Source organism: Clostridium sp. 1001271B_151109_B4 (genome assembly GCF_015670405.1).
Taxonomy (GTDB): Bacteria; Bacillota; Clostridia; order Clostridiales; family Clostridiaceae; genus Clostridium.
The window spans coordinates 1-89,935 of record NZ_JADPBQ010000014.1 but is presented as its reverse complement, the minus strand read 5'-3'; the positions used below and the strand labels follow the sequence as shown (position 1 = coordinate 89,935).

Sequence of the window (89,935 nt, the reverse complement as noted above, 5' to 3'; positions counted from 1 at the left end):
AAAAAGGAGTTGTATTCAGATTGAATTTATTAATTCAATCTGATACAGCCCCTTTTTTATTATTATCCCCTAAATTTTGCTAATTGTGTTTTCTTATTGTTTAAAATTTGTTAAAATTTTCTTAATAACCATTGTAATTATATATTTTGTACATTATAATAAGTTATAAATTACCGTTTTATATTTTAAAATAAATCTTTTATTACGGTAATAAATTCTATTTAAATATTTTGGGGGGATTTTATGAAATTAGAAGTGAAAAATATACGAAAAAGTTTTTCCGGCAATGAAGTGCTTCACGGAATTTCTTTTTCTGTAGAAAGTGGTAAGGCATTAGGTCTATTAGGTAGGAATGGTGCTGGTAAAACAACAACTATTAGAATATTGATGGATGTTTTTAAATGCGATTCCGGTGAAATATTAATTGATGGTAAACCTTTTATACCTAAAAATCATCAAATCGGATATTTACCTGAGGAAAGAGGATTATATCCAAAAAAGAAAGTTACTGAACAAATTGTATACCTTGCTTCATTAAGAGGTATAAGTAAAAAAGAAGCCAAAGAAAACACTTTAAAATGGCTTAAACAACTAGGTATTGAAGACTATGCAAATAGGAAACTAGATACTTTATCGAAAGGTAATCAACAAAAAGTTCAATTAGCTCAAACCTTAGTATGTAATCCTGAAATTATAGTTTTAGACGAACCTTTTAGTGGTCTTGATCCTGTTAATGCTCAAATTCTTAAGGATGTAGTTACTGAATTAATTCAAAACAATAAAATTGTTATTTTCTCTAGCCATCAAATGAGTTATGTAGAAGAATTTTGTGAAGATATTGCTATAATTAATAAAGGTAATGTTGCATTAAGTGGTAACTTAAAAGAAATAAAAAAGGACTTTGGTAAAAATAGACTTATATTAAGTGCAAGTAACTATTCTCTAGAAGAACTAAAAAAAATATGTGAAGAACAACTTGCTAATTTAGTTAGTATTTACGAAGTAAAAAAAGATTTTTTAGTATTAGAACTTTGTGAAAATACTACTAAGAATAACTTATTAAAACATATTTTAACTACTAATATTGATATTGAAAAATTTGCAATATATGAACCTACATTAACTGATATTTTTGTATTAAAGGCTGGTGATGAATAATGAAACAATTTTTTAATGTATTAAGCTTTGAATTAAGTAACTATTTTAAAAACAAGGGATATATGATTACTACAATTCTTTTTTCTATATTATTGATAATAGGATTATCTTTACCTTCATTTTTTAATATGTCTAAACTTATTCCTCAATTAGACCAAAGCTCTACAGAAAGTATTGAGTCTGTAGAAGAAATCTCTGAAGAAAATAAAAAAAACTTTGTAATAATAGATAATAATAATATTTTTGAAAATTTAGATATTTTAGAATCTGCTTTCTTAAATTCTAAATGGACTAAGGTTAACAGTTTAGATGAAGCTGAAAAATTAATTAAATCAGACAATGTAGAAGCCGGTTTTTCAGTTGATAGCTTAACTAAATATTCATATTTAGTTAATAATTCAGGATTTACAGATACAAACCAAATGATTTTTGAAAATCTATTATCAAACTTAAGCCAACAAGCTTATGCAAATGAACATAACTTAAATATAAATGATTTACAATCTGTTATACATCCCTCATTTGATTCTGATGTTACTATCCTTGGAAAAGACAGTGCTAATAACTTCTTTTATGTGTACATCTTTATTTTTGCAATGTATATGATGATTTTATTATATGGACAACTTATTGCAGTTGCTGTAACATCTGAAAAAAGTAATAGAGCCATTGAAGTCTTAGTTACAAGTGCAAATAGTAATAGCCTTATTTTCGGTAAAGTAATAGCTGCAGCTTTAGCTAGTTTTATTCAAGTTGGAGTAATTCTTGCTTCTGGAATGATAACTTATTCTCTAAATAGCAAAGCATGGAATGGCCTTTTAGATGGCATATTTAAAATTCCATCAAATATATTATTAACTTTTATTTTATTTGGTGGTTTAGGATACTTCTTCTATTCATTTATATTTGGAGCTTTAGGAGCATTAGTTTCTAAAACAGAAGATATAAGTTCTAGTATTGGACCTATAACAATGATTTTTGTTATTGTATTCTTTATAAGTATATTTGGATTATCAAATAGTGATAGCTTACTTATCAAAATTGCATCATTTATCCCTTTTAGTTCTTCAATGACTATGCTAATAAGAGTTGCGATGGGAACTGTATCTAATTTTGAAATTGTAATTTCATTTATTATTTTACTTGCTTCAACTATTTTAACAGCTCTTGCATCTGCTAAGATTTATAGATTAGGTACTTTAATGTATGGTAATCCAATTAAGCTTAGAAATGCTTTAAAATGGTTTAAAAAAGAAAAAACTTCTTAAAATATAAGGAGCATGATTAATTTACATGCTCCTTAATAATAAAATTTACTAATTAAATAGACCCTTTATTTTATCAATTAGTGACTTATCACTTTTATCTGATTTATTCTCTGTATTCTTAGTGCTTGAATCATCTGTTGTCTTATCAATATCTGAACTTTCAATAGCATCACTTCTCATTATAAATTTAACAGATCCTTTCATATCACTTGATAATCCTGAATAAACACCATAATCCTTTGCCATTTGCACTAATTCATCCTTTGCTTGACTAAATCCATCGATACTATCTAAAGCTTCACTTCCTAAATCATTAATTTTGTCTAATCCCTCATTCTTTAGCTTATCAACACCTTCATATAATGATTGTGTTCCACTTTTTAATTGTTCTGTTCCATTTAAAATCTTTTCTGAATTACTTTTCAATGTTCCTGTACCTTCTGCTAATGTCTTACCACCAGTTACTAAAGCACTTACCCCTTCATTTAATGTCTTTCCTCCATTAGCTAACTCCTTTGTTCCATCATACAATGTACCTAATGCTGAATCTATCTTCTTTGAATTTGTATTTAATTCATTAGCTCCACTTGATAATTGATTACTTCCTGTTGCTAAAGCACTTACTCCATCAGCTAATGTCTTACCTCCACTTGATAATTGATTTGTTCCATCATATATTGATCCTATTCCAGAATTTATCAACTTTGAATTGGTGCTTAATTCATTAGCTCCATCTAACAATGTATTACTTCCTTCACTTAAAGTTGTTGTACCCTCTAATAAAACTCCTGTACCTTCAGCTAATTTTTGGCTCCCATTAGATAAGTCTCCCATAGCAGAATTTATAAGTTTAGAATTATCATTTAATGAATTAGCCCCATTTAACAATGTATTGCTTCCACTCTTTAAATTACCTACACCACTTTGCAAGCTTGATGTTCCTACTAATAAAGAATTACTACCATCATATGCTGAGCTTATTCCATTACTTATAGCTTGTGCTGCTGCATTTAAAGAATCCCCCTTTGATGATAATTGTGATAATCCAACTTTAACTTCTGCAGATCCACTAGCTAAATTTCTTAAACCATTTTCTAGTTCATTTGCTCCACTTGCTCCTGATTGAAGTGCAGAAGATAAATTTGTTAATCCTTCGCTTTGACCATCTGCAATTGCTTTAATTTTAGCGCTATATTCTCTCAGCATTTCTGCTTGAGTAGGATCTATGTCTTGAATTGATGTAACCATTGTATCAATCGACTCTGCAACTTGCTTTAAGCTACTTGTAATATCTTGAAGCTTTCCAATTCCATCTCCAGCTCCTTGCAATCCATTATTTAATTCTGTCATACCACTTAATGCAGATGATATACCACTATCTATTGAATCATAATTTTCATTTAAACTACTTACGCCTCCTACATACTCATTAACTTTAGAAGTAAATTCTTCTTGTGAAGATTTTAAAGTTCCAAGTCCACTACTCAATTCTGTAGCACCTGCATTTAAACTTTTTGATCCCTCTTCTAAATTAGACACTCCTTCATCTAAATTTTTAGCTCCATCAGCTAAACTTGCTACTCCCGAATCAAATTCTGTGTATTTTCCTTGTAATTCACTTACCCCTGAATTCAATGCAACTGCTCCATTATTCAATGTTGGTACACTATCATTTAATGTATTAACGCCCTCATTTAAAGCACTTGCACCTGTTGCTAATGATGATATCCCAGCATCAAATTCTGTATATTTATCCTTTAGTTCACCTGACCCACTCTTTAATGTATTAACTCCACTTAATAATGTTGGTACACTACCACTTAAAGTATTAACTCCACTATTTAAAGTACTTGCACCTGTTGCTAATGATGATACTCCTTCATCAAATTTATCATAATTCTCTTTAATTTGACCTGCTCCACTATTTAATGAATTTACTCCACTTAGTAATGTTGGAACACTTCCATTTAAAGTATTTAATCCATTTCTAAGTTCAATAGCTCCACTATTTAATGTTCCTACTCCTGCATTAAATATAGAATAATTACTTGCTAATTCTGTTTGTCCATCTAATAATTCCTTAGATCCACTTAATAAATCTTCCCCACCTTTTTGTAAATCATTTAATGATGTCCTTAAATCATCCAAACTATCAATACCTTCAATTTCATCTATATTTTCACTTGATGTAGTAGCTAAAACTATTATTGCTGGTATCTCAAAATTATTAGTTTCACCTGTAATTTCAAATGAATCAGATAAATCAATACTACTGCTACCTAATAAGTCATCTAATACATCTCCCAAATCTAAAGATTCTTTTAATCCTGGTATTGTTACAAATGTTACTAAGGAATTATTCCCATCATTAATAACCTTACCAGAACTAACTTCCACATTACTAAAGTTACTATTAGATAAAGTAAGTTCTGCTGCAGTTAACAATGGTAAATAAATATTTCTCTTTTCATTATTTATAAATACTGTCTTACTTTCATTATTAGTTATATTAACAGAAATCTTAAACTTACCACTTTCCCCCAAAACCTCACTTGGCTCAACCTTTTTACCATTAAACTCATAATTAACTGATATTGTTACTGGTAATTGATTATTACTTTTACCCTGATAATAAAGTTCATTAGAATCAATATTCCAACTTAATTCATCTCCATTTTTAGTTGGTTCTTCATCACCTTTTACATTCTTAACGTCACTTAATGTAGACTTATCTGTAAATTGCCCTAAATTTTCACTTCCTTTAATCCAATCACTAACAATTTGCTCTGTTGGATTTCCATTTTCATCTAATATAACATAAACAGTTTCATCCTTTTTTATATCTTGAGCGAAAACTACTGAATTTGATGTAACTGTTATTAACGCAACTAAACACGCTAATTTTTTTGATAACCCTTTTTTCATATTTCTTTTCCCCCTTCAACACACTCAACAAAAGACTTACTTGTCTTAACTATTAATTTTTCACAAAGCAATAATATTCCTGGCAATATAAATAGAATTACAAACATACTTATAATTGCCCCCCTAGCCATTAATGTACATAATGAACTTATCATTTCCATATCTGATATAATTCCAACCCCTGCTGTTGCCCCAAAGAAAGTTAAAGCACTAGTTAAAATTGATCTTGATGAACTTTGAAGTGCTATTGTCATTGCTTTTTTCTTATCTGAATTTATTGCTAACTCTTCTTTAAATCTAGAAGTTAATAATATTGCATAATCTACAGTTGCTCCTAATTGAATAGTTCCTATAACTATTGATGATATAAATGGAATGCTTGTTCCCATATAGAACGGAATACCCAAATTTATAAAAATAGCTAATTCAATTACTAAAACTAATAATATAGGTATTATTGCTGATTTAAATACAAATAGTATTATTACAAATATAGCTAAAATTGATGCTACACTAACCCTATTAAAATCGCTATCTGCTATTGTAATCAAATCTTCTGTTAATGGCGCCTCTCCACCAACTAATCCACCTTTATCATATTTTTTAACAACATTGTTTATTTTCTTTAATTGAACCCCTACCTCATCAGATGCTGCCTTATACTCAGAATTAAGCATTATTTCTTCATATCCACCATCTTTTATTTTCTCTAATAAATCACTTGGTATGAAACTTTGAGGAATTCTAGGTCCTAGTAAATCTTCTAAACCTACTACTGAAGTAACCCCATCAATAGCTTTTAATTCATCAATCATTGCATCAACCTTATATGCTTCTAAATCATCTCTTACTAAAATTATGTTAGTAGACATCATGTTATATTCTGACTTTAATTTATTATTAGCTACACTAGAAGGTAAATCCTTTGGAAGTGATTCATCTAAGTTATAATAAACCTCTGTATTGTTATTTCCTATAATGGCTGGTATTAAGCTAATTGCACCAATAATTACAATAATCTTGTAATGCTTTATCACAAAGGCTGAACTTTTTTCAAACTTAGGTAATAACGTCTTATGCTTATATTTGTGAATAAGCTTATCAAATGTTAATATCATTGCTGGCAATACTGTTATAGTACATATAACACCAAATACAACCCCTTTAGCCATTACAAATCCAATATCTTTTCCAAAACCTAATTCCATAATGCATAATGCTAAGAATCCGGCAACTGTTGTTAAAGAACTACCAGCAATAGATGATATAGTTTTTTCTATTGCTACTGCCATAGCTTCAGTCTTATCAGGCTGACTTTTACATTCTTCATCATATCTATTTAGTAAGAAAATTGAATAATCCATAGTTACAGCTAATTGTAATACTGCCGACAACGCCTTTGTTATATAAGAAATTTCACCAAATATAATATTTGATCCCATATTATAAACTACTGCAATTCCTATACTTAACATAAATATAATCGGAATAATAAAGGATTCCATAGTTAAACTTAAAATTATTATTGATAAAATTACTGCTATTAAAATATAAATTGGTGTTTCCTTATCAGCTAAATCTTTTGTATCTTTTATTACTCCCCCTATCCCACTTAAAAAAGCTTGTTTACCTGTTATATTTCTTATTTCCTCTATTGCTTTTTCAGTACTTTCACTAGCATCTGTATCTTTTAACTTAACAATCATTAATGTCGAGTCATCTGAAAAAAGCATATTCCTTATGGAATCTGGTAATATCTCCTTAGGAACAGAAATATCAAGTACATCATCAATCCAAATTACCTCTGATACTCCATCTACATTAGATACTTTTTCTTTAAGTTTAGCCACATCCTTATTTTCCATCCCTTCAACTATTAACATAGCTAAAGATCCACAATCAAATTCATCCTTCATAATTTTTTGAGCTTCTCTAGTTTCTAAATCATCAGGTAAATAGCTTAAAATATCATAATTAACTTTTGTATTAAAATAACCTATTGCAGAAGGAATTAATAGAAATATTGCAACTATTAAAATCAAAACTCTACTTTTGGCTATCACTCTTGAAATTTTTTCCACACTGTTCCCCCCTTATCGTTCTTTGCCTTAAACTTTATACCCTTTAAACTATTTTTTCAATTTCAGTTTCATTACTTTTTTATCCAATTTAAAATGTTTTATTGTGTTTACCATATATTGTCACTACTATTTCTTTAAATTCCTTTCTTTTACTGCAATTTTCATTTCCACTTTTTTCAAGCGTTTATTTGCCCCATTTCTTCTCTTTCTATAAAATTCTATTAATCAAAAGTTTACATCTTGTTAAAATTTAAGACAAAAAAAACTAATATTAATATTAGTAATTCATTTATGAACCATTAACATTAGTATTAGTTTTAATACATCTATATTCCTATATCTTTATTTTTTTCACTGCATCTCTTGTTACTAAAAGCTTTTCTTCCACATCTTTTATATTACTTCGTGCTATCCCTAAGAATAGCATATCTATAATAGCTAATTGTGAAATTCTTGAAGTCATAGCACCTTCTCTTAATGATTTTTCAACAAAAGGTACATGCAATGTTACATCAGAATATTCTTCTAAACTATTATTTATACTAGCTTTTGTAATTACAATTAAAGGTATATTATTTTTCTTTGCATTTTCAGCACATAATATTACCTCTTTTGTATCTCCGGAATATGAAATAGCAACTGCAACATCTCCTTCTTCCATCAAAGCTGAAGAAGTAATTTGAAGGTGTGTATCAGAATGAGCAATACATCTTTTATTTATTCTGCTCATCTTATAATATAAATCTAATCCAACCAAATTTGATACCCCTACACTAAAAACATAAATATTTTTAGCTTTACTTAATAAATCAATAGCCTTATCTAATTCACATTCATTTATTAAATTTACAGTTTCATCTATTATTGTATGAATTGATTGCTTAACTCCACTAATTATACTTTTAGTACTCAAATCCCTATCTAAATACTCAAATTCCTCTTTATTTTTATCATTAGTTAAACTAATAGATAGTTTTATCTTCATTTCATTTAAACTATTAAATCCTAATTTTTTAGAAAACCTTACTACTGTTGGTGCTGAAGTATTAGTTACATCTCCTATTTCCTTTGCAGACATCTCAATAATCTCATCATTTTTATTAAGAAGATAATCTGCTATACGTTTTTCTCTCTCTGTAAAACTTTCATAATTTTGTCTTATATACTGCAATAAATTCATATTCTCACGTCCTATTATTGTTAATAATATTAAAGTAAAATTTTTTACCTCCATTTATATATTTTAATAAATAAAAATTATTCTGTAAAACAGATGCTACAACATTGGTTCTGTAATCACTTACTTGATTTACCTTTAAAATTTGCAATTCACCCATATATCTTTTATATTCAACATTATCAATAGTAATATCCCCATATTTTTTATCAATAGTATTTATAGGATTTATAATATCATTATTCAATATTAATCTACTTTCAGCTGCTCTTATAGCATCTCTAGCTTCATCTGTTCTTGATGAAAATATTTCACCTAAAATTCTTTCTACAACCTTATCCCTTACCTTTAATTCAATATCTAGTTCTATGGCGTCTTGATTTAAATCAGCTAAATCCTTAAGCTCTCTTATACTTGGTAAAGAATCACCTATAAATACCGATTCATTATTTAAAGCAAATAAATGATTTGCAGCTTTCCTTACATCTAAACCTCTGTGATCTTCTAATGTTGGTAAGCCATCCATAAGAGGACTTCTTCTCCTGTTGTTTGATTGAACAAATGCGCAAGTTTTAATTCCCCTTTTGTTAAGAATTTTATTCTTTTCTATCATACATTCCTCTGATATACCAGTCCCCTTTCTCGGATAAAAATTATGAAGTGCATCTATATTTTTATAATCTGGATTATATTTATCTAATTCTAAAAGAAAATCTTCAGTTACAGTTGATGCATTAAGCTGTATTTTAATATTACAATTATTCTTACTCATTTTAGCTATCTCTTTTGGAGTATATCCAAAGTCTATTCTAATAGTTTTAACCCCATAATTCCTTAATCCCTCTAAATCCATATTCTCTAATTCTAAAAATTTAAATGTATTTGGAGAAATATCACTTATTATATCCATTTCATAACCTTTGGCTATACCAAAAAATTCATTAACTTCTTTTTTTAATATTTCATAATTTGCTTCTGGTATATGTAAAGATGTAAATATTCTTGTAAAACCTAATTTCTTCGCTTCATTTAACAACTTCACATTTTCTTCCATAGTGTTATCTAATCCAAAATAAACTGAAAAACCCAAACTCATAATAATTCCTCCTAATTTAACTAGATATAATTTAAGGGTGATATGTTTATTAATAGCATACCACCCTTTTAATATAATTCTATTCTACTGGATCTTCAAATCCTAATATACTAGTAAAGAAATATCCTGCTGCGTATGATGCTAAAACCCCTATTAAGAACACTAATATTTTTCCATCAGCAATTAATAAAGCTAATGGCAATCCTGAAACTCCTAATGCAACAGCACCAACTTTGAATAAAGCCATTACTGCTCCACCTACAGCTGCACCAAGACAAGCCCCTAAGAAAGGTTTACCTAAAGGTAATGTTACACCATAAATAAGTGGTTCTCCTATTCCTAAAAATCCTGGTATTAATCCATTTTTTGCAGTTTTCTTTAATCTTTCATTTTTAGTTTTTCTTACAACAGCTAAAGTAGCTCCAACTTGAGCCATACCAGCAGCTGCTAATGCAGGTAATAATACTGTATATCCAACATTTGCAATTAAATCAGCATGAATTGGTGTTAATGCTTGATGCATTCCAGTCATAACAAGAGGTAAGAATAATCCCCCTGATATAGCACCGGATAAAACTGAAACTATTGTATTATTAGAAGCTATTGTATTTGAGACTAATACTCCCATAGCATCTGAAATTGCTCCACCTACTGGTTGTAATATAAATAAAGCTGCTAAAACTGATATTGTTAACGTTACTAATGGAGTAACAAATAAATCTAAAACATCTGGTACAAATTTTCTACATTGCTTTTCTATAAACACAGCTAATGCTACAACAAGAATAACTGAAATAATTCCTCCACGTCCTGGTGTCAATGCTTTACCAAACACAGTTATATTAGCTAATGTTGCTGATGATATCACTCCCCCTAATGCCCCACCTATCATTGGCATTTGAGAACCAAATTCTTTAGCCGCATTTACCCCTACTAAAATTGGTAAAATTGCAAATACTGCATTACCTATTAATCCTATTATCTGAGCTGCATTAGTTGTCTTATATACATCTCCAAAATAAACTCCAGCTATATTATTTACAGCGAGCACTAGTCCACATGCTACAAATAATGGTATTAAAGGAATAAATATATTTCCTAACTTTTTAAGTATATTTTTAAATTTTGTATCATTTTTTTCTTTTAATTTTGCCTTTGTAGCTTTAACAGCTTCTTCTCCTATAGCTGTCTTTACCCCTACTATTTTTTTAACTTCCTCTGTTATCTTATTAACCTTACCTGGTCCATAAATAACTTGTAATTGACCTTTTGCTTCAACAATTCCTAAAGTTCCCTCTGCTTTCTTAATTTCTTCAATCTTAGCCTTCGATAAATCAACTAACTCTAGTCTACAACGAGTCATACAATTTTCAACTGCTTTGATATTTTCTTTTCCTCCAACAAGTTCAACCAACTTCTTAGCTATTTCTTGGTTTGTAATACTTCCTTGCTTTGTCATTTTCTCTCCCCCTATACACTTTAAATAGTTTCCATTGCCTTAGCAATATAGCCTTTATTTTGTGATAATTTTTCTTTTGCCTCATCTATGTCTAATCCTGTCAGTATCATTAATATTGACAGTTTAACATCATAATTTGTTTCTTTTAATACTTTTTCTGATACTTCTCTATCTACTCCTGTAGCTTCACAAACTATTTTTTTTGCCCTTTCAACTAGCTTTTTATTAGTAGCTCTAACATCTACCATTAAATTTCCATATACTTTTCCTAGCTTAATCATAGTTCCTGTTGATAGCATGTTTAATACTAACTTTTGTGCAGTTCCAGCTTTCATTCTCGTTGAACCAGTAACTACCTCTGCACCTACTACTGGAGCTATTGATACTTTTGAAACCTTCGCTACTTCTGAGTTTGCATTACACGTTATTGATACTGTTAATGCTCCTATTTTGTTTGCATATTCTAATCCACCAATAACATAAGGTGTTCTTCCTGATGCAGCTAGTCCAACTATTGTATCATTTTCAGTTATATTCTTTGATTTTAAATCTTCAATTGCTAATTCCTTAGAATCCTCTGCTCCCTCTTTTGCCCTAAATATTGCCTCAGTCCCTCCAGCTATAATTCCTTGAACTAATTCTTCAGATACACCATATGTAGGTGGACATTCTGAAGCATCTAATATACCAAGTCTTCCTGATGTTCCAGCTCCTATATAAATTAATCTTCCGCCTTTTTGCATTCCACTTACTATTCCATCAATAGCCTCTGCAATTTTCACTAATTCCTTCTCAACTGCTAAAGCAACCTTCTTATCTTCATTATTAATAATCTTTACCATATCTAATGTTGATACCTTATCGATATTTAAAGAACTACTATTTCTACTTTCTGTTGTTAAATTTTCTAATTTTATTGTATTCATATCTTAAATCCTCCCCATTAACTTTGTTTACGTTTACACTCTATGGTATTATATTAACACTAACGAAATATTATTTCAAGTATATTTTATTTTTTTATTTTTTTATTTCATAAACATTAAAATATTTTGCTTTCTATAAGAACAAAGTGGCTATCGCCACGCCCACTTCGTGGTATCAATTTTATAGTTTTAAATCTTGAAATACATTGGTATCACCACCTTTACGACTTTAAAAAATTTATACTTTCCTATACAAAAAAAACACCTTAAAAACTTTCAAAGTTTTAAGGTGTCTTTAGCTAGTAAAGATTATAACTTCAATCATATTACGTAATTATATCTAGTGTTAACTCAAAATTAATTTAGCTTATCAATGAATTTTCTTCTTTTATAAGTTAGTAAATAAGCTGAAATAATTGATACTAGTGGAACAAAGAATTATATATTAACTTTTTCATAAAATATTATTTTTTAACATTTATTAACTTTAAACATCTATTATTTACATATCTTAAAATTACTTAACTTTTATTTAACTTTAAAAAAGCAATTTTATTATGAATATACTCTTTTTTAAATTTTAAAAGTATATTCATAATAAAATTGCTTTTGGATTATTTACTTATTCACTTTTTATTCTTATATCCGCAATTAATGGATAATGATCTGATGGATAGTTTCCATTATTATTGTATTTTACTATATCTACATCCATAATTTCTAAATCTTCACTTACAAATATATAATCTATATGAAGTCCATTTTCTTTACCTTTAAATTTACTCATAGTAGACTTTTTATACAATTCTTGCTTTGCTTCTTGAACTGCTACAAATCTATCTGTATTATATTCACCAGCCGCAAACTTTTTAATAATTTTACTATTTGGAGTTGCATTAAAATCTCCCATAACTATTACAGGAAGCTTTTCCTCTTTACGATTTTTATCAATAAACTGAGCTAATTTTTTAAGCCCAAAATCCCTTGCTTGAGGTAAAAAACAATCTAAATGAGTATTATAAACTCTAACCTTATCTCCATTTTCAAGTTCTACTACCGCAGTAGTGCATATTCTAGGATATAATGAATACCAAAGTTGACTTCCTACCTTATCTGGACTTTTTGATAGCCAAAATGTATTATGCTTAATTATCTTATTTTTATTTTTTACAAATAAATTATTTCTTTCAGAAAAATACTTTTTACTTCTTGCACTTCCTACTATTGTATAGTTTTTAAAGTTATCTATTATATCATCAAACATTTTATTTGTTACTTCTTGTACACCTATAATATCACAATCATATTTATCAATAACTTCATATGCTATATGTTTTCTTTTATCCCATCTATTTTTAAAATCTAAAATAAAATCGCTTCTTAAATTAAAGGACATTACTTTCATATCTTAATTACCTTTCTATATTTTTAATAATAATATTATACTCCCTATAATATTTTCTTCAAGATATTAACTTTTTATTAATGCCTTGTGAAATTATTTACATAATGTATAATTATAATAGACTATTATATTAAATCTAACCTAAAATATTATAATATATCTTATTTATACAATGTAATGGAGGGGTTTATATGGGGAAGAATTTAAATAAAAAAGATTTTATATTAATTGCTATTATTGCTGTTTCTTTAATATCTTCAGCATTTTTAGGATTACAATTAGCAATTTTACTATGTTTATCATTATTATTAATTTACTTAATAATAACAAAAAGGTACTTTATTAAAGTTTATAAAGGTATGAAATCTTATAAATTAGAGGATTATGAAACAGCTTTAGAATACTATAGAGATGCTGCTATGTCAAAGTATTGTAATGGTCCTATAATTTCTAATTATTTAATTTGTGAATTAAAATATGGAAAACCTTCTTTAGCTAGAGAATATATTGATGAAAACTTAAATTCCAAAAATATAAAGCCACGTGAATCATTAAATATCGAAGTAACAAAGGCTATAGTTTTATGGAAAACAAATTCTCAAGAAGAAGGAATTACACTATTAAAAAACTTAATAAAAAATAATAAAAACACTTATATTTACGAAACTTTAACCTCACTGCTTCTATGTTCGGGTAGATTCACTGAAGCTGAAAAATATACTATAGAAGCAATGGATTTTAATTCTGACAATAATATTATTAAATCAAATTATGCAGAAATTTGCTTTAAACTTGATAAATTTGATGAAGCTAAAAAGGAATTTGATTATTTAATAGAAGAAAATGTTCACTTTATTGAGCCTTATTATTATTCTGCTTTAATTGAAAGAAAAAATGGCAATTGTGATAGAGCATTTGAGCTTCTAAGAACTGCAGAAGGATTAAATGAGTCTCTTGTTAGTTTAGTTAACCATAAAGATATTAATCAAGCTCTTAATTCAGTATTAATTAAATCATTTAATCAATAAAATAAACTAACTTTTCAAGATAGTTTATTTTAATATTAAAAGAGTCATAGATATAACTCTATGACTCTTAAGAAACAATACGATATAATTATCTTCTATTATTTTGTTGTTTCTTAGCTTTTCTACAAGCAGCACATCTTGTTGGTTCATTTTCGAACCCTTTCTCCTTATAGAATTCTTGTTCTCCTTCTGTGAAAACAAATTCATTTCCGCAATCTCTGCATGTTAAAGTTTTGTCTGACATATAAAATTCCTCCATATATGAAAGGTCTAAAACAAAGATAACAACAAAATAATAAAATTATTGGTTACTGTTTATATACCCTTCTTGTCTTTACATTATAATAGTATAAACATATTTCAAAATTCTATACATTTTTTATTTATATTTATCAGTTTCTACAGGTAACCCCTTTTTACTTAGCTTATCTTCTATTATTTCTTTTATTATGGAATAGAATATTGCAAATAATGGAACCCCTATTATCATTCCTACAAATCCCATGAATTTCGCAGCTACTAATAATGAGAATAATATCCAAAAGGCAGATATCCCAATAGAATCTCCAAGAATCTTAGGCCCTATTATATTACCATCAATTTGTTGAATCACAATGATTATTACAATAAACCATAGTGCTTGTATTGGTGAAACGAAAAGAATTATTATTGCTGCTGGAATCCCACCAATAAACGGACCAAAAAATGGTATTATATTAGTTACTCCAATTATAACTGAAATTAATAATACATATGGCATTTTAAAAATTGTTAATATAATAAATGTTAATACTCCTATAATTGCTGAATCTAAAATTTTACCTCCAATAAATCTACTAAAGGTCATATTACTTTTAGTTGCCAACTTCAAAACAAACTTTGCGCTTTCTTCTGAAAATAATGCATAAGTGATCTTTTTACCTAAAGCCATAAACTTTTCTTTATCTATTAAAATATAAATTGATACAATTATACCGATAATAATATTTAAAATACTTGATGTTGCTCCTACAATAAAGTTACCAACTACCGGAAGTAAATTACTCACTATACTTATAAAATAATTAATTGCTTCTCCTAACTTACTAGTAATTAACTCTACATACTCAGGTTGTAAATTAATATTTCCTACTACTTCATTAGTAAGTTTAGTCACATCATTTAAATACTGTGGTATATTATTTACAAGGCCCACTATACTATCAATTAATTGAGGAAGTACAAATTGAATAAATAAGTAACTTATTATAGTAGCTGTTATATACGTAAATAATATTCCTACTCCCCTTTTACCATTTTTCTTTAATTTTTGAAACCACTTATATGATAAAACATATTCTTCGTAAAACTTTAAAATAAAATTTAATATATAAGCTAATGCTCCTCCTATAATAAATGGTTGTAATGTTCCTATAAAATCACTTATTCCTGCCTTTATATCATTAATTTGCGATATTCCTACATATAGAAGAATACTTCCACAAATAACAAGAAAAGCATATATTGAAATAGTTGCATACTTATTATTCCAGTTAATTTTCATTTCTTATCCTCCCTACTAAATAGTAATATTATTTTACCATACTTTATCATCATTATTTATTAAGATTTTCTAAATATCTTCTAGTAATATAATAATTATATTACTGTAAGATATTTACTTTTAAAAAAATCAGTAACATAAACTGCTACTGATTTTTCTCTTATCTACTTACTTCATTCTTATGGTGATTATACACATATACTGGTATTCCTAAAAGCATAAGTATAAATCCCCACATTACTGTTTCTGCACCTGAACCATATATAGTCCATAGCACATATATAAATGCTAATAATGGTAATATAGATTTTTTAATAAATATTTTGAAACTAAACTCTTTATTTTCTTTAAATGTTAACATCATTTCTGCTGAAATACTTAATATGTATACAGGTAAATATGAAAGTGTTGCTAGTATTGTTATAAATGTAAATGCATCAACCATACCTTTTTGGAAATTCATTACCAATAATATATTAACTAAAACAGCTCCAAATATAAGTGAGTTTACAGGTGTTCCCGTTTTCTCATTTATCTTTCCAAAGAATTTAGGGAATACCCCATCAACCCCAGCAGCATAAGAAACTCTTGCAGTTGCTAATAACCATCCAATAACAGTCCCTAAAATACAAATAACAACCGCAATTGTAAGAATCTTCCCAAATCCATTTCCTAATGCATTAGTTAATATATCAGTAAGTGGTGCAGTACTGTTTGCTAAGGTTTGATTATCCATGGCTCCCATACTTGCTATACTTATTGCTAAATATATTATTGCCGCAATTATTAATCCATAAATAGTACTTTTTCTTATATTTTTTTCTGGATTTTTAATCTCTCCTGCTGCAACCGTAGCACTTTCTAATCCTATAAATGCCCATAATGTTGATGTTGCAGCTAATGGTACCGTACTTAATCCTTTGCCTTCTGAGAATAAAGGCATTATATTAGAATTATCAAAATTTAAAAATGCTACAATTATAAAAAGTGTAAAAAATCCTATTTTAAATACAGTTACAAATGATTGAAGTTTTCCTGCAACTTTTACACTTAAGATATTAACTATTGTAAATATCCACAATATAGCACTAGAAAATAATATTGAAATAATTGGATTATTTAAAGCAGGAATAACTGCTGATGCATAGCTAGTTATTGCCACAATAATAGCTGCATTTCCTATCCATGAACCATTCCAGTATAACCATGCACTTAAAAATCCTGCAAAGTCTCCAAAAGCTTCCTTAGTGTATTGATATGCTCCTCCAGTTGAAGGATACTTAGTTCCAAGATTAGCAAAGGATATTGCAATTAATATAGAACCAATAGTTGTCATTATCCATGCAATTATTGTTGCTCCTGGTCCTGATACTTGTGCTAATGTTGATGGCAACATAAATACTCCTGAACCTATCATATTACCACATACAAGCATTGTAGCCATAAAAAGACTAATCTCTTTTTTCAAATTTCTCTCTTCCATTTTTCCTCCTTAGTTATGGAATACAATTTTACTTATAATTCCATTTATCTATATCAAACTTATTAAATAAAAATTATTTTTTAAATCTCGTTGCATATCCACATCTCTTACACAAATCTTCCACTGCAACTCTTCTAGAAAATCCATTATATATATTAGATGCTCTTTCTCCTTCTAAAATGCTTATAAATGGTTCTTTAAAAACATTTCCCAATTTAATAGTTCCTTCACTATCTAAACAACAAGGAACAACTGTACCATCAACCAATATTCCTATTTGATTTCTAAGCCCATGACAAAATACTTCTTCACCAATAGAATTTATACTAATATCTGGCCAGTTAAATTTTTCAGCCATATTTAAATAAACTTTATCTTTTAGCTTAATCTTATGCGTTTCTTGTAATTTTTCTGCCAATGAAAAGTCCAAATTAAGATTTTTCTCTAATAAATTCAATATTTCTAAATTCAATTTATTAGCACCCTTTAACTCCTCATTATCCATATTCCAAAGTCTTATAGCACATATAATATCACTCTTTTTTCTAGCTTCATTAATAAAATCAGTAACTCTATTAATATATTCATATAGCTCTATATTACTTTCATTTGCTTCAAAACTATGTAGTGAAATATTTACTTGTCTCAATGCTTTTGCATTAATAAGCTTTTCTAAATTTTTATTTAGTAATGTTCCATTAGTTGTCAAATTAACCATTAATCCATTTTTATAGCATTCCTCAAAAAATCCATCTATATTTTCATTTAATAAAGGCTCACCCATTAAATGAAAGTATACGTGATCTGTATATGGCTTTATTTCATTAATTATATAGTTAAATTCTTCCCTATTCATAAATTTATATTTTCTACTTGTCTTTGGGCAAAAATCACAACTTAAATTACATACATTAGTAATTTCTATATATACTTTTTTAAATTTTCTCATTTACTAATCTCCTACTCATTAATAAGGTTATATCTTAATTCAAAACATACTACCTTTTTTTGCTTAACTAGCAATACTATAATAAACTTACTTACTTGTGCTGGTATAACTTTTTACATAAATATCACTATTATGAAGATCAATTATCTTCTTTGTAATAGTTAATCCTAACCCACCTTCCTTTTTAACTGCATATGATGGATCAATAACTTGATTAAATCTATTAAATATTAAATCATGATATTTTTTATTAATTCCAACTCCAGTGTTATATTATTCTTCTTTTATTTTACTTTGTGTAAACTCTAAAACTTAATACTTTTATTATTCTATAATTATAAATAAAACTTATATAATTATAAAGTCTTATTTATTTTTTATTTTTACTTTATTCTTATTTATAAATAAGCATTTTATACTTATTTGCAAAATTGCTACATTATTTGATAAAATAGGATTATAATTAGAGTAAATATACACATAGTTAAATAATCTTGGAGGATTAATGGAAAACTTTTTTAATATTTTAAATGAAAAAATTCTTATAATAGATCATACTGGTAAAATTCTATTTTCAAATAAAGCTCTTCTTATACAACTTGGTTACAAACTTAATGAGATAATTGATAAAAATATTTTATCTTTTATATTAAATAAAAATATTAATACTTTGTTTAATATTAAAGATAAATCATTAAAAAACTTAGATATTATTTCTAAAAATTCTTTACCAATTAAATTTAATACTAAAATTTCTAAAGGTTTGTATAAAAATACTAATAGTATATTTATTAAACTCGAATGTTATAATGAAGATAATATTACCGATGATGATTATAAAAAGAATAATATGAAAAACTTTAAAAGAATATATAACCCTTTAACTTTAACACCTGAAAATAATTATGAAATGGATATAGCTAAAAGTAATATACAATTAAATAGTATTAATAATTTATTAAAACAAAATATAGATTGCACTGATGAATTTGCATCTTTAAATAGACTTAGCAATACTATTTTAGAATCATTGAATTGTGATGAATTTCATGCTTGGATATATGTTAATGAATCTTTAATTCCTTATTGTAGTTCCTCTTACGATGAGCTTGTAAAGAATTTTCATTCAATTCAACTAACACACTACAAATACGAAACCCTTATTAAACCTTTTACAGACTGGGGATTGCACGATATAGATTTTTTATCTCCAAGTAAACTTCACAAATACTATAGAAAAACTATAAAACAAATATGTGTACAACCAATTTACTATAATAATAAATTTTTAGGATTAATTTATATAGGATATAAGGATAAGTTTACTCCTGTAGTTCATAATAATGAATTTATATCTACACTTTGTAATCGCTTTGGGTTGTCAATGCATAACTATCTTTTATCTAACAATCTAAAAATAGAATTACATAAACGTGTTAAAACTGAAATAGAACTTTCCTTTTTATTAAAAACTGCAACAGATTTAACTGCAACTATAGCCGCTAATGGAGATTTCTTAAAGATTAATGAAGGTTGGATCAAACTCTTAGGCTATACTAAAGAAGAACTTTTATCTATGAATTTGTTAAGTCTAACACATAGTGATGACAAATATAAACTTTATGATTTATTTAGTAGCAAATTACATTCTATAACAACTATTACTGATTTATGTATTAGATTAATTACTAAGAATGGTTGTGTAAAATGGCTTAATTGGAATTGTTCTTATATTGATTCTGATAATGTTATTATGGTTACAGGAAAAGATATTACTGATAAAAAAGAATTAGAAATCGAAAAAAAACTTATGGAAGAATCTTTGCATATAGAAAATATAAAAAATGAATTTTTTGCTAATATATCTCATGAATTTAAAACACCGCTAAATATAATTTTAGCAAGCTTACAAGTAATTAATCATAATACTTTTAATGAAAATATTAAATGCTCTAAGGATTTCAATTTAAAAAAATATACAAATTCAATTAAACAGAACTCCTATAGACTTCTACGACTTGCTAATAATTTAATTGATATTACTAAAATAGATAGTGGTTATTACGAAATACACCCGAAAAATTGTAACATAGTTTCTATAATTGAAGATATAACACTATCTGTAGCACAGTATCTAAAAGATAAGGGTATAGATTTAATTTTTGATACCTCTTTTGAAGAGATAATTATCTCATGTGACCCTGATAAAATTGAAAGAATTATGCTAAATCTTCTTTCTAATGCAGTTAAATATACTAAATCACCTGGTGTAATAAATGTCTTTATTGATAAAACTGAAGATAATGTTATTATTTCTGTTAAAGATACTGGTATTGGAATCCCCAAAGAAAATATATCTATTATTTTCGAAAGATTTATACAGGTTGATGATACTTTAACTAGAAAATGTGAAGGAAGTGGAATAGGATTATCACTTGTACAATCTCTTGTTCAAATGCATGGTGGTAAAATTGCCGTTTATAGCATAAAAAATATTGGGTCAGAATTCACTTTCACTTTACCAATTCAAACAATTAAGGACTCAGATATAATCTATAATATAAATGAAGATAGTCATAGTAGATTAGATAAATGCAGTATTGAATTTTCTGATATATATAGTCTTCAGTAAACTTTATAATAAGATGAACTTTAAATTAATATACTTTATCTAATAATAAATAAATGGATTATTGCAATAATAGTCCATTTATTTGTTTATTACTATAGTAAACAATAGCTTTCTTTTCTACTATATTATATATTATAAACAATAAATTTCATGGAGGTTAAAATGATCAAACCAATTATTGGTATTATAGGTTCTTTATATACAGAATCTAATCCTTCATTTGCTGGAAATTATTTCGATTATAATAATAATAACTACTCTAAATGCATCGCAAAGGCTAACGGAATCCCTATTTATCTTCCTATTATTGAAAACAAAGATGTCTTAGAGGAACAATTGTCACTTTGTAATGGAATATTATTACCTGGTGGTGCTGATATCAATCCACTCTTATATAATACTTCTCCACAACTTCACCTTGGAAAATGTAATGATCTTATAGATTGGTATCAAATTTCCATAACTCAAAAAGCTTTATCTCTAAACATGCCCATATTAGGAATATGCAGAGGTATACAAGTATTAAATGTTGCAGCAGGTGGTACTCTTTATCAAGATATATCTCATAATATTCCTAATGCAATACTTCATAATCAAAATAGTCATTTATCAAATATTTGTCATCCAATCTCTATTAAAAAGAATAGTTTAATTCGTAATATATTAGGAGAAGATAAATACATTGTTAATAGCGCTCACCATCAAGCTGTTAAAGAACTTGGTAATAACCTTATTGCTACCTCAACTTCCCCAGATGGAATTATTGAATCTATTGAAATGGAAGGTAAAAATTTTGTAGTAGGTGTCCAATGGCATCCCGAGATGCTTTCATTAAAAGATACTATCATGCTTAAATTATTTGAAAGTTTTATTTCTAGTTGTATATAATATTTTCTTATAAATAAAAATAACAGAGTACTAAATGTATTCTGTTATTTTTATCTATAATATTAATATCCCTGATAAATTGCTACAGCCCTAACTAAACTCGCCTCACTTTGAACCTTTAAAGGTTGGGCAAATAATTGAATATTCTCATTATATAAAAGTTTATTTAAATTAGTTAAGTTCTCCAAAAGAAATATATCATTTTCAAATAATATATTATGGATTTCATAATTATCCCTATCTGGTGAAGGCATATCCATTCCTAACATCTTAATTTTCTTTTTTATTAAAAGCTCTGCTAACTCCATACTTACAATTGGATGATCAGTATAATACTCTTCTTTTCCATAAAAGTTATCCCACCCAGTAAATAATAATACTATATCATTTTCTTTAATATTTATATAGTATTCCTCCTTAACCTCTATAAGCTTCTCCCCTCTAACATCCAATAATACTACATTACCTACAAACTTTTCAATTGGATAGTCAGCTATATAGTTTTTATTTTCTTTCATATGTAGCGGTGCATCTATATGTGTTCCTGCATGCATTTCTGTAACTATAGAAAAACTATTATATCCATTCTCTACATAATCTTTTTCTTTTATTAATTTAACACCTTTATCTCCTGGATAAACAGGCATTTCATTTTTTATTTCATGTGATAAATCAATGTACTTCATGTCTTCCCTACTTCTCCCTTTGATTGTAATAACCCCTCTTTTGTTTATATTAACATAATTTACATATAATTACAATAATTTTTTCATTGTTTCCTTATATTTATATTTTAAACAAAAAGTCAGTTTTTATACTGACTTTCAATAAATGCTTTAGTTTCTTCCTGTAGTTCCAAATCCTCCACGATCACAATTACCGAAAGCTTCAACCTCATCAAATTCAATTTCTGGCATTACTTCCATTATTCTAAACTGCCCTATTTTATCTCCAGTTCTTATCCATGTTCCACTATCATGTTTTGCTTGCAAGCAGTATACAGGCATGTGCCATTGATCATTATCTCCAATATATGTATCATCAACGACTCCAACAGAATTTGTTTGTATTATTCCCCAAGTTTTAAACGTTGAACTTCTTGGTGCTAAATGCCCTTCCCATCCTTGTGGTAATTCTAAAGCAAATCCTAGTGGTATCATCGCTCTTTCATTTAAAGGCACAAATATATCTTTACTAGCATAAACATCTATCCAATTTCCCTTACTAATCTTCTTTAACTTTGTTGCGCCTTCAAAATACTTTATCTTTATTTTCATTTCTCGTATCTTCCTTTCATTTATTATATGTAATTCTAACATAAAAAAGGATTGTAAGAAAAGTATAATATCTTTAAACTAATATTTCACTAATCCTCAATCCTTCTGTATTATCTTTAATGACGTTTTACTTTATTTATTACTATAATACTTTCTTCCCTTAATTCATCATCAATAGTTACTTCATTCCATTGAATATATGTTGGTTTTTCAAAATACTTCCTATTTACAATTTCAATTACTCTATAACTTCCTTCAGCTAAATTATCAAAGATAACAACTCCATTTTTATCCGTAAATTTTGAACTTATCAGCTTTGGAGATAATCCATTTAGAGCATATAAATTTATCTTAGCATCTGAAATACAACTTCCTTTTCTATCTCCTAACTTTGATATAACCGTAATCTTTCCAACTATTTTCCTTTCTTTCTTTTTTATTTTTTTATAATTACTATTATTTATATACTCTTGTTCAAATCCTTCATTTTCTACAAACTTTTCTTTTACATTATCATCTATTTTTATTTTTTTATTAATATAATCACTATTATAACCTGTTGCTATTGTTTCATTATCGTACTCATCTTTATCATCTGCTGTTATCTTTTCATTATTGTACTCACTTTCATTATTGTACTCACTTTCATTATTATATTCATTTTCATCATCCGTTACTACTTTTTGATTAATATAACCCCTATTATCATTTACTTCTTCATTATCATCTATAAAAGTTGCACCTTGAAGTTCTAAACTGAATCCATTATCAAGGTTATAAGTCTTTGCTTCCTTTTTATCCTTTTCTGAAGCTATTGGGCCATCTATATTTTCATTACAACTATCATCATTAGTAGCTTTATCTACTTCAACATCAGTTGCTTCGACATCTATTATTGTTTCACTAGAATTTGATAATTTACCATTTCCTACATTTGAGTCATTATCTATTGACTTATATTCATTTTCTAGTTCACCATCAAAATCATCCTCTATTCTTATACGCATAAAAACCTCCTAAAATCGTATATTTACATAATACGCATTAAGAGGTCATTTTGTGCTTAAAAATTAAAAATTTTATATCATTTCTTTTATAATTTCAAATTTTTCTGGTTTGCTAAAATAATATCCTTGTGCGATATCACACTTCATTTTATCTAAATATCCTAATTGCTCCTTAGTTTCTACTCCTTCAGCAACTACTTTTAAATCTAAACTATGTGAAAGCTTTATTATGCTTTCTGCTATATACTCACTTTTCTCGTCAACTCCAATACCATCTACAAAGCTTTTATCAATCTTTAATACATCTATTGGTAGTCTTTTTAAATAGCTTAATGATGAATACCCTGTTCCAAAATCGTCAAGCGCAATAGATACACCTAAATTTTTTAAATTCAATAAAATCTCTATATTTCTTGATACTGACTGCATAATAACTCCTTCAGTAATTTCAAACTCTATATATTCCGGTGGTACATTATATTTATTAAGTAAATCTGAAATAAATTCTATAAAGCCCTCTTCTCTCAATTGAATATCCGATATGTTAATAGCTATATGAAATTTATGATCACTTGTCTCATATAACTCTCTGCACTTTTTAAAACTTTCTTCAACAATATACTTCCCTAGTTCAACAATAAATCCTGTATTTTCAGCAATTGGAATAAATTCAGCTGGAGAAACAAATCCCAACTCTTGGCTTACCCATCTTACTAAAGCTTCAAATCCATTTACTTTTTCACCTTTTATCGATATTTTTGGTTGAAAAACCATAAATATTTCTTCCTTTTCAATAGCAGTTCTAAAGGCCTTTTCAATATCATATTGTCGCCTTAACAAAGTTAAAATATCAACATCAAAAAATCTAAATCTATTTTTCCCTTCTTCTTTAGCCTTATGCATTGCCATATCTGCTGTTTTCAATAGTATATCTAGATTTTTTGCATCTCTTGGATACATACTTACCCCTAAACTTATGGAACAATATATATTTTTATTATTAACTTCAATAGGTTTTCTCACGCTAACTAACAATCTATTTAATAATTCTCTTATTTCATTTTCATCATTTACTCTAGAAAAAGCAATTACAAATTCATCTCCACCAAATCTAGCAAATGTATGTCTTCCATCTAGTTCTTTATTCACTCTCTCAGAAAGCTTTAAAAGTATCTGATCTCCTACTTCATGACCATAAGTATCATTAATACTTTTAAAATTATCTATATCATAAAAAATTAATCCTAACTTTGTACCACAACTAAGATTATCGTTAATTAACTCTTTAAATTTTTCTGTAAACATTTTCCTGTTAGGGATACCTGTTATATCATCATAATAATTCATAAAATGAATCTTTTGTTCAGCTTTTTTTTCCTTACTAACATCGGTTATTACTCCAGATAAACTATAAATCTTATCTTTTATAGAACCCTTTCCTGTATAATCAACATGAATTAACTGTCCATCTTTTGCCTTTAGTCTATACTTAATATTTGATTCTATACACATTCTATTTAAGCATATATTATTAAAATAAGTCCTTACTTTATCATATTGGGAATCATCTACATATCCATACCAGTCTTCTAACGTAATATTCTCTTTCCTTATCCCAAGTTGATTCTTTATCTTTCCTGAAATAAACAAACTATTTGTATCATCATCCCATTTCCAAATTGCTCCATCCATTGCTTCAATAGATAAAGCATATCCTTCTTTACACTTAATACACTCGTTATTTTTCATTTTAATTCTTATGAAACACTCTTCAAGCATAAGCATTAAAATAGCTATTACTATTATCATTATAACTTGTGATAAATCTATTAATTTATATTGTACTAAAAGAAATATAATTATTCCTACAAATACTATAAAAAATTTATTATATTTATATAACTTTTTATTACTTTTAATATTTAGGTTCATCATAACCTCCAAAATATATATTCATAAACTAATTTTATCATATAGTTATAAAACTATATATATGTTTCTACTAAATTTATTAATACATTCTGTATTTTTTCATTAAAATAAATTAACACTAAATAATATTTCTATTATTTAGTGTTATATTAATTAATATTTTTAATTATTTTGCTTTTTTTAATTTTGTAAATTTTACATTAAGTAAAACCCCTATAATTGCAGCAAAACTTAATCCTGATATACTTACTGTTTCAGTTATTTGTATTCCTATTGCATTTTCTAAGAAGTTTCCTGAAAGCCCTATAATTAATATTGCTAGCATTACAACAATATTGCAAATATTGAATTCAACTTTTTCTCTTTTAATTGTCTTAACTCCAACAATCGCTATCATTGAAAATAACATTAAACTTATTCCACCCATTACCGGTTGTGGTATTGTTCTTATTGCAGCTCCAAACTTCGCAACAAAGCTTAATAATATTGCAAAAACAGCTGTTAATCTTAATATTGCTGGATTATAATTTTTTGTTATTGCTAGCACTCCTGTATTTTCACCATATGTTGTATTTGCTGGTCCACCTAAAAATCCAGCTGCTAACGTTGCAAGTCCATCTCCTAATAACGTTCTATTTAAACCTGGATCTTCTATAAAATTTTTACCTACAACTTCTCCATTTGTAGTAATATCACCTACATGTTCCATTACTACAGCTAATACCACTGGTGCTATTATTGCCATTGCAGCAATATCAAATTTAGGTAATGTAAAACTTGGTATAGCCACTAAACTTGCACTTTGAATTTCTGCTGTAGATACCAATCCAAACATTGAGCTAATTACATATCCTACTACTACAGCTATTAAAATAGATACTTGTGATAAGAATCCTTTACTAAACTTTTTAATTAACAATGCTATTCCTAATGTTATACAAGCTATTATTACACTTACTACAGCATCATTTCCTCCTGAAGCTATAGCTGTTATTCCTGTCATATCTAATGCTGTTGGAATTAAGTTTAAACCAATTACTATTATCATTGGCCCTACTACTTGAGCTGGTAATACTTTTTTAATATTCTTTAATCCTATCCTTTTTATTAAAAAGGATACTGCTACATAAATCAATCCAACTACAATAATACCACCTTGAGCATATCTTAAATCACCATTATATTTTTCTCCTACTGCTACTATTACTGGAATAAATGCAAATGATGATCCTAAAAATACTGGAACCTTCCCTTTTGTACATAAATGGAATATCAATGTTCCAACACCAGCTGAAAATAATGCTACCGATGGATCTAATCCAGTTAATATTGGTACTAGTACTGTTGCCCCAAACATTGCTATTAGATGCTGCATTGCAAGAATAACTTTCATTGCCCCATCTTTAACGCTTCTACTTTCTTTTAATAATTCACCTGTATATTGTGTCATAAAACACCCTCCCTATTTTCTTTTAAGGAGAATTTAAAATTCCCCCTTTTCAGCCTCACTGGACTGTTATTAAAGGTAAAAAAAAAGCTTCTTACATTCAGTAAGAAGCTATAGTAATTCTATTAAAATTATTAATACTACAAACTTTTGAAACTTACCGAACTCTCTGATTCGACTTAAAGCCTTTTTGTTATTATATACTCTTTTATATAAAATATCAAGAAATATATTTTTTCAAATTGTACATACTAAAAATGACTCTAATCTAGAGGAACTTATTAATTTTATAGCGAAAAGAGTGATTTTTATATGATGAAAAAACTATTTAATTTAACTTTATTTATTTTTGCCGTTTTTCTTCTCTTTCCTCAATCAATCACATATTGTGATGATGACAATAGAGAAAACACTAATAAAAAGGTTGTTTATTTAACCTTTGATGATTCTCCTGGTGGAGAGGTAACTACAAAAACCTTAGATGTATTGAAAGAAGAAAATGTTCCTGCTACCTTTTTTATAATAGGCAATCAGATAAAAGGACAGGAGGATATAATTCTTAGAATGAAAGAAGAAGGTCATAGTATCGGCCTACATAGCTTTACTCATGAAAGAAGTAAACTGTATAGTAGCTGTGATGGTTTCATTTCAGAAATGAAACAAGTTCAAAAGTCTCTTTATGATGTTACTGGTGAAAATTACTGTATTTTAAGATTCCCTTATGGAACAAATAATAGTACCTATAGACTATCCAACGAAATGGTAAATGCAGTTCATTCTAATGGATTTAAAATATATGATTGGACTCAAGATACTTTAGACGGAGCAAACCCAAATTCATCTCCGGATACTATTTTAAATAGGTCCATATCTACCAAAGACAATGTTGTAGTTTTAATGCATAATGCATATGCAAACAAAAATACTGCCATAGCAATAAAAAGTATAATTAAATATTATAAGAGTCAAGGATATACATTCGAAAAAATAACTATGGATACTCCTGAAATTTATCATGTACTAAAAAAATAATAAATAAAAAGCTCATGTTACTTCTAATATTTTAACATGAGCCTTTTTTTGATTATTTTAAACTTCTATGCTTATTTGTTTTTTTAGTGGTCTTATTACTATTAATGAAAACAGCACTACAAGTAATATTCCTTTTACTATGCTTGTTCCACTAATACTCCACCATACTCCATTTATCCCTAAAATCTCTGGTCTAAATAAAATTATAGCCAAAGGTACCCTTAAACCAGTAAAAATAATACTTATTATTGATGGAGTAACAGTTTTTCCAACTCCATAAAATGCTCCTGATGTTGTTATTTCCAAACACATAAACAATTGAGAATAGCCTAAAATTTTCAAATAATCAATTCCTTGAGCTATTGCTTCACCTTCATTTATAAATATTGAAAAAATACCCCCACCAAAGAACACTAATAATATTGTGGTAAATACTCCTAATAAACAAGAAATAAATAGTGTAACCTTATATCCATTTAATACCCTATCCCATTTCTTAGCTCCATAGTTTTGTCCAATAAATGCGGTTAATGCACTTGCAAATCCTCCAGCAGTCATCCACGAAATAGATTCTATTTGTGATCCAACTTTTTGAACTGCTATTGAAACTGGTCCTGCACTAGCTACAATTCTTCCAAGGAGCATTGAGAAAAATGTAAATAAACAATTTTGAATTGCTGTTGGCCCTCCAAATATACATATATTTTTTATATACTCTAAAGTAATAAATTTCTTATTACTAAAACTAAAGTTATATCCATTTTTAATAAATGTATATATAAATATAATAGTAACTAGAAGTTGTGATAATACTGTTGCCAAAGCTGCACCTACTACACCCAATGGCTTAATCCCAGCAAATCCAAATATTAAAATTGGATCTAAAACTATATTCATTACTAGTCCTATAGTATTTACTACAAATGGAGTTTTACTATTTCCTGAAGCAGTAAATATCCCTGTTAGCTGTGGATTTAAAAAAGCACATATCATTCCTAATGCAATAATAATTAAATATTCTAAAGACATCTTTATTATATTTGAATCGCCTAAATTAAAGAAACCTATAAGTTCATTCCTAAATAAAATTAAAATAATTCCATATATAATTGACATTACAACACATAATGCTATACTGCTATATACATATGAATTTCTCTCCTTTTCATCATTTTTACCTATAGCTTGTGACACTCCAACTTCGGCACCAGTCTTCGTTATTAAAACTAAGGAATTTCCAAACCATGCAAAAAAACCAGCTGTCCCAACAGCAGCAACAGCGGCACTTCCGGCTTTTCCAATCCATATCATATCTACTAAACTATATGCCATTTGAATAAACGATGTCCCCAATATTGGTAAAGATAACGCTATTAATGTTTTTATTATATTCCCTGAAACTAAATCAACTTTTCTCTTCATGTATCTTTCTCCTTCTATATTTTTTCACAATAAAATAGAAGTAATAAAAATTTTATCACTCCTATTTTATTTACCTAATAATTATCTAATTATTTTTCTAATAAATCTACCACTTTCTCAAATGTCTCAGGTTTGCTATAAAAATATCCTTGAACAATATCACATAAAATTGATTTTAAATAATCAACTTGCTCTTCAAGTTCTACTCCTTCAGCTACAACTTCTATACCTAATTTATGAGATAATTGGATTATATTTTCTACAATCCATCTACTTTTATGATTTTCTACCATATCAATAACAAAACTCCTATCAATCTTCAATGCATCAATTGGAAGCTTAGTTAAATAGTTTAATGATGAATATCCTGTACCAAAGTCATCTAATGCTATGGTTGCACCAAGTTTTTTTAAATCATATAAAGATCTTAATGTATCTTCATAGGATTTGATTAATATCCCTTCAGTTATTTCAAACTCAATATACCTACCATCAATCTTATAAATATCACATAAGTATTTAACATAATTTATTAACTCTCGGTCTCTCAGTTACATATCTGATAAGTTTACTGCAATTTTAAAATTTGAATACCCTGATTTTAATAGTAAATCAATTTTCTTAAAAACTTCCCATAAAACAAAATTTCCTAAAGGTACTATCATTCCATTATTTTCAACAACTGGAATTAACTCACTTGGAGGCACATTTCCAATCTCCTTATTATTCCATCTAATTAGTGCTTCAAATCCATTTACTTTCTCATGAGCTAAAATTACTTTTGGTTGAAATACAACATACATTTCTTCATTTTCAATTGCACTCATTAAATTATTTTGTATTTTATATGCCCTATCCATGGCTTGTGCAATACTATCATTAAAAAATTGATACTGATTGTTCCCCTTTGTTTTTGCTTCATACATTGCTGCATCTGCATTTTTTATTAACTCATCAAAATCATATCCATCATCTGGATAAATTGCTACTCCTATACTAGTTGTAACATGCACTTGCTTTCCTTCTATGTTATACGATTTATTAAAAACATCTATAATAAATTGTGCTTTAGTTTCAATCTCCCTTAACGTTGTAGCATTATGTAAAAATATTAAAAACTCATCACCTTCAAGTTTACAAATATAATCATCACTGATAAGCTTATTTTTAAGCTCTTTAGTAACTGATTTTAGGTATTTATCTCCATATGTAACTCCAAAAGTATCATTTATATATTTAAAATTATCTAATCCTAATATAATTAATGCACCTTTATTATCAGAGTTTTTATTTATTTCTAAATAAACATCTAATTTATCCTTTAAATAAATTCTTTTATGTAATCCTGTAACTTCATCCAAATATGGTATGTTTTCTAAAAATGCTACTTCACTTTCATCTCCATTTAAATCAACTATCTCACTAACGTATCCTTCATATCCTATAACTTCATTTTCAATTACTACTTTATTTAAATGAATTTTAATCCACTTAACTTTTTCAGGGCAATGATTTTTTATCTGTAACTTAAAATTATTTTTAGTTAAATTATCTTCGTTAAATAAACAAAGAAATTTTTCAACATGCTTTTCATGAATATAATCACAAAATTTATTTATTGAAATATCAAGATTATTACATTTCATCTGGAATATACTTTCTAAGTTGCCACATAAACTAACTTTTTCATTTTTTATATCAATAAAAATAATCGCTCCATATTATTTCTCTATAGTTGATGATATATTTCTTTTTGCAACCTCTTTCCCCTTGATTATATTCATATTATTACCCCTATTTTACATATCTTAGTAAATGTATTACTAGTCATTACTTGTACGTTCTTTATTTTTCCTGTCATTAATTAAAGTAGTAACCAATGCTGTTGACGCAGCAATAACCACCGCAATTTTTCCTATTTTTTTTAATTTCATATTCTTCACCTCTTTTTAAATTTTCTATCTACCCATTAATATTATTACTTAATAAATTATTTGAACTGATTAATATCTGAACAATATTTATATCCAATACTTCCAAGTCTCTTTTCAATATATTCTCTTTCAAGCCCAATATCGTCACAATACTGGTCTAAACTTGAATAATAATCTCTTAACTTCATATTAACCATACTTACTAGTATATTAGGATCCATTTTCATTAGTGTTTCTTTATCCATTTTTACCTCCATAATCTAAATATGTTATTTCAATTATACATTATCCAAATTTTCCCCACTCTTATATTTTATATGAAAATAAGCTAAAGTACATACCTTTTTAGTACTTTAGCTTATTTTTTTATTTATCTAATTGCTAACCGTCATAATACTTGTTCTTTTTAGGTGGTAATACTAATAGATACCACTAAACTAAGTGCACTTTTTGTATAACCAATTCTAACCTTAAAGTAGAGTTAAAACTTCACCTTAAGGTTAGAATTAAGTTTATATTTACTTTATATAAAAATTTATGCTATTTTCCATTTCCAACTGGATTTACTTCTGGTACTTTTGCTGCTCTTGGTTTCTTTGCCCCTTTAAAATGATCATTTTCCCAAGTGGCTTCTTGACCTTTCTTAGCCATAACAACACCTCCACTAAATATTATATATTTAGTATTAGCAACCTACCCTGTTTTATTCTGCTTTATTAATTTATTTCTTTGGGTTTTCTGGATCTAAAAATGAATATTTTTCTCCATCTTTTTCCCATCCTAAAATAGAATTCATATTAACATTTGCTGCAGCCTTAAATATAGATTTGTCAACATCATTAAAGTTTTTCTTTAATTCTGCTATCATATCTTTAATTTCGTGTCTCTTATTCCCAATTTTTTCTGCAGCAACCATACAAGCACAATTAAGTGGCCATAATCCTGTATACTTAATAAATCTTATAATTGCTTCCTCTTCTACATAATAAAGTGGTCTTATAAGTTCAATTCCTTCAAAGTTATCAGCCTTTAATTTAGGTAACATTGTTTTAAAGTTTCCTGCATAAAGAACATTTAGCATAGTTGTTTCAATTACATCATTATAGTGATGTCCTAATGCAAGCTTATTACATCCTAATTCTCTAGCCTTATTATATAATGATCCTCTTCTCATTCTTGCACAAAGGTAACATGGATAGTCTTTTGCTTTTTCATCAATTATTTCAAAAATTTTCGATTCATAAATATGTACTGGAATGTTTAAATGCTCACAGTTTTCTATTAGTAAATCTTTTATTTGTGGATGATATCCTGGATCCATTGCTATAAATTCTACATCAAAATTTACTTGACCATGTTTTTTTAATTCTTGAAATAACTTTGCCATTAGTAGTGAGTCTTTGCCACCGGAAATTGCAACCGCTATCTTATCGCCTTCTTCTATTAATTGATAATCCTTAACTGCTTTTATAAATTTCGACCATATTGGCTTTCTATATCTTTTAACAATACTTCTTTCTATTTCTTCAAGAGTCTTTTTAGCTTCTTCTGGTACTATTCTTGCGCACCCATTACCTGCTATACCACTCATATTTATCACCTCATATTTTTAATAACAAAACTTATTTTACTTAAATTATATAATAAAAGCAACTATTTAAAATAGTTTATATCATGTAAAATAAAGGTTGCATCAATTATGATACAACCTTTAAAATTTTAATTTAGAATATTATCTATCTGTAAGTAATTTCTCCTAAGTCTGGAACATGATCAAACTCAATTTTAGAACCTTTGTATGTAAACTCTACACCATCAATCCATTCACCTGTATAATCTCTTTGTAATAAGTTTCTTATTAAAGTATATTGAGTTATATCTCCACCTGTTGATCCTGCAAAGAAATTATTATACCAACTTATACCTTCATAATCTGAAAATTGAACATCACCTGCATTGTTACCTATTTCATCTAAATTAAATACCGCAATCTTCTTTCCATCTACGTCTTTGATTTCAGTAATTGATATTGGTAAGTTGTCAAAAGCTTCTTCACTTAATACAGTTGCAATTTGTGCTAATTTATTTTCTAATGATTCATTTTCATCAATCTCAACTTCACCTAAATAAATTTCTGCTCCCTGCTCTGCATCCTTAGAGTATAATTTAAACAACTCTATCTTAGATTCATCATCATAATTTTCTTCTGTATTGCTTATTTGTTGCTCATTTTCATCATCTTCAACCACAATATCATTATTACCACTATTGTTATTGTTTGAATCTTCAACTACAATATTATCATTTTGGCTACCAGAAGCATTTGTACTTGTACATCCATAAACTGATGACCCCATAACAAATATCATGGCAACTGCAATTATTTTTTTTAACCTTATGCTTCCCATATCTCTTCCTCCAATTATATTATTTGAAGTTAAATCCAACATCCTTAGCTTCATGAGAATCAGATCCATAAACCATTTGTATATTATTTTTTATCGCTAAATCATACAAATCACCACTTGGATATATTTCTCCACAATACTGTTTTCTTAATCCAGCTGTATTATAGTCCAATTCATAATTTCTTAATTTGACTTCCTTAATTATTTCTTCAAATAATTTATCATTTTTATAGTCAATAGGATATAACTTATTAAATATTCTAATTAATGTAGGATGTCCAATCCTTTTAGGCTTGTAATTTCCTAAATTACTTTTTATTCCCTTCAATAAGGTATTATAATATAAATTGTATATTTTTTCTACACCCCCGATTTTATTTAGTAATGCTTCAAATGACTCAATACAATCAAATGCATAATACTTCCCCTCATACATTCCTATATGAATAGATATAAGTGCATCGTCTAAATACCTTCCATATTCATTAAGCATAGCAGTTGTAAATTCTTCATATCCCTCTAAATAATCTACTTCTAACCCAATGTTTATTTTAATTTTATTTTTATATTCTTCTTTATAATTACTTACTTCTTTTAAGTACTTTTTCATCTCTTCTATATTTGGAGCAGAAGAATTTAAATATTCCCTATCTACTCCATCTAAAGTTAAATCCTCTGGCATAGTCATATGCTCTGTAAATGTAATTTCTTCTATTCCTAATTCTATTGCCTTCCTTAAATACGCTTCAAACCTATCATTACTTCCATGTGGACAATAATAACTGTGTACATGTCCATCCCTCTTATTATTCAACTTATTTTCCTCCCCAAATTATTTTATTAATCAACTCATAAGCATTTTATTAAAAACCCCTAAACTAATTGTATTTATATTATCCTTTTTAGCTTTATCTAAAATATTAGCAATTTTAGAGTTTGGCTGATAAACTATTAAATCAACCTTTTCTTTATCAAAATTATCTATAATATTTCCACCATTTAATTTTATATTTCTAATAGTTTTCATTTTAATAGCTTCATTATTTATAAGCAATAATATATTTTTTCTTAAAATATATATACCTTCATTAATATTATCATTACTATTTATATTTAATATATCTTCATCAATATCATTTTCTACTTTACTTATTTTGCCTTCTAAAATATCTTTGAAATCATTTGTAGTAATTATTTCACACCCTAAAATTTTTGCTTTTCTTAGCTTGCTACCTGGTTTTTCCCCAACAATTAAAATATCACACTTTTTTGTTACTATAGTATCTACATTTGCTCCAGCCTGCCTCGCAAGTCTCATAAGTTCTCCTCTTACTAAAAATCCTCTCCCTGTAAAAACAACATTCTTACCACCTAATACATCTCTTGCTGAATTAAAATCTATTTTTTTGTAGTCTATTCTCTCCTGCATGTTTTACCATTCCTTAATCTAAATCCTAACTTCTTTTTCTCTTTTGCACTAATTTCATTTAACTTATATTATATCATTTTATCAAAATAAAGAATACTAACATAATTTTTTTAAATCACTATATATATATTATGAAATTAAATTTTACGTTATTTATTACCAGCTTTTAAAGATATTATTTTTATTGATTGGAGGAAGTTTAATTGGATAAAAATTTAAAAAATGACCTTAACTCTTTAATTGCATTTCTAGAGCAACATAATAATATAAATATTAATGCATTAATGGGATTAGACGGATTTGTTGATCAAATTCTTCATGTAGTCAAAACAAGAACTGATGCAAATAACTATATTAGAATGGAAACATTAAGTGAATTCGGTGATTTTATCAGTAAAGCTGCCGGACTAAGCTCAAATGTTGAATTTATTCCTCTTCAAAGCAAACTTGGTGGTAATGGACCTATTATGAGCAATGCTTTGGCCACCTATGGCTTAAATATAAATTATATAGGTGCTCTTGGTGAAAATTCCATTAATCCAGTCTTCAGTGAAATGTCTAAAAAATGTAATATAATTTCTATTTCAAATCCTGGTCTTACAGATGCAGTTGAATTTTTAGACGGAAAACTTATGATTGGAAAACGTGAATGCTTAAAAGATGTAAATTGGAATAAGATCAAAGAAAAAGTCGGAGTTGAAAAGTTAACCTCTATTATTGATAGTTCAACTTTAGTTGGATTAGAGAACTGGACTATGCTTCCTTATATGACTCAAATATGGAAAGGTTTAATTAATGAAGTACTTCCTAATCTAAATAAAAAAGATAATAAGTATATTTTCTTCGATTTAGCTGATCCCGAAAACAGATTAAAATCTGATGTTTTAGAAGCTTTATCATTATTAAAAGAATTTTCATCTAAATTTAATGTTATTTTAGGATTGAATGAAAAAGAAGCCTATGAAATTGGAGAAATTTTCGGAATAACCTCATCAGAAAATAAAGTTCCTTTAAAAACTCTTACAATAGAACTTTCTAAAAGGTTAAGTATTCATACACTAGTAATTCATCCTGTAAAGGAAGCATGTGCAGTATGTAACGGAAAATACTATTATACTCCTGGGCCTTACGAACCAAATCCCAAATTAACTACAGGTGCTGGAGATAATTTTAATGCTGGCTTCTGCTTTGGACAAGTATTAGGACTTTCTACTCAACTGTCACTAGTTTTAGGAACTGCAACTTCTGGTTATTATGTAAGAAATGCTAAAAGTCCATCTTTAAAAGATATTATCATTTTTTTAAATTACTGGAGAAATTCAATAAATTAATATATTTTCAATAAAAATTTATGTCAACTTTTTTAGGATCGTCATATTATATATTATAACAACAAATGAGGAGGAATAATTTTTATGAGTACTAGATATAATAAATGTAGATATTCTAATTGTGAAAGTGATGATTATTCAGAAAATACTTTAGATGATCATGTTCATGAATTTGAAGGTTCAACAATGTTTGCTGAAGAATGCGATGATAGACACAACCATCGTTTTGCTGGAGTTACTGGTGAAGCTATAAAATATGGTAGATCACATGTTCATAAGCTAGCCACTAATACAGATTTTGTAGATCATCATCATAAAATCTGTAATACTACAGGCCCTGCAATATATGTAGGAAATGGAAAACATGTTCATCTAGTAAAAGGCTATACTACAACTGTAGATGGACATCGTCATGAATATATCTTTGCTACTTTAATAGAAGCACCTACTGTAGATGAAAGCAATTCCGATTGCTAAGTAGTATTTTTATATTAATAATCTAATCTTTATTCTTTTAAAGAAAATAACAAATAACAGTAGAGTAATATACTATCTCTACTGTTATTTTTATTATCTTAATAATAACCTTCTAAATATTATCTAACAAGGAAATCATAAAATAATTTTCTCTCTATTCTAATATCTTGTTCAAAATTAAAGAAATCATCTTTATCATATTTTTCTTTTATTAATTTTAACAACTCTGAATTTTCCCCATAATATTCCTCTTCATAACTTTTTGATTGACTATTTATCTCCTGACATGGGAAATTAACAAATCCACCATCTGTTATAAATTTTATGTACTCTAATTTTTCTACAAACCATTTTCTATTTACTGGTGCAAACCTAGGTTCTTCCCAAACTGATTGGAACCCTAAGATAAACTGTGCATCTCTATGATAGAAAGCTGTACTATCACTTTTAACTTCCTTTATTACTCCACCTAATCCATAAAAAGTTATTGCTGTATAAGTAGCCCCTTCCGCTCTTTCATCAATTAATTCTAAAAGTTTAGTAATTTCTTCCCTAGTATAATCCTTATAAACAAATCTACCTGCACTTTTATATCTTTCAAATTCTGGATGACTATCTTGAATTATTTTATTTGCTTCAAAAATATCTATATAATCAAGTTTATAACTCCCTTGAGATACAATATCTTTAATCGGCTTTAGTATTTCATTTGTCAGCTTTTTATCTCCATATACTAATCCAACTATCTTAACACCTTTACCTCTATCACTTGAATTATAACAAGCTAACTTAAAATTAGCTCTCTTATCCATAACCTTATAAATCTCTTGCCATTTTTCAATCAAATCAATATTTTCTTCAAAATCTATATGTGTAAAATCTATATTAACCAATGTAACCATATCAATTCTAGGTGGTAAATTATAAGTCATAGAAGTAACTACACCAAAATTACCTCCACCACAGCCCCTTAATGCCCAAAACAAATCTTCATTTATTTCCTTATTGCAAATTATAGTTTTCCCATTGCAATCTATTAATTCAACTTCAACTAATCTATCGCATCCAAGTCCTAAAAGCCTTGCAGAGTATCCCCAACCTCCACCTAAAGTGAATCCAACTGCACTTACTGTAGGGCATCCTCCACCAGGAAATGGATATCCTTTTTTCCCAGTAGCTTCATACAATTCCCTATTTCTTACTCCTGCTTGAATCTTTACTTTTTCATTTTCTTCATCTATGTATATTTTATTCATTTTACTTACATCAATAACTACTACATCATTTCCTGTAGAATATCCTTCATAATGATGACGCCCATTTCTTATTCTTATTGAAAGTGAGTTAGCCTTAGCAAATATAATTGCATTTCTGATATCCTCTTCTGTTTTACAATATACAATAATTAGTGGATACTTTTCTATAGCCCTATTCCAAGCTTTTCTTTCTTCTTCATATTCAAAATCTTCCCTAGTAATAACTTCACCAGTTAATCTTCCATAATCATAGTTAATCATTATTTCACCTCAATATTGTTTATTAAATAATGTTATTTTCATCTCTCTTTTTACTTATAATTGTATCAATAATTTTCTTATTATTAAATAGGCATATACATTGTTCTTGCTGAAACTTCATTTTTACCAAACAATTGTAGTTTTGTTTTTTGAATTTCTGCAGGGTAACTTAAACTCAAAAAATTTCAGGTTTTTCCCCCTAGGCGAAAATCTATCACAAACTATATGTAATATATATCCCATTGTAAAGCCTAATGTTAAATAAATATTTCCTATAAAGTAAACACAGCCACAAAATGATAATGTTCCTAACCATTTATGTGTGAACATTCTATGAGGCGATAACTTTCCTAGTATTGTTACTATACAAAACATAATAGCACCAAAATAATTATTAAAATTGCTTTGTAAAAATACAATAATATCATTTACATTTAACATAATCCCCAAAACATATCCAATAAAGATTGCTATTATTAAAAAAGTTAATATTTTATTAAACGCTTGTCTTACTTTTGAATTATGAGAATCTATATCTGGCATATACGATCCTATAAATCCCCCAATTATTAATGGTACTAAGTAAATTACACTATCAAATGTTTTTGTTACTAAGAAACCAATTCCCATTGTTGCTGTTGCAGTAGTCCCTACAATCATATGCTCTTTTCCGCTCATTAATTTTCCATCCTTTGTACAAAATATACTATCGTATCATTTAATTTTACTACAAATTTACCCAAAGTGAAAGTATGTTCTTTCCATTCCTTTTTTTACCAATCAAAAGGTTATATACATAAAAAAGCATCAAGTTAATGATGCTTTTTCGTTATATATATATATTTTTTTATTTATTACCATGATGAGAGCATCCATCATGATTACATGTATGATTACTATCAAATTCTTTTAATACACCATTCTTAAGTGAATTAATATTATCTGATATTGTTCCTTCAATAGCTTCATATACCTTTATTCCCATAGAGTTTAATTTAACAATGGCACCTTTACCTATTCCTCCTACAACTACAGCATCAACTACTTCTCCTGATAATGCTTTAATAGGATTACACTTTCCGTGCTCATGCCCTAAATCACCATTACTAATTGATTTAACTACATTACTTTCCCCATCCCATACAACAAATTCTGGAGCGCTTCCAAAGTGATTATATGGCATACTATTTAAACCTTCATTAGAGTTAACTGGAAAACATACTTTCATTTTTATTCCTCCTTAATTTTGTTTTTACAACAACCCTTCATGGATTTGCATCCATGCTTACACCTATCAGTATTTACCTCTTCAATATTAAAATTGTACTCATTTGAAATTAAATCAGTATTTTTATGAATAAGAAGATTTATGAAACCTATAGCTTCCGCTAATACTTTCTCATTTAATTCATACATAACATAATATCCTTGCTTATATGCAATTATTATATTAGCTTCTTTTAAAATCTTAATATGCTGAGATACTGCGGCTTCAGAAATCTCTAAATGCTTAGCAATTCCCTTTGCGCAAATATTTCTATTTGATAATAAAAGTAGAATTTTTACTCTTGTTTCATCACCTATAGCTTTAAATATCTTAATCTTCTCGTTCATAAGCACCTCTAATTTAATTAAGTAATTACTTAATTAAATATTAATACTCTTAATTAGTTTTCTCAAATATTGAATTTGCTTGTTTTTCCTTAAAACTCATTAAATTTTATTACTTAGTTAAGTTACCTTTTAAATTCTATCTTTTTCTTTTATTAACAGAAATATTTCTATATAATGAATTATTTAGTATTATTAAAACTATTTCTCCATTTTAAAGTTTAAAGAAACACATTCTAAGCAAAATATTTATCCCTCTAAAAACTTCCTTACTTCTTTCTTCCCATTTAAAATTATGATATCTTTTTCCTTATATAAACTTAGCTTTTTAAGTATTTCTGGTCTAATTTTTTTATTATAACTCAATACCCACTTAAAAAACTCTATGTCAATTCCTTCTGGACACCCTTCCGCCATATCTGGTCTGCTTTTTCCCCTATACATAAATCGTCTCTTAAAAATTCTATAAAGACAAATATATGTTGGCATATTAATAAAAATTATTGTATCTGCCTTCTTTGCTCTTATATCAATTGTTCTAATATAATTTCCATCTATTATCCATTTATCTTTGTTTATCACTTTTTCAATTTTTTTATTAAATTCTGCCTTCGGAGTTTCAATCCATCCTTCATTCCAAAATAATTTATCTAAATGATATACTGGTATATCTAATTTATTAGATAGTTCTCTAGAAAATGTTGATTTTCCTGCACCACCACATCCTACCACAATAATTTTCTCCATACTTCCTCACCTCTTCCCCCAAAATAAATACTTTTTTATATTTTAAAGTTTTCATCTTCATTTTTTAATATATATACATAATATTAAAAATAAGCAGAGTCATAATATTCACTCTGCTTATCTAATGTAAGTTTTATATAAAATTATTGTGCATACTTCTTTAATATTTCAATTATTATATTAGTTGCAATTTCCATACCTTCTACAGTAATATGCTCATATTCACCATGGAATGCATATCCACCAGTTCCTAAGTTAGGACAAGGTAATCCCATATAGCTAAGAGTTGCTCCATCTGTTCCACCTCTTATAGGTTCAATTACTGGAGTAACATTTAAACTCTTCATTGCAGCTATTGCATTATCAAGTAAATGCATGCATGGCTTAACATGTTCAGCCATATTCTTATATTGATCAGTAATTGTTAACTTAACAGTACCTTCTCCATATTTTTCGTTTAATAACTTTTCAATTAGCTGTAATGTAGATTTCTTAGATTCAAGTTTGCAAGCATCATGATCTCTTAATATATATCCTAATACAGCATGATCTGTATTTCCTCTAAAGCTTTCTAAATAATAGAATCCTTCATATCCTTCAGTATATTCTGGCTTTTCACCTTGAGGTAACATTCTATCAAACTCGATACCAACATTTGTTGCATTAATCATTGTATTCTTTGCTGATCCTGGATGAACTGAAACACCATGTATCTCAACTGTAGCTGCTGAAGCATTAAAGTTTTCATAAGAAATTTCACCTTCAACTCCACCGTCCATTGTATAAGCAAATTGTGCTCCAAAATTCTTTACATCAAATTTATTAGCTCCTCTTCCTATTTCTTCATCTGGTGTAAATCCAATACATATCTTACCATGAGGAATATTTTCTTTTATTATTCTTTCACAAGCTGTTAATATTTCAGCTATACCCGCTTTATCATCAGCTCCTAAAAGAGTATTACCATCTGTTGTAATTAAAGTTCTCCCTTTTAAGTTCTTCAAATGTGGAAATTTTTCTACTGATAAAACAGTTCCATTTAAAAGAGTTAAATCTTCTCCATTATAATTTTCAACTAATTGTGGATTTACATTTTCTCCTGGTGCTGCAGGTGCAGTATCCATATGAGCTATTAACCCTATACTATATTTATCTTCATAACCTTTGCTTGCAGGAATAACTCCATAAACATAGCAATTTTCATCTACTCTAACTTCTTGAATTCCTATTTCCTTCATTTCTTCAACTAAAATATTAGCTAAATCAAATTGTCTCTTAGTTGACGGTGTAGTTTCTGATTTAGGATCAGACGTTGTATAAATTTTTGCGTATTTTATTAATCTTTCATATGCTTGCATATTTTTATCTCCCTCTATATAAATTATTATATTATTTACATAATTCTATTATTGCTTGTGTAAATATTTTAGCGCTAAGTATAAGCTCATCTATAACTGCAAATTCATCATTTCCATGCATATTATTATCAGTTCCAGGCATTGTACATCCAAATGCAACACCATTTTTTATGTGATGGACATAAGTCCCTCCACCAATTGCTATACATTCACCTTTTTTCCCACTATACATTTCGTAACATCTTAATAATGTTTGAACAAAATCAGAATTTTCATCAACATAATGTCCTTCAAATACATTACATGGTTCCAAAATTACTCCAACATTCCTTAAATTTTCAGAAACTACATCTCTTAAATTTTCATCATTTGCACATAAAGGTGCTCTACAATCAAAAGTTCCTTTTAATTTTGTAGTAGTATACTCAAAAATAGTAAATGATAAAGTTAATTCTCCTGAAACTTCATCAGCCATCTTTACTCCAATAGCTTCACCTTTATAGTCACCATGTGGTAATAATTTATTAATTTCACATAATTTTTTAAATCCTTCACTATCAGCAAATGGCATTGAAGATAATAATGTTAAAATTCCAGTTAATGCATTGTTACCACCTTCTGGATAAGCTGCATGAGCACCTTTTCCTTTAGCTTCAATAATACATTTATTATTTTCTTCATTAACAGTAAATTTTACTCCAATTTTATTTGTTACTGTATCACAATATTTCTCAACTTCACTCTTATCTATTCCTTCAATTACTGCTGTTGCCTTATCTGGAATAACATTTACCTTAACTCCTGAATTTACTGATATAATTCTAGGCATTGTTGTATCTTCCTTGAAATCAGATATAAAGTTAGCCTTTAGTCCACCTTTTTCAACATTAATAACTGGAAAGTCAGCATCTGGTGAAAAAGTCATAGGTGCTTCTTTTTCTATTTTATAATAATACTCAATATCAGCACTTCCGCATTCTTCATCAGTTCCTAATATAAGTCTAACATTCTTATTTAATGGTATATTTAAATCTTTAACTGCCTTTAAAGCATATAATGCTACTATTGCTGGTCCCTTATCATCCGCAGAACCTCTTCCATACAATTTTCCATCCTTTATAATAGGCTCATAAGGCCCTGTAACTGTCCATTCATCTCCAGCTGGAACTACATCAAGATGTGCTAAAATATCTAATGCCTTTTCTTTATCATTAAAATCTACTGTTCCAACATAATTATCATAATTATTAGTTTCAAATCCCATATTGCTAGCAATATCTAATGCCTCATTTAAAACCTTTACTACACCTTCACCAAAAGGCATTCCTTCTTTCGGCTCTTGTCTATCACTTTTTATTCTTATTACCTTGCATATATCTTCTAGCATCTCATCTTTATGCAAGTTAAAATATTCTTCTATTTGTTTTTTATACATTATAGTCACCTACTTTTCAATTATATTATTACTATATTATAACAATACCTGCTACAACTGACAAAGGATAATTTACTGAGAAATTACTAAAAGTATTGCTAACGCTAAAAACACAGCAACCTTAATCCCCCACTTTTTAAAACCTTAAAACTTGCTGTAAAGTCAACACTAGCGAAAAAAGCTATCATAAATAAATTTTGTAATGTTGTGTCTAACATTATAGTTGCTATATTAGTTACTTTTAATATTAACATTACTATTGCAAAAATGAGCCCTCCAACAACAGGAGCTGTTATACAATACTTTGATAAAAACTTTATTTTAGCTCTTAAAAATTTTCCTAAATAATATACTGTTGTTACTAATGTCATAGTTTCAAAAATATTAAACTTACGCTCCATTTTATCTATCATTTCTTATTAAATTTTATCTTATGTTAATATTTATCTATTGCATTTTTATATTTTACTCCTTTTTTATTCTTTTGCAAATAAAGTAATGTTTTGTTGAGTTATATATCTTTCTGTCTACATTTTATTCTTTATTATTGAATATTATAAATAGTTATATAATAATTAAAGGAAACTCATCTTCATATAAAATCAGATGAGTACACTAAAGTGTACTTTCAGCTTAACCAAATTAAAATTTGGAGTTTCAAGCAAGTTCAATTAACAAAATCGAAGATTTTGAATTTCACTTAAAGGAGTAAAATTTATGAAAAAAAATATTTCAAATAAAAATTTAACACTTACTTGCCCTGTTTGTGGTGAATCAATGCATGAATATGAATATGCGTATGATAATAAGGTGCATGGAAAGATTTATTTTAAGTGTGATTATTGTGGTCATAAAGAAAGTAAAATAATTTAATTCGACAATATTTCCTCACATTTTTTTTGCTTATACATAAAGTGTATTGTAGATAATTTTTACGAAGGGATACACTATTATGTACTATCAAAGAATAGATAAATGTATAAACTGCGATGATTGTATTAAAAATACATCTGATGTTGGTTGTAATATTGCCTGTGCTGATACCAAAAAGAACTGTTATGAATCATTTAAAGTTTTTTCTCCTATGACTTATGCTAAAGCATGTATTGTTCTACAACCCTATCAAAACCTGTTTGATTTAAACTCAGCTTTTGATGCTGGAACAATATTTAAGGATCTTTATAGTCCTTATTGTGCAATTATGTATTCCAAGGAGGAGAAAATATGAATAAGCATGAATGTTTAAATGCAATTAGAAAACTTCAATTTTTTGCTTTAGATTTAAATCTATATTTAGATAATTTTCCTAATTGTAAAAATGCAACTGATGATTATAAAGTAATTTCCTCTAAGCTAAGAAAATTAATTTGGGATTATGAGCAAGATTATGGTCCTTTAACTAACTTTGGCTCTTCTTATATTCAAAATCCTGAAGTATGGATTGACAGTCCTTGGCCTTGGGAAAAAGAAAGTAATAAGGAGGAGTAAGTTTATGTGGTACTATGTAAAAACATTAGAATATCCTGTTAATTTGAAATGCTCTGATTTAAATATGGCAAAACTTTTAATAACTCAATATGGTGGTCCCGACGGGGAACTAGGGGCTGCACTTAGATATTTAAATCAAAGATATACAATGCCAACAAACAAATCAAAAGGTCTATTAACTGACATAGGAACAGAAGAAATGGCCCATGTAGAAATACTTGGAACCATGGTATATCAACTAATGAGCAATGCATCAATAGATGAAATTAAAGCTGCTGGTTTAGCTGGTCACTATGCAGACCACGGTAAGGCACTTTTTTATACTGATGCTACAGGTAACCCTTGGACTGCAACTTATATTCAAGCCAAAGGTGATGTAATTGCTGATTTACATGAAGATATGGCTGCTGAACAAAAAGCTAGAGCAACTTATGAATGGTTGCTAAACTTAACAGATGATGCTGAAATTAAAAAGATTTTAGGCTTCTTAAGGGAAAGAGAAGTAGTCCATTATCAAAGATTTGGTGAAGCATTAAGAAACGTACAAGATAACGTTAAACCTGGCAATTTAAATTGTAAATAATAAAATAAAGCAGAGTTATTTTGAATTATCATTAATCAAAATAACTCTGCTTTTACTATATATTAATTTAATATTTCTTTTATAGCATGTACAACTCCACTTTCATCATTACTTTTTGCTCTGAATCTTGCTACCTTTTTTAAATCATCATGAGCATTTTCCATTGCATAACTATGATAAGCACTACTCATCATTTCTAAATCATTTAAGTAGTCACCAAATACCATTGTTTCTTCATGCTTTATATTTAGCAACTCCTGAACTTCCGCTATTGCAACTCCCTTATTAATACCTTTTGCAGTTATATCAAGCCAAATTTCCCCTGATACTGCAATTTGAGCTTTATCTCTAAAATCATCATAATACTTATTACTATTATTTTCTGAACCTGCAAAATCACAAATTGTAACCTTTAATATATCATCTTCAATTTTAGTTAAATCTGATACTATTTCATATCTTTCATAATATTTTTCTGTTTGCTCAATTAATCTCTTATCATTACTTTCAATATAAGCTGATTTTTTACCACAAAGTATTACATATGAATCTTTTATATTTCTTCCTACTTTAATTAGTTCTCTTGCAAGATTTAAATCTAATGCATTAACTACAAGTTCTTTTCCTTTATAAACCACAAATGTACCATTTTCAGCTATAAACATCATTTTATCTTCAATACCCTCAAATCTTTTTAAAAGATTATAGTATTGTCTTCCACTTGCAGCTGCAAATATTATCCCTTTTCCTTCCAACTCGTTAAAAACTTCATAAAATCCATCTTGTATTTCATTTTTAGAATTTAATAATGTCCCATCCATATCTGTTGCTATTAATTTAATCATAACTACTCTCCCCGTATTGCTTATTTAATATATTACTTTTACATCATATTTATCTAATTCTACTTTTACTGCGTCATCTGGAGCTTTATCTGTAATTATAAAGTCTACCTCTTCTAATGTTCCAAATTTATGAGCTCCATCTTTATAAAATTTTTCATCATCCATGACAATATAATTTTTCTTACTATTTTTTAATATTTCCTTTTTAACAATTGATTCATCAAAATTAAAATTACTTAAAAAGTTATCTTCAATATTAACTCCACCAGCACCTACAAAAGCTTTATCTATATTAAAATTCTTTATTTGCTCTACAGTATAAGCCCCTACTGTTCCCCCTAATCTTTTATTAAATGTTCCTCCAACTAAAATAACTTCAATATTAGGTGAATGATCAAACTCCATTAAGATTCTATTCATATTTGTTATTACTGTTATATTTTTAGTTGTATTTCTTATCATTGATGCAATTGTTAAATTAGTACTTGATATATCTAAGAATATTACATCATCTTCTTCTAAAATATCACAAACCACTTTAGCTATATGTTCTTTCCCTTCAATGTTAACAAATACTCTTGATGTAGTATTTTCATTGTAAGCTCTGCCTCTTTCTAAAATTGCTCCACCATAAGTCCTCTTTATTTTACCTTCTTTTTCAAGCCTTTGTAAATCCTTACGAATCATACTTTCTGATACACTAAACTTTTCACTTAAATCTTTTACTAGCACCTTTTTTTTATCTTGAATTATTTCTAATATTTCATCTAACCTTTCTTCCATAAACATAAACAAATACCCCTTTTCCTATATATAACTTTTAATATCATTTATTTTTATTTACTTTTATTTATTATCATTTATTCTTACTTATATGATATATCTTTTAATTTAAAATTTCAATAATTTATTTTTTTCTTTGCTTTTCCTTAATATTCCAAAAAAAAATAATACATAGATATACGATGTATCGAATTACAATGTATGGTGATGAAATTATGAAAATTAACAAAGAACTATTGAAGGGAAGCACAACAGTATTGATCTTAAATAAAAAGGTAACAAAACGAGGAGATAATTTTATAATTGATATAAAAATTATCTCCTCCTTTTTTATGTTTAAGTATTAAGCTTCTTTAAGCTTATCTGTTTTTTCTTTAAGCTTATTTGCCTCTTTTTCATCAACTTTTGAATTATAAAATATACCTAAAACAACTATTATTGCTCCTAAAAGCTTTTGCCATGAAAAATCCCCCATTACAATTGCATCAATAACAATTGCACACAACATTTGTCCAGAAAACATCAATAATGTACTATATACAACAGGAATCTTTGGAATAACTATATTAGAAGTATACACAACCATTACCCCTATGATTCCTCCTAGGAAAATATATAATGGCATTCTGCTCATATCTATGATAGACGGTGCTGAAGCACTACCCATACCTATTAAAATAAAAATTCCTCCAATAAGTCCACCTATATAATGAATTATTGTACTTTGAATTAATCCAATTTTCTTTCCTAGTGTTGAACTTACTACCATTGATAAAGTAGTTAGTACACCACCAAATACAGCTAATAAAATCATTAACATATTATTTTATTCCTCCCCTATGCCATTGTCATAATAACTAATCCACATAAAACTATAAAAAACCCTACAAGTTTTTTAGGATTAAATTCATATTTAGTTAAACCAAATAATCCAAAATGGTCTACTAAGGATGAAAATACTAATTGTCCAAATACTGCAAGTGCTGTAGTTAAAGCAACACCTATACCTCCTATTGTAATTATGTTAACTAATGTAAGCATAACTCCAAAAATTCCACCTAAAAATAAATAAAATGGTATAGCCTCCTTTATTACTATTTTTTCTTTCTTTACAGCTGCAACTATAAGTATTGAAATAAGCCCTACAGCATGAATAATCACTACAGAATATGTACTTCCAACATAACCTTCTAATCCGCTGTTAAATGATATCATAATAGAAATAAGTGCTCCAATTACTAGTGCTAAAATATTATACATTTAAATTCCTCCAGTTAAATTTCTAGAAACATCTTATCAAATAGATATAAAAATAAAATAGGACATTTGTCCTATTTTATTTTTAATAGTATACTCTTTTTATATAAACTTAGTAAACAATATATATTATTTCATTTTATCTATATTTAAAGGAGAATCTATGAAAAAATTAAGCAACAAAGACCAGCTTATTTATTATGTTAATAAATACTCTTTACACTCATACTTAAATAAAAATTTATTAGACTCTTTAGAAATACATACATTTAATAAAAATGAATTTCTTTGTTCATTAAATGATAAATTATTTTATATGTATTTCTTAGTTAAGGGAAAGTATAAAGTAACCACTTTACTTTCAAGTGGTAAATCATTACTTTTATGTTTCAATACTCCTCTTTCTATTATGGGTGATATTGAACTTATTGAAAATCCTTATGCTGACTGTAATGTTCAAGCTTTAGAACCTTGTATTTGTTTAGCATTACCTTTAAATAGTATAAAAGAATACGGCTATACTGATCCAATATTTTTAAGATTTATAATTTCTTCTCTTCAAAAAAAGCTTAGACGAAATTCAAGTTATATGAGTATTAATATACTTTCCCCAATTGAAAGTCGCTTTGCAAGCTATTTAATTTCATCTTTACCATCGAATAATTCTAAAGAAATATTAGTTGATATAGATGGGATTAATAATTTAGCTGAACTTTTAGGATCTAGTTATCGTCATCTAAATAGAGTTATTAAAAATCTTTCTGAATTAAATATTATTGAAAAGAATAAAAATATAATTAAAATTTTAGATTTAGAAAAATTAACACTACTAGCTCAAGATATTTATAAGAATTAACTCAAATCCTAAATATTAACTTAGCAAGACTAACTTATTAAGTGCTTGAAAAAAAGTAAGTTTAGTTATCTTTTTTATTCTATTTGTCTAAAAACTAATGCTTTGTTAAAATATCTAAGTAATAAATTTCGGAGGCAAAAACATATGATGCAAAAATTATTGAGTAAAACTCGTCAAGCTATAAATGATTTTAATATGATAGAAGAAAATGATAAAATCGCAGTAGGGTTGTCTGGAGGAAAAGATAGTGTAACTCTTCTTCATATCTTAAAAAATTATCAAAAATTTTCTCCAGTAAAATTTGACCTTATTGCAATAACATTAAATCCTGGTGGAGTTGATAATAGCCCTCTTCATGAATTGTGTAAGAATTTAGAAGTTCCATTTTATGAAGTTCAAACAGATATTGCAAAAATAGTATTCGATATAAGAAATGAAAAGAACCCTTGCTCCTTATGTGCAAAATTAAGACGTGGTGCATTAAATGGTACTGCACAAGATCTTGGTTGTACTAAAGTTGCCTTAGGGCATCATAAAGATGATGCAGTTGAAACATTTGCAATGACAATGTTTTACGAAGGAAGAATTAATTGTTTCTCCCCAAAATCATATATGGAAAAGTTTGATATTACTATTATTAGACCAATGGTTTATATTGATGAATACATGATTAAAAAAGCTGTTAAAATATATGATTATCCTATTATTAAGAACCCGTGTCCTGCTGATGGTCATACTAAAAGACAGGATATGAAAGAATTAATTAGAGATTTAAATAGTACATTTCCTAATTTCAAAGAAAAGTTATTTTCTGCACTTAACAATTCAGAACAACTTTTCATATGGGATAAAGATAAAATAGCTAAAATTAACTCTAAAGAATAAACTTTTTACTTTTACATAAACTATTTTCGATTACTTATAGATTAAGGAGCGATTATATGTCAAGTTATACTGGTGTAGTAAAATGGTTTAATTCTGAAAAAGGTTATGGATTTATATCTGCTAATAATGGAAATGATATATTTGTTCATCATTCTCAATTAAAAGAAAATGGTCCTGATAGTGGATTACATGAAGGAGAAAACGTATCATTTTCAATTGCAGATGGTGAAAAAGGCCCTATGGCTATAAATGTTCATAAACTATAAAAAATGGTAGAGATTTTATAAAATCTCTACCATTTTTAATTATAACTATAAATAAACTTTTTCTTCTAATCCAGCTGATGTTAATGCAATTGTTAAATTTCCATTCTTACAACGCAATTCATCTATCAACTTCTTTTGGCTTACACCTTCTTTTAAATGAATTTTATAAGATATTTCAAATAATGCACCAAAATCCTTTGTTTTTACGCTTTCAGTAGCCCAATTAGTTGAATAACTATCTAAAATTTTATCAAAAACGCCTTCATAATTTAAATCTTCTGGCACCAATATTTTTAATCTCATATTCTTAGTCTTTGGAACTGCAAATTTTATTTTATCTAAAACAATCATGATGATGCATAAGATCACAGTTACTATAACACCATATCCTATATAACCCATACCACACGCAAGACCTACAGCTAAAGTAAAGAATATATAAGATATATCCTTAGGATCTCCAGGGGCACTTCTAAAACGAATTATTGAAAATGCACCTGCTAAACTAAATGCTCTTGCTACGTTATTACCTACTAAAAGAATTATTATTGCAATTATAACTGGTAACATTATTAATGTTATTGTAAATCCAGGGGCATACCCCTCTTTCTTATGAGTATACATATAAGCTAAACTTATTACTAACCCCAATACTATTGATGAACCTATAACTAATAATGCATTTGCTAATGTAAATGACTCTCCATTCGTCGATGATATTATCGTTTCTAACATATTTTTACTCTCCTCATTTCATTTTCTTTATTTTTATTTAAACAATACCTCATATACTCATTTCCATACTTTGAAAACTTTGTACTATATATAGATAAATCCGAAAAGATTTCTACTAACCATAAAGGAATTGCTCCTAATATTTTTACTTCCATTAAATATTGATTTGGTTCTAAAAGTTCATCACCAAAATTTCCAGCTTCTAATACCAAATTATCTCTTCTTGTAATTATTTTAGAATCAAATGTCAATCTAAAATCTTTATCTGCCTTACAAAAGAAAGCTTTTCTACTATAACTTATATAAACTTTAGGCTTAACATTATTATTTTCCAAATAATTTTCTATTTCATTTAATACTTGATTGCTCATATAATCATCTTTTTGAGGCCTAATTCCTTTATTTAAGAAATCCTGAACTTCACCTAGTGTTAAAACTACCCTTCTTTTATTTACCACACCATTTATTTTTTTCTTTATTTCTAAGAATACTTTATCCTCTTTACTAACTGGCGTTTTATAACTTCTTAATCTAAGCTTTTCTTTATAATAGGGTTTATTTATTGAATGTCTAATGACTTGATTATCAAAAGTATCATAATAAATATTATAAATACTATAGTTATTACCATTTTTACAATGCTCATCTGCATCCATATATTCACTTATTCTTTTTATAAGCTCATCATATTGACTTTGATTTAACAGATATTTTTTTTCGTATCTCTTAAATGATTTTATTGCCATAAAAATACCTCCCAAAACGTATTATTTAAAATCCTTAATGTCATTATAAAATCCTAACCTTAAAAAAATCTTAAAAGAATTTTATATTTAAACTATTTTTTACAATTATGCTCTTGAATTTTACATTTTCCTTTATGTTTATATAGTAAATAATTTTTTTAGTAAAAATAAATAATTTCTATAAACAAAAAATTTTCTATGAAAACTTAATAACAAAAAAGGAAACTCCTCCTCCCTTCACTCGGATGAGTAAGTTCGTCTGACCAAATTGAAAATTTGGAGTCTCACTTACGCCTGGGGTGTAAGTTCGTCTGACCAAATCGAAGATTTGGAGTCTCACTTAAGATTAATTTAAGGTTTTATTGTTAATATGATTTTATAAGTATGATATTAAATTAAAGCTTAAGTAATTTTCTTATGAATAGAAAATTATTACTTAAATGATTTTGGAGGAAATTATGAAGAGAAAGTTTATTATATTATTAACTGTTGTTACCTTATGTAGTAGTACAATAGCTTGCTCAAAGACAACAACTACAACTGATGCTAATAACGATACAAATACTACTGTTCAAGAAACTACAAATACAGTTGCAAATTCCGATTTAGAATTAGACGAGGATATTGGTGAAGTTACTTGTACTATTAATTTAGATAGTTCAATTGCTGTAAGCGGAAATGACGCTACAGTCTCTGATAATAAAGTAACTATTACATCTGGCGGAGTATATGAAATAACTGGTACTTCTTCTGATGCCCAAATAATTGTTAATAGTGTATCTGAAGAAAATGTATATTTAATACTTAACAATGTAAATATTACTTCTAATGACAGTGCACCTATATATGTTCAAGCTGCAAAAAATGCAATCTTAGTCTTACCAGATGATACAACTAACACTGTAACTGATAGTGATTCATATGTGTTTGAAGACTCTACTACAGATGAACCTAATGCTGCAATATTTAGTAAAGATGATTTAACTATTAGAGGAAATGGTACCCTAACAGTTAATGCTAATTATAATAACGGTATTACAAGTAAAGATGATTTAAAAATTACTGGTGGTAATATTACAGTTACTTCTGCTGATGATGGATTAATGGGTAAAGATTCTATTACTATAAAAGATGGAAATATCACTATTAATGCTTCTGGAGATGGATTAAAATCTACAAATGCTGAAGATACAGAAAAAGGATATATTGATATTCAAGGTGGTACTTTAAATATCACTTCAACTAATGATGGAATACAAGCTGAAAGCAACGTAAATATATCTGATGGAACTATAAACATTACTACTGGTGGTGGAAGTGCAAATAGTAGCTCTAAGAGTAGCAATGATCAAAGTGGATGGGGCCGATGGGGCACTGGCACTAGCTCTAGTAGCAGCTCAAGTTCTACTACTGATACTAGCAGTGCCAAAGCAATTAAAGCCGTTAATACAATAACTATAGATGGTGGTACTTTTACAATTGATTCTTCTGACGATTCAATTCATTCTAACAATAGTGTTGTAATTAATGGGGGTACTATTGATATTTCTTCTGGTGATGATGGTGTTCACTCTGATACAACCTTAGATATTAACGGTGGAGATATAAATATAAGTAAATCTTATGAAGGAATAGAAAGTACAACTATAAATATTAATGGAGGTACTATTCATTTAGTTGCTAGTGATGATGGAATAAACGCATCTGGTGGGAATGACTCTTCTTCAACAAGTGGAAGACCTGGTCAAAATAGCTTTTCTTCTGGAAATGGTCAAATAAACTTTAATGGTGGATATGTTTATGTTGATGCTGCTGGTGATGGTATTGATGCTAATGGTTCAATTGAACTAAATGATGGTACAGTCATAGTAAATGGACCACAAGATAATGGAAATGGTGCCTTAGACTATGATTCAACTTTTAATATTAACGGTGGTATTTTAATTGCAGCTGGAGGCTCTGGAATGGCACAAAATCCAAGTACTTCTTCAACACAAAATTCAATTAATGTATATGTTAATGGATCAGCAAATAGCTTATTAACTATTAAATCTGAATCTGGTGAAGACATAATTTCATTTGCACCATCAAAGTCATATCAATCTGTTATTATTTCATCTCCTGAATTAGAAACTGGTAAAACTTATAGTGCTTACTCTGGGGGTACATCTACTGGTACATCTACTGATGGATTATATACTGATGGTACTACTAGTGGCGGTACTGAAATTACTTCCTTTACTCTTTCTAGCACTATAAGTAATGTATCTCAAAGTGGTGTAACAACCGGTGGCAGTAATTCTGGTGTACCTGGTGGTGGTAATATGGGAACCCCTGGCCGTGGAAGACGTTAACCTATTTTTTTACTATATAAAATAAAAGGTGAAGCAAGTTTACCTGCTTCACCTTTTAAAATTTCTACCTTTTCAATATACATTCAGTATTTTTTCTTTTTCACTCTAAATCATTACCATTTGAGTCTTTAAGTTTATTAATATAAATTAAAATACATTCTACAAATCCCCATATTTCCGCAATAATCCAAGTTATTCCACCTGTAAAGTATCCTAAAATCCATAATGATAATTGTACTATTCCTATTTTAACATACCCTAAATAAAATCTATGAATCCCCATTCCTCCTAGAAATAGTGCTAAAAATACTGCTATTAATTTACTTTTTACATTTTCTCTTGCGGCATATCTATTATCATTTAAGTCAGCACCACAAAATTCACAACACTCCAAATCATGCTTCTTTATTATCGATCCGCACTTGTAACAATAATTATCTCCTAACCCTTTTTCAGTTCCACAATTTGTACACTTAGGACTTTCATTACTTATGAGTTGTCCACATTCTCTACAATACACAAGCTTCCTCCTATAAATTATTGTTATTAAAATATATAATAATTCATAGGACAAATATTCTTATTAAGCTACTAAAATTTTCATTTAAATCCCTTTCTAGATTTTATTCAATTCTATACCTATAATTTAGTTTTTTTACATATTTAATACTTTTATTAATAAAACTTATCTTAACTTTCATACTCTGTACTAACCTTTTTTCAAATATAATTAGTATACTTTTAAAGCCTTACCATATTTAATTATTCGTATAAAAAAACTTCTAATAATCACCATAATATTCTTCTAAAGTAATATTTTTTTCATATAACTCTGTAGCTAAATCAACGCCTAAATATCTAAGATGCCACGGTTCATACTTATATCCTGTAATATCTTCTTTACCTTCAAGGTATCTAATTATAAATCCATACTTATGAGCATTTTCTCTAAGCCACTTCCCTTCTTTTGTATCACCAAAATCAACTGACAACGTCCCATTATATTTAGCTAATGTTATGTCCATAGCTAACCCTAACTGATGCTCACTTGCCCCTGGAGGCGCTGAATATCCACTATACGGATTATATATACTTTTTTGATAACTATAAGATCTATATCCTGATACAGCATATAAATAATAATTATCATTTTCAGCAGCTTTGAATAATTCTTCTAATGCACTTGCTGCTTCTTTTCTCATATATATTCTATCACTGCTATTAACTGATCTTACATCTGGTAGCACTAGATCTGTAGGTTTATAATCGGATGATAGTGTACTTTTCCTATTTACACAAACAGTTAAACTACTTGGATCAAAAATTCCCTGTGCTACTACTTTATCTGTAGGCTCCAATATTATCTCCTCATCTGTAATCTGCCTATTAACTTCAGTACCATCTTCATATGTTACTGTATAAGTGATTTTTTTCTCACCTTCAGTCCCTTCTGAAATGATCCTACTTTCCCCAACTTTAGTTTTATAGTCATTAACAACTATTTCATTAAAAGCTATTTCCTCAATTATCTCATCTTGTTTTGTTTCAACCCTATTAATTACTATTACTTGATTGTTTTTAATCTTATCTCCAATATCATAATTTAATTTATCATTAACATTTAATTCAACATTAGCTTCTTCTATTGCTTGTCCAACATTAGCTTCCTTTGTTTTACTTTCAATAACTTTACCATCTACTTCTATTATTATATTCTTAGGTCTACTTGCTATTAATAAACTAGCTCCAGCACCTATCAAAATAACTATTATAATACTACTTATTATTTTTCTCTTCATTGCTATCTCCACTCAACAACGTATATTTTATTAACCTTATCTTTCATTATAATACATTTTTCGACTTTTTATAATATATTTCATAAAAATAGAACTATATTCTATATAATATAGCTCCATTTTACTAAATAATACTTTTTAACCCTCTTACTTATTGCCTTCTCTAAAACATCTCTTTTCATACTCTGCTTGTTCCATTGTCATAACTAATAAAATAATCTTTTCTTCACATATAGAAAAGATTATTTTATTTTTTCTCCACAATATGGGCAATAATCAAAATTCTTTTCTAATTCCCTATTACATTTTGGACATCGCTTTTTTAAATAATTATCATTTATATTATTATCTTTTAAATCCCAATATGAAATTTCTATATCTTCCCCTCTTTCAATAGCTTTCCCTTTTTCTTTAGGAATACTAAAAGAAGAGTTACAATCATTACAAATCACGTAATATTCTTCATTCCATTTAAATATTGGTATAAAGAAAAAATGAAAGAAAGTATAAGATTTTATTAACCTCGCTCCACTTAAAATGTTACAATTTTTACAGCAAAAATTATTTAATGCTTTAATATCCTTAAGCTTATTATCTATGCCAAATATGCCTATAAAAAACATGAAATACTCCTTCTTTAATTTTCTACTTCCAACAATTATTAATTGAAATTTATTATACTTTTCTTTATATTATAAACTATTCTTAACTTATATTAAATATAAATATTTATTATCATTATATAGCAAACTTTATCCCAATATTTGTATTACAGTTTATTTTGTTTTATAATTACTAAATAAGAACTTATTGAAAGGAGCTGCTTTATGCCTAGTTTAATTTTAGAAGGTGGAACTCTTAGACCCATTTTTAGCGCGGGAGTTATGGATGCATTACTTGACAATAATATTACTTTTCCTTATTGCATAGGTGTATCTGCCGGAATAACTAATGGAGTCTCTTATATCTCTCAACAAAAAGGACGTAACCTTGAAGTAGTTACCAAATACAGAAATGATAAACGTTATTTAGGATATAGGAATTTCTTGAAATGCAAAAGTTTATTTGGACTTGATTTTGTTTTTGATGAAATACCAAATAAATTAATTCCCTTTGATATGGATACATATAAGAAATATCCCGGTAAGGTTTTAGTGGGAGTTACTAATGCTAAAACAGGTAAAACAGAATATTTAGATGGTAAAAATTTAGATGATAAAGCCACTATGCTAAGAGCAACATGTGCTTTACCTATATTTTTTCCTGTAATTAAGATTGATGGAAATGAATATTATGATGGAGGGATTTGTGATCCAATTCCAATAAAAAAAGCAATTGAAGATGGTAATGATAAGCATTTAATAATTTTAACTCAACCAAAAGGATATAAAAAAGAATTAAGCAAAAAGAATATTATCGTAGCAAAATTACTTAATAGTAAATATCCTAAGTTAAAAGATGCTCTCTTAAATCGTCATGATAATTATAATGAAATAGTAAGATTTTGTGAAGAACTTGAAAGTCAAGGAAAGGCACTTATTTTAAGACCTGAATTTTCATTAGAAAGCTTTGAAAAAGATGTTAATAAGCTTAAAGCTAACTATAACCATGGTTATGATTTAGCTACTAAAAAAATTAATGATATAAAAAACTTATTTATTTAAAAACTAGGCTATGCTTTATAAAAAAATCAAAGCATAGCCTTTTATAATAAATAAAACTCCTTTATTAGCATAATTCTGTATCAATTTTATGACTTGGCTTTTCTTTTACAGTGGCAATATTATTAGCATGGTCACCTATTCTTTCTAGATTAGATAAAAGATCAAAAAACATTATTCCTGCATCTGCTAAGCATGTTTTCGCACTTAATCTATTTATATTATTTTCTCTAAATTGTTTTTCTAAACTATCTATTTCTTCTTCAATTTTTTCTACTTCATCCCCATTGTTTATTTCATTAGATTTAAAAGATTCAATTGCAATACTTATAGACTTTAAAGTAACTTCAAATAATTGTCGTACCTCTTTATCACCTTCATTAGACAAAGTAATATCTTTTTCATATTTTTGAATAGCAAGTTCAACTATATTTTCTGCATGATCTCCTATTCTCTCAATATCATTAATAGTATGATATGCTTTACTTACTAATTTAGCATTCTCCTCTGGCAAATTATGTTGTGATAATTCTATTAAATACTCAGTTATATCACGTTCTAATGTATTAATAATATTTTCATTATCATATACTCTTTTCATTTTTTCCTCATTCCAATTTAAAAATACCTCCATAGCTAATTCTAAATTATCTTTTGCCTTATTAGCCATTCTTATTATTTCCTTAATAGCTTGTCCGCTAGCTACTATTGGTGTTTCTAAAAGTTTTTTATCTAAATAAACTGCTCCATAACTTTCTTTACTTTCATAATCTGGCAATATACGATTAACTAATCTTACAAAATATTTTGATATTGGTAATATAAAAATTGTTATTACAATATTAAATATAGTATGTGCATTTGCAACTTGCCTTGCTACATTGTCTGGAGTTAAATAATTTACAACTGTAACTACCTTATCTGAAAATGGTAAGAATAAAATTGTCCCAAATATATTAAATGACAAATGCAATAACGCGGCTTTCTTTGCTGTCCTATTTGCTGTCAATCCTGCTAATATTGCAGTAATACAAGTTCCTATATTACACCCTAATATTATTGGAAATGCTACATTAATATCTATATTTCCTGTGTTTGCTAATGCTACTAAAATACCCGTAGTTGCAGATGAACTTTGTAATATTGCAGTCATAATTAATCCAACTAATACACCAAGAAAATGATTTTTTCCTATTACAGAAATAAACTCATTAAATATATGTAAATTTGATACTGGTTTAAGTGAAGAGGACATTAGTCCCATGCCCATAAATAATACTCCAAATCCTAAAGCAATATATGCTAAATCCTTTATTCTTTTCTTCTTTGCAGACATCATAACTATAGAACCTACGCCTATAAATATTGGTGCTATGATTTCTAACTTAAAACTAACCATTTGAGCAGTAATTGTTGTACCTATATTTGAACCTAATATAACTCCTGTAGCTTGAGTTAATGTCATTAATCCAACATTAACAAAACTAACTACCATTACTGTAGTAGCACTAGAACTCTGGATAATAGCTGTTACAATAGTTCCAACAAGTACTCCTATAACTTTACTGCTAGTTATTTTCTCCAATATACCTTTTAACTTTTCTCCAGCAACGTTTTCAAGTCCATCACTCATTAATTTCATACCATATAAAAATAAACCTAGTCCACCAAAAACTCCTGTAACAATCTCAAAGCCACTCATACACTTTATATCCCCTCATATATATATTTTTCTTTATAATTCCCCTTATAAACTATATTCTCTTCGTATTTAAATAAGTACTCTATGTTTTCAATATCATGTTTAAATAGAAAATATACTTTGTTATTAAAAATAAAAAAAAGTTGGAACTATCGGGTTTAGTTCCAACTTTAGAATATTATGGTTTTATTATAGTTTTTACTATTTCTTATTAATTAATTCTTAATTGAGTTTCAGCATCGAAGAAATGTAATGCACTTAGATCAAATCCAAACTTATGCTTTTCTCCAGCTTCATATTGATGATATCCAGGTACTGTTATTACAAGGTCCTTGCCACTCTTTAATTTAACATAAAGAGTTTGTTCTTTACCTAAAACTTCAATAACATCTACTGTACACTCAAATGTATCTTTATCAGAATCTCCAACAAATCTTTCAGAACGAATTCCTAAATATATATCCTTACCTTCATAATTTGATAAAGCTTTTAAATCAGCTTCTGAAGGATTGATAGATATTAATCCATCTTCAGAAATGAATTTCTTTCCTTCTATTTTACCTTTTATCATATTAATTGTAGGTGATCCAATAAATCTAGCAACAAACATATTTTGTGGTTTTTCATAGAATTCATATGGTTTACCAACTTGTTGAATCTTCCCATCATTCATAAGAACAATCTTTGTAGCCATAGTCATAGCTTCTACTTGGTCATGTGTTACATAAATAGATGTTGTTCCAAGAGCTTTGTGAATTCTGACTAATTCAACTCTCATATGCTCTCTTAATTTAGCATCTAAGTTAGAAAGAGGTTCATCCATCAAGAAAACACTTGGTTTTCTTACAATTGCTCTTCCTAATGCAACTCTTTGTCTTTGTCCTCCAGATATATCTGATGGCTTAGAATATAAATATTTTTCTATTTGAAGTAATTTTGCTGCTTCATTAACACGTTCATTAATAACGTTCTTTCTTTCTTTTCTCATTGATAATGAAAATGCCATATTATCATATACAGTCATATGTGGGTATAGAGCATAGCTTTGGAAAACCATCGCTATATCTCTATCCTTTGATGCAAGCTTGTTAACTCTCTTCTCACCAAATATTAAATCTCCTTCTGTTATAGAGTTAAGACCTGCAATCATACGTAATAATGTAGTTTTACCACATCCTGATGGTCCTAAGATTACACAGAAATCCTTATCTTCTATTTCTAAATTTATATGTCTTAAAGTAAAATCTTCTCTGCTTTCATATTTCTTTCCAATATTGTTTAATGTTACCTTCATATCTACTATCTCCTATCCTATCCTTTTGTAGCCCCATTTGAAAGACCTGATACTAATTGTTTTTGTAGTACAACGAATAATATTACTATCGGTATTGCAGTTAAAAGTGCTCCGGCTGTGAACGCTGGTTGATTTATAGTACGTTCATCTGTTATAAGTGTTTGTAACCCTGCTGCTAACGTATAATCAGACGATGAATTTAATAATACTTTTGGTAATAAGTAATCACCAAATGGTCCTATGAATGACCATAAACCTATTATTGCAAGCATTGGTCTTGCAATTGGCATTATAATAAGTCTGTATATTTTCATACTAGAACATCCATCTATCTTAGCTGCATCATCTAGTTCTGTAGATATTGAATCTAAATATCCCTTTAGAATTATCGTATTACCAGCTATACCTCCACCAGCATATATTAATATAAGCATCATTTGTCTTGTAAGACCTGGCATTATATCTGATGCAATAGAATACATTGTAAAGTAAGCTGTAATTCCTGCAAATGTTGGTATTGTTTGAATAAGCATAACTGTCATAAGAGATGCTTTTTTACCTTTAAATCTGTACCTTGAATAAGCATATCCAGTAAATGATACTATTAATATTACTAATATTGCTGTCGTAATACTTACAAATAAGGTATTAGCCATCCATTTTAAATAAAGCGTATCTTCAAATAATGTTTTAAAGTGTTTTAATGAGAAACTAAATTTTCCCCCAATTATTAGTCTATTTACTTGTTCTCCATTAAATGATGATATTATAATTTGTCCGATTGGTACTATTACCATTATTGACCATAATATTAAGAATGCATATGATATACCAAGTGCAATTTTCCCTCCAACAGTAAGAGGTTGTTTATCAGAAAGATATAAATCATTTTTTTTCTTTTTAAATATACTCATCATCACTACCCCCTCTTAAATGCATCTGTATTTTTATATCCTATATATGCAATTATTATTAGTGCTATTGAAATAATAACAGTAATTGTTGCTCCAATAGCTTGATATTGGCTATTCATTGTTAATTTATATATATAAGATATTAAAAGGTCTGATGAACCTGCTAAGTGTCCATATTTACTTGGATCAAATGGTCCTCCATTATTAAATAAAGCTATAATACTGAAGTTATTAAAGTTAAATGTATATTGTCCAACTAAAAGTGGTGCTGTTTGGAATAAAACTAGCGGTACAGTTATTTTAGTTAATTTTTTAAAGCTTGTTGCTCCATCAATATCAGCAGCTTCATACAACTCAGCATTTATAGATTGTAGAACTCCTGTAGATAGTAAGAAGATATATGCACTACCAAGCCAAGCCTGAATACAAATTAATGTAAGTCTTATAGTAAATGTATCATTCTTTATTGAGAAGTTTGGTCCAAAAACATTCCTCAATGAGTTAACTACAGTTCCACCATCAGCAAATAAAATACTAAAGAATAGTATAGAAATAAATGCAGGTACTGCCCATGGTAAAAGGTATATTGATCTAAATAATACTTTTCCTTTAATTCTGTCATTATTAAGAACTATTGCTAAAATAAATCCTAAAGCAATTGCTAAAGTTGTAGCTCCAATAGTCCAAATTATTGTCCATCCTAATATTCTCCAGAATATAGAACCAACCATACCTTGACCTAAGAAGATCATCTTATAGTTCTTTAATGCTTCCCACCCAAATTTAGCTTGAGTGTCTGGCCCCATACCTGTGAATGATAAAAGAATTGTCGTAACAACTGGAATACATACTATAAATATAGTAATTATAGCTGCCGGTGATAAAACTAAATAAGGGAATCCATCTTCAAATAAAGTTTGTTTAGTTTCAACCCAACTTCTAAATCTCGTTCCTTTAATTGTATCTTTTTCAACCTTATTGGCATCCTTAAAGCATACGTACATTAAGAAAATACCGATTAATACTAAGAATATTGCAAGTATACCTTCAATCATGAAAATAATCGATCTATCAAGTCTGCCTCCATCAGCAGCTAAAGTTATAAGGCCTGCAATCCCATCTCCTTTATAGTTTCCATATCCTAAAGCATATGGAATAGCTATAGCATATATATATATTGTTGCAAAGAACATTATAATCGCTTTTACATATTGTTTATTCACTACTTGAGCAAGTCCTGGTATTAAAAAAGTAACCCAAGATACCCAAGGTAATGTTTTTTCAGTTTCAACTGGATAAACTCTTCTTAAATCTGCAACATTAATGTTAACAGTATTTATTTTTTGTTTAATAGTCTTTGAAAGCTCATATTTTTTATTTTTTATAATTTCTTCATTGTATGTTTTTTCACATTCAAATGATTTAACTAATATGGCTTCTTTGTATCTTCTCTTTAATTCTTTTATTGTATTTTCTTTAGCCTGTCTAGAAATTAAACCTTCCTTACACTTAGATTTAATTTCACTAATTCTATCATGTAACTTCTTATTTTCATTATCTTTAAATTCTTTAAATTCAGAATTAAACTTTTCATTATCTATTGAACTTATTTTTGTTAATTTATTTTGAGCTTCTTTCAATTCTTTTGTTGCTTCTTTAGCAAATTCAATTACTGGTGGTATTTGAGCAATTTCTATTTTTGATTGCTCATATATTAATTCAGCATCATAAGTAAGTTTAGTATAATTCTTATAGAAATTAACTAACTCTTTAGCCTTAAATAACCTTAATTCTAACTTTTGTACTTTTGAAGGTAATTCTGTATCAACTTTTGGTTTATACTCCTCCACCTTTTTATTAACTTCTTTTAAAAAATCTTTTTCTTTTTTCTTATATTCATCCAATTGTTTATTATAAGGATGATCTTTCTTATTTTTTACTAACTCATTTAATTGCTTTTCTAAATCTTCTTTTTCTTTACCAGTTGCAGCCTCAATTTTTTCCTGTAAAACTGAAACTTCATATAGGTATAAATTTTTTCTATCATACTCTCGATTAATATTATCATATAAATGCTTATTGAATTTTTTCAACCTTTTTACCTCCTTTTATACCCTCTGAATAACTTCATAATTAAATACTTCTAACATTTCTAATACACTTCCCTAAGTAAATCATTGCAAAAATTAAAGCTAAATAACCAATTGCACTTCCGATAAAGAAAATTGAATAAAATTGTTCTCCTAAAAATGTTAATGCAAATGCACCTATTATAATTACAATCCATATTGCTACAAATAGCTTAGTGACTCTAAGTTTTGTAAAAGTAAAATAACAGTGAATAGCTATAGCCATTGGGGTTATTACTCTAATAAAGAATGTTGATATACATACATTTAAATATGTAGAAAATAATTCTTTTGTTGTTTGACTTAGCGCATCTTCTCCTAAATTACTAGTGGATAACCACATATTAAATAAATTTGTATCTTTAGCTTTAATTAACATCTCCATAGATGTCATCATTATAATTGCTGCACATATTGCTACAATTGTATAAAATGTACCTTTGGGCATTTCTATACTTTCTCTCATGTGGATCCTCCTACTAATATAATAAACAAATTTAAGCTAGTAGCATTTTTCTTTGGTCTTAAAGCTTTATTTACTCATTGATTGAAAGGGAAAATAAGTTATTTTTAATATTTAAGAAACTCCCGAAGGAGTTTCTATTTAAGCTTCAATTAACAACTACCGACTTAAATTAGTCATCTTAATATACTATTAAATTTATATTTAACTTTATTAATTAAAGTTAGACATCATACCATCAAATGAAGCTTTAACTTCTTTATATGCTTCTTCTGCATTTGCAGGATTCTTAGCTGACCATGATAATAAAGAGTTTTGCCATGTATCCCAAACTTGTCCATATTCACTGAATAGAGGTCTGTTTTCAGCTACTTCATAACTTTCGTAAGTTGCTTCTATAACTTTTAATTGTAATTCATCAATTCCTTCATAATCTGCAATTGTAGCATTTTCTAATACTTTACCAGTAGCATCGAATAATTCTTTAGCGTTATCTGGGTTAACTAATTCTTTTATAAATGCTTGTGCAACTTCCATTTTAGCTTCATCATCTTCACATCTTGCATTTATTCCAAGACCCCATCCACCTTTCCAGTGTTTTAATGGTTGTCCATTAAATGTGATTTTACTTAATGGAATGATTTCCATATTTTCAGCGCTTCCTACTAATTCACTAACTGAAGATGTTGCCCAAGGTCCATCGATCTTGATAACATCGCTTCCACCAGTTTTGAATTGTTCTTCTATATATCCACTAGCTGCATCTTTATCCCATAAAGATGTGTTATTTTCTTTGTGACCTTTCCAGTAGTTATATAATCCTTCAAATAATTTTTGTTGCTCTTCAGTTAAATCTGCCCATTCTTTAGTTCCATCACTTGTTAATTCTTTTGTTAATAATTCAAAATCAGCTGAATTTGTAAATGCAACTCCATACCAAGCATCGTGAACTGTAGTTAAAATTTGATTATATTCTAAATCTGTGAATTCTATATTTTGAGTTGTATCGATGTTTGCAGCTTTTGCATTTTCTAAATTAACATAACCAATTAATGTTTCTATGTTGTAAGGGAATGCTAAATATTCTCCATCAATATTAAAGTTTCCACCTAATCCTTCATCGAAATTAGTAAATCCTCCAACTTCCTCTGCCATTTCATCTGCAGGCATTGCAGCTAAAACTTGGTTTTTAGCTAAACCATATAATCTATCTGCAGGTAAAGCAAATACGTCTGCAACATCAGAGTTTGTTGCATCTGTTTGATCTAATACATCTAGGTGATCAAATGATCCTGTTTCAATTAATTCAATTGTTGCATTTGGATACTTTTCTACTATAGTATCTTTAACCTTTTCATAGTAAGACATCCAGTCTTTTTCAGCTTGCACCTTTAAAGTTACTTTTTCATTACTAGATGATGTAGCTGTATTATTTTCTTGTCCTTTTTTGCTATCCCCATTATCACTTGATCCACAAGCTACAAAGTTTAACGAAGTAGCTGCAACAAGTAATGTTACTAATAATTTTTTCATAATAATTCTCCTCCACTTTTACAAAAATCAATTTATTTAAAGTTAATATAACTTAAATACATATTTACAAATAAGTAATTTCAGAAACGATTTCAATTATTGAAAATGTTTTCATGAGTAATTCAAAGATAACTCTCTAGCTTGTTTACTATAAAAACTACTACAATACAAATATATTACAACATGAAACACTTTTAGGTATCGTTTCCAATAAAATTAAAAAATAAATTCCTAAAAAGGAATTGTTAATTTTTTTCATTTTTAAATATTATTTCTTTGTTTATGTTTACATTATATCTAATTCATAAATAATCGTCAATAATTAAAATAAAATATGTTATGTTAAATTTGGTATTATTTATATATATTTAAGCACCTTTTTTTTACAATGATTTCACACATTCCTCTCTTTTCACCTATTTAAGCCACTTCTAAGTCTAAAGCGTTAATCATAAAGTAGTAATTATTTCTTAATACCTTTGCAAGTGATACCCCAATTATAGTAAACTATAGTAAACCCAAATAAAAATACATTATATTATTAATTACTATAAATAAAAATTAATTTTAACTATGGTTGAGAGGATTAATAAATGATTGATAAATATGTAAATAGTAAAAAAATAATTGGATCTATAATTAAATTAAATCGAATCAATAAAAACATTAATCAAAAACAATTATCAAAGGGTATCTGTGTTCCTTCATATTTAAGCCGAATAGAAAATGGTGAATTATTACCAAGTGAAGATGTAATTTCAGTTATTTTTGATAGACTTGGTTTAAAATTTTATGATTCTGATGAATTTTTACAAAGAGGAAAAAAATACTTAAATGATTTTTTTACTAATTTGAATTATAATGAATTTGATTACACTAACAAATTATTCGATAATTTAGAAAAAGATGAAGATAAATATTTAGCCTCGCCTTTGATACTTGATTACTTCTTAGCAAAATTAGCGAGATATTCATCTACCCCAAACAGAGATAAGTTTGAGTATTCTCAAAATATGCTTTTATCATCCTTTGATTTGCTAACTTCTAAACAAAAACATATATATAATTTCTATGCAGGAATAGATATATTAATACTTTCTAATAATAAAATTCGTGGTAAAGAGCTCATTCAAGAAGCTTTATCACTTAAAGAAACTGGACATTGTTATTTTTGGCTATCATATGCATATAGAATTGAAAATAATCCGATTAAAGCTTACGATTCAATTAATAAAGCTTTAGACTTATATGTTGCTGAAGGTAATATTATAAGCATTATGTCTTCTTATGAAAAGATTGCAGAAGTTTATTTTATGTTGGATAATTATAGTGATGCTATTAATTATTTAGAAATTTCTTTGAATATGGCTAAAAAATTCAAAAACATTTATTTTATTGAACACCTTAACTCAATTATTGCTTGGGCTTATTATCGATTAAATGACTTCAATAAAGCACTTGAATATTTATCTTATAATAGCGGCATAATTGATCATAGATTAATAATTCCAGATAGCGTAATTGAATCTTTAATTTATTTTTCATTAGGCAATAAAGAATCTTTAAATAAAGCTATACTCAATTTAAATAATCCAAAAACTATTCAACACATTGGTGAATACAACTCTAAATTAATTTATGATTTATTTAAATTATTTATTGAAGATACTAATTATAATAAAAATCCATTGTGGGAGAATTTATTAAGCGAAATAAATACCAACATAATAAAACTAGTTGAATTGAAAAAAGTATTTACTGAACTATTAAAAAATTATTATATTATTAATAGACGTTATAAGGATGCATTATTTATATAGTTCTATTATTAAAGAAGGGACACCCCTTCTTTTTTTCTTTTTTTATAAATATGTTTTGTACAAAACCTATTTATAAATCATATATTTATATAATATGATATCTTCGTAAAAATCAATCTATGGGGGATATTAAGTTGCAAGATAAAAAAAAAGAAAATAGTTCTGAAGAATTAGATGAGTATTTTAAACAATTAGATATTAAATTTGCATCACTCGAAAAATTTGGTTCTTCTTTATTAGTAATTGGATATTTTTTATTCATTCATGGAGCTAACATAGATATTTTAGATAGTTTAGATATAAATAATACTGGAGAAACAGCTTCATCAGTCACTTTACTTGGAGCTGAGTTAATATTAGTTGGATATGCTATATTATTCATTGTTGCTTCTGACAGATTAGAAGAGAAGAAATTACAAAATGACTTATTATCACAAAATACTAATTTAACACCTTATGAAAACTTATATTATGCTTATTTTTTTTCAGTTATAATTAATATGCTTAGAGTACATGCCTTATCAGAAATTGATAAAGCTAATAAATCAAGTGAAACATTTGTATAAAATATTAAAAAGGATGTATAAATTTGCTTAGGTTAAATAGCAATTATTTATACATCCTTTTTTAAATAACTTTTTATTGTTTCTCCCAGAAATACGGTTCATATATCTTCTTTAAATTTTTAACCATCTCATTTGAATCATTTTTACCTATTATTACACCTGTTGATTCTTGAGTAGTTTCAAATCTAATTATTTTATCAACATCAACCATTTTTTTTATTTCATTTATCATATTTTCTTTATTAGCTTTTTTATTATATATTTTTATATATGAATACCCTTTAAAATCTTCCGATGGATACTTTAAAATCTTAAATCTATTTACATATCCTTTCAATTTTAATTCTTCATATATTTCATCTATTTTTTCACTTTTATCTATAGTCATTAAATAAGCTGCACCATACCTTTCTGGTAGTTCTTCTTTTATATAATTACGATATGGTGAATATCTCAATTCTTTATATATTGTCTCTTCAGCCTCATTTTTGAAATCTCCATAATATATTAATACTGAATCCTCAACCACTACATTAACAAAGCAATGTAAATCTCTATCATTAAATAAATTAATTAACTCTTTACTTTCTAAATAACTCATTTTATATAGTTTTAAACATCTATTGTTCTTTATATCAAATAGCATGGCTCCATCCATAGTTACAACTGGTAATTTTATTCTTATATCTTTTAACGCCTCTAATAAAGCTGCTGGTGTTCTCATTGTTTCTATTGTAAACTTTGCTCCATCATCTAGCATTTTATTTAATTCAATCTTACTATATGGTGTTAACGTTGATTGCATATTTAATAATACCTTGTCTAACTCAGATACAAATAAAACATTTTTATTTTTCTTTCGTGGAATTCTTGCTGTATTTATTATTAATGCTAAAATTATTCCAATCATTGTATCTAAAATTCTGTTTATAACAAATAAATATGGATTGGTATCAGTAAGATGATTTACTACTATACTCAAATATACAACACATGAAAAATATGAAGCATTTTTTTTATTAATTATAACCGTTGTATATATTACAGGTATTATTAGTATTGATATTAAAATATATCTTATTAATTCATTGTCTAATGGCAATAAATAAAACTCTATTAATATCACTATTAGTCCAAAAAACGCTCCTATAAATGTTCCTATTGTTCTTTGAATAGCATTAGCTTTTGCATTACTTGTATATGGCTGCATACACCATAATACCGATAATGCAGTGTAAAAAGGAGCCCCTTGTCTTCCTCTAATTAAATAAATAATAAATCCTAACAGTACTCCAATTGATGATTTAATAATACGCATTCCTATAGGTGGAAGTGCTGTTAACTTTTCCTTCATTATTTCCCTCCATCTTTTTTTATTTAAACTATAACATTTACTATTGCTTTAGACAATAAATAAGCAGATCTTTTAACTTCCATTTGCAATAATGAAAGCAAACTTAAAGAAGCTTGTACTGATATACAAAACTTTACCTCAAATAATTTTAATTGGATTAAACTTTGTGAAAAACTTGATATACTAATAAAATCAAAATATTATTTTAAATAATAAAAAAACCTATAGATTTAAAATTCAATATAAATCCATAGGTTTTTCATCTTTACCACTTATTTTTATTTAAATATTCTAAAAGCTTTTCTCTTAATTCTTCTCTTTTTAATGCAAATTCGATATTAGCTTGTAAAAAAGAAAATTTGTCACCTACATCATACCTTTTACCTTCAAATTCGTAGGCATACATTGCTTCTCTTGAAATTAAAGTTTGTAAAGCATCTGTTAATTGAATTTCATTTCCTTTTCCTGGTTTAGTATCTTCCAATATCTCAAATATTTGCGGAGTAATTATATACCTACCTAAAATTGCAATATTACTTGGCGCCTCTTCTAACGTAGGTTTTTCAATTACTCCCTTTACTTTATATACATTCCCTTCAATATATAATTCTTTTATTATTCCATATTTCATAACTTCATTTGCATCAACTCTTTGAACACCTAGTATTGATGTTTTATATTCATTAAAGCACGTCATCAATTGCTTTAAACATGGTACTTTACTATCTATAATATCATCACCTAACATTATAGCAAATGGTTCATCTCCTACAAAAGATTTAGCACAATGAATTGCATCCCCTAAACCTTTTGGTGCTTTTTGTCTTATATAATGAATATCCACCATATTAGATACATTTCTAACAATCTCTAATTCTTTTACTTTACCAGCCTTCTCTAATTCCATTTCTAATTCTATTGATTTATCAAATTGATCTTCTATTGATTTTTTATTTCTTCCTGTTATTATTAAAATTTCTTCAATTCCTGAATTCACAGCTTCTTCAACTATATATTGAATAGTTGGCTTATCAACTATTGGAAGCATTTCTTTCGGCTGTGCTTTTGTAGCAGGTAATAATCTAGTTCCTAATCCTGCCGCTGGTATTATAGCTTTCCTTACTTTCATCAATATCTCCTAATTTATTAATATTTTAATTATAAATTAATTCAATTTAGATATTTTTAGATAATACTTATCAGCTTTAAATTGATATTCCCTCTCTTTATTTATAAAGCATACTAAATCATTTTGTTTTTTCAACTATTCTACAGTCCCATCTATGGACCCATTGTCAACTACTATAATTTCAATAAAATTATTATCAGTAAATTTTCTAACACTCTCAATACATATTTTTGTACAAGCAATTTCGTTATAAGATAAAATAATTATACTTGTTTTTTCATATAATAATTATTAGGCTTATATTGATATTGTCTAATTTGATCTAAGATAGTACTATCAGCTACTATCATATATTTTACTCCAAAAAAATTAATCATTTATTTATATTATTTTTCATTTAAATATATTCCAAAAATTTATTTATTGATATATTTTTAAATACTTTTACATGTAAATAAAGTATTTGAAAGTTGCTTTAATATATAAAACAACGACTCGCGAAGGCTATAAATAATATAGATATTTTGAAGAAATATGTATGTATTGTCCTCATAAAGATAAGTGTCTTTGAGTTTTATTATTCCTTCTTGGATTAATAGTAGGAATCACTTAATTTATTACTTTCATACTATATACTATATATTTTTTTGGGAGGCATCGTATGGATAATAATTATATTATTAGTTTTATTTTTTGTGTTAATAATGATGTATTATTAGAAAATTCCTTACGTTTTATATCACAATTAACTATTCCTAAGGATTATAGTATTGAAATTATACAAATTAGAAACGCAAATTCTCTAGCAAGTGCATACAACGAAGGTATGAAAAAAGCAACTGGAAAATATAAAATATACCTACATCAAGATGTATATATAATTAATCCTAATTTTTTAAATAATATTATAGATATATTTACAGATAATCAAATAGGATTAATAGGTTTTGCTGGCTCTAAAGAAATTCCATCTTCACTAGTCTGGTGGGAAGCCTCAAACCTTTTTGGAGAATTATATGAAATAAGAAATTCTCATTTAACACTTCTCTCCTTCCAATCCCCTCAAAATAAATATGAAGAAGTTTCTCTATTAGATGGTTTTATTCTAATTACACAATTTGATATACCTTGGAGAGAAGATATTTTAGATGGTTGGCATTTCTATGACATTTCGCAATCACTTGAATTCTTAAAACAAAATAAAAAAATTGTAATACCTCAACAAAATACTCCTTGGATAATTCATGATTGTGGTGATGTTAGTACTGAAAACTATTATTTTTATAGAGACAAGGTCTTAGCTGAATACTTTACTCATTCATCATCAAATATTAATTCCTCTAATGATAACGATACAGGAACAAGTATAATAGTTTTAAGTTATAATAACTTAAATTACACTAAACAATGTATAGAAAGTATTAGAAAATATACCTCTAATGAAAACTATGAAATTATTGTTATAGATAATAATTCTAATGAAGAAACAAAAAATTGGTTAAAAAATCAATATGATATAAAACTTCAATTAAATACTTCTAATAGAGGCTTTCCCGGTGGCTGTAATGATGGTATAAAACTAGCTAATCCTAAAAATGATATTTTACTTTTAAATAATGACATTGTTGTTACTAGTAATTGGCTTACAAACTTAAGAACTGCCTTATATAGTAATGAAAATATAGGTGCTGTTAGTCCTATAACCAATTCCTCTTCATACTGGCAAAGTATACCTATTAATTATAAAACAATAGATGAAATGCAAGACTTTGCTTCTAAAATAAATATAAGTAATAAAGCTAATTGGGAAGAAAGGATTATGCTGGTTGGATATAGTATGCTTATTAAACGATCAGTTTTAAATAAAGTCGGATTACTTGATGAAATTTACTTCCCTGGAAATTTTGAGGATGATGACTATTGTTTAAGAATAATAACTGCAGGATATAAACTTCTCTTATGCAGAGATACATTTGTTCATCACTATGGTAGTGCTTCGTTTAGTGAAGATAGTTCCTATGGTAAAGTGCTAAAAGAAAATCAAGAAAAATTCGAAAAAAAATGGGGAATTGATATTAAAGAAGTTCATTTCAATTTAGCTTATTTAAACTTAGTTCCTGAAATAGAAAACTTAAAGATATTAGATGTATACGGAAATTGTGGTGTTAATGGTTTAATGCTTAAGTTTTATAGAAGAAATCTTGATTTTTATATTGGAGATAGCTCTAATGGTTCATATAAAATAGCCAATAAGCTATTTAAAACTTTTTCTATTGATAGCAATAATATTGATTTTGATTATATTTTAATAAATGATGGAGATAAATTTTTAACAGATGTTATGGCTAAAAACTTAGTTTTTAAAGCTTTAGAAACCGCTAAAAATATTGCTATATTTATTTCCTCAACCTTATATACTGATCCTAATGCAGAAAATGCAAATAATCTATCTTTATTCCATGACTACTTGATTAAATTTAACTTTATAATAAATAGCAAATTTTCTTATGGAGATAGTATAATTAATTTTTATATAAAAAAATAGGAATACAACAAATGTATTCCTATTTTAATATTATTTAGATACTTTAAATAAATTTTAATATACCTTTAAAAATTTTTTCCCTTATTGAGATACTGAATCCGAATAATTAATATAAGATAATAATCGTTGTTTTGCTAAAATATTAATAGAATAAATATAATCATATTTTTTTAAGATAAGAATAATATTTTACAATATACCTATGGTAATCAAATAATACTACAGTTTTTTTAAGTCAATAAATAAAAAATATTATAATATAAACTTTCTTAATCCAATATTATTAAAGAAAGGAGGAAATTAAAATACTTATATTGTATGTTAATTTCCTCCTTCAGCAATTAATTCACTCTTCAAAAAATTACTAGTGATTAAACAAAGCCCAATATAAATCATAATAATCAATTTTATCTTCTATATTAAGCTTATATATCAAATGCTCATCAACCGATTTATATATACCTTTTATATACTCACTAGTTCTTAAAACATTATTTTCTAATACAAATTCTTTCATTTGTTGTGCTTTAAGAACAATGCTATTTTCTTTATCATTTTCATATTCATTTATACAATCTATTATTTGCCCAATATTTTCAAAACTTAATAATTCTAATTCATCAAACATAGTATTTAATTTAGGATATATTTTGTTCTTAAACTTTATTACAGGCAACCCTCTTAACATAGCATCTAACTCTGAAGTAAAACTTCCCATACTAAAAACATCCAAATATAAATCAGACATTTGATAAAATTCTTCAATTTCATTTTGAACTCCTAAAACCAAAACTCGCTCTTCACTAATGTCTGAAAGCATTTTAAATTTCCCTTCATTTCTAGGTCCAATAATTATAAATACAGTATCTTTTGTATTTTTCAAAATACATTTTACAATTTCACAGTAATCTATATCATTTATACTATTAAATTTATGCTCAGTTGCTATTGTTAATATAACTTTCTTATTATCTCTAATATTATATCTTTTTCTTAATTCATATTTATTTAGTTCTCCAGGCTTTTTTAGTGGAATTGGTAAAATAGTACCTTCTCTTCTTCCTCTCCTATACTTAGTTATTTTACTTCCATACTCATTGCAATCAATTATTACATCTGCAATACTAGCTCCTATCCAAAAACAATGGTCAGCATGATTTAATAATAAAACAGGGGGACCTCCTTTAACTCCAAATGCAATTAATGCAATTGGATCATACATATGAATATGAAGTACTACTATATCAGCATTCTTGTATGCATATTCTCTTAGGATAGTAGCTCTCTCCATAAATTTATCATTATTATTTAAACTTTTAACGCTACCTCCACTGTTTAACACAGAGTTTACTAACCAAGCTGGTAATGTTATATCTTGCCACGTTGTTATTACACTATGAATAGAATCTGTATCACTTTCTATCCAATGCTTTACAAGTCTAGTATGTCCTCCAGTAGAATATCCCTCGCTCAATACATGTAGTACTCTTCTCTTGGCAAATTTATTCTCTATCCTATTTAGACTCTTACTATTTATACTATCTGCACATTTTTGTAGTGCTTCCTCAATCTTTTGACTTGCAAAAATACCAGCATGCTTCAAAAAAGTTTCTTTACTTACTTCATATATTAAATTTGCTACAATATCATATCTTTTTATATCTAAATTTTGATTTATCCATTCAATATATTCTTCATATCTATTTCTATTTTCATTTATAATATTCATAGCATTTTCAGTATTAAAATTAAATAAATTATCTTTATTAAGATCTATTAATTCATAACTTTTTAAAAATATCTTTTGATAATAATTAACTTTTTCTTCATCTATTTTTTCTATATCTTTTTTTAGACACCATTTATTTACTTGTTTAGGTATTACAATATCATATCCACCTTTAGCAATTTCTAAGCATTGAGATTCATAAAGAAAGTATTTATCATTAAATAAATCTTCTCTCCACTTAAAATCATATTGAGTTGCCATAATACTCCCGTCTATTACTTGAACATTCTCATATTCAGCTTTGGGTTTTATAAATGAATTTAGTTGTACATTTTCATTAAATACTTCATAAAACTCCCCATATTTAGACTTTGACTCCCACCACTTTCCACTAACAGGTAATTGCTTTGCTCCTGCGATACCTAAAACTCCTATACTTTTATTTAAAAATAAGCTTAACATATCTTCAATAAAGTGTGAATTTAATATTATTGTATTTCCATTTATATATACTTTATATTTTGAATCATTTTCACTAATAACTTGATTATAAAAATTTGCTCTATTTTTTATATTATACTTTTCTATAATTTCTATATCATATCCTATTGGAACATATAAATTTTTAATAAAAAATATACATTCCTTAGCCTTAATTTGATCCTCTCCTATAACTATAAAACATATACTTTTATTATTCATATACCATCCTTTCCTTAAGAATTAATGATGCTCATAATAACAACATCATAAAACTTTCCTTTTATAAATATATCATCTTTCAAGATACCTTCTTGCCTAAAACCAGCCTTATAATAGCTTTTTTTCGCTTGATCATTATGATCAAATACTCTTAAATATATTCTATGCAGCTTTAAGTTTTGAAAAGCATAATTACATATTAATACTGCTGCTTCAGTTCCAAACCCTTTTCCCCTTTCAGAGTCCGCCCCAATAAATATTCCGAATTCTGCTTTACTATTTTTTTTATCAATGTCTTTTAAAAATACTGTTCCAATATCCTTGTTCAGTTTATTACTTACAATAATGAACTGAATAACTTTACCTTTATTCACATTATTTTTTATCCATGAATAATGTGTCTTTTCATTCAAATCTTCTTGTATAAAAAAATTCTTTTTTACATTTAAATTATTTCTCCATTTTATTATATTTTTAGTATCACTAATTTCCATTTTTCTCAAGCTAATGTTATCTCCGATTATATCCATTGTATATTCTCCTAAAAAAAATTAATTTTTATTGATTATAAAACGCTTTTATCTTATCTACTATATATTCTAAAGATTCTTGCTTTAATCCATAATACATTGGTAATCTTAACAACCTTTCACTTTCTTTAGTAGTATAAATATCTTGCCCATTAAACCTTCCAAGCTTAACCCCAGCCTCAGATGAATGTAATGGTACATAATGAAATACAGCTAAAATACCATTTTCTTTTAAATACTTTATTAACCTAGTTCTTTCATCTAAATCCTTAGTTTTAATATAAAACATATGTCCATTATGCTCACATTCTTTAGGAATATAAGGAAGTTCTATATATTTATTTTCCTCTAGCTCTTTCATGCCATTGTAATAAATATTCCATGACTTTAATCTATCATCATTAATTTTCTTTGCTATTTCTAATTGTGCGTATAAATATGCTGCATTTAACTCACTTGGTAAATATGAAGAGCCTATATCTACCCAACTGTATTTAGCTATTTCACCTCTAAAAAATTTACTTCTATTAGTTCCTTTTTCTCTTATTATTTCTGCATTTTCTATATACTTATTATCTCTTATTACAATTGCACCTCCTTCTCCCATAACATAATTTTTAGTTTCATGAAAACTATAACATCCAAAATCACCTATACTTCCTAGCGCTTTTCCTTTATATTTTGCCATTACTCCCTGTGCTGCATCTTCAACAACATATAAATTATACTTTTTGCCAATACTCATTATCTTGTCCATTTCACAAGATACCCCTGCATAGTGAACAGCAATTATCGCCTTTGTCTTATTAGTAATAGCCTTTTCAATTAAATTTTCATCTATATTCATAGTGTCTGGCCTTATATCAACAAAAACTATCTTTGCACCTCTTAAAATAAATGCATTTACAGTTGATACAAATGTATATGATGGTGCAATAATCTCATCTCCATCTTTAATATCACATAATATTGCTGCCATTTCTAATGCATGGGTACATGATGTAGTTAATAGTACTTTATTCAACTTAAAATTATCTTCAAGCCACTTACTGCACCTTTTAGTAAATACCCCATCTCCACTGAGTTTTTTATAACTTTCAATGGATTCCTTTATATATTTCTCTCCTTCCTCGATAATAGGAATTTCATTAAAATTGATCATTTCTTTTCTCCTATACGATTCTTAAAATTCTTATAATAATATATTCAAATACTTATAAGATGTTATATAAACCTCCTAAAAGTTATTTTTATAAAACATTAAGAGAAAAAATATATTCATTTAAGAAATATCCATATATAACTTTTATTTAATTTATTCCTACTTGAATTACCTTAGCCATTGATTTTAAGCATTATTTCATAATTAATTATAAAAAAAATATCTACAGTATATTCAAAAATCAATTTTCAAATATACTATAGATACTTTTTTATTGTCTATTATAATAATTAATTCCTTCACTAGGTCTAAAATAAGTTCTTATATATCCATCAGATGATACAAAAACAATCTCATTCTTACTTTCATCATAATAAATTTCGTCATTATCTTCAGCTTCTAACTTATGTAAAGATGATGCAGAATTAATAACTTTATTTGCTCCGTTTAAGTACTCCTCCTTAGTAGAGTATCCAAACTCACTTCCATGCTTCAAGAAATGATCTTGCCATAGACTTTCATTTCTAAATTCAAGAGATACATTGCTAGTTTGCTCATTTTGAGTTGTATTAAATATTTCACCCCAATTAGGATTTATGTTAAATACCTTACCAACAAGTAAAAGTATAATAACTAATCCTGCGGCTATAACACTTCCAAATGTATATCTCTTTTTATTATTCTTCTTATTATCTCTTCCATTATTACTGTAACTATTAATTTCTTGCTTATTATTTATATTATCTTTATTTATATTATTGTTATTATTTTTATTTTTCTTTCTACACTCACTACATCTTTTGGGAATGTCTAAACCCTTACTCTTATAAAAATTAACTTCTGAATCAGTAAGAGTAAAATCTCTTCCACACTGTTTACATGTTTTCTTTATCACACCATACCTCCATTTAACATTTTACTTTCTTATTCCTACAATATAGACCTTATTATATTATAAGTGTGCTTTCTTAACATAATATATATTCTATTAAACTAATATTATCATAAAATAAAATAATTGCAAAAGAGGTTATTTTCCTTACTACTTTTATAATTATATTTAAATAGAAAATTTTATATATAATATTATAAATTTATCACAAACTAAAGATGTATTTCATAATCAAACATTTAAAGGAGTGATATTTTTGAAAAAATTCTTAGAATATCTATTTATTGTTGAAGGAATCCTATTTGGAATAATAGGTATTTTATTTTTCATTAATCCTTTTAGTACATTTTCAAGTTTCATTAATATTTGTGGAGTATTAATAATAGTAGCTGGGATATTTGCAATTATTAGATCATTTACCTCTCTAAATAATGTTTTTTTAATTGTAAATGGAATAATTTCAATCTTATTTGGATTACTTCTTTGTTTCTCACCTACAGAAACCCTTGATACAATTGCATTATTTTTTGGTTTATGGGCACTTATTAGAGGAATTTATTTATTCATTATGGCAATTAAATATAAAAATTTAGGATTTAACTTTCATACAATATACATAATCCTTTTATTTATTTTAGGATTACTAATATTATTTAATCCATTTATAGCAATATTAGCTACACCTTATATTATAGGGATTTTCTTTATAGTTACAGCTATTTGTGAAATTTATTTGGGATTTAAAATTTAATTATGTACTTTCACTAAAAATTTTTTAATAGTAAAAGAAGCTAGATATTATCTAACTTCTTTTACTATTTTTATTATTTAATTGAACCATTTATCTGGTGATTTATTAAAATGATGTGGTAAAAACTCTGTAACTTTATAATATTGTATCCCATGAATTTTAAATACTTCTTTAATTTTATTATTCACTATTAATTTGTTAATAAATCTAAATAGTCTTATACCATGATATTATGCCCATTACTTAGAACACTCTTTTAAATATATTTCCTCTATCTTACTCCAATCTATCACATTCCATATATTTTTTACGTATTGAGCTCTTAAGTTCTTATATTTTAAATAATATGCATGCTCCCAAACATCTATTGTTAATATAGGTCTCATTTTAAACATCAATGGTGAATCTTGGTTTGATGTTGATATCACATCAAGCTCTCCCTTTTTATCTATAACAAGCCATCCATAACCAGATCCAAATTGATTTATCGCCTTATTTGATACTTCCTCTTTCAATGTACTTAAATCTCCAAATCTTCTATTTATCTCATTTAATAATTCCCCAGTTGGATGTTTTTTAGGTTTATTACCTAAAATAGAAAAATAAAGATTGTGATTTGCTACTCCACCACCTTGTTTTATTACATCTTTTCTTATCTCTATAGGAGTTTCTTCAATATTAAAAAGTATCTCCTCTAATGTTTTTTCATCAGTAAATTTTTCATATCCTTCTAGTACCTTATTTAATTTATCAACATATCCCTGTAAATGCTTTGTATAATGTATACATACTGTTTCTGTATCAATATATGGTTCTAATTGGTCAAATTTATATTGTAATGGTAACTTGTCATATTTCATTCTATATATCCCCCTATTTAATAATCTATCTCACAATAAACTTAACTAATTCCTGATTAAATTTCTGTCTCTCATCATAAAATGTAGCATGTCCACTATTCATGAATTTCACTAATTTACTGTTCTTTATTAATTTTTTTTGCTCCAAAGCCAAAGGAAATAAACAAACTTTATCATGTATACCATGCAAAATTAATGTTTCAATATCTATCTTTTTCATATCATCAAATAATTCTTCTTCATCTAACCAAGTATTAGCAACCTTTGCTGTTGACCAACCAGCAGCTTGTAACCCTAATTGAAAGAACCATTCCATAAGGGGTTTGCTAACTTTTTTATAAAAAAATATCTCTCCAAACTTTTTTAACATCTTAGGCCTGTCACTATATGTTCCTTCTATTATTTCTTCAACAACTTCTCTACTTATTCCATATGGGAAATATGAACGTTTAATAAGGCTTGGAGCTGCTGCTCCACAAAGAATTAGTTTATCTACTCCTTTACCATTATTTCTTGCCATATACCTTATGGCTATAGCACCTCCTGTTGAATGACCTAGTAATATAAAATTATCTAAGCATAATACATCCACCACTGCCTTTACATCATCACTTAATGTATCATAATCATATCCACACACAGGCCTATCAGATTTTCCAAACCCTCTTTGATCTATTCCAATACATCTATAACCTTTCTCAACTAAATAATCATATTGATATTCAAACAATTCATGACTTCCTGGCCATCCATGTAAAAAAACAATAGCCTTATCAGCCTTTTCATTAAGATCTTCTACATATACTTTAACATTTGATTCAACCTTAACATAATAGCCCATTTTTATACTCCATTAAATTTAATACTTATTATAGGGTATTCTTAAAATATTTAATTGTTATTATAAATGTATTATATATTTATATAATCTGAATCAAAATATATGACACTTTCTTAGAAGTCCGAAAAAAATACTAGGTTTTAACCTAGTATTTTTTCTTTTTAGCTATTTTTAATATTTACATGTTTAAAAGCAAACTTTATTCTTAATATCATCTAGTTCTACACAATCTACTAATCTTTTAGCAACTGTACATATATTCTTTAGTGAATCGCTTAATCCACCCTGACCTTTTCTTGGTGTCTTAACAATTACAACTTTATCTTTGTACATTTCTATTATTTCAGCATTATCTATTGAAACTGCCGCTAAAGCTTTCGTATTAGTTGTTGTTATAATATCATAAGCTACCTTCGCGCACATAGAGGCAGATTCTGCATAACTTACTGATGGTCCACATATTACAAAGTCTGGCTTTAACTTATTAATCATAGCACAAAATTTACGACTAACCTCATTGGGATTTTCAAGATAAGTTCCAGCTCCGCAATAAAGTGTTGCAACTATATTAGCACCTATTTCACTTAAATAAGGTTTCATAATTACTGCCGGGCCTATTATTTCCTTAGTGCCTGTGAGTGGAACCATCTTATCATTTTTTGTTCCATACCCAGATTGTACTTGATCTAATATCATTATAACTTTCATAATTAATTTACACCTTTTATTTTTTTCTCAAGATTGTTAATTCTTTTATAACTTTCTATTAGTTCTTCAGCTATAATCTTAAATCCTTCTGCACTCATGAGCTGATCCTCTGCATGCATTAATAAAACTGATGTATTTATAGACATATTACTTCCTTCTTTCTTAAAGAGCTCTAAATGAAGTTCATGTCCTTTTAAAAATTGTTCCTTACCACTTATCATAGATTCTTCTGCCCCTTGAAAATCTTCTTCTCTTGCTTTACTAATTGCTTCAATATAACTTGATCTTGCTAATCCTACATTAGAAATAATCTGTAAACAAAGCATTTCTAAATTTTCCATACTATTCATTCCTCCTATAGATCATCAAATGATAAATCATCAAGTGAAATATCATCATCCGAATTATCATTTTCCTTTAGTTCGTCATTTTGATATTGCTTGTCCATCATTCTTACAAATGGCATATAGATAAATATACCTAATATTACAAGAATTAATTGAAGAACAGCTCCCCTCCAGCCAGTTGTTAAAAATCCTGATATAATAACTGGAGTTGTCCACGGCATACTTATTCCACTAGTAAATGGAACTAAACCACTAACCATTGAAAAATATGATATTAAAATATTTATAAGTGGTGTTAATAAAAACGGAATTAAAATTGTTGGATTTAATACTATAGGTAATCCAAATATAACAGGTTCATTTATTCCAAATAAAGCAGGTATAACTGAAATCTTACTTAAATTTTTAATACGTTTTGATTTACAAACAATAATCATTGCAATTAACATAGATAACGTTGATCCTGCTCCTCCGAATGTAGTAAATAAATCATAAAATTGTTGATTTATTACATTTGGCAGAGTAGCTCCCGCTTGAAAAGCTGCTAAATTTTCAATTGAAAGAGGAGTTAATATTGGCTGCATTATACTACCAACAATAGATCCTCCATTTATTCCAAAGAACCAGAAGAAATGTTGGAATCCCATTGCAACTAATACTGCACCTAATGTATTCCCTAACACTAAAAGTGGTTGTTGTAAAAATCTAAATATAAACTCAAAAGCATTGCCATATGGTGTAAGTGCTAATAAACTATTAATTAAAAAGAATACACCTAACACTACTGCTGAAGGAATTAAGGCTGCAAATGATTGAGTAACTGCTGGTGGAACCCCCTTAGGCATTTTAATTACCCACCCTTTTTTAATTACCCATGCATATATATGAACTGATACAAATGCAGTTATTATTCCTATAAATATTCCTTTAGATCCAATCCAATCTAATGGAATTCCTGATAAAGTTGTACTACCATCTGAAACTTTATATGGCATTAATATAAACCAAGATACTAATGCAACAGCAGCTCCTGATAATTTATCTACCTTTAATTCTCTTGAAAAAGAATATGCAATTCCTACTACTGCTAAAATAGCCATAATATCGAATGTTGCATTTGTTGGCTTTGCCATATAAGCTGTCCAGTTTTCCCCAAAAAATCTCGCCCAGAACTCTGTCCAATTTTTAATTGGAAAATTTGCAATAAGTAAGAAAAATGATCCTATAATTAATAATGGTGTTGTAAGTAAAAAACCATCCCTAATAGAAGTTAAATATTTATTTTTCCCTATTTTTTCGGCAAGAGGTATAAAAATTGCCTCCAGTTTATTCATCATTAATAACTTCCTCACCTTCTATTTATTGTTTTTTATAAGTTTTATCGCATGTTTCAGTATTTTTTCTCCATTCATCATTCCGTAATCATCTGAATTAATTACTTCAATTGGAATCCCCTTATTTTCATAACGACTTACAATTTCTTTGTATCTATATTTCACTTGAGGACCTAGTAAAATTACATCTGGATTTTTTTCTTCAACTATTTCATCTATTTTACTATCAGAAAAAGCCTTAACTTCTAATGGAAGCTTATGTGAATCAGCAACATTTTGCATAATATTAGCTAACATACTTGTTGACATTCCTGCACTACAAAATAAATATATTCTTTTCATATAATTCTCTCACTCTCTTTCATATATCTATTAATATTTATAAACTCTTCTTGAAAGTAAATATTTTTCTTGGTTCCATATAATCAAGTAAAAATAATTCTTCCTTAGGTATATGCCCAATTACATTTTTTCTCCCATCATTAGGCATATCTTTCAATACAATATGAAGCTCACCTTTATATCTTGAATATTCATCATTTAATATAACAACGTCTCCTCTTTTCATATCAACGGCATTTGCTTTTGGAATACTTTCACTAGCAAATGTTACTCTTGGAGCACTAGAACGAGCCATATATTCACTAACATATCCTCTATTAGCGTGATTTTGCTTATAATATAAAATTCCATACTCCACTGAAGTTAATTCTTTATCTAACTCAATTCCGAATGTTAAAATACCTGGATTAATATTTGCACATTCCTTTAATTCTTTTTCTGAAGCATAAGCATTTCCTATCATAACATCATCAATCATCCTAGTAGCAAATAGATGTCTTACTTGTAAATCTATAGGTAAATCACGATGCATTTCTAATGTACATAGACCTTCCTTTACTGGCCAAGGTCCAAAAGTATCAATGTTATTGCTTGATACAAAGGCTGCTGTATGAAGCCCATAATCTTTCATTGCTTTATTACAATTATTAAAGTGTTCTAAACTTAGCCCTGTATATCTTTGTGGGTAAAAATTATGACAAGTTATAATTTTATCCTTGTTTGGAAAATTGCTCATTACATTATCTAAGTAACCACTCCCTGAACTTGCATTTAACTCTATTTTTAATCCACCTTCGTTATATGTCATAAGACTTTCTTTTAACCCATCAAAGCCTTCATCTAAGCGTATTCCATCTGCATTGATCTCGCTAAATAAAGATAAATCATCATAAGATACATTTAAATCTTTAAATACCCTTGGATTAACATCAAGTATTACTTCCATTCCCTCTTCATGCGCAACATCAATTAGCTCCTTAAATTCTGCTATTAATTCTGATTTTGTTTTTTTACCTATACTTAATAAACATGTAAATACTCTCTTAAACCCATATTTACCAGCCAAACGAATGTATTCAATATCCTTTTCCTTTATTGAATGTTCTGGATATATAGAAATTCCAAGTCGTGTCATTTAAAATTCCTCCTTATTTCCATACTTCTTCTTTTTTAAAAAAACATTATTTTAACCTCTATATAACTTTTTTACCTTCATATCATTGTTTTTTAATTAAAATAAGTAATCATAAACATATTGTTGTTTTAAGAAAGCGCTTTCCTAAATACATATAAATTATAGTTTATAACTGTTTACGTTAACATAGAATTATAGCGCTGAAATATGTCATAATGTTTCCAAAAAAAAGAGATAAAGAAGATAAAAATATAAATTTTATAGAAAAACTCATAAAAAAAAGGCTAGCTTTCACTAGCCCTATAACATAAATATTACACTACCTTAATTTTCTACTAATCTTTAAATATTACTATCCTTATACACCTTTGCACTCATTTAATAATCGTATATAATGATTTGCTTCTCTTAATACATGGTCAGCAAGCAATGGCAATATTATAGATTTTATCTTGCAGTCAACTATCCCCTTTGCGCCCGCTTTCTTAAAATCTCTTAATTTAATAGTTTCCATTAATGTATCACTTGTAATGCTATGCATCGTCATCTCAGTAGAATTATCAGCTTTTTGAATTAATTCACTAAACTCATTTGCAAATTTATTTGAAGTACTTATTAATTCATCTTCACTTGGATCAAGTAAGCCTCTAATAAATAAAGAATGCTCCATCATAATTTGATCCCAAAACAACTCAATTTTCTTAGTATTCCCTTTATTTATATTATTATCTAATTCAAGTTCTTTTATATATGAACGATATAATTTTGCTTCTCGTATTATATGTTCTATAAGTAATGGATAGTTTACTGTAAATAGCTTACAACATAACATTCCATCTAAAATTCTCATTTTAAGATCTATTAGCCCATCTACTAATTTTATGGCTCTAGCATTAAGCTGTCTTATATTGTTTGCTATTTTACCGTCAATACTATTTGTAGTTTTACACTCTAACTTTTCTTCCATCAGTGTTATGTTATGATTAATATCTATTCCTGTATAATACTTTGTCTTTTTCTCAGTTTCTAATGTATACTCAGTAAAAATTTCACCCGAATCGATTACCGAATCTCTAATCCTTCCATTACTCAATTTAACTGTGTCTAATAAAAGTTTTTCAAAAGCAATCTTATAATGTTCTGCCTCTTTAGAAAGTTTTGTATTTTTAGGTGTAAATCCAGCCTCTAAAAATAATGAATGTTCTTTCATAATTCGTCCAAAAAAAAGATGCAATTCTAATGATGATGTAATATATTCTTGTCTACTTATCATAGTTATCCCCCATATAAGTTTTTTATATTATACTCTTTTTAAATAAATTATGTTCTTAATTGTATTAATTTATATTCATTACTAGCAATATACATTATATTTTAAGTTTATCTATAAATAAAAAAGAGCTAGCTTTTACACTAACTCTTACTATAAATATACTATACAACTTTAGTAGTCCCTCTTTCACACCTTTAAGAAGTATATGAAGCTAAAAAAATTTAGTCTAATTTATATGCTGCAACTAAATCATTTTTACCACCAACAACAATTTTATCAACCTTATCTAACCATTCAGTTCTAGTTAATTCTTTCCCTGGTATTTGTTGTCCTTCTTTTTTAAGTGCAATTATTTTATTATTTAATTCTCTAATATATTTATCTTTATCATTCTTTTTAACTTCTAAAGATACAATATTATTTTCTATTGTAATTATCTCCGCTTCAATACCTTCTATTTTAGCTTTAATAATATCTTGCATAGTTTTACTTGTTGTACTTACAAAACTGTCTATAAGTGTTTCTAATGATTTTTTACATGTATCTAATTTATCATTTTCAACCTTTATTAAATCATTAACCATATCTACATTTTCAGAATTTACTTTTGATAATTCTTTCTTTAATTTAATCATCTTTAAATTAATCTGCAATTGTATATTTTTATAATATACCCTTCTTTGCTCTTCAATAAAATTATCTAACGTTTCAACATTGATGTTTTCGGATTGACAATATTTTTTAGTATACTTTTTTTTCTTGGAACAAATCAAATAGTGTTTCCCTTGTGGTTTATCAATAATTCTTTTTTCAACTGCTCTTATATAAGTACCACCACAACACTTACATACTACTTTACCCCTAGTATCGTATTTTCTTGAATTAGTTCCTTTATTACCATGTAGACATCTTTCAGCTTGTGCCTTTTGTACTGCTTCCCATAATTCAATACTTATTAAAGGTTCAATTCTTTCATTCTCCATAACAACCCAATTTTCTTTTCTAACATATTTAACTTTGCTTTCTGTAAACAAATTTTCGCTGCTAAATTTATTTCTAACATTAAAACCTTTATATTTAGGATTAGCGACTAATGTTCTTATAGTGCTATCACTCCACAAATTACCTTTCTTAGTTCTATATCCAGCTTCATTTACAATTTGTGCAGTCCTTTTTAATCCATATTCTAAAGAAGTTTCAAAAATAAATTTTACTGCTTTTGCTTCTTCTGGATTTGCTATTAATGAATTTGTTTCCTTATCAAAATCCCAACCAAAAATACTATTATTTCTTATTTTATTTTGCATTATAGTAGTTTTATTACCTCTTTTAGTTCTTTTAGAAGTTTCAGCAACTTCATTTTCTGCCATAGCAAAAAACATTTGTAATAATATCATATCACTTGGATTATTACTATCCTTCTGAACATCTAAAAATTTAACATTAACTTTCTTATAATCCCATAAAACTCTTAATATATCTATAATTGCAATATTTCTAGCAAATCTTGATGTATTTAACACTATTATTTCATTAAATAAAGGTTCCCTATATTCATCTACTTCAAACGTTAATCTGTTATCTTTTAATATTTTTTCATTTAATCCTGCATCATATAAAAGTTCCTTAAAGCCTTTTCTTTTAAAGCTTGTACCAGTTCCAACATCACTATACATTAATATTTCATTTTCCTCATATGTTTTTTGTAATAGTTCCCTTTGTTGATTTAAACTCTTTAACTGGTCTTGCTTATCACTTGAAACCCTTATATAACAAGCTATATTATTATTCATATTAAGCCACCGCCATTTCATTATGTTTTATATACTTTAGAATTTCTTTTAAAACTTCTATTTGATATAAATCATTAATGGTGGTTAATGCTTCTTTTATAGTTAATACTATTTCATTATAACTACTTTCCTCTAATATTAAAACACCGCAATTATAAATTTTGATTAACCCATCATTTTCCACAATATCAATTTTCATTTCAAACTATCTCCTTTTTAATTAAAACACCAATTATTTAATTGGCTCTTTGGGTTTTAGGAGCAAACCCAATCGAATTATTTTGCACCCCCTTAAAAATGCCTTATATTTATATTTTATAATTAAGATTTGAATAAGTTCATTCATGAAAATATGTAATTTATACCTTTTGTATTTATATTAAATAATTAATATTAAATATTTTGATACCGCCAAATTGGCGTTTTCCAAAACTGCTATAATAAAATATCAATTTTATTTTAGGTTTTATTATAATAAATTCTATAGTTTAAAATTTTCACTTTTAATAAAATACTCTACTGAACGAATAGCTTCGTTTAGTAAAGTTGGTATACTAAAAAATATATTTTGTTTATTCGTAGTTAATTTGCATATATAATAATATTTATAAAAATATTTAAGGAGTATTAAGAAATGATTTTTAATATATTTAATAAATTTAAATCTAATAAAATTGGTGGAGATATAGCATATTATAATCTTGAAGAATGGTGGTCAAATGATTTCTCTGAAGAAGAAAGAACTATAATTAGAGAAATTTATAAACCTTTTGGTGCTGGTGATGATTTTGTTATTGATAAAGGTGAAATTTATAAATCATCAGCGAGCAAACTACATTTTCTTTGCTTTTTAATTGGCGCTTTTACATCTTATGAAAATTTTTATATTGGAGAAAAAATATTAAAAAAAGCTGAAAGCATAATAAATGATGAAGACGATATTTTAAATGTTCACTTTACATATCATCATGGAATAAAATTATATTATAGTAATAGAGATAAAATAGATGGGGCATTAGATAAATCTATTGAATACTGCAAAAAACAAATTAATATATCATCTAAAGTTAAAGAAGTTTATATTGCTAAACAAGAATTTTTACCTAATCATGTAGGATATAAGCAATTAGCAATTATATATGAAAAAAAAGGAGAATTATTAAATGCTTTAAAAATAACTCAACAAGCTTTTTCAGAGGGTTGGAATGATGATAGCAAAAAGCGTATTGATAGATTAGAAAAGAAAATATCAAAATTAAATTAAAATAAAAAAAATGCGGTGCTATAAATCTATATTTCTATAAACTTATAACACCGCTATATTATAATAATTTATTTATACTACTTTCTTTATCTTCTAAAGTTCCCCATGCTCCTATAAAAATTTCTTTGTGCTGGGGTAAATTACAAATCATTGTTAACATTAATTTATAAAACTTTAAAACTG

The 89,935-nt window shown here is 27.3% G+C and carries 82 protein-coding genes and 3 pseudogenes; 22 read left to right on the top strand and 63 right to left on the bottom strand.

Annotated features, from left to right (window positions below; genetic code table 11):
- Window positions 1–243: 243 nt before the first annotated feature.
- Together I4V63_RS10890 and I4V63_RS10885 are read left to right on the top strand one after the other, a co-directional pair.
- Window positions 244–1,158 (top strand): ATP-binding cassette domain-containing protein, encoded by a 915-nt coding sequence (locus tag I4V63_RS10890; protein WP_196001277.1) that lies wholly within the window; start codon window positions 244–246, stop codon window positions 1,156–1,158.
- Window positions 1,158–2,426, top strand: coding sequence for an ABC transporter permease (locus tag I4V63_RS10885; protein ID WP_196001276.1), 1,269 nt, complete (start codon window positions 1,158–1,160; stop codon window positions 2,424–2,426). The genes I4V63_RS10890 and I4V63_RS10885 overlap by 1 nt, the downstream gene beginning before the upstream one ends.
- 48 nt (window positions 2,427–2,474) lie before the next feature.
- Here the strand turns inward: I4V63_RS10885 and I4V63_RS10880 are convergent, their stop codons facing one another.
- The 7 genes from I4V63_RS10880 to I4V63_RS10850 form a co-directional block, all read right to left on the bottom strand.
- Window positions 2,475–5,351: a hypothetical protein gene (locus I4V63_RS10880; protein ID WP_196001275.1), complete on the bottom strand. Its 2,877-nt coding sequence runs from the start codon at window positions 5,349–5,351 to the stop codon at window positions 2,475–2,477.
- A complete protein-coding gene (locus I4V63_RS10875) occupies window positions 5,348–7,432 on the bottom strand; it encodes an MMPL family transporter (RefSeq protein ID WP_196001274.1) in 2,085 nt (694 codons plus the stop codon). Before I4V63_RS10875 ends, I4V63_RS10880 begins: the two co-directional genes overlap by 4 nt.
- Before the next feature lie 334 nt (window positions 7,433–7,766).
- Entirely contained in the window at window positions 7,767–8,612 is an 846-nt protein-coding gene (locus I4V63_RS10870; RefSeq protein WP_196001273.1) for a MurR/RpiR family transcriptional regulator, read from the bottom strand.
- Between the two features lie 4 nt (window positions 8,613–8,616).
- Window positions 8,617–9,705, bottom strand: coding sequence for a MupG family TIM beta-alpha barrel fold protein (locus I4V63_RS10865; RefSeq protein WP_196001272.1), 1,089 nt, complete (start codon window positions 9,703–9,705; stop codon window positions 8,617–8,619).
- A gap of 79 nt (window positions 9,706–9,784) precedes the next feature.
- Window positions 9,785–11,146, bottom strand: a complete 1,362-nt coding sequence (locus I4V63_RS10860; protein WP_196001283.1) for a PTS transporter subunit EIIC — start codon at window positions 11,144–11,146, stop codon at window positions 9,785–9,787.
- Window positions 11,147–11,184: 38 nt separating this feature from the next.
- Window positions 11,185–12,090 (bottom strand): N-acetylmuramic acid 6-phosphate etherase, encoded by a 906-nt coding sequence (murQ, locus tag I4V63_RS10855; RefSeq protein ID WP_196001271.1) that lies wholly within the window; start codon window positions 12,088–12,090, stop codon window positions 11,185–11,187.
- Window positions 12,091–12,712: 622 nt separating this feature from the next.
- Window positions 12,713–13,495 (bottom strand): endonuclease/exonuclease/phosphatase family protein, encoded by a 783-nt coding sequence (locus I4V63_RS10850; protein WP_196001270.1) that lies wholly within the window; start codon window positions 13,493–13,495, stop codon window positions 12,713–12,715.
- Between the two features lie 191 nt (window positions 13,496–13,686).
- Here I4V63_RS10850 and I4V63_RS10845 point away from each other — a divergent pair, with 191 nt between their 5' ends.
- Entirely contained in the window at window positions 13,687–14,523 is an 837-nt protein-coding gene (locus I4V63_RS10845) for a hypothetical protein (protein ID WP_196001269.1), read from the top strand.
- 88 nt (window positions 14,524–14,611) lie between these two features.
- Here the strand turns inward: I4V63_RS10845 and I4V63_RS10840 are convergent, their stop codons facing one another.
- The 5 genes and pseudogenes from I4V63_RS10840 to I4V63_RS10820 all read right to left on the bottom strand — a co-directional run.
- Window positions 14,612–14,767, bottom strand: a complete 156-nt coding sequence (locus I4V63_RS10840) for a zinc-ribbon domain-containing protein (RefSeq protein ID WP_196001268.1) — start codon at window positions 14,765–14,767, stop codon at window positions 14,612–14,614.
- A gap of 135 nt (window positions 14,768–14,902) precedes the next feature.
- Window positions 14,903–16,066 carry an AI-2E family transporter gene (locus tag I4V63_RS10835; RefSeq protein ID WP_196001267.1) on the bottom strand — a complete coding sequence of 388 codons (1,164 nt, stop codon included), beginning with the start codon at window positions 16,064–16,066 and terminating at the stop codon, window positions 14,903–14,905.
- Between the two features lie 160 nt (window positions 16,067–16,226).
- Window positions 16,227–17,549: an amino acid permease gene (locus tag I4V63_RS10830; RefSeq protein WP_196001266.1), complete on the bottom strand. Its 1,323-nt coding sequence runs from the start codon at window positions 17,547–17,549 to the stop codon at window positions 16,227–16,229.
- Between the two features lie 73 nt (window positions 17,550–17,622).
- Window positions 17,623–18,498, bottom strand: coding sequence for a radical SAM protein (locus tag I4V63_RS10825; RefSeq protein WP_196001265.1), 876 nt, complete (start codon window positions 18,496–18,498; stop codon window positions 17,623–17,625).
- Window positions 18,499–18,585: 87 nt separating this feature from the next.
- Window positions 18,586–18,756 (bottom strand): annotated as a pseudogene (locus I4V63_RS10820) (ATP-binding protein); the annotation flags it as partial.
- Window positions 18,757–19,003: 247 nt separating this feature from the next.
- Here I4V63_RS10820 and I4V63_RS10815 point away from each other — a divergent pair.
- Together I4V63_RS10815 and I4V63_RS10810 are read left to right on the top strand one after the other, a co-directional pair.
- Complete coding sequence (locus I4V63_RS10815; protein WP_196001264.1) at window positions 19,004–21,130, top strand: ATP-binding protein; 2,127 nt, start codon at window positions 19,004–19,006, stop codon at window positions 21,128–21,130.
- Window positions 21,131–21,292: 162 nt separating this feature from the next.
- Window positions 21,293–22,018 (top strand): gamma-glutamyl-gamma-aminobutyrate hydrolase family protein, encoded by a 726-nt coding sequence (locus I4V63_RS10810; RefSeq protein ID WP_196001263.1) that lies wholly within the window; start codon window positions 21,293–21,295, stop codon window positions 22,016–22,018.
- Between the two features lie 62 nt (window positions 22,019–22,080).
- On the opposite strand, the gene I4V63_RS10805 is transcribed toward I4V63_RS10810, so the two are convergent.
- From I4V63_RS10805 to I4V63_RS10785, 5 genes are all read right to left on the bottom strand, one after another.
- The gene (locus tag I4V63_RS10805) at window positions 22,081–22,704 is read right to left on the bottom strand and encodes a cyclase family protein (RefSeq protein ID WP_196001262.1); all 624 of its coding nucleotides are present in this window, start codon (window positions 22,702–22,704) and stop codon (window positions 22,081–22,083) included.
- A gap of 150 nt (window positions 22,705–22,854) precedes the next feature.
- Window positions 22,855–23,295 (bottom strand): deoxyuridine 5'-triphosphate nucleotidohydrolase, encoded by a 441-nt coding sequence (locus I4V63_RS10800; protein WP_196001261.1) that lies wholly within the window; start codon window positions 23,293–23,295, stop codon window positions 22,855–22,857.
- Window positions 23,296–23,411: 116 nt separating this feature from the next.
- On the bottom strand, window positions 23,412–24,302 hold the full coding sequence (locus I4V63_RS10795; RefSeq protein ID WP_196001260.1) for a prealbumin-like fold domain-containing protein: 891 nt from the start codon (window positions 24,300–24,302) through the stop codon (window positions 23,412–23,414).
- 72 nt (window positions 24,303–24,374) lie between these two features.
- Window positions 24,375–26,237 carry an EAL domain-containing protein gene (locus I4V63_RS10790; protein ID WP_207746554.1) on the bottom strand — a complete coding sequence of 621 codons (1,863 nt, stop codon included), beginning with the start codon at window positions 26,235–26,237 and terminating at the stop codon, window positions 24,375–24,377.
- 163 nt (window positions 26,238–26,400) lie between these two features.
- A complete protein-coding gene (locus tag I4V63_RS10785) occupies window positions 26,401–27,684 on the bottom strand; it encodes a solute carrier family 23 protein (protein ID WP_196001258.1) in 1,284 nt (427 codons plus the stop codon).
- Window positions 27,685–27,993: 309 nt separating this feature from the next.
- Here I4V63_RS10785 and I4V63_RS10780 point away from each other — a divergent pair, with 309 nt between their 5' ends.
- The gene (locus tag I4V63_RS10780; RefSeq protein WP_196001257.1) at window positions 27,994–28,713 is read left to right on the top strand and encodes a polysaccharide deacetylase family protein; all 720 of its coding nucleotides are present in this window, start codon (window positions 27,994–27,996) and stop codon (window positions 28,711–28,713) included.
- 57 nt (window positions 28,714–28,770) lie between these two features.
- Here the strand turns inward: I4V63_RS10780 and I4V63_RS10775 are convergent, their stop codons facing one another.
- From I4V63_RS10775 to I4V63_RS10740, 7 genes and pseudogenes are all read right to left on the bottom strand, one after another.
- Window positions 28,771–30,135: an MATE family efflux transporter gene (locus I4V63_RS10775; RefSeq protein ID WP_196001256.1), complete on the bottom strand. Its 1,365-nt coding sequence runs from the start codon at window positions 30,133–30,135 to the stop codon at window positions 28,771–28,773.
- A gap of 89 nt (window positions 30,136–30,224) precedes the next feature.
- Window positions 30,225–31,781, bottom strand: a pseudogene (locus tag I4V63_RS10765) (bifunctional diguanylate cyclase/phosphodiesterase).
- Between the two features lie 344 nt (window positions 31,782–32,125).
- Complete coding sequence (locus tag I4V63_RS10760; protein ID WP_196001254.1) at window positions 32,126–32,314, bottom strand: DUF4250 domain-containing protein; 189 nt, start codon at window positions 32,312–32,314, stop codon at window positions 32,126–32,128.
- Window positions 32,315–32,790: 476 nt separating this feature from the next.
- Window positions 32,791–33,660 (bottom strand): ATP-binding protein, encoded by an 870-nt coding sequence (locus tag I4V63_RS10755; RefSeq protein WP_042395003.1) that lies wholly within the window; start codon window positions 33,658–33,660, stop codon window positions 32,791–32,793.
- A gap of 145 nt (window positions 33,661–33,805) precedes the next feature.
- Complete coding sequence (locus tag I4V63_RS10750; protein ID WP_196001253.1) at window positions 33,806–34,477, bottom strand: hypothetical protein; 672 nt, start codon at window positions 34,475–34,477, stop codon at window positions 33,806–33,808.
- Between the two features lie 19 nt (window positions 34,478–34,496).
- Window positions 34,497–35,291 (bottom strand): histidinol-phosphatase HisJ, encoded by a 795-nt coding sequence (gene hisJ, locus I4V63_RS10745; RefSeq protein ID WP_196001252.1) that lies wholly within the window; start codon window positions 35,289–35,291, stop codon window positions 34,497–34,499.
- Window positions 35,292–35,321: 30 nt separating this feature from the next.
- The gene (locus tag I4V63_RS10740; RefSeq protein ID WP_196001251.1) at window positions 35,322–35,906 is read right to left on the bottom strand and encodes a BRCT domain-containing protein; all 585 of its coding nucleotides are present in this window, start codon (window positions 35,904–35,906) and stop codon (window positions 35,322–35,324) included.
- A gap of 203 nt (window positions 35,907–36,109) precedes the next feature.
- Between I4V63_RS10740 and I4V63_RS10735 the strand changes: the two genes are divergently transcribed.
- Both I4V63_RS10735 and I4V63_RS10730 read left to right on the top strand, forming a co-directional pair.
- On the top strand, window positions 36,110–37,237 hold the full coding sequence (locus I4V63_RS10735; RefSeq protein ID WP_196001250.1) for a hypothetical protein: 1,128 nt from the start codon (window positions 36,110–36,112) through the stop codon (window positions 37,235–37,237).
- An 84-nt stretch (window positions 37,238–37,321) separates the two neighbouring features.
- Window positions 37,322–37,714 carry a YmaF family protein gene (locus I4V63_RS10730; RefSeq protein WP_196001249.1) on the top strand — a complete coding sequence of 131 codons (393 nt, stop codon included), beginning with the start codon at window positions 37,322–37,324 and terminating at the stop codon, window positions 37,712–37,714.
- A 119-nt stretch (window positions 37,715–37,833) separates the two neighbouring features.
- Here the strand turns inward: I4V63_RS10730 and I4V63_RS10725 are convergent, their stop codons facing one another.
- From I4V63_RS10725 to I4V63_RS10690, 8 genes are all read right to left on the bottom strand, one after another.
- Window positions 37,834–39,231, bottom strand: coding sequence for an FAD-binding oxidoreductase (locus I4V63_RS10725; RefSeq protein ID WP_196001248.1), 1,398 nt, complete (start codon window positions 39,229–39,231; stop codon window positions 37,834–37,836).
- Between the two features lie 123 nt (window positions 39,232–39,354).
- Window positions 39,355–39,909 carry a metal-dependent hydrolase gene (locus tag I4V63_RS10720; RefSeq protein ID WP_196001247.1) on the bottom strand — a complete coding sequence of 185 codons (555 nt, stop codon included), beginning with the start codon at window positions 39,907–39,909 and terminating at the stop codon, window positions 39,355–39,357.
- Between the two features lie 169 nt (window positions 39,910–40,078).
- On the bottom strand, window positions 40,079–40,459 hold the full coding sequence (locus I4V63_RS10715; RefSeq protein ID WP_196001246.1) for a NifB/NifX family molybdenum-iron cluster-binding protein: 381 nt from the start codon (window positions 40,457–40,459) through the stop codon (window positions 40,079–40,081).
- A gap of 2 nt (window positions 40,460–40,461) precedes the next feature.
- Entirely contained in the window at window positions 40,462–40,845 is a 384-nt protein-coding gene (locus I4V63_RS10710; RefSeq protein WP_196001245.1) for a metalloregulator ArsR/SmtB family transcription factor, read from the bottom strand.
- Window positions 40,846–41,091: 246 nt separating this feature from the next.
- Window positions 41,092–41,589 carry a DNA topology modulation protein gene (locus I4V63_RS10705; RefSeq protein WP_196001244.1) on the bottom strand — a complete coding sequence of 166 codons (498 nt, stop codon included), beginning with the start codon at window positions 41,587–41,589 and terminating at the stop codon, window positions 41,092–41,094.
- Between the two features lie 143 nt (window positions 41,590–41,732).
- On the bottom strand, window positions 41,733–42,947 hold the full coding sequence (gene pepT, locus I4V63_RS10700; RefSeq protein WP_196001243.1) for a peptidase T: 1,215 nt from the start codon (window positions 42,945–42,947) through the stop codon (window positions 41,733–41,735).
- 31 nt (window positions 42,948–42,978) lie between these two features.
- Window positions 42,979–44,382, bottom strand: coding sequence for a dipeptidase PepV (gene pepV, locus I4V63_RS10695; protein ID WP_196001242.1), 1,404 nt, complete (start codon window positions 44,380–44,382; stop codon window positions 42,979–42,981).
- A gap of 104 nt (window positions 44,383–44,486) precedes the next feature.
- Window positions 44,487–44,783, bottom strand: a complete 297-nt coding sequence (locus I4V63_RS10690; RefSeq protein ID WP_347707730.1) for a sodium/glutamate symporter — start codon at window positions 44,781–44,783, stop codon at window positions 44,487–44,489.
- A gap of 316 nt (window positions 44,784–45,099) precedes the next feature.
- Here I4V63_RS10690 and I4V63_RS10685 point away from each other — a divergent pair, with 316 nt between their 5' ends.
- The 4 genes from I4V63_RS10685 to I4V63_RS10670 all read left to right on the top strand — a co-directional run bounded on the left by I4V63_RS10685 (window position 45,100) and on the right by I4V63_RS10670 (window position 46,453).
- Window positions 45,100–45,255, top strand: coding sequence for a hypothetical protein (locus I4V63_RS10685; protein ID WP_196001241.1), 156 nt, complete (start codon window positions 45,100–45,102; stop codon window positions 45,253–45,255).
- 79 nt (window positions 45,256–45,334) lie between these two features.
- A complete protein-coding gene (locus tag I4V63_RS10680; protein ID WP_196001240.1) occupies window positions 45,335–45,610 on the top strand; it encodes a spore coat associated protein CotJA in 276 nt (91 codons plus the stop codon).
- Entirely contained in the window at window positions 45,607–45,870 is a 264-nt protein-coding gene (locus I4V63_RS10675; protein WP_196001239.1) for a spore coat protein CotJB, read from the top strand. The genes I4V63_RS10680 and I4V63_RS10675 overlap by 4 nt, the downstream gene beginning before the upstream one ends.
- A gap of 4 nt (window positions 45,871–45,874) precedes the next feature.
- The gene (locus I4V63_RS10670) at window positions 45,875–46,453 is read left to right on the top strand and encodes a manganese catalase family protein (protein WP_196001238.1); all 579 of its coding nucleotides are present in this window, start codon (window positions 45,875–45,877) and stop codon (window positions 46,451–46,453) included.
- Window positions 46,454–46,515: 62 nt separating this feature from the next.
- Here I4V63_RS10670 and I4V63_RS10665 read toward each other — a convergent pair whose 3' ends face one another.
- The 4 genes from I4V63_RS10665 to I4V63_RS10650 all read right to left on the bottom strand — a co-directional run bounded on the left by I4V63_RS10665 (window position 46,516) and on the right by I4V63_RS10650 (window position 49,341).
- Entirely contained in the window at window positions 46,516–47,298 is a 783-nt protein-coding gene (locus I4V63_RS10665) for an HAD family hydrolase (RefSeq protein WP_196001237.1), read from the bottom strand.
- Between the two features lie 24 nt (window positions 47,299–47,322).
- Window positions 47,323–48,087 carry a DeoR/GlpR family DNA-binding transcription regulator gene (locus I4V63_RS10660; protein ID WP_196001236.1) on the bottom strand — a complete coding sequence of 255 codons (765 nt, stop codon included), beginning with the start codon at window positions 48,085–48,087 and terminating at the stop codon, window positions 47,323–47,325.
- A 337-nt stretch (window positions 48,088–48,424) separates the two neighbouring features.
- A complete protein-coding gene (locus tag I4V63_RS10655; RefSeq protein WP_196001235.1) occupies window positions 48,425–48,901 on the bottom strand; it encodes a DMT family transporter in 477 nt (158 codons plus the stop codon).
- 17 nt (window positions 48,902–48,918) lie between these two features.
- Window positions 48,919–49,341: a DMT family transporter gene (locus I4V63_RS10650; protein WP_196001234.1), complete on the bottom strand. Its 423-nt coding sequence runs from the start codon at window positions 49,339–49,341 to the stop codon at window positions 48,919–48,921.
- 160 nt (window positions 49,342–49,501) lie between these two features.
- Between I4V63_RS10650 and I4V63_RS10645 the strand changes: the two genes are divergently transcribed.
- From I4V63_RS10645 to I4V63_RS10635, 3 genes are all read left to right on the top strand, one after another.
- Complete coding sequence (locus I4V63_RS10645; protein ID WP_196001233.1) at window positions 49,502–50,194, top strand: cyclic nucleotide-binding domain-containing protein; 693 nt, start codon at window positions 49,502–49,504, stop codon at window positions 50,192–50,194.
- Between the two features lie 147 nt (window positions 50,195–50,341).
- On the top strand, window positions 50,342–51,079 hold the full coding sequence (locus tag I4V63_RS10640) for an ATP-binding protein (protein ID WP_196001280.1): 738 nt from the start codon (window positions 50,342–50,344) through the stop codon (window positions 51,077–51,079).
- A 56-nt stretch (window positions 51,080–51,135) separates the two neighbouring features.
- On the top strand, window positions 51,136–51,345 hold the full coding sequence (locus I4V63_RS10635) for a cold shock domain-containing protein (protein ID WP_042395066.1): 210 nt from the start codon (window positions 51,136–51,138) through the stop codon (window positions 51,343–51,345).
- 45 nt (window positions 51,346–51,390) lie between these two features.
- Here the strand turns inward: I4V63_RS10635 and I4V63_RS10630 are convergent, their stop codons facing one another.
- Window positions 51,391–52,080 (bottom strand): DUF4956 domain-containing protein, encoded by a 690-nt coding sequence (locus I4V63_RS10630; protein ID WP_196001232.1) that lies wholly within the window; start codon window positions 52,078–52,080, stop codon window positions 51,391–51,393.
- Window positions 52,074–52,826: a polyphosphate polymerase domain-containing protein gene (locus tag I4V63_RS10625; protein WP_196001231.1), complete on the bottom strand. Its 753-nt coding sequence runs from the start codon at window positions 52,824–52,826 to the stop codon at window positions 52,074–52,076. The genes I4V63_RS10630 and I4V63_RS10625 overlap by 7 nt, the downstream gene beginning before the upstream one ends.
- Window positions 52,827–53,284: 458 nt before the next feature.
- On the opposite strand from I4V63_RS10625, the gene I4V63_RS10620 reads away from it, so the two are divergent.
- Entirely contained in the window at window positions 53,285–55,180 is a 1,896-nt protein-coding gene (locus I4V63_RS10620) for a carbohydrate-binding domain-containing protein (protein ID WP_196001230.1), read from the top strand.
- A gap of 100 nt (window positions 55,181–55,280) precedes the next feature.
- Here the strand turns inward: I4V63_RS10620 and I4V63_RS15815 are convergent, their stop codons facing one another.
- The 3 genes from I4V63_RS15815 to I4V63_RS10605 form a co-directional block, all read right to left on the bottom strand.
- Window positions 55,281–55,700: a TM2 domain-containing protein gene (locus I4V63_RS15815; protein ID WP_196001229.1), complete on the bottom strand. Its 420-nt coding sequence runs from the start codon at window positions 55,698–55,700 to the stop codon at window positions 55,281–55,283.
- A 262-nt stretch (window positions 55,701–55,962) separates the two neighbouring features.
- On the bottom strand, window positions 55,963–56,979 hold the full coding sequence (locus I4V63_RS10610) for a D-alanyl-D-alanine carboxypeptidase family protein (RefSeq protein ID WP_196001228.1): 1,017 nt from the start codon (window positions 56,977–56,979) through the stop codon (window positions 55,963–55,965).
- Window positions 56,980–57,221: 242 nt separating this feature from the next.
- Complete coding sequence (locus tag I4V63_RS10605; protein WP_196001227.1) at window positions 57,222–57,602, bottom strand: zinc-ribbon domain-containing protein; 381 nt, start codon at window positions 57,600–57,602, stop codon at window positions 57,222–57,224.
- Between the two features lie 204 nt (window positions 57,603–57,806).
- On the opposite strand from I4V63_RS10605, the gene I4V63_RS10600 reads away from it, so the two are divergent.
- Window positions 57,807–58,643 (top strand): patatin family protein, encoded by an 837-nt coding sequence (locus I4V63_RS10600; RefSeq protein WP_196001226.1) that lies wholly within the window; start codon window positions 57,807–57,809, stop codon window positions 58,641–58,643.
- A 64-nt stretch (window positions 58,644–58,707) separates the two neighbouring features.
- Here the strand turns inward: I4V63_RS10600 and I4V63_RS10595 are convergent, their stop codons facing one another.
- From I4V63_RS10595 to I4V63_RS10570, 6 genes are all read right to left on the bottom strand, one after another.
- A complete protein-coding gene (locus I4V63_RS10595; protein WP_196001225.1) occupies window positions 58,708–60,342 on the bottom strand; it encodes a Na/Pi cotransporter family protein in 1,635 nt (544 codons plus the stop codon).
- Window positions 60,343–60,553: 211 nt separating this feature from the next.
- Window positions 60,554–61,636, bottom strand: a complete 1,083-nt coding sequence (locus I4V63_RS10590) for an ABC transporter ATP-binding protein (RefSeq protein WP_196001224.1) — start codon at window positions 61,634–61,636, stop codon at window positions 60,554–60,556.
- 17 nt (window positions 61,637–61,653) lie between these two features.
- On the bottom strand, window positions 61,654–62,553 hold the full coding sequence (locus tag I4V63_RS10585) for a sugar ABC transporter permease (RefSeq protein ID WP_243280485.1): 900 nt from the start codon (window positions 62,551–62,553) through the stop codon (window positions 61,654–61,656).
- 2 nt (window positions 62,554–62,555) lie between these two features.
- Window positions 62,556–64,643: an ABC transporter permease subunit gene (locus I4V63_RS10580; RefSeq protein ID WP_196001223.1), complete on the bottom strand. Its 2,088-nt coding sequence runs from the start codon at window positions 64,641–64,643 to the stop codon at window positions 62,556–62,558.
- A gap of 40 nt (window positions 64,644–64,683) precedes the next feature.
- Window positions 64,684–65,145, bottom strand: coding sequence for a hypothetical protein (locus I4V63_RS10575; RefSeq protein ID WP_196001222.1), 462 nt, complete (start codon window positions 65,143–65,145; stop codon window positions 64,684–64,686).
- 210 nt (window positions 65,146–65,355) lie between these two features.
- Window positions 65,356–66,675 carry an extracellular solute-binding protein gene (locus tag I4V63_RS10570; protein WP_196001221.1) on the bottom strand — a complete coding sequence of 440 codons (1,320 nt, stop codon included), beginning with the start codon at window positions 66,673–66,675 and terminating at the stop codon, window positions 65,356–65,358.
- A 593-nt stretch (window positions 66,676–67,268) separates the two neighbouring features.
- On the opposite strand from I4V63_RS10570, the gene I4V63_RS10565 reads away from it, so the two are divergent.
- Together I4V63_RS10565 and I4V63_RS10560 are read left to right on the top strand one after the other, a co-directional pair.
- A complete protein-coding gene (locus tag I4V63_RS10565; RefSeq protein WP_196001220.1) occupies window positions 67,269–68,495 on the top strand; it encodes a helix-turn-helix transcriptional regulator in 1,227 nt (408 codons plus the stop codon).
- Between the two features lie 134 nt (window positions 68,496–68,629).
- Entirely contained in the window at window positions 68,630–69,061 is a 432-nt protein-coding gene (locus I4V63_RS10560; RefSeq protein WP_196001219.1) for a hypothetical protein, read from the top strand.
- A 73-nt stretch (window positions 69,062–69,134) separates the two neighbouring features.
- Here I4V63_RS10560 and I4V63_RS10555 read toward each other — a convergent pair whose 3' ends face one another.
- Together I4V63_RS10555 and galU are read right to left on the bottom strand one after the other, a co-directional pair.
- The gene (locus tag I4V63_RS10555) at window positions 69,135–70,415 is read right to left on the bottom strand and encodes an HAD hydrolase family protein (RefSeq protein ID WP_196001218.1); all 1,281 of its coding nucleotides are present in this window, start codon (window positions 70,413–70,415) and stop codon (window positions 69,135–69,137) included.
- Between the two features lie 265 nt (window positions 70,416–70,680).
- A complete protein-coding gene (gene galU / locus I4V63_RS10550; protein WP_196001217.1) occupies window positions 70,681–71,544 on the bottom strand; it encodes a UTP--glucose-1-phosphate uridylyltransferase GalU in 864 nt (287 codons plus the stop codon).
- 661 nt (window positions 71,545–72,205) lie between these two features.
- Between galU and I4V63_RS10540 the strand changes: the two genes are divergently transcribed.
- A complete protein-coding gene (locus tag I4V63_RS10540; RefSeq protein WP_196001216.1) occupies window positions 72,206–74,089 on the top strand; it encodes a glycosyltransferase in 1,884 nt (627 codons plus the stop codon).
- Window positions 74,090–74,453: 364 nt separating this feature from the next.
- On the opposite strand, the gene I4V63_RS10535 is transcribed toward I4V63_RS10540, so the two are convergent.
- From I4V63_RS10535 to I4V63_RS15930, 4 genes and pseudogenes are all read right to left on the bottom strand, one after another.
- Complete coding sequence (locus tag I4V63_RS10535) at window positions 74,454–76,520, bottom strand: glycosyltransferase (protein ID WP_196001215.1); 2,067 nt, start codon at window positions 76,518–76,520, stop codon at window positions 74,454–74,456.
- 14 nt (window positions 76,521–76,534) lie between these two features.
- Window positions 76,535–77,050: a GNAT family protein gene (locus I4V63_RS10530; protein WP_196001214.1), complete on the bottom strand. Its 516-nt coding sequence runs from the start codon at window positions 77,048–77,050 to the stop codon at window positions 76,535–76,537.
- Between the two features lie 28 nt (window positions 77,051–77,078).
- Entirely contained in the window at window positions 77,079–78,212 is a 1,134-nt protein-coding gene (rffA, locus tag I4V63_RS10525; RefSeq protein ID WP_196001213.1) for a dTDP-4-amino-4,6-dideoxygalactose transaminase, read from the bottom strand.
- 754 nt (window positions 78,213–78,966) lie between these two features.
- Window positions 78,967–79,107: pseudogene (locus I4V63_RS15930) on the bottom strand (zinc-ribbon domain containing protein); the annotation flags it as partial.
- A gap of 253 nt (window positions 79,108–79,360) precedes the next feature.
- Between I4V63_RS15930 and I4V63_RS10515 the strand changes: the two are divergent.
- Entirely contained in the window at window positions 79,361–79,855 is a 495-nt protein-coding gene (locus tag I4V63_RS10515) for a DUF308 domain-containing protein (RefSeq protein ID WP_196001211.1), read from the top strand.
- 239 nt (window positions 79,856–80,094) lie between these two features.
- Here the strand turns inward: I4V63_RS10515 and I4V63_RS10510 are convergent, their stop codons facing one another.
- The 10 genes from I4V63_RS10510 to I4V63_RS10465 all read right to left on the bottom strand — a co-directional run bounded on the left by I4V63_RS10510 (window position 80,095) and on the right by I4V63_RS10465 (window position 88,687).
- Entirely contained in the window at window positions 80,095–80,715 is a 621-nt protein-coding gene (locus I4V63_RS10510) for a superoxide dismutase (protein ID WP_196001210.1), read from the bottom strand.
- A gap of 25 nt (window positions 80,716–80,740) precedes the next feature.
- On the bottom strand, window positions 80,741–81,556 hold the full coding sequence (locus tag I4V63_RS10505; protein WP_196001209.1) for an alpha/beta hydrolase: 816 nt from the start codon (window positions 81,554–81,556) through the stop codon (window positions 80,741–80,743).
- 186 nt (window positions 81,557–81,742) lie between these two features.
- Entirely contained in the window at window positions 81,743–82,264 is a 522-nt protein-coding gene (locus I4V63_RS10500) for a GrdB-related putative oxidoreductase (protein ID WP_196001208.1), read from the bottom strand.
- A gap of 2 nt (window positions 82,265–82,266) precedes the next feature.
- Entirely contained in the window at window positions 82,267–82,605 is a 339-nt protein-coding gene (locus I4V63_RS10495) for a PTS lactose/cellobiose transporter subunit IIA (protein ID WP_196001207.1), read from the bottom strand.
- Window positions 82,606–82,619: 14 nt separating this feature from the next.
- A complete protein-coding gene (celB, locus tag I4V63_RS10490) occupies window positions 82,620–83,948 on the bottom strand; it encodes a PTS cellobiose transporter subunit IIC (RefSeq protein WP_196001206.1) in 1,329 nt (442 codons plus the stop codon).
- A gap of 18 nt (window positions 83,949–83,966) precedes the next feature.
- Entirely contained in the window at window positions 83,967–84,287 is a 321-nt protein-coding gene (locus tag I4V63_RS10485) for a PTS sugar transporter subunit IIB (protein WP_196001205.1), read from the bottom strand.
- 37 nt (window positions 84,288–84,324) lie between these two features.
- A complete protein-coding gene (locus tag I4V63_RS10480; protein WP_196001204.1) occupies window positions 84,325–85,422 on the bottom strand; it encodes a MupG family TIM beta-alpha barrel fold protein in 1,098 nt (365 codons plus the stop codon).
- A 358-nt stretch (window positions 85,423–85,780) separates the two neighbouring features.
- The gene (locus I4V63_RS10475; RefSeq protein ID WP_196001203.1) at window positions 85,781–86,695 is read right to left on the bottom strand and encodes a DUF2935 domain-containing protein; all 915 of its coding nucleotides are present in this window, start codon (window positions 86,693–86,695) and stop codon (window positions 85,781–85,783) included.
- Between the two features lie 221 nt (window positions 86,696–86,916).
- Entirely contained in the window at window positions 86,917–88,488 is a 1,572-nt protein-coding gene (locus I4V63_RS10470; RefSeq protein WP_196001202.1) for a recombinase family protein, read from the bottom strand.
- Window position 88,489: 1 nt separating this feature from the next.
- Window positions 88,490–88,687, bottom strand: a complete 198-nt coding sequence (locus I4V63_RS10465; protein WP_196001201.1) for a hypothetical protein — start codon at window positions 88,685–88,687, stop codon at window positions 88,490–88,492.
- Window positions 88,688–89,122: 435 nt separating this feature from the next.
- Between I4V63_RS10465 and I4V63_RS10460 the strand changes: the two genes are divergently transcribed.
- Window positions 89,123–89,752: a hypothetical protein gene (locus tag I4V63_RS10460; protein ID WP_196001200.1), complete on the top strand. Its 630-nt coding sequence runs from the start codon at window positions 89,123–89,125 to the stop codon at window positions 89,750–89,752.
- Window positions 89,753–89,935: the final 183 nt, after the last annotated feature.

What these genes read in the sequence shown, in the direction of transcription:
- I4V63_RS10890 (WP_196001277.1), top strand. Translation starts at nt 244, where the DNA reads ATGAAATTAGAAGTGAAAAATATACGAAAAAGTTTTTCCGGCAATGAA.
- I4V63_RS10885 (WP_196001276.1), top strand. Translation starts at nt 1,158, where the DNA reads ATGAAACAATTTTTTAATGTATTAAGCTTTGAATTAAGTAACTATTTT.
- I4V63_RS10880 (WP_196001275.1), bottom strand. Translation starts at nt 5,351, where the DNA reads ATGAAAAAAGGGTTATCAAAAAAATTAGCGTGTTTAGTTGCGTTAATA.
- I4V63_RS10870 (WP_196001273.1), bottom strand. Translation starts at nt 8,612, where the DNA reads ATGAATTTATTGCAGTATATAAGACAAAATTATGAAAGTTTTACAGAG.
- I4V63_RS10865 (WP_196001272.1), bottom strand. Translation starts at nt 9,705, where the DNA reads ATGAGTTTGGGTTTTTCAGTTTATTTTGGATTAGATAACACTATGGAA.
- murQ (WP_196001271.1), bottom strand. Translation starts at nt 12,090, where the DNA reads ATGAATACAATAAAATTAGAAAATTTAACAACAGAAAGTAGAAATAGT.
- I4V63_RS10850 (WP_196001270.1), bottom strand. Translation starts at nt 13,495, where the DNA reads ATGAAAGTAATGTCCTTTAATTTAAGAAGCGATTTTATTTTAGATTTT.
- I4V63_RS10845 (WP_196001269.1), top strand. Translation starts at nt 13,687, where the DNA reads ATGGGGAAGAATTTAAATAAAAAAGATTTTATATTAATTGCTATTATT.
- I4V63_RS10840 (WP_196001268.1), bottom strand. Translation starts at nt 14,767, where the DNA reads ATGTCAGACAAAACTTTAACATGCAGAGATTGCGGAAATGAATTTGTT.
- I4V63_RS10835 (WP_196001267.1), bottom strand. Translation starts at nt 16,066, where the DNA reads ATGAAAATTAACTGGAATAATAAGTATGCAACTATTTCAATATATGCT.
- I4V63_RS10830 (WP_196001266.1), bottom strand. Translation starts at nt 17,549, where the DNA reads ATGGAAGAGAGAAATTTGAAAAAAGAGATTAGTCTTTTTATGGCTACA.
- I4V63_RS10825 (WP_196001265.1), bottom strand. Translation starts at nt 18,498, where the DNA reads ATGAGAAAATTTAAAAAAGTATATATAGAAATTACTAATGTATGTAAT.
- I4V63_RS10815 (WP_196001264.1), top strand. Translation starts at nt 19,004, where the DNA reads ATGGAAAACTTTTTTAATATTTTAAATGAAAAAATTCTTATAATAGAT.
- I4V63_RS10810 (WP_196001263.1), top strand. Translation starts at nt 21,293, where the DNA reads ATGATCAAACCAATTATTGGTATTATAGGTTCTTTATATACAGAATCT.
- I4V63_RS10805 (WP_196001262.1), bottom strand. Translation starts at nt 22,704, where the DNA reads ATGAAGTACATTGATTTATCACATGAAATAAAAAATGAAATGCCTGTT.
- I4V63_RS10800 (WP_196001261.1), bottom strand. Translation starts at nt 23,295, where the DNA reads ATGAAAATAAAGATAAAGTATTTTGAAGGCGCAACAAAGTTAAAGAAG.
- I4V63_RS10795 (WP_196001260.1), bottom strand. Translation starts at nt 24,302, where the DNA reads ATGCGTATAAGAATAGAGGATGATTTTGATGGTGAACTAGAAAATGAA.
- I4V63_RS10790 (WP_207746554.1), bottom strand. Translation starts at nt 26,237, where the DNA reads ATGATGAACCTAAATATTAAAAGTAATAAAAAGTTATATAAATATAAT.
- I4V63_RS10785 (WP_196001258.1), bottom strand. Translation starts at nt 27,684, where the DNA reads ATGACACAATATACAGGTGAATTATTAAAAGAAAGTAGAAGCGTTAAA.
- I4V63_RS10780 (WP_196001257.1), top strand. Translation starts at nt 27,994, where the DNA reads ATGATGAAAAAACTATTTAATTTAACTTTATTTATTTTTGCCGTTTTT.
- I4V63_RS10775 (WP_196001256.1), bottom strand. Translation starts at nt 30,135, where the DNA reads ATGAAGAGAAAAGTTGATTTAGTTTCAGGGAATATAATAAAAACATTA.
- I4V63_RS10760 (WP_196001254.1), bottom strand. Translation starts at nt 32,314, where the DNA reads ATGGATAAAGAAACACTAATGAAAATGGATCCTAATATACTAGTAAGT.
- I4V63_RS10755 (WP_042395003.1), bottom strand. Translation starts at nt 33,660, where the DNA reads ATGAGTGGTATAGCAGGTAATGGGTGCGCAAGAATAGTACCAGAAGAA.
- I4V63_RS10750 (WP_196001253.1), bottom strand. Translation starts at nt 34,477, where the DNA reads ATGGGAAGCATAAGGTTAAAAAAAATAATTGCAGTTGCCATGATATTT.
- I4V63_RS10740 (WP_196001251.1), bottom strand. Translation starts at nt 35,906, where the DNA reads ATGCAGGAGAGAATAGACTACAAAAAAATAGATTTTAATTCAGCAAGA.
- I4V63_RS10730 (WP_196001249.1), top strand. Translation starts at nt 37,322, where the DNA reads ATGAGTACTAGATATAATAAATGTAGATATTCTAATTGTGAAAGTGAT.
- I4V63_RS10725 (WP_196001248.1), bottom strand. Translation starts at nt 39,231, where the DNA reads ATGATTAACTATGATTATGGAAGATTAACTGGTGAAGTTATTACTAGG.
- I4V63_RS10720 (WP_196001247.1), bottom strand. Translation starts at nt 39,909, where the DNA reads ATGAGCGGAAAAGAGCATATGATTGTAGGGACTACTGCAACAGCAACA.
- I4V63_RS10715 (WP_196001246.1), bottom strand. Translation starts at nt 40,459, where the DNA reads ATGAAAGTATGTTTTCCAGTTAACTCTAATGAAGGTTTAAATAGTATG.
- I4V63_RS10710 (WP_196001245.1), bottom strand. Translation starts at nt 40,845, where the DNA reads ATGAACGAGAAGATTAAGATATTTAAAGCTATAGGTGATGAAACAAGA.
- I4V63_RS10705 (WP_196001244.1), bottom strand. Translation starts at nt 41,589, where the DNA reads ATGGAGAAAATTATTGTGGTAGGATGTGGTGGTGCAGGAAAATCAACA.
- pepT (WP_196001243.1), bottom strand. Translation starts at nt 42,947, where the DNA reads ATGCAAGCATATGAAAGATTAATAAAATACGCAAAAATTTATACAACG.
- pepV (WP_196001242.1), bottom strand. Translation starts at nt 44,382, where the DNA reads ATGTATAAAAAACAAATAGAAGAATATTTTAACTTGCATAAAGATGAG.
- I4V63_RS10690 (WP_347707730.1), bottom strand. Translation starts at nt 44,783, where the DNA reads ATGGAGCGTAAGTTTAATATTTTTGAAACTATGACATTAGTAACAACA.
- I4V63_RS10685 (WP_196001241.1), top strand. Translation starts at nt 45,100, where the DNA reads ATGAAAAAAAATATTTCAAATAAAAATTTAACACTTACTTGCCCTGTT.
- I4V63_RS10680 (WP_196001240.1), top strand. Translation starts at nt 45,335, where the DNA reads ATGTACTATCAAAGAATAGATAAATGTATAAACTGCGATGATTGTATT.
- I4V63_RS10675 (WP_196001239.1), top strand. Translation starts at nt 45,607, where the DNA reads ATGAATAAGCATGAATGTTTAAATGCAATTAGAAAACTTCAATTTTTT.
- I4V63_RS10670 (WP_196001238.1), top strand. Translation starts at nt 45,875, where the DNA reads ATGTGGTACTATGTAAAAACATTAGAATATCCTGTTAATTTGAAATGC.
- I4V63_RS10665 (WP_196001237.1), bottom strand. Translation starts at nt 47,298, where the DNA reads ATGATTAAATTAATAGCAACAGATATGGATGGGACATTATTAAATTCT.
- I4V63_RS10660 (WP_196001236.1), bottom strand. Translation starts at nt 48,087, where the DNA reads ATGTTTATGGAAGAAAGGTTAGATGAAATATTAGAAATAATTCAAGAT.
- I4V63_RS10655 (WP_196001235.1), bottom strand. Translation starts at nt 48,901, where the DNA reads ATGTTAATGATTTTATTAGCTGTATTTGGTGGTGTACTAACTACTTTA.
- I4V63_RS10650 (WP_196001234.1), bottom strand. Translation starts at nt 49,341, where the DNA reads ATGTATAATATTTTAGCACTAGTAATTGGAGCACTTATTTCTATTATG.
- I4V63_RS10645 (WP_196001233.1), top strand. Translation starts at nt 49,502, where the DNA reads ATGAAAAAATTAAGCAACAAAGACCAGCTTATTTATTATGTTAATAAA.
- I4V63_RS10640 (WP_196001280.1), top strand. Translation starts at nt 50,342, where the DNA reads ATGCAAAAATTATTGAGTAAAACTCGTCAAGCTATAAATGATTTTAAT.
- I4V63_RS10635 (WP_042395066.1), top strand. Translation starts at nt 51,136, where the DNA reads ATGTCAAGTTATACTGGTGTAGTAAAATGGTTTAATTCTGAAAAAGGT.
- I4V63_RS10630 (WP_196001232.1), bottom strand. Translation starts at nt 52,080, where the DNA reads ATGTTAGAAACGATAATATCATCGACGAATGGAGAGTCATTTACATTA.
- I4V63_RS10625 (WP_196001231.1), bottom strand. Translation starts at nt 52,826, where the DNA reads ATGGCAATAAAATCATTTAAGAGATACGAAAAAAAATATCTGTTAAAT.
- I4V63_RS10620 (WP_196001230.1), top strand. Translation starts at nt 53,285, where the DNA reads ATGAAGAGAAAGTTTATTATATTATTAACTGTTGTTACCTTATGTAGT.
- I4V63_RS10610 (WP_196001228.1), bottom strand. Translation starts at nt 56,979, where the DNA reads ATGAAGAGAAAAATAATAAGTAGTATTATAATAGTTATTTTGATAGGT.
- I4V63_RS10605 (WP_196001227.1), bottom strand. Translation starts at nt 57,602, where the DNA reads ATGTTTTTTATAGGCATATTTGGCATAGATAATAAGCTTAAGGATATT.
- I4V63_RS10600 (WP_196001226.1), top strand. Translation starts at nt 57,807, where the DNA reads ATGCCTAGTTTAATTTTAGAAGGTGGAACTCTTAGACCCATTTTTAGC.
- I4V63_RS10595 (WP_196001225.1), bottom strand. Translation starts at nt 60,342, where the DNA reads ATGAGTGGCTTTGAGATTGTTACAGGAGTTTTTGGTGGACTAGGTTTA.
- I4V63_RS10590 (WP_196001224.1), bottom strand. Translation starts at nt 61,636, where the DNA reads ATGAAGGTAACATTAAACAATATTGGAAAGAAATATGAAAGCAGAGAA.
- I4V63_RS10585 (WP_243280485.1), bottom strand. Translation starts at nt 62,553, where the DNA reads ATGATGAGTATATTTAAAAAGAAAAAAAATGATTTATATCTTTCTGAT.
- I4V63_RS10575 (WP_196001222.1), bottom strand. Translation starts at nt 65,145, where the DNA reads ATGAGAGAAAGTATAGAAATGCCCAAAGGTACATTTTATACAATTGTA.
- I4V63_RS10570 (WP_196001221.1), bottom strand. Translation starts at nt 66,675, where the DNA reads ATGAAAAAATTATTAGTAACATTACTTGTTGCAGCTACTTCGTTAAAC.
- I4V63_RS10565 (WP_196001220.1), top strand. Translation starts at nt 67,269, where the DNA reads ATGATTGATAAATATGTAAATAGTAAAAAAATAATTGGATCTATAATT.
- I4V63_RS10555 (WP_196001218.1), bottom strand. Translation starts at nt 70,415, where the DNA reads ATGAAGGAAAAGTTAACAGCACTTCCACCTATAGGAATGCGTATTATT.
- galU (WP_196001217.1), bottom strand. Translation starts at nt 71,544, where the DNA reads ATGAAAGTAAGGAAAGCTATAATACCAGCGGCAGGATTAGGAACTAGA.
- I4V63_RS10540 (WP_196001216.1), top strand. Translation starts at nt 72,206, where the DNA reads ATGGATAATAATTATATTATTAGTTTTATTTTTTGTGTTAATAATGAT.
- I4V63_RS10535 (WP_196001215.1), bottom strand. Translation starts at nt 76,520, where the DNA reads ATGAATAATAAAAGTATATGTTTTATAGTTATAGGAGAGGATCAAATT.
- I4V63_RS10530 (WP_196001214.1), bottom strand. Translation starts at nt 77,050, where the DNA reads ATGGATATAATCGGAGATAACATTAGCTTGAGAAAAATGGAAATTAGT.
- rffA (WP_196001213.1), bottom strand. Translation starts at nt 78,212, where the DNA reads ATGATCAATTTTAATGAAATTCCTATTATCGAGGAAGGAGAGAAATAT.
- I4V63_RS10510 (WP_196001210.1), bottom strand. Translation starts at nt 80,715, where the DNA reads ATGAAATATGACAAGTTACCATTACAATATAAATTTGACCAATTAGAA.
- I4V63_RS10505 (WP_196001209.1), bottom strand. Translation starts at nt 81,556, where the DNA reads ATGGGCTATTATGTTAAGGTTGAATCAAATGTTAAAGTATATGTAGAA.
- I4V63_RS10500 (WP_196001208.1), bottom strand. Translation starts at nt 82,264, where the DNA reads ATGAAAGTTATAATGATATTAGATCAAGTACAATCTGGGTATGGAACA.
- I4V63_RS10495 (WP_196001207.1), bottom strand. Translation starts at nt 82,605, where the DNA reads ATGGAAAATTTAGAAATGCTTTGTTTACAGATTATTTCTAATGTAGGA.
- celB (WP_196001206.1), bottom strand. Translation starts at nt 83,948, where the DNA reads ATGATGAATAAACTGGAGGCAATTTTTATACCTCTTGCCGAAAAAATA.
- I4V63_RS10485 (WP_196001205.1), bottom strand. Translation starts at nt 84,287, where the DNA reads ATGAAAAGAATATATTTATTTTGTAGTGCAGGAATGTCAACAAGTATG.
- I4V63_RS10480 (WP_196001204.1), bottom strand. Translation starts at nt 85,422, where the DNA reads ATGACACGACTTGGAATTTCTATATATCCAGAACATTCAATAAAGGAA.
- I4V63_RS10475 (WP_196001203.1), bottom strand. Translation starts at nt 86,695, where the DNA reads ATGATAAGTAGACAAGAATATATTACATCATCATTAGAATTGCATCTT.
- I4V63_RS10470 (WP_196001202.1), bottom strand. Translation starts at nt 88,488, where the DNA reads ATGAATAATAATATAGCTTGTTATATAAGGGTTTCAAGTGATAAGCAA.
- I4V63_RS10465 (WP_196001201.1), bottom strand. Translation starts at nt 88,687, where the DNA reads ATGAAAATTGATATTGTGGAAAATGATGGGTTAATCAAAATTTATAAT.
- I4V63_RS10460 (WP_196001200.1), top strand. Translation starts at nt 89,123, where the DNA reads ATGATTTTTAATATATTTAATAAATTTAAATCTAATAAAATTGGTGGA.